Origin of the sequence: Gemmiger sp. An194 (assembly GCF_002160145.1) — a bacterium.
GTDB lineage: Bacteria > Bacillota > Clostridia > Oscillospirales > Ruminococcaceae > Allofournierella.
The window spans coordinates 1-101113 of sequence record NZ_NFKA01000012.1 but is presented as its reverse complement, the minus strand read 5'-3'; the positions used below and the strand labels follow the sequence as shown (position 1 = coordinate 101113).

Here is a 101113-nt window from a genome sequence, read left to right as displayed (position 1 = left end):
AAAATAATGCGATGCATTTCCGATCGTAAGAAGAACTCTGTCGGCCAGTTTCTCTGCGCTGTAAGCAGGTCCTCCCGTTATGATCGATCCCGCGTAGCTGTGGGTGTGGCTGGCTGCCGCCGCGCCGATGCCCGCTGCCGTCAGGGTCTTGGCACCCACCACGCTGCCGTTCACATACAGCACCTGCCCGGTGGAAAAGCCGCTCACCTGGGTGTTCTTGCTCACCAGGTTGGGGCCTGCCGGGCCGGTGGGGCCGGTGGCTCCCTGCGGCCCCTGTGGTCCGGTGGGGCCGGTGGCGCCGTCCCGGCCGTCCTGCCCGGGGTCGCCTTTGTCGCCTTTTTCACCCTTGTCGCCCTTGGGCAGCACCAGATTCAGCACACCCTCGCTTCCGGTCTGGGCGATGCTGGCCGAAGCGGTGCTGCCGCTGGTCACACTGCCGATGCGCAGGGTCTTGATCGCTCCGTTCCAGGCGGTGAGCATGGCATCGGTGATCTTGTCCAGCACGGTTTTGTTGGTGTGGCTGTGGCGGGCGGCGGTGTTGGCAGACACGGTTGCTTTGGTGGCGGACAGACCCTCCGCCAGCGCCTTGCCCTTGTCGCCCGCATAGGCGGTGGAGGCGGTTTCGCCCAGGGCCAGGCTCTTGCTGATCTCCACATAGGCGGTGCCGCTCCAGCGCCAGGTGAGATTGGTATCCAGCGCCACATAGATCTTGCCCGCCTCACCGGTGGCCGGGAAGGCGCCCTTGCCGGCGTATTCCAGCACATCGTCCACAAAGCTGGGCAGCTGGCTGGCAGGCACCTTGCCGCCGGAGTCCAGGGTGGCCACGCCCCCGGCCTTGCCCATCTCGCTGCGCTTGACCTGGGCGTCGTTGGTCACATTGCCCAGACCCACCTGGCTTTTGGTCACCCCGTGGGGGTTATCCAGCGCCAGAAGATGCCCGCTCAGGCTGCGCAGCGCCCTTGCCAGCTTGCCGAAGGCGGTGGACAGCTTCTCACCGCTGGCCAGCAGCTCCAGGCTGGCGGCCTCGGTGTAGGTAGGCGTCTGGTCGTTGGTGGTCAGGTTGGGCACGTTGCCAAGCCCAACCTGCGCCTTGGTCACGGCGTGGGGATTGGCCTTGCTGGCCGCGTGGGCATCAAAATCCTCCCGCAGACTGTCGGCCGCGGCCTTGTGCGCGTCCAGCGTCTGCTTTGCCGCCGCCAGGGTAATGGCCGGGCTGTCGTTCCAGGCATCCGCGCCCTTCACCCCGGCGATCTGCTGGCCGATCAGAGTCAGCAGCGCCTGCAGCTTGTTGCTCACCCCGCCCACGGTGCGCAGACCGATTTTTTCATCGGTCACGCTGCCGTCCGGGTGGGCCAGCACCGAGGCCGCGGCGTGGGCGTTCAGCTCGGTGCGGCTGGCCTTCAGATCGTCCAGCTCGGCATCCTTGTTTGCCTGCTGCTTCAGCTCCCGGTCAATGACCTCCATGTCGTAGGTCAGATCGTCGATGTCCGCCGGGTCGTTTCGTTCCGCCAGCCGCTCCGGCAGGCGCAGCTGATAATTCTGGCTTTTTCTCATGCTTCGTTCCCCCGTTTCAAGATCATTTCTCCCTTCAATCCGCCGCCGGTGTAGGTGAGCTGATTTTTCAGCACCTGGGCCGGGGCGGCCGTTTCCCATTGGGTGTCCAGCAGGACCCGGTCGGCGGGGTCCAGCTCCGGGTTGCCCCGGGTGGAGCAGGTGTAGGTGCTGCGGCGCAAAAGATGCTCCCGCACCCAGGCTGCCACCGCCAGCGCCCGGTCCAGCTCGGTGATGAGCGGATTGTCCAGCGTTTCCGCGGTGCCGTTCTCGTCCGCGTCGGGCACCGGGGCCACCGCGTTCTGGCAGCTGGTCTCCAGCTTTTTGCCGCTCACGATCAGGGTGGCCGTGCCGCTGCCCTCCAGCACCAGGTCGCCCGCGGCGGCATACAGTGCCTGGCTGGTCACCTGAGCGCCCTCGCATTCCACCCGGATATCCGCCGCCTGGTTCCAGGTCAGGTGCAGCGTCAGCTGGCCGTCCACCTGGTAGGTTCCCTTGTGCAGCTGGCTCTCCTTTTCCGTCGGGGTGTACACGGTGGCCGGGCATTCCACCCGCAAGAGGCTCGCGGTCTTTTCCACCTTGGGCGCGCTTTCCAGCATGGCCGAAAGCCCGATGCACACCCCGGTCTGGCTGCTCTCATCCGGCTGGATGCGGATCACGCCCTCCCGGTCGGCATACAAAAGGCAGCAGGCCGCGTGAGCGATCAGCTGCAGGCATTCCCGGTGCTGCTTTGCCGGCAGCGGCGCGGTGGTGGTGATCTGCTTCAAGCCCTCCCACAGGGCCCAGGGCTGCTCGTCCTGCCTGCGGCGGGGCAGGTCCGCGTCCTCCAGCACCGCGGTGGCCAGCTCCCACAGGCTGTGGGGCGCGCCGTCCCACACGCCCTTGTAATAGGTACCGTCCAGAAGGCTCAGCGCGTCGGTGGCGGAGAATTTTGCATACAGCCCCTCCACCGTGGGCTGACCGGTCAGATAAAACCGCCCGCCGGGCATCCATTCCACAAAGCCGCCCTGGTACAGCTCCCGCCAGCCGGTGGGGAGCAGGTCATCCCATTCCATGGCCGCCGCGTCGCCCCAGTGCATCCCGCCGGTGAGCTGCTGGCCGTAGCGCACCGTGATGGGGTTGCGCTGCTCAAAATACTTCCAGATGCCCTGGGGGTTGTCCGGGTCATAGAGGCCGTTCTGGCTACCGGTGAGCAGGTTCACGTTCACCGCCGAGAAGCTGAACTCCCCGGTGGGCAGCCTGCGGCCGATGGGGTCCACCTCCATGGTCTGGGCCGCCTCGGTCAGCTCGGCCTGACCGAACACCAGCTCCATGCCGAACATCAGCCGGGTCAGCCGCGCCCGGCGAAAGGGCTGGCTGGTGGCCTCGAAGCGGATCTCCAGCCGGTCGAACCGGTCGATCTGCACCGTCTCCCGGTGCTCCACCGCCGTGGGCTGCACCTGCCGCTGCACCAGCTGCACTTCCCCCTTCCAGGCGGTCACGGTCAGCGCGGTGCACCATTCCTCCGCCACCTGGTCGAACCGGAAGCTCAGCGCCGGAACGCTCACCGGCGTTTCAAATTCCAGCGCCAGCACCGGCGGAGCCGCAAACCGGCCGTCCGCCCCGCTCATCGCCTCGCTCACATAGCCCTCGGTCAGCAGTGCGCCGCCGGGCTCGTCCGCAATGCGCAGAGTGCCGTCCGCCTTCCAGCGCCCCGGCTCGAAGGTGGCGTAGCTGCGCTTTTGCGCGCCGTCCTGGGTGAGGGCGCTTTCCACACTGGACCAGTAGGCCTGCCCCTCGCTTTTGTCCGCCGCGCCGGGGGCCGCGTCCTCGTCCACCACGCTCAGGGTCACGGCCAGCTTTGCCGCGCCCAGCACCGGCTTTGTCATCTCCTGCCGGTAGGCATCGCTCACCTTTTGCATCAGATCACCCCGCAATCCACCACGCTGAAGCTGGCATCCTCGTAGTATTCCGGCATTCCGGTGGCCGCGTCCACGTTCACCGGGCTGCAGGTCACATCGCTGAGGTAAAACATCCGCGTTTCCCACCGGCCCAGGTTATGGCTGAAATAGTGGCAATAAAAAGTGAAGTGACCGTCCTCAAACCAGCGGTTCATCTCCCACCACAGCTCGGGGCTGATGGTCTGCCAGCCCAGCTCCTGCTTATCCACGCTGCGGCCCACCATCCGGCCCACCATGGTGCCCTGGGCGTTGCGGGCCGAATCCACCATGCGGCTGGTAGTAAAAGGCGCCTTGCCCTGGGTGGGGTAAGGCGCCGCAATGGCATAATTGCTCCGGTCGGTCTGGGGCGTGGCCCCCAGATAGATAAAGCCCTTGTTTTCCTTCAAATCAATAGGCATTTGCGAACGCACCTCCAATCTTTACGCCCCGGTTTGCCTCGATCTTCGCCATGGCGCGGTACAGCACCTGGCCGTCCAGCTTGACCTCGATGGGCTGATTTGCAACCAGCTCCCGCGCGCCGCCGCTGCTCACCGCCTGGGCCAGCTGCAAGATCGCCGCCAGCACCGGGCCGTTCTGCTCGGCCATCAATTCCCGCAGGCGGCTTTCCGGCGCGGCGATCTCCGGGTTCGTGGCCGCACCCGCGTACTCGCCCATCATGGCCAGCACCGGCTGGCGGATCACACCGCCCCTTGCCAGCATGGGGATCTGGGGCGCGCTCACGGTGGGGATGTCGAACCCGAAGGTCATGCCGCCGATCTCCGGCACCCAATCGGGAATCGCGAAACTGATGCCGTTTAACAACCGGATCACGGTGTTCACGCCCTCCACTGCTCCGCGGATCATGCCGTTCACAAAGCCGATGATGGAATTCACCGCTCCGCGCACACCGCCCGCGATGCCGTCCCACAGGTTGAGCAGAATATCCTTGAATTCGGTCCACCTACTGGTCAGCGGGTCGATCACAAGCCGCTGCATCCAGCCGCACAGCGTACCCCAGAGGGCCTGCAGCTTACTCAACGCCAGCTGGGCCAGATTCTGCACGGTCTGCCAGAACATGCTGAACCGCGCGGCGAGCGGCTGCACCACGACCGTATTGAACCACTCGCAGGCCGCCGCCCATACTTCCTGAAGGAACTGCAGCGCGGCTGTGCCCGCCTGCTTCACCTGATCCCAGTGGGTGATCAGCAGCGCGATAATGGCAATCAGCGCCGCAATTCCCGCAATGGTCAGCGTGACCGGCGAGGTGAGGAACGCCACCGCCGCACCCAGGGCTGTGGCTCCCGCAGTGGCCACCAGGCTGATCACGTTCCACACCGCAAGGGCGGTGTTCACCAGTACCCAGGCCGCCGCAAAGGAGCCCACCAGCGTCACGATCAGCTGCACCATCTCCATGTTCTCGCTGATCCAGGCGGAGAACAGGGTCAGACCGTTCACGATGCCCTCAATCACGCTCACCACAACGCCGCCGGTCCATTCGGCCAGGGGCTGCAAAAAGCTTTCCCATAAGAACTGGGCGAAGGGCTGGAACGCCTCCACAATGGGGTTCAGTGCCTGCATCGCCGCGCTCAGCAGATCGAAAAACGCCGGGGCAACGCTTTGGATGGCCCAGCCGCTCAGGGGCAGAAGTACGTTCTGCCAGGCCCAGGCAAGGCCGCCCATGGCCAGCTGGACCACCGGTCCGATGGCCGATGCCAGACCGGCGAAGCTGCCCGCCAGACCGGAAAGGTCCAGCCCCTGCATCCATGTGCCGGTGGCCTGCCCCAGCTTGGAGAACAGGCCAAGGATGCCGTCCAGCCCGGCGGTGAGCGGCGTAAGCAGACCGCTCAGGTCCACGCCGGAAAGCGCTTCACCGATTCCTCCCATCACTCCGTTCAGCAGCGGGGTCACCGTCTGAACCAGACTGCCGATCATCTGGACAAAGGAGTTGACAAATGGTGCCGCAGCCTGCGCCACATTCGCGATCGATTGTGCGAAGGTATCCACCAGCGGCAGCACCGCCTCGGCAATCGGAGCGAACGCGCCCTGCAGACTGGTCTGTACGCTTTTCAAAGAAGCCTTCAGGGCTTCGTTTTCCTTGAGCATACCGGCAAGTCCACCGCCCAGCATACCAAGCGCACCGGTCACCAGCGGCCCGCCGATGGCGGCAATACCCTTGCCCAGACCGCTCATTCCGCTTTGCAGCTTTTTCATTGACTGCTCAGCCCTCACCGCCCACTGGTTCAGCTTTTCCTTGCTTTCATCAATCGCATCTTTCTGCTTCTCCAGCGCCTTCGTTTGCAGCTCGGTAGCTTTCTGCGCCTCCTGAGAAAATTTTTTCTCCATTCCCATTGCTTCCCGCTGCGCATCAAAGCTGCTTTTATAAGCGTCTTTTAGTGTTTCCACTAATTTTTTCTGTTGTTCTAAAAGCTTATTTTCCAACTTAATGTCAGCAATATTTATCAAAAATGTCACCTCACATTCTTGCTCTATAGCGTTACTACATCACGATATTTCTTCCATTGATTTTCACGACCTGTATGCTATACTAATTATTAAACAAGTACTTTAGGAGGCCGCTTCATGGAACTGATTGATGCTTTGAATGAGACCTATGAGCTTCGTCGAAAAAACTTCATGTTCAAGCTTACTGGTGCACTTTACCGTCCTTTCCGTCAAGAGTATGATGCTTGTCTTTCAATGTTCCTTCCAAGCGAAAGCATCACATTTGCCTGCCGTATGGCTGCAAGCTTTTATCCGGCTGGTTTCGCTAGCTACAGATATAATCCAAGCGACGAAGTCTATGGCACCCTCATGGTAAGCAATGCGCGCATTTTCTTCTGCCGCTATTCTGATAAACGCTCCTTTTCTTATGAAATCTCCGCAGACGACATCACAGATGTATACTACGATACCGACCCAAAAGAAGCATATCTACGTGTAAACGGCCGGAACATCGTTTTTGTGATTCACGATGAACTGGCAGTTGTGGAGCGTCTGAAAAAAGCAGTCGACGAGCTTCGCTATGCACAACCCGAGCCGGAAGCCGCTGCCCCCATCCAGACCAATCCCGCCGAGAACATGGACCAGATCACAGAAGCCATCAAGAATCTGAAAAGCCTGCTTGACCTTGGCGCCATCACCCAGGAAGAATTCGACGCCAAGAAAAAGCAGCTGCTGGGTTTGTGACTATCACCCGCCCTTCGTTTTCCGCCCCCTTTGTTCCAAAGGGGGCTTTTTCTTTTTACGCCGCCGCGCCCATAGGCATCATCTCCTTTCGCCTTATCCTGGCCGGCCCCTTCATTGAAATTCCATTTTCGCTATGCTATACTGTTTCCAAAACAGTAAGGAGGTTTTTCCATGACACTGGAGCAAGCATTTGAAGAATCACTTAACGTAATCTCTACTGGTCTTTTCAGCAAAGTAAAGCGGGCTTTTGCTGAACCTCTCCCTCGGGATATCCGTGCAATCAAATCCTCTTTGCTGGAAAACGAAGATGTTTTATTTGCCTCCAGAACCAACTTAAGCGACTCGCATGATAAGGTCAGTGGTCTTTGGGGAATTTTGATCATTACCAATCTACGTGTTTTGTACTATTACGGGCCTAACAAAGACAATTGGACCTTAGATCAGATTCCGGTGGATACCATTGAATCCATTGAATTTACCCGCTCCTACAACACATCGCATTTAAGTGTTTACGGAAAATCCTCCATCTTCCATCTTAACAGCGACCGGCATGTTTTAATGGAAAAAGCCCGCGACCTTATCAATCAGATGATTTACGACAAATCGCAAAATTCCGAATCCTCGGAATCCGAATCTTCGGTATCTGATAATATGGCTCAGGCCGCAGAAGCCTTAAAAAGCCTGAAAGAACTGCTCGACTCCGGCATCATCACCCGGGAAGAATTCGACGCCAAGAAAAAGCAGCTGCTGGGCTTGTAACCATCACCCTCCCTTCGTTTTCCGCCCCCCTTTGTTCCAAAGGGGGCTTTTTCTTTTTACGCCGCCGCGCCCATAGGCATCATCTCCTTTCGCCTTATCCTGCCGACCTCTCCCATCCCTTTTTCTGTGTGTTTCTTTTCGTGCTTTTTTGTCAGCCGAACGGCATTCGCGAAGGGTTTGACCACCGGTCCGATGGCCGATGCCAGACCGGCGAAGCTGCCCGCCAGACCGGAAAGGTCCAGCCCCTGCATCCATGTGCCGGTGGCCTGCCCCAGCTTGGAGAACAGGCCAAGGATGCCGTCCAGCCCGGCGGTGAGCGGCGTAAGCAGACCGCTCAGGTCCACGCCGCCAAGCATTCCCGCAACGACCTTGCTAACACTGCCCAGTACATTGCTCAGCAGCGGAGCCACCGTTTGGGCCAGACCGCTGATGGTCTGGGCGAAGGTATCCACCAGCGGCAGCACCGCCTCGGTAATCGGAGCGAACGCACCCTGCAGGCTGGACTTCACGCTTTCCAGCGAAGCCTTCAGGGTTTCGTTTTCCTTGAGCATGGTGGCAAGCCCGCCGCCCAGCATACCAAGCGCACCGGTCACCAGCGGCCCGCCGATGGCGGAAATCGCACCGGTCACTGCTCCAACCTTACTTTTGATTTGCTGCAGAGATTCCGTTCCCTTTTTCATCATCTCTTCCAGCTTTTGTTTGTTTTTATCGACCACATCCGCTTGCTTTTTCAACGTTTCGGTTACCGCTTGTGTGGCTTTTTCCTGACTTTTTGTCCCATCTGTCACCCCCTTGAGTTCGCCTTTTTGCGTTTTATAGGTTTCTTTAACTTGATACTGTAATGCTTGAAATCTCTCCTTGAGTTCTTCAACCAACTTTTTTTGCTCCCGAAGCAGTATGTTACTGCTCTTTGCCTCGCTTTCTGCCGACATAATCACTCACCTTCTTTAAATTTTTAAATATCCCTGCTTTTTATCAAATCGACTATCCTGTTTACACACATTATGGTATAATAAATACCAAATCCATAAAGAGAGGGGACTTATACGTGACCTTTGAAGAAGCTCTGGAAAAAACGATAGATTGCGTTCGGGGAAAATCTATATTTTCCAAACTGAATACCGCCGTGCTTGTTCCCGCCGACTGGCACGTCGATGCTGTGAAACGAGCACTGCTTCCCAACGAAGATATTCTGTTTGTTCTTTACTATTTGGTTTCCGTAGCTAGCTTAGGCACACAATTAAACGGTGTTTTCGTAATTACCGATCAACGGGTATTCGTTTGTGACGGTAACCCCGAACACTCTGCATTTGTGCAAATCCCCATCTCCTCCATCGAATCCGCTACTCTTACCGGAGATAAGCGTTACGCCGATTTAACGATCTCCAGCCATAATGAATTGTTTGCGGTTGGTCATAAAACTGCAATTATCAGTCTGGCAAAAGAAGCCATTGATACTGCCATTTACAACCAGTCGCAAAAAGCTGCTTCTGCAGAAACGCAGCCTTCTTCTAACGAAACTGATACCATCCAGGCCTTAAAATCTTATAAAGAACTTCTCGACGCTGGCGTTATCACCCAGGAAGAATTTGAAAAAAAGAAGGCCCAACTGCTGAATTTATAAATCCCCTCCCTTCGTTTTCCGCCCCCTTTGTTCCAAAGGGGGCTTTTTCTTTTACGCCGCCGCGCCCATAGGCATCATCTCCTTTCGCCTTATCCTGGTCTCTCATTTTTTAATTCTTATCAATGCGTTTCTGCTTCGTATATGATATACTGAATTCAATACAAGCACTTTGAGGAGGGCTTCTTGTGGAACTGATTGATTTCTTGAACGAAACTTGTGATCTCCGCCGTAAAAGCTTGGCATTCAAACTCATGCAGACAAACTATCGGCCTTTGCCAAATGCTTACGACGCATGTGTCCCCTTGCTTCTTCCAGATGAAAAAATAAAAACCGCAGTATACATGCCCGTTAATGTTTGCCCTGCTGGGCGTATTGCTTATCCATACTCTGCCGGTTCAGGGCAGCGTGGAATATTGGTTGTAAGCAATTGTCGAATTCTTTTTTCCAAGTATTACGATGGAAACCACTCTTTTTATGAAATCTCCGCAGACGACATCACAGATGTGTACTACGATACCGACCCCAAAGAAGCATATCTGCGCGTAAACGGGCGGAATGTTGTTTTTGTAGTTCACGATGAACTACTGGTTGTGGAGCGGCTGAAAAAAGCCGTTGACGAGCTTCGCTATGCACAACCTGAGCCGGAAGCCGCTGCCCCCATCCAGACCAATCCCGCCGAGAACATGGACCAGATCACAGAAGCCATCAAGAATCTGAAAAGCCTGCTTGACCTTGGCGCCATCACCCAGGAAGAATTCGACGCCAAGAAAAAGCAGCTGCTGGGCTTGAACTAAGGGAGGAAAGATTATGACTTTAGAAGAAGCCTTGAGCGAATCTCTCGAACTGAAAGGCGGCAATTTCATTACCTCGGCTTTCCGCAAATGGTCGTTGGATTGGTCAAAATATGCGGTTATAAAACTAAACGAAAAGTTTCTCGACAACGAAAACATCCTTTTTGCTATCGATATTTCAATGACGAACAAACATTTTGACAATACCTCCGGTTTTTTCGTCATTACAAACATTCGCGTTCTTTTTTATTACACAGATGGCACTATTGAGAGACTGGATGTACTGCCATTAAATGCGATACAAACCCTTGAACTTGGCGGTTCTGACATCTGGTCCCATTTGCATATTGTTGGACTGACTGACACCTTCCACATTCAAGACAAGCCTGTTGTAATTTCCAGAATTCGCGATATTCTTGACGATCTTGTCTATTCCTCAAAAGCATCTCCCATCAACGAAAACTCCTCTAACGAAACTGATACCATCCAGGCCTTAAAATCTTACAAAGAACTTCTCGACGCTGGCGTTATCACCCAGGAAGAATTTGAAAAAAAGAAGGCCCAACTGCTCGGGATCTGAACGATTTTCCCCTCCCCCTTTCGCCTGTTTTGCCGCTCCCCGCTTTTTTGCGGGGAGCGGCTTTTTTCTGCCTTTCGTCAGCTGCCGAACGCCTTTGCCATCATCTGCTCCAGATCGTCCATCTGGCGGCGCAGCTGCTCGCCGGTGAAGGCTTTGGCCGCCTTTCGGGCCCGGAACGCTGCCCACTCGCTGCGCATTTTCCGCTGCTGTGGGGTGAATTTTTCCAGCATTTTTCGGTCCCGCTCGCTGCGCACCGCCACCACCCGGCCCAGAGGGGTGTCGTCCATCAGGCCGCTCACCAGCTTGCTCCACTCCGGCCAGCTCATCTCCCCCTGCAAATGGGGCAGCACCCCATATTGCTTGGCGATGCTCTGCTCGATCAGCAGCGCGTCAAATTCCAGATCATACCACTCAGGCCCGGGCGCTGTGCTTTGCCTGCTGAAATCGCTGCTCCATCTCCTGCTCCTCCTCGCCGGTCATGGCCGCCATCACCAGCTCGAACAGCTTCTGATAGGCGGGAAAGGGCAGATCCATCTTGTCGATCTCCGCAAAGGCTTTCTCGCCCAGGGCCAGCTTCAGGGTCTGGTCCATCTGCTCGCTCACCTGGCTGCCGTCCATCTGGTCGGTGTTGATCTGCATCAGCTTGCGCACGGTTTTCTGCCGGTTGTCCACCGGGTACAGCTTGTCCTTTACCCGGATCTCCGGGGCGTCGGTGAGCAGCTTTTCGTCCAGGGTATACAGTTTTGCCATTTGTTTTACACTCCTTTTTCAATCAGTGCCCGGGGGCAGATGGCCCCCGGGCGTTTTCGGTTTTCCTCGGGCTGTCGGTCAGCCTTCCAGTGCAGGGGTGAAGGTGGGCTTGCCGTCGCTCATCACTTCCACCTCCAGAATGGCCACATCGCGGCTCTCGCCGCCGCCGGGGTTGGTCACGTTCAGCACGCAGTCGAAGGCCAGCTTTGCGCCGCTGGGGAACTCCCACTCAAACTTGCTGGCGCAGCCGTCGCCGGTGGCCCAGGCGCTCTGGGCAACGTAATCGTTGCCCGCATCGCCCAGGCAGCGCTTGCCGGTAAGGGTAATGGTCAGTGCTTTGCCGGTCACCATTCGGCGCAGCCAACCCATGGCTGACTCGGAATAGGGCGGCGCTGCCCACGGACTGGCGATTTTGTGCAACTGACTGCGTCAAAACGGCTCGACAACCACCAAGGGTGCCTTCGCCGTTTTTCCTTGCATTTGCAGCAAAATCGCCGGGCCGTGGGTGCTTTGCAGTTTTGGCGCCGGGGTTTGGATGCAGAGGCCATTGAAGCGGGCGCGCGGAATACTTGGTGTATTTCCAAGCCCGCTGCGATGTGCCTATGCGCCAAACCCCTAAGCCAAAACCAGTGCCGCCCTATTCCGAGTCAGCCCATCTCCATCGGGCTCCACTCCACGGTGTTGCCGTCGATGCTCACCTCAAAGGTTTCCAGCTCGGCAATGGCGACCATATCGCCCTCTTCGCTTGCACGGCCCTCGGTGCCCACCTTAAACTTGTTTTCGTATACGGGATAAACGCCGGTATTCATAGCCATAATTCAGTTCTCCTTTTTTGTGTAATTGTTGTTTTGTTCGATTGATTTTTGTTCGGTCCTGCTTCGCCCCCGCCGGGGCCTGCCCCTCCATAGTCACCACCTCCTTTCCTGCATCCTGGTCAATAGGCCTCGGCGAAGGCGCCGCCGATGCGCGCGCCCCGGTTGGCCTCGATCTTCGCCATGGCGCGGTACAGCACCTGGCCGTCCAGCTTCACCTCAATGGGCTGGCTCACATACAACTGAGCCGCACCCGCGCCGCCCAGCACGTCCGCCACCGCCTGGCGGATGGTCTCCAGCGGGGCCTCCACGTTGGTGCCCCGCCGCTGGTCGCCCACCACTGCCAGGAATGGCCGGTTGGCGGGCAGCACCGCGCCCTTTGCCAGCCGGGGAATCTGGTATTCCGGCACCCGGGGCAGGTTCACGCCAAAGCGCTGGCCGCCGTAGTCCGGCACCCAGGAGGGGATCTCCACCCCGATGCCGTTCAGCCGGTCGATCACCGCGTTCATGCCGCCGGTCAGCGCCCGCAGCATGGCGTTCACCAGGTCGATGATGCCGTTCACCCCCTGCTTTGCCACGCCGACCATGGTGTCCCACACGCTTTCAAAGATGTTGCTCAGGCCATGCCAGGCCCGGTCCCAGTCGCCGGTGAATACACCGCTCACGAACTCGCACAGCCCGCGCAGCACGCCGGCAATGCCGTCCGCCACCTTGGCGATGGTCCCCAGCCCGTTGAAGAAGCTGTCCACAACGTACTGCACTGCCGCAGCCACCACCGGCGCAAAAAGATCGGTGATGTTCTGCAAAAGCGGCAGAAGGGCATCGGTCCACAACATGGCGATCAGCTCCATCACCGCGCCGAACAAAAGGGTCAGGTTTTCCCACAAAGGGGCCAGATGCTCCTCCCACAGCTCCTGCAGCCGGGTCATCAGCTCATCCAACACCGGGCGGATCAGCTCGTAATAGAGCGTCTGCACCCAGTTCCGCAGCTGCTCAAAGCCCTGGGCCAGCCGGTCCAGAATGGGCTGGCCGTACACCGCCCAGGCCTCGCTCACCGCGGCCAGCATATCCTGCACCACCTGCTGCAAAAAGCCCAGCAGCGGCATCAGATAATTCTGGATGGCGTCGCCCACCAGCTGGCAGCCCAGCGAGAAGTTCTGGGCGAACTGCTCCAGAAAAAGCTCGCCCACCGCGCCCACGACGGGGGCGAAGGTCTCGGAAAAGGCGTTCACGATATTGGGGATGAACTCCCCCAGAAGATATTCCCCCAGCGGACGCAGGGCGGTGTCCCACAATTCCAGGGCGCTGTCCCGGATGAGAGCCCAGGCGCTCTGGGCGGCCCGGGCCAGCTGGCCGAAGGCCTTGCTCCAGGCCGCGATGCTGGGGGCGAACAGCCGGTTCACTTCGTCCAGCACCGGGCGAAGCAGGTTCACAAGGCCGATCCATTTTTTCTGCACCTCGTCCACCTCTTCGCCCGCCGTGCCGCCGCTGCCGCCGGAAGAGGAACCGCCCCCGCTGCTCGCCTGCTGCTGCACCAGATTCAGCTCGTCGATGCCCAGCACCGTGCGGGCCACCGCCTTGGCGGCGGCCTTGGTGCTCTTGGTCAGGGTCTGCTGGCCCTTGGCGGCATCCCGGCTGCTTTTGGCCAGCGCCTCGGCCGGAGCTGCCTCGTCACCGAACAGCAGCCAGCGCACCCCCTCGGCCACCTTGCGCAGCCCCTCGGCAAAGCCCGCCAGCACCTGGCCCAGCCCGCCCAGCTGCCCCTGCATCACCTGCAGCAGCTGCCCGGCGCTGGATGCGGCCTCGTCCTGCGCGGCCTTCACCTGCTGCCAGGCCAGCCGCAGCGCGGCGGACTGATCCAGCCCCAATTTTCGGTAATCCGCCGCCAGCTTCATCACGGTACTGCGGGTGTCCCGCTCGGCCTGCCTGGCGTCGCCCACCAGCAGGTCCAGCCAGGTCGTTTGCTTGTCCATTCGTTTCCCTCCTTTCTCAATCGTTCAGCAGCCGGTTCAGCCGCTCCCGCTCGGCCAGCTCCTCGGGGGTGTAGCGGGGCTTCAGGTCCACCCGGGCCCGGTTGCGCTGATAAAATTCCCGCTCCCAGCCCTCCAGCTTTTTGCCCCGGCGCAGCTTGTCCCGAATGGCCACCACGGCGGACAGCTGCCCCTCCCCGATGGCCCCGAACCAGGCCAGAAAAGTCCACCAGTGCACGAAGGGCAGCGCCCGGATCTCGCACCCGGCCGCCTTGTTCACATCCGCCACGATCAGGGGCAGATCCTGCTGCCAGTCCAGCAGCCGGGGACCGGCGGGGCCGCTGTCCTCCTCGCCGCCCGCCAGAAACCGGAGCATGGCCTCCATAGCCTGCCCGCGCAGCGCCGGGGGAAGGACGGCAAAATTCCGGTAAAACACCCCCATGGCCAGAAAGGCCCGCGCCTCGGGCGGCTCGGCGGCATCGTCCAGCAGGCGGATGACCTCCAGCACCTCCCGGAAGTCCGCCCGGATGGGCTCGCTGCGCCCGGCGATCTCCAGCGCCTCGGGCAGGTCCCAGCCGGTCACCGGGCCGCCTCCCGCCTTGCGGCCTCCCGGGCATCCGCGGCGGCGGCAAGGGCTTCGGCCTTCGCGCTCAGAAAGGCCTCGGCCCCGGCCTGCACCTGGGGCTGCAGCGCCGCGAACAGATTGGTCACCACCCGCTCGCCGTTGGCGGCCACTGCCATCAGGTTTACGCCGCCCAGCAGCCGGTCGAAGTCATTTTCCTCGCCGAACACCCAGGCCAGCACCTCCTTCACCGACCGGTCAGCCTTTGCCAGCAGCTCCAGCGCCTTCTGGCCGGTGGCCTGGGCCGCGCGGCCCTCCTCGGCCATTTCCTGTTCAATGGCGGCGATTCGGTCCGCCGCCTGCAAAAACCGGCTGTACACGTTGGGGTCGCTGGGGTTGAAGCGCAGCACCCCGCCGCCGTTGATCCGATATTCCCGCACGCCGGTGTCGATGTTCAATTCCTGCATTCTCATTCCTCCTGATTCAAAAAAGCGCCCGGGCCGAGGGTTCCGGCCCGGGCGGAGTGATGGAACGGCTTACTCCTCGGCCGGGGTAAAGGTCTTGGTGTCCGCCTTGAAGTGGCCCTTCACCGGCGCACCCTTGTAATGGATGTTGAAGGGAATCTGGTAGCCATTGGCGTCGCCGCCGTAGCTGCTCACCTCGATGACCGCGTCGTCCTTCACGGCGGGGAAGCCGCTTTCCGGGTCCTCCTCTTCCCACATGTGCACCTCCACCACGGTGGTGTTGCAGCCGTCCAGGATCTTGCACTCGTCCACGATGCCCTGCAGCCGCTCGAACAGGGGGTCGCCCACCACCGCGTAGTAGGTCTCCACGCTGCCGCTCTTCTCGTAGCTGGTCACCAGGGTGCTGGTTTCGCCCAGAATGTTCCGGGTCTTTTCCACGTTGGCGCTCAGCTCGGGGCTGTACTCCTCCAGGTCCTTGCCCAGCCGCACATAGTTGGGGCTGCCCTCCAGCGCGCCGGGCTCGGCGGCGTCGATGTAGTGGGCCATCCACTTGCGCTCAATCTTCTTGTTCTTCTCCATCTGTTTCTCCTTTCAGTTCGGTGATGTGTTCCGCCACCAGCTCCAGCCGGTAGCGGGCCAGGCCATCCGGCCCGGCCTGCTGCAGCCCGGCTCCCATGGCCCGCAGGCTCTGGCGGCCGGATTCAAAAAGCAGGGGCACCCGGCCCCGGGCGTTCTGGGTGTTCACCCAGTCCTGCAAAGCCAGCACCAGGGCCGCATTGTGCAGCCCCGCGCCGGGGTCGCCCACAGGCTTTTCCAGCCGCAGCTCCAGCCAGAACCGGTAGCTGGTGGAAAGCCTGCCCCCGCCCAGGATGTTTTCTTTAAAACTGCTCTCGGACGCGCCGCCCGGCCGCAGTGACACCGCGCCGCCCGCCAGGTCCAGCCCGTCGATGGCAATTTGCGGTGTGCTGTCCCAGCCGGGCCAGCTCTCCAGCCATTCGCGCAGCTGTTCCAGCATGCTGTTTCCCTCCTTTACCATTTTTTGTACCATTCGGTCTGGGCCTCCACATGGCGCACCTGTCCGCCCAGCCGCTTGGCCGCCACCTCGCGGATCACCGCAAGGCCCGGCACCGCCGCGGGCACAAAGGCACGCCACTGGTCCGCCGTCTCGATTTCCGGGCCCTCGCCGGGCAGCACCCGGTCCCCCGGCTCCAGCGAGAACCAGCTTTCCTCCGGCTGCGCGCCCTCGCCGCCGGGCCGCCAGACGGGCCACTGCCCGCCGCAGGGCGCCAGCAGAAAGCAGTACCGCTGGACGGTGGGGCCGATTGCATCCGCCCCGCCGGAATCTCGCTTATCCAGCCAGACTCCTTTCAGCACCGTGCGGCGGCAGGAAAATTCCGGCCGGAACGCCGCATGATACACCGTGACGGTGTGGGTGCAGAAGCGATAGTCCGGCAAGCCCCCGGTCAGCCGCATGCCGCCACCCCCTGTTCATTTCGCCGGATGTCCAGATACAGCCCGGCGCAGCGGTAGAGCTCCCTGCTTTTTGCGGCGGGGCTCAGATCCGGCGCGGGGGCGGCGCTGGTCTGGCTCAGGCTGCCCAGCTGCATTCCGGACAGCAGCTGGCCGTTTTCCGCCGCTTCATAAAAGTGGATCGCCTCGGCCATGGCGCACACCGCCAGGGCCTCGCTGTTTTCCTCCGGGGCCGTTACCCGGTAGATGCGCTTGTAGCGCCCCAGCTGAGCCGCGGCGGCCCGCTCGGCCGCCGCGAACTCCTGCTCGGTCATCTCACCGGCCCAAACGTCCCGGTAAAATGCGTACTCCACCATAGGCTCAAGCGGGCTTGTTGCTGGCGTACACGCCGGCCAGCTTGTTTTTGTACACGTCGGCCACGCCCACGTTGCGGTAGCCGTATTTGTAGGCGTCCGCCTCCTGATTCTGGTCCGGGGTCACGATCTTGGGAGCCACGTGCTTTTCAAACTGAATCAAGGCGGGCTTGTGGATGACCATGAAGTTCAGCTCCTTGCCGCCTTCTGCCTTGGCGTAGCCGCCCGCCTCCTGGCCGCCGGTGTGGCCGTCCTTCTGGTCGATGGCGGTGTAGAAGCGGGTCTGGGGCACCAGGGTCTTGCTGGCAAAGCGGGACAGGATCTCCCGGCTCTTGGTGGTGTCCAGATCGGCGATCATGCCGTCCAGGGTGGGGGTGATGAAGAGGTGGCGGTCCTCCATGGGTACCTCGGCCTCGTCCATGGCGTTGGTGGCAACGCGCAGGGCGGCCAGCACCGCCGCGCCGTCGCTGAGGGTCTCCTCCTTCTGGGTCACGCCCTCCTTGGAGGCGTAGCTGGCGAAGCGGAAGGCGTCCAGCTCGGGGGCCACCTTGGTGCGGATGAACTCGCCCGCCAGACGGCCGAAGGCGATGCCGGCGCTGTCCGCGTCGTCCATGTTGTCCACGGTGAACATGCGGCCCCGGTCGAAGTTGCATTTCACGGTCTCGTTGGTCAGGGTCACGTCGCCGGACACATAACCGCTGTTGCGGTCGTAGTCGCCCAGGCCCTGCAGCTCAATCATGGGGATGATCAGCTCATTGGCGTTGGCGCCCTGGCGCACCAGCTCCTCGGGGCCGTCCAGCTTGGCGGTGAGGGACACGGTGCGGTACACCTCGTCCAGCAGAGGGATGAATTTGCCTGCGGTGGTGATCTTGTTAGCCATAGTGTATTTTCCTCCTTGATATATACAAATTGTTTATTTCAGACTTTATAAAACAGCGGGGCAAAAACGCGGGAGGCCCCCGGGGCCCCGGTGTTCTCCGGTCAGACACGGCCCAGCCCGAAGGCCCGGCGCAGCACCTCATCCGGCTCGCCGCCGGGCGCGCTGGCACCGGTGCCCGCCGCGTAGGGGGGCGGGGTGATGCCGCCGAAGAGATAGCCGTTTTCCTGCTCCAGCTGCTCCAGCGCGGCGGCGATGGCTCCCTCCGGGTCGGCGCTGGTGCGCAGGCCCTCCAGGTCCAGCAGGGCCCGGATGGCCTTTTCGCTGCGGCCGCCCGCCCTGCCGATGGCGGTGTCCAGCGCCGCGTCAAAGCGGGCCGCCGCCACCTGCTCCTCCGCCGACTTGCGGGCCTGCTCGGCCTGCTGCTTCCAGTCGGCAACCTGGGCGCGGGCGGTTTCCAGCTCGGTCTTCCATTTGGCCTGCCGGGCGTCCAGCTCCTCCTTGTTCACAAAGCGCTGGGCCAGCGCGGCGGTCAGCGATTCCTCCAGCTGGGGGGTGTACGCCTCGCCCAGCAGCTCCTTCAGCCACTCCTGCATTTTTGTTCTTCTCCTTTCTTTGTTCCGCTAGTTTTCGGGCAAAACAAAAGGCCCGCCGCCCCTGGGGGGCCACAAGCCTTTTTTATAAGTTGTTCGGGGTCTTTTTTTCGGGCATCAGCCGCTGCCGCACCCGGGCCAGATCCTCGTCGGTCTCCCAGGGCAGACTGTATTTCCAGGCCAGGGCGATCTCCGGCTTCAGCAGCCCGGCGTTCACCAGCTGCAGGGTGTCGGCCCATTCCCTGTCCTTATCGAACAGAACGCCGTTGCCCCAGTCGATGCGCACCGCCCGCGCCGGGTCCGGCTGGAAGGCGCCGGGAATCCGGTACAGCCTGCCCAGCCTGCCGCAGAGGGCCACCGCCCGGCGCACCGCGCTCTCCCACAGCTGCTGCAGCTCCTGAATGGTCAGGCTGTAGTCGCCCTGGCTGCTGGTCACCTCGGTGGCGGTGCGCTGTGCGGCCTCCACCTCGCCCAGAATGCCCCGCTTTAAGCCGATCAGGCTTTCCAGATTGCGCAGGTACTCCCGCTTGCGGGCCAAAAAGCTCTCCTGCCGCAGGGTGGGGGCGAAGACGGTCACGCCGGTGTTGGCAATGTCGTCGTCGATGCCCACGAAAAGGCCGGGCGGCAGCACCGGACGGCCGTTCTTGCGCTTGTCCAAAAGGTCCGCCGAGGCGAACACCCGGCTCTCGCCGTGGTCGAACTCCCGGTCCAGCTGGCGCTCGTTGCGGTTGATGTTGTGGATCAGCCCCGCCGCCGCGGCGTACACGCTCACCGGGTCGGGGCTGCCGTCCACGCAGTTTTCCAGCGGCAGGCGCAGGCTCACAAGGCCAAGACCGCCCACATCGCCCACCACCGCCTTGGGCTCCAGCGCCGCGTACCGGGGCAGGGCGGACAGCCCCACCGGCGTGCCGATGCTCTGGCCGTCCCAGCTGCAAAAGAGTTTGTTCTCGATCACCAGACGGCCCGCCTCATCCAGGCTGCGGCGTTCCAAAAGGGTATAAAACTTTCCGTTTTCCATGGTCAGCTCCGCGCTGCCCAGGGCGGTGGCCTCGCCGTCCGGCGAGCGGCCCAGCACCGTGACCATGTCCCGCCGCATCACCGAAAAACCAAAGCCCCCGGGCCCCGGCACCGGCTTGAGCCAGGCCTCGCCCCCGATCAGCGCCAGCTGCATGGCCTTGCGGCGCACCCCATCCAGCCCGGCCAGCACCCCGGCCACAAAGGGCTCACCCCCGTCGGCAGCGGCCCGGTACTCGGCAAAGCAGCTGCGGCTCAGCTTGCTCACCACCGTGTAGGGCAGCCGCTGGCAGGGGTCCTCCTCGTCGGTCACCTCCCGGTCAAAGTAAAGGCGGAACCAGTCCTCAATGGCGGCGTTCATGGCGGCGGTGGTGCAGTCCCGCGCGCCGGGGTAGGCCTGGGCAAAGCTGCAAATCTGCCGCCCCAGAGCGGCGCCGAGCACGCTCATTCCTCCACCTCCCAGCTGCGGGCGGCCAGCCGGTTGCGGGCCCGCACCCCGGCCTGCATGCCCTGGATGTAGGCCTCCAGCCGCTCGATCTCCCGGTTCAGCCGGTCCTCTCTGGCCCGCAGGGCCGCGTTCTCCCGCATCAGCTGGTCCCGCGCCCACTCAGGCAGAAAGCGCTGCCAGAACCATTCCTTCCATTTGTGCATGATCTCTCTCCTTTCCTGTTTTTCCGGCGCGGCTCAGCCCCCCGCCCGCCGCCAGATGCGGCTGGTGGCGTAGCGCACCGCGTCGATGTGGTGATTGTCCCGGTCCGGGTAGCCCTCCAGCACCTGGCCGCTGGAGCGGTCCCGGTCGTACTCGTATTCGCTGAACTCCTTGGCGGTGTCCGGGCAGCGGGCCGGGTCGATGCGGATCTGGGCCAGGCTTTGCAGCCACTTCATGCCCGCCTTCACGCTGCCGGGGCCCTTTTCCGCCCCCCGGCAGGGCAGGCCCATCGACCGGTAATCCCGGCAGCTTTTCTCCTCGGCGCTGTCCGCAATGAGGGTCTCGCTGTCCCCCGCGCAGACGCCTTTTTCCAGCAGGATGCGGGCGGTGTCCGCGTTGGAGGTGCGGCGGCGGGTGGCCTCGTCGAAGATGTACAGCACCCGCCGGGCGGCATCGTAGCCGCAGCTGTTGAAGGCCCAGGGGTCCGGGAACCAGCCCCAGTCCACCCCATGGTAGCGCCGCTCCAGCCGTGCGATCTCCTCCTCCCGGATGGGGACCAGCTTCACATTCTCGAACACCAGACTGCCGCTGCCCACCACCTGACCCAGGTATTCATGGCGGTAGGCCCGCTCGTTGGTGAGCCGCAGATGCTCTGCCTCCTGCAGAAAGCGCTCGCCCAGCCAGTGGGGCGGCAGGCTTCGGTAGTCGGAATGGACCACCAGCATGCCGGGCTTTGGCTGGCGCACATACCGGTTGACCCAGCTGGAGGGCAGCGGGGGCGGGTTGAAGCTCTTGATCACAAGGCTCTGCCCCTGACCCCGCAGCAGGCTCTGCTCGGCGCTGCGCACCTGGTCCGGTCCGGAGAACTGGTCCAGCTCCTCAAACCAGACCGCGCCGATGTACCCGAAGGGTGGCTTGATGCTCTTCAGCTTGGCCGCGTCGTCCAGCCCGAAGCACCAGACGCACTGGCCGGTGGTTTTTCGCACCAGCTCCATCCGGCTTACATTGGGCTCGAATTCCCCGTCCAGGCCCATCCGCTCCAGCGCCCAGAGCAGCTGGCTCCACACGCTGGTGCGCAGGGTTCGGCCCACCCGGCGCAGGGCGACGGCGTGGCAGTCCGGGCGGCGCATCAATTGCACCAGCAGCTCAATGGCCGCATAGCTGCTCTTGGCGCTGCCCCGCCCGCCGGTGAGCACCAGCTCCCCCACCTGACCCCGGCGCACCGCCTTGTGGGCCTCATGGAAGGCCGGGGCGATCAGCCCGCCCAGCGCCCGGCGTTCACTGGATGTCATCCACCAGCACCACCCGGGGCACGGGCTGGGCCGTCGGGGCATCCAGCAGCTTTGCCAGCATCTCCATGGCCTTCATCCGGCTGGCAAGGCTGGGCAGCTGCATCATCTCCTCGCCGTTCTTGCCGTATTCCGGGTAGGCCTTTTCCCCCATGGCAATAGCCATCAGCTCCTGGCGCAGCCGCTGGGCGGGGTCCTCTTTTTTGCGCGCGGCCATCGGCACTCACACTCCTTTCTCTGTAAAATAGGGATGGAAAAAGGCGGGGAGCCCGGTTTTTGTTCCGGGCCCCGCCGCCTACTTTCCTCATGATACAGGATAGCACGGGTCGAACCGGGCTTTCCAGGGTCAAATCCTGTTTTTTTCCGGGTTTTCCGGGTCAATTTTGCCTTTTGACCGGGCTTTTCGCGGTTTCATGCCGCCGGGTGCGCTTCCCCCATACAGATGCACTTCAGCGCCCGATCATGCTGGCGGCGCAGCCAGCGCTCGTCCATGTCCAGCATCTGGCCAATCTCCACCCAGGTCTTGCCCAGCAGATAGCGTGCCCGCATCATCTGGCGGGTGCGCTCGTCCTCCAGCAGCTCGATGGCCACCACCACCCGGGCCTGGGCCTTGGCCGCCGCGTCCAGCTTTTGGGCCAATTCACCCCGCAGCGCCTCCAGCCGCTCCACGCTCTGCTCCAGCTTATGCAGATTCGGCCCCCGCACCACCTGCACCCCCTGGCCAAGATAGGGGGTGATCCGGGTGATCACCGCTTCCAGCTCCCGCAGCTGCTCGCTCACCAGACGTGCCTCGTGCAGCTGGGTCTGGTAACTGCGCAAAAATTCCAAAGTCTCGGCTCTGCTGTTCATTCCGCTTTTTCCTCCCTCTGTACACCTGCTTCATACACACCGGCAGCAGGCAGTTGCCCTCGCCGTCCCGCTTCCATTGGCAGCGCTCGCAGCTCCGCCAGGTCCATTTCGTGTTCATGCTCGTCCTCCTTCCAGATCCAGTTGCCGGAAAAATACCATTCCACCAGCATGGCCCTGAACTCCGCCGCCTCTGCCGCCCGCTCATCCCATTGCAGGATACCGCAGTCCCGGCAGGCGACGGCAAAGCCGTCGGCCCCGTTCACAAAGCGGCCCCGGTTCGGCCCGAGGCCCTGCCAGCTTCCCACCGCATCGCCCTCCTTTGCGGCCCGAGATATCGGGCACTTTTTGTGGTATAATAAATAATTCTTTTTATAAAGTCACGTTTCGTGTCTTTATAAAATAAAAAAATACACCGAACCGGATTTTATGGAAAAATCTTCCGGTTTCTTCGGTGGATTCATTCTACATCAATTCACGAATCGTGTCAACACCATTTGTGAATATTTTCTTTACAAAATCCACATTTCGTGCTATCATCAATACAGAAACCGGAAAGGAGTCGATCGTATGGGTCAATTTGCATCCATCTTAAAGCAGCTTCGGCTGCAGAAGGGGCTCACCCAGCCCCAGCTGGCCGAGCGTCTGGGCATCAGCCGCAGCGCCATCAGCATGTATGAGCGGGGCGAGCGCGAGCCGGACACCGCCACCATGGAGGCCATTGCGGCCCTGTTCGGGGTGGACATGAACTATCTTTACGGTATGCCCACCGTCACCTTCGACGACTTCACCTATGCCTTGCACAACGAAAGCAAGGACCTGACCGAGGAAAACAAGCAAAAATTACTGGAAATGGCGCGACTGTTCAAGCTGGCCCAGCAGCATGGCAGCGGGAACTGACCGCCGGGAGGGCCGCATGGTATCATTGGCAACGATTTATCAGGACGCGCGCCAACTGGGCGTGGCGCTGATTCCCTATTCCATCGGCTTTGCAGACGCCGCCACCCTGGAAATGGACGGCCGCTACGGCATTTTTCTGGACTTTGACCAGTTCGAGACCATGGCGGACTACGCTGCCGCGCTGGCCCATGAGGTGGGCCACTGCGCCACCGGGGCCACCCACGCGGTGCACAGCCCCTTCGAGCTGGTGGCCCAGCACGAGGACCGGGCCAACCGCTGGCACTACGAGCACTACCTGCCCTTTTCGGAATTGCAGGCGCTGGTGGCGGACGGCTACACCGAGCCCTGGCAGCTGGCGGAGGCCACCGGCTGGCCGGAAAAAACGGTGCGGGACGCACTGGAATACTACACCCAGCGCCGGGGCCTGCGGCTGCAATGCCCCTGAATCAATCACACAACAAAAAATCCCCCCGAACGGCACATCTGCCGTTCGGGGGGATTTTTCTGTTTTGAAGAAACGGTCAGGGCTTGGCCTGCCCGGTGCGCACGGCGCGGATCTCGTCCAGCAGGATCTGCCGGGCGTTGGCGGCGGCTGCCTTTTCCAGGGCGGGCACCCCTTCCAGGGGGTAGGTAAGGCCCAGAGCCTTGTATTTGTTCACACCCATGGTATGGTAGGGCAGCACCTCCAGACCCTTCAGGTTTCGGTAGCCGCCCAGCATCCGGCCCAGCCGGTGCAGGTGCTCTTCACCGTCGGTGCGGCCGGGCACTACCACATGACGGGCCACCATGGGCACACCCGCTGCCTCCAGCGCGGCGGCGAAGGCCAGAACCGGGGCCTGGGGCTGGCTGGTCAGGGCCTTGTGGCCCGCCTCGTCGCTGTGCTTGAAGTCCAGCAGCACCAGGTCGGTGACCGCGAAGAGGTCCGCGAACTGGTCCTTTTTCTTGTCGGTGTAAAAGATGCCGCTTGTATCCAGGCAGGTGTGGACGCCCCGCTGCTTTGCCTTTTGGAACAGCTCGGTGAGAAAGGGCAGCTGGGCCAGCGGTTCGCCGCCGGTGGCGGTGATGCCGCCGCCCTTATAAAAGCTCTTGTTCTTCTCGTACTGGTCCAGCAGCTGGTCGGCGGTCATCATCTGGCCGCCGGAAAAGGCCCAGGTGTCCGGGTTGTGGCAGAAGGCGCACCGCATGGGGCAGCCCTGAAAGAACACCACGAACCGGATGCCCGGCCCGTCCACGGTGCCGAAGCTTTCCACCGAATGGATGCGCCCGGTGAGCGGCGCGGTTTGTTCGGCTTCCATCTTACATGCCTTCGTGGAAGGTACGGCTGATGACCTCATCCTGCTGCTCCTTGGTGAGCTTGTTGAAGTTCACCGCGTAGCCGGACACGCGCACGGTCAGCTGGGGGTACTTTTCGGGATGGGCCTGCGCATCCAGCAGGGTCTCCTTGGTGAACACGTTCACGTTCAGGTGATGGCCGCCCTTTTCGGCGTAGCCGTCCAGCAGGCCAACCAGGTTGTCGATCTGAGAATCGCTGATCTTCATAGTGAATACACTCCTTTTCACTTGGGGAATTGAAAATACGGGGCGGGGCGCAGGCTGCACCCCGCCGCCGGGGATTGCTTGCTTTTTTCCTGTTTGCAGTTATCGCTTACAGTTCGGCATTCGGCTCGCAGCAGGCGCAGTCGTGGGGCATGTCCAGCTCGATCTCGCCGAAGAACACCTGATCCTCCTTGCCCAGCGCGCCGGGGATGATGGAGAAGGTGTTGGAGATGCCGTCCTGGGCATCCTTGAAGGGCAGCTTTGCCACCGAGCTCAGGGACGCCACCGCACCGTGGCTGTCGCGATGGTGCATGGGGTTGGCGCCGGGGGCGAAGGGCTCGCCGCCCTTACGGCCGTCCGGGGTGGAGCCGGTGTTCTTGCCGTACACCACGTTGGAGGTGATGGTCAGGATGGAGGTGGTGGGCTTGCCGCCGCGGTAGGTGTGGTTGGACTTGATGTGCTGCATGAAGCGGTGCACGATGTCGTGGGCGATCTGGTCCACGCGGTCGTCGTCGTTGCCGTACTTGGGGAAGTCGCCCTCCACCGCGTAGTCCACCACGATGCCGTTCTCGTCCCGGATGGTCTTTACCTTGGCGTACTTGATGGCACTCAGGGAGTCGGCCACAACGGACAGGCCCGCGATGCCGGTGGCGAACCAGCGGGTGACCTCCTTGTCGTGCAGGGCCATCTGGATGCGCTCGTAGCAGTACTTGTCGTGCATGTAGTGGATGATGTTCAGGGCGTTCACGTACACCCGGGCCAGCCACTGCATCATGTCGTCGAAGCGCTGCATCACGTCCTCGTAGTTCAGGTACTCGTCCTCAATGGGGCGGAAGCGGGGGCCAACCTGCTTCTTGCTGATCTCGTCCACGCCGCCGTTGATGGCGTACAGCAGGCACTTGGCCAGGTTGGCGCGGGCGCCGAAGAACTGCATCTCCTTGCCCACACGCATGCTGGACACGCAGCAGGCGATGGCGTAGTCGTCGCCGTGGGTCACGCGCATCAGGTCGTCGTTCTCATACTGGATGGAGCTGGTGGCGATGCTCATCTTGGCGCAGTAGCGCTTGAAGGCCAGGGGCAGACGGGTGGACCAGAGCACGGTCATGTTGGGTTCGGGAGCGGTGCCCAGGTTCTCCAGCGTGTGCAGGTAACGGAAGCTCATCTTGGTGACCAGGGGCCGGCCGTCGATGCCCACGCCGCCGATGGACTCGGTGACCCAGGTGGGGTCGCCGCTGAACAGGGCGTTGTACTCGGGGGTACGGGCGAACTTGACCAGGCGCAGCTTCATGATGAAGTGGTCCACCATCTCCTGGATTTCGCTCTCGGTGAAGGTGCCGTCGGCCAGGTCGCGCTGGGCGTAGATGTCCAGGAAGGTGCTGGTGCGGCCCAGGCTCATGGCGGCGCCGTTCTGCTCCTTCACCGCGGCCAGGTAGCCGAAGTACAGCCACTGGATGGCCTCCTGGGTGTTCTTGGCGGGCTGGGAGATGTCGAAGCCGTAGATCTTGCCCAGCTCCTTCAGCTCCTTCAGGGCCTTGATCTGCTCGCTCAGCTCCTCGCGCTCACGGATCACGTCGGAATACATGATCACGCGGGTGGAATCCTTCTGGTTCTGCTTGTCCTCGATCAGACGGTCCACACCGTACAGGGCCACGCGGCGGTAGTCGCCGATGATGCGGCCGCGGCCGTAGGCATCGGGCAGGCCGGTGATGATGTGGCTGGAGCGGCAGGCGCGCATCTCGGGGGTGTAGGCGTCGAACACGCCCTCGTTGTGGGTCTTGCGGTATTTGGTGTAGATCTCCACCACTTCCGGGTCCACATGGTAGCCGTTGTCCTCGCAGGCCTTCATGGCCATGCGGATGCCGCCGTTGGGCTGCAGAGAACGCTTGAAGGGCTTATCGGTCTGGAAGCCCACGATCTTCTCTTTGCTCTGGTCCAGATAGCCGGGACCATGGGAGGTGATGGTGGAGATGACGCGGGTGTCCATGTCCAGCACGCCGCCTGCCTCACGCTCCTTGGCGGTCAGGTCCATGACCTGAGCCCACAGCTCGCCGGTCTCCTTGGTGGGACCCTGCAAGAAGCTTTCGTCGCCCTCGTAGGGGGTGTAGTTTTTCTGGATGAAGTCCCGCACGTTGATCTCATTCTGCCAGACGCCGGGGGTAAAATCCTTCCATTCCTGTCTCATTGGCCTGTGCCCTCCTGTATTTGGATGGTAAATAAATATCGGTTCGCCCATCGCTGGGCGTTATCGCGGCGGGTACGGGCTCTCTCCCTCCCGCACCGGGCCGCGGTAAAACAAATTTTTGTGGCCGCCGCTCTCAGTCCTTGCGGGGGAACACCACGGTGAGCAGCATCTTGAAGCTGCGGGGCGCGTACACCGCATGGGGCTTGCCCGCGGGCATCACCAGCACCTGACCGGCCGCGACGGTATGCTCAACACCGTCCACCGTGAACAGGCCCTCGCCCTCCAGCACCTGCACCATGGCATCGCCCTCGGAGGAATGGGTGCTGATCTCCTCGCCCTCATCAAAGGCGAACAGGGTCAGGCTCACCGCCGGGTTCTGGGCCAGGGTGCGGCTGACGATCTGGCCCGGCTGCACGCTCACCAGCGCTGCCAGATCCTGGGTCTGCTCGTGGAGAATATTTTTAATGTAGGGATACATGGGCCTTCCTCCTTTGGCTGCGCCCACTGCCGGCGCGGCCTTGGGCGGCTCGGCGGCAGGGGCGGTTGTTTTGGGTACGGCTTCAGTATAGTTTATTCCTACCGGTTCAGTATGTTTGTTTTCCAACAAAACCAGGTTTTCCGCACACGCATCCGGGCGGGTCCGGGGCAGCTCCGGGGCGGGCGCATGCTCCGGCTCGGGCTGGGGCTTCGGGGCCGGTTCCGGCTGAGGCGCGGGCTCCGGCCTGGGCTGCGGCGCGGGGGCCGGTGCGGGCTGCTCCGGCTCGGCCTTTCCCTCTTCGGAAAGGAAATACTGGCGCAGCGCACCTTTATCCTCGTATTGCACAAAGGTATAGAGGCCGAAGGCAAAGGCCTTTTCCACCTCATTCAGCCCCTGGGGCAGATGCAGCTCCTCCCACAGGCACCGGGCGATCCGGTCCTTCTGAGCGGGGGTGAGCAGCTGCTCGGCCTGTTCAAAGGTCATATTGTCCATGCTGGGTCCTCCTTTTGGCGTTCCCCCGGGCGGCGGGCCGGTTCGGAATGCTCCGGTCCTTTCCGCTGCCCGGAACCCTGCGGTGCTGCCCTTTATATTCTACCCCAAAAGGGCAGCGCACCGCTTGCTCCTGGTTATCCGTTTTTGGCAAAATATTGCGGCTTTGGGGCAAAGCGGCAATGGACGGTCCCTATCACTGGACCGCGCTCTTGCGCTGGCCCGCCAGCTGGATGCCGCCCCGCTCAAGCTCGGCCACGAATATCGGCACCAGCTTGGGGTCAAACTGGCGGCCCGCCTCCTGGGTAAGGATCTGAATGCCCCGCTCCAGGCTCACGGCCTCCTTGTAGCAGCGCTTGCTGGTCATGGCATCGAAGGAATCGGCAATGCACAGAATGCGCGCCAGCAGCGGGATGTCCTCGCCGCCGATGCGCCGGGGGTAGCCCCGGCCGTCGTACCGCTCGTGGTGGCCGATCACCGCCGGGATGATGTAATCCAGCGCGGGCAGGTAGCGGATGATGCCCACCGCCGCCTCCACATGGCCCTGCATCTGCTCATATTCCTCTTCGGTGAGCTTGCCGTTCTTGTTCAGCACCGTCTCGGGGATGCCGATCTTGCCGATGTCGTGCAGCAAAGCCGCCTGACGCACGATCTCGATCATATCCGCATTCAGACCCGCGGCCTTCGCCAGCGAGGTGGCATAGTAGGCCACGTTGTGGGAGTGGCTGAAGGTGTAGTGGTCCTTGGCGTCGATGGCAGCCATCAGGGCCAGCACCGTCTGCTCGTATTCCTGGTAGATGTGCTCGTGGTCCACCTTTTCGGCTTCGTCATCCGCCTTGCGCAGCACCGACTGGAAGATCTCGATGCCGTTTTTGCCGCTGTGCTTCACGTGGTACACCGCCATGTCGGCGTTGTCCATCAGCTCCCGGCTGGTGGCCGCGTCAAAGGGCGCGGCGCTGATGCCGATGCTCAGGGTCAGCACCTTCAGCTTGTGGTCCACGGTGCGGCGGTTCATGTTGAACACCTGATCCCGGATGGACTCCGCCAGGGTGCGGGTGGCCAGCACATCGTAGCGGGGCAGCAGCACCGCGAATTCCTTGCCGTTGTAGCGGGCCACAAAGCCGTTGTCGCCCACACTGCTGCGGATGATGTCCGCAATGCGGCGCAGGGCCAGGTCGCCCTCCTTCTGGCCGTAAAGCTGGTTGTACAGCTTGAAGTCGTCCACGTTCACGATCATCAGGGCCAGGGTGCTCTCCTGGGTGCTCTCGAACTGCTCGTCCAGCACCTGTAAAAAGTGCTTGCGGTTCAAAAGGCCGGTCAAATCGTCCACCCGGGCCTCGTAGTAGGCCTGCTCATAGAGGGCGGCATTTTTCAGGGCGATGGATGCCACCGAAGCCACCGAAAGCATCCACTGCATGTCCTGGCTGCTGACCCGGTGCTTGCCCTGACCCTCGGACACCAGGATCAGGCCGGGCATGTCGCCCTCCTCGCCGGTGAGGGCCACACCGCCCGCCACCCGCAGGTAGCGCAGCTGGTTTTTCTCGCTGTCCCACATGGCCTTGTAGTCCACGGTGGTCTCGAACTGCCGCCAGCCGATGCACTGGCTGCGGCGCAGCACCTGCACCAGCGGGCTGTCCGCCCGGATGGAGAAGGACAGATCCTTCAGAGGCTGATCGCTGTAGCGGGCGTCGTAATCGCCGGTGACCGCGTTGCGGGTGCACACGTACACGCCGCCCACGCTGGCCCCCTCCCGGATCACCTCCACGGTCTTTTCCAGAATGTCCTGCACGTTCAGCAGGCGGGCCACCGTGGTGCTGTATTCGTTCAGCGCATCGCTCTGGCGGTTCTCCTCCCGCACGAACACATTGTTCACCAGCTTGCGCCACAACCAGGAGAAGATGCCCGCGGTCACAAAGAACGACACCGCGAACAGGATCACCTCGTAATCGCCCGCGGCGGGCACCAGCGCCTCCAGATGCTTCATCAGGTAGGGCTTGAGGTTATAGAACAAAATGAAGGTGAGCATCAGGCCCACCATGTAGCACACGCTCTCGGAGGCCAGCAGCCGAAGCTTGAACAGCCGCTTTTTCACCAGCGCGTAAAACAGCAGAAGCGCGTTGCCCACACCGGCCAGAATGTCGATGGGGAAGCCCGCGAACATCGGCAGCAGCAGCGCCGCGTGACCGGCGAACATGAGCACAATGCCCTGGGTCACCGGCTTGAACTGGCCCCGGTAGGCAGGCCGTTCCCGGTAGGCGCTCCACAGATGGTACAGGCTGTGGGCCATGACCCAGCCCACCGCAACAAACAACAGCAGCACCGGCCAGGTGATGGTGTATTCAAACACCACCTCGTCGCCCCGGTCCAGAAGCTGGGGCGCGGCCAGGAAAAAGCCGGTCTTCACGTTCACCGCAATGATGCCCGCCATGACCAGCAGATAAATTTTCTCCCACACGCCGCCGGACCGTTCCACAAAATCGCTCAAAAAGCGGTAGTAGGCACAGGCCATGAGCAGCAGCCCGGCAATGGACACATGGTACCACACCTGATAGGAGGGCGCCACCTGCCAGCGCATGAGCATGGAGCCGCCGGCCCAGCAGACCATGGTCACCAGCAGCCACAGAAAGGACCACAGCTCCCGCGTTTTGCGGGAGGCCAGCACCACCAGAAAGATGGCCGCGTAGATAAACAGGGCAATGGCCGAGATATATCCGTACATGTCCATTGGAATCACCTCCTACCCGGCCGCCAGGTTCCGGCGCGCTGATTCTGCAGCAGGGCCTCCATGGCGTAGTTGTCCGGGTTCATATGGCGGGGCGGCCGCCCGTGGGTCGCGCAGTATTCGGCAAAGCTGCCGCTGCGCAGAATGGTCACCTTCAGCGGGTCCATGCCCAGGATCTTTTTCAGATCCCGGTAGTCCTGATCGGTGTACTTAAAATAGGTGGTCAGAAGGTCACGCAGCACCTGGGTGTTCACCGCCCGGTTCAAAAACTCGCTCTTTTCCACCTCCACATACAGATGGAAGTAGGGCCGGTTTTCGGCGGTGTACTCCTTCAGGGCCACCCAGCCCACCACCGGCAGGCCGGACAGATCCAGCACGTTCTGGATGCCCTGCTCCGAGATGCGGGTGAAGCCCGCGATGTCGATGATGGCAGGCACCCGGTCCACGTATTCAAAGCGGGGGATTCTGGTGCCGTCCTCCCGGCTGGAAAGGCCCACGCAGCGGTAGGTGTCGCCCACCCGGTAGCGGGCGAAGGCTCCGCCCTTGAGCACCGTGAGCACGATCTCATACACCTCGCCGGGCACCACCTCGTCCATCAGGTAGGTGCGGGGGTTGTAGTCCGGCTCATCCATCAGTCGGATGGTGTCCGCCATGGGCAAAAATTCATAAAAGCAGGTATCCGGGAAGAAATACATGCCGTTGCGGGTCCAGGTCTCGGTGCCGATGATGGAGGGCTCGGTGCCCGCGAACAGCTCCATGGGCCGCACACCCCACAGCTCCTCCAGATCGTCCTTGTAGCAGCGGTTGTCGGTGCCCGCCACCATGAAGCCCTTCAGATGGAACAGGTCCTTGGGCTTTAAGGGCCGGTTCTCCTTTTTGCAGCGGCTCTTGGCCCGGGCGATGCGCAAAAGCATGTCCGGCCGGAACTTGAGCAGATCGGCGGGCTTCAGCTTCGCCCTGCCGCCCATCTGGGAAAGGCTCTGGCTCACCGCGTAGGCCACGCTGCCCAGGCCGAAGAAGTATTCCACGTCCTGCTGCATGGCCATCTTGAAGCCCAGCTTGTTGCGCTCGCTGAAGCTCATATTCACCGCATCCTTCACGGCGGGCAAAAACTTGATGTCGATGGCCTCGTTCAGCGCCAGCGGGAACAGGCCGGTGGCGTAGGGCAGCGGAGCCAGGCCGTAAAGCACCTTGTCGGTCTTGTCCACATTGAAGCTGCCCTTCTTGCGGCTGGTGCTCAGAATCAGGCAGGCCACCACATTGTCCCGGAAGGTGTCCAGCATGCTGCGGGTGTAAGGGGCCAGCTTGATGGGGTGCCGCCCGCCCTCCCAGGTGGTCTGGATCCAGATGACCGGATTGTCCGGCAGCATGCTGGCATTCTTGCGCAGCAAAATATCGGCATAGTCCTCGTAGCTGGTCAGGGGCACCATGCGGCGGAATTCCTCGATGGTGGCGGGCTTTTTGCCCTTCAGGATGGACTGACCCAGCATGCAGCCGCTCCACAGCTGGATCTGCTCGGCCATCAGCCGCTTCTGGATGGCCATATACTCTTCCATGCTCAGGTCCAGAAAGCCGCAATACTGGCTCCAGACCTCGTCGTATTCCTGGCGGTCCAGCTTATCCTGCAGACTCATTGCTCCGCGCCCCCCTTCCAGGTCCGCACACAGCGCACGGCACTGCCCGGCGTGGGCAGCAGAAAGGGCGTGGTGCGGCGGTATTCCTCATAGTTCACAAAGCTTTTGGGAAAGGTCCAGCAGTCCTGAAACAGAACGTAAGCGATGTTCAGCCCGGTCATGACCAGGGCGAACACCGCCGCTTTGGGCGCGCCCAGCAGCAGCCCCAGGCATAAATATGCCCCGGCGAACCAGAGCACGCCGGGGTGGCGGCACAGCGCGTACATGCCCCCCGTATAAGCCTTTCGGGGGGCGTTTTCTTCCAGGTAAGTGGCGCTGAAGGGCAGCGCAAAAAACAGGGTGTAGACCATCAGGGCCAAAAACACCGCTGCCAGCACCCCCAGCGCCAGCGCCGCACCGCTGAACGCAAAAAAAGCCCGGCAGTTCCACACCAGCAACCCGGTGGCTGCGGCCAGCAGCACGCAGCCCACCGCAAACAGCCGGTGGAACCAGGGCCGTACCGGGCGCACGCTGTTCACGTCGTAGGCAAAAAAGGCAGCAAACGCCGCCGTTCCCAGCACAAACTCCATCCTCTTTCCATTCCTTCCTCAAAACGCGGGAACTGACCGCTTCCAGTGGGCAAACGTTTTACTTTTCCCCTGTTCCCGCGTTTTATCGCGTTATTTTAATCATATCAAAATCTCACGCAGTTTACAATTTTTCTTTTTCTATTTGACGCAATAATTTGATACTTTTCAGCGATTTTTTGCGCCTTTTACAAAAAAAGCCCGCCGCCGGCTGAACATAACCGGCGGCGGGGATGGATTGAAACAGAAATTCCGCTGTTTTGCCTGCGGCAAGCCCGGATCACATCTGGGCCAGCGTATCCAGCATGGCGGGGATCATCTGCTTTTTGCGGCTGACCACGCCGGGCAGAACCACGCTGCCGTCGGTGTCCCGCTCGCAGCGGAAGGCGGTGCCGATCAGCTGCTCGGCGCCCTCGCCGCAGAACAGCACCTTGCTGGACTGCTCCTTCACGCTGGTGAGCATGAAGAAGATCATCTGCACGCCCTCGCGCTTGAGGGCCTCGGGCAGATAGGGGCGCAGCAGCTCGGCAGCACGCTGGCGGTTCTTTTCGCTCATGTAGCTGCCCTGGCCCACGCCAAAGCGAAGATCACCATGGGTAAAGATCTTGAAGTCCTGGAAGAACACGTCCTCAGCGGCACGGCCCTCCAGATTCTCGCCAGCCTCGAAGATCTCGTTGGCCAGCGCCTCGGGCTCGACCCCGGCGATCTTGGCCAGCGCACGGGCGGCAGCCTCGTCCACGGGGGTGCAGGTGGGAGAACGGAAGCACAGCGTGTCGGACAGAATGGCGCTGAGCATCAGGCCCGCAATGTGGGGCTCGATCTCCACGCCCTGCTCCTGGTACATCTGGTACACAATGGTGCAGGTGCAGCCCACCGGCTGGTTGCGGAAGAACACAGGCTGGCTGGTCTCCAGGCTGCCCAGGCGGTGATGGTCCACCACCTCCAGGATGTCGGCCTCTTCCCAGCCGTCTACACACTGGGTCTTCTCGTTGTGGTCCACCAGGATCAGCCGCTTGCGCTGCAGGTTCAGCAGGTTACGGCGGCTGATGAGGCCCAGATACTTGCCGGCGGCAGTGTGCACCGGGAAGTAGTTGTCGCGCACCTTACTCATGACCTTCTTCACTTCATCCACGGGGGTGCTGGGCAGGAAGGTGCGCAGCTTGTCGCGGGGGGTCATGTGGGTGCTTACGGGCACGCTCTGCTTGATCAGGCAGGAAACGGCATAGGTGTCGTAGGGGCTGCTGATGAGCAGGCAGCCGCGCTCGGCGGCCAGCTTCACAATGGTCTTGGCCACGGCGGACTCCATGCACACCACCACGCAGGCGGCGCCCATCTCGATGGCGCACAGCTGGGTCTCGTAGCGGTTGGCCACCAGCACGATGTCTCCGGCCTCCATGGTGGTCTCCAGCACTTCGGGGCTGGAGGCGCCGATGACGATCTTACCTTTCTCAAAATAGCCGCTGGTGTCGCCGGCCAGCACGGTGCCGCCCAGAACCTCCACCACGTTTTTGATGGGAGTGCGGGCGTTGCTCAGGGCGTGGGTATCCAGGCTGTCCATGTTGGCCACAGCCAGATCGCCCAGGGTGATCAGGCCCTGCAGCATGCCCTTCTCGTCCACGATGGGCTGGCTGTTGGCCTGGGTGTCGCGCATGGTCTCCCAGACCCGGCGCATGGTGGTGTCGCCCAGAACGCCGGGCACAGGGCGGATGTCGATGTCCTGCACCTGAGCGCTCACGTTCAGGCAGCGGCGGGGGGTCTTGGTGCCAAAGCGCTTGAGCACGAAGGCGGTCTCCTGGTTGATCTCGCCTGCGCGGCAGGCCTCGTGCCAGGGGCCCACGGTCTTGTTTTTCAGGTTGGCATAGGCAATGGCCGAGCAGATGGAATCCGTATCCGGGTTGCGGTGGCCGATTACCATGATCTTACGTTTGGTATTGGTCTGATCCATACAACGATACCTCTCGCTTTCCCCTGCAGGGTGCCTTTACCCACCACACAGCCTCATCGGCTTTTCGGCCCCTGCATTTTTTATGATCATAATAAGGTTGAAAGAATCCTGCTGTACATTATACACTACTCTTTACAATAAAGTATATCAAATTGTGAAAAACGGTTTTATTTTTCACGAACTGCTGCTATTTTGGCATAAAAGGCGTTGATCTACTGGTGATTTTGCAGGCGAACCCGGCGATTTTTCTGCAGCCTGTTTCCGGCCCGGCTTCCGGGGAATGTTTTCTGGCACAGCTGCAGCCCTTCGGCGGCAGCGGATTTTCCACAGAAAACAAGCCCGCATGTGGAAAAAGTGCTCTGCGGCACACCTTTCTTCTTCACTGCTCGCTGTTCACTTCCAATCTCCCTTTTGGCAGCTTCAGTGAAGAGTGAAAAAGGAAAACCCCGAACGCAAATGCGTTCGGGGTTTTTGGCGGAGAAGGAGGGATTTGAACCCTCGCGCCGGTTTCCCGACCTACGCCCTTAGCAGGGGCGCCTCTTCGACCTCTTGAGTACTTCTCCAGAGCAAAGTCCATATCAAAATATGAAATTAAAAATGGCGGAGAGGGTGGGATTCGAACCCACGGCCCTTGCGGGTCACCGGTTTTCAAGACCGGCTCCTTAAACCACTCGGACACCTCTCCAAGAGTGGCCATCACACACGCCATCGCTAGTGCGTTATCTATGTTATCACAGGGTCACAGGTTTGTCAACCATCTTTTTTAAAAAAATCGAACATTTTTTAAAAAAGCGCCGGTACACCCCGCAAGGGGGGCGCGAGGTGCACCGAACACTCTTTCTCAGGCCGCCCGCAGTGCCTCGGCCTTCCGGGGCCGGGGAGCGGGGCGGCGATAACGGCCCCGCCCATGGCGCACCCGGCAGACGGCCCGGGGCTTTTCCAGCCGGGCAATGCCGCGCATGCCCCCGGCCAGCAGAGCCATCAGGCCCAGCGCGGCCGCCAGAGGCATGGTGCCCTCCACCGCCGCGCCCGCCACCACAACGAAGGCCAGAGCGCCCAGCACCAGCATGGAATCACAGATCATTCGTTTCATCTCAGAACCGCTCCTTTGCACTGCCGGCCCCGTTTCGTGGCCTGACTGGTTGTTGTGGCTTCATTCTACAACAACCGTCAGTTGTTGTCAATGGTATTTTCACAACTTTTTCGCGTATTTTATTTACAAGAACAATTTTTAGTTGTATAATGAAGCCAGCAAGAAAGACCTGCTAACAAAAGTCAAGTAGAAATTTCAGATTTGTGGGAGCGGCAAAAAGGCAACACAAAATCAAGCCGCTGAGCATCTCAAAATCGAAACGGCGGCCAGCCAGATGGTATGACACGAAAATTAGTTGTGCTCCAGAGAATCCAAGTAGGCTTTCACAGAAGCGTAGTAGATGCGCAGGAACTTGTTGGCGGATGCCATCATGTAGACACGGTATGGCTTGCCCTCAGAGCGTTTCTTGTTCATGAACTGGTAGACCGGCTCATCCATTGGAGCGCATTGCAGGAGGACGCCCATCACCAGAAAAAGTGTCCTGCGCAGGGAGGCAGATCCCCGCTTGGAAATGCTGCGGCTGCGGACATCTATTTGGCCGGATTGGTAGGGCGGGGCGTCAATACCTGCAAAGGCCACCAGCGCTTTCTTGGAATGAAAACGGCGCACATCGCCAATTTCAGCTATGAGTTGGGGGCCGAGTGTGGGGCCAACACCAAACATCCCCATCACTACAGGATATTCCGGCAGAGAAGCAGCCAGAGACTGCATCTCCTGTTTGAGAGCAGCTAATGCGGCGGAAGTTGCCTGGAGTTGGGAAATGGCCTGTTCTACCAAAAGTTTTGCGGTCTTTGTTTTCGGCATGACACCGAAGCGTCCACAGGCGGAGACATAAATGTCCAGCGCCTTATCTTCACTGAAATTGTAGCCGTGCTTTCTGCACCACTTCTGGTACTTGGTGGTAAAGGCTTTCTTAGACAGGCCACAGACACATTCGCAATGCCAGAAAGCAGCTACAAAGTCCACCCACTTTTCGCTGCCATCGGCGCGGGGCGGACTGGTAAACAGGCGGTTTGCATCAGGGAAAGCGGTGTCCAGCAGGGAGATCAAGTTGTTTTTCAGCATGGTCTGTACTTTGGAATACTGTTGGTACTGCCGGTAGCAGGTCTTCAGCATGAGCCGGGCATCCTCTTCCGGGACATATCTCGGAAGTGTGAGCCAGTGGTCAAGACCGTAGTTGGCCAGCTTCACGGCATCCTTCTTGTCGGTCTTGCCCCGTCTTAAACTGTTGTTCCCGTAGTCGTGCACCAGCATTGCATTGACTACGGAAACATAAAGCCCCGCGCCGTGGAGCAGCCAGGCCACCGGCGTATGGTAATTGCCCGTGGATTCCATCACCACACGGGTCTCACCGTTCAGGCTTTTGAGCAGCCTTGCCAGCTCGCTCAGTTCGCTGTCGGTGTGAAGCACCTCAAAGGGTGAGACTACCACCTCTCCAAAAGGGCGCATGACTGCAATCGTGCTCTTGCCCTTCGAAACATCGATGCCAACGCAGTTCATTCACATTCCTCCAATACAACGAATCTGCAACCGGGTTCCATCTTTTCTCGCTGCCGATTCAATCTATTGGGTAACACGAACTCCCCGGTATCCGGTAGGCTCAACCTGCTTAAATCGAACGCTGCAACAAGAGGATGGCTGACAGTCTTTCTTACGGACATTAAAGCCCAAGGAGTGGTTGGTCAGCCAGTTGCTCCTCTCATTGTAGCTTAGGCACGAGATGGAAGGAAAGCCGGACTGGCTGCACGGCTTTCCTGTCCAAATTTATTGTAATAGGAGTGTTCACACATGTTCCCACAACGCTTGAAGCAGCTGCGCAAGGAGCTGGGCCTGAGCCAGAAAAGCCTTTCCGAACATCTGGGCGTGACCCAGCAGGCGGTGGGCAAATGGGAGACCGGCCGCTCCTCGCCGGACCCCGCTACTCTGGCCCGTCTGGCCGAGCTGCTGGAAACCTCGGCGGATTACCTGTTGGGCATCAGCGAGCAGCCCGCCGAACCCGCGGCCCCTTCCCTGCCCTATGCGGAAAGCCCCATCCCGGTGATCGGCACCGTGCGGGCAGGCTACGGCTCGCTGGCCTTTGAGGAGGACTACGGGGTGGAATACGCCTGCGTGAAGGACCCCGCCAACTATTTTTATCTGGTGGTCAAGGGCGACAGCATGGAGCCCCGCATTCAGGACGGCGACCTGGCTCTGGTGCACCGCCAGCCCACCCTGGAAAACGGCGACCTGGGCGTGATGGTCTTCGGCGAGGGGGAGGGCACCCTGAAAAAGTACATTCAGCGGGGCAACGCGGTGATTCTGCAGCCCTTCAACCCGGCCTATGAGGAAAAGGTGATCCGCGGCGAGGAGCTCAACCAGCTGTTCATCGCGGGCAAGGTAGTTGAGACCAAGGCCAAGTGGTAATTTTGCCCTTTTCTCCCCCGGTTTCCCTGCCGCCCTTATACTATAGATAGAAGGAAGTGGAAATTCCCATGCAGCCTACCCGGCTTTATCTTGTGCGCCACGGCCAGACCGACTGGAATCTGGCGGGCCGTCTGCAGGGTCAGACGGACATCCCTTTGAACGACACCGGCCGCAGCCAGGCCGAGGAAGCCCGGCAGCGGCTTTCCGGCGTGCAGTTTGACGCGGTGTATTCCAGCCCCTTAAGCCGCGCGGTGGAGACCGCCGTGCTGGTGAGCGGCTGGCCCGCCGAAAAAGTACGCACCGACGAGCGCATCAAGGAGATCGCCTTCGGCGACTGGGAGGGCAAGGCCCCCCGCACCCTGGGCGACGACTTCGCCCCCTTCTTCGCGGACCCGGCCCACTTTGTGCCCGCCCCGGGCGGCGAGAGCCTGCCCGCTCTGATGGCCCGGGTGAGCGATTTTACGGCTTACGTGAAACAGGCCCACCGGGGCCAGACCGTGCTGGCAGTGAGCCATGGCGCGGCGCTGCACGCTCTGCTCACCGCCGAGCTGGGCCTTGATATGAAGGACTACTGGAGCGTGGGCCTGGGCAACTGCGCCGCCGCCGAGCTGGAGCTGGAGGGCGAGCGCTTTGTGCTCAAAAGCACCAGCGGCCCCACCAGCGCGAACTATCTGGAAAAATACTTAAAGTGATTGCCGGGCGGCACGAGGAGGAACCCCGCCATGAAGCTGCTGTTTCCCATTCTGGCCGGTCTGGGCGTTGTTTTGCTGTATCTGGTCTGGGCGGCCCTTCTGCATGATTTTCTGAACGGGCTCTCCCCGGAGGGTGCCCTTACCGTGGCCACCGGGTCCTTTCTGGCCTTTGAGCTGGTGATCCTGGCAAGCTGGATTCGCTCCAAAACCAACCGAAAATAACCCTGTCTTTATTTTTCAAAAAGCCCCATCCAACCATTGGTTTTGCCGTGCGCCGCATGGGGCTTTCTTTTTTGCGCCTTTTTTGCCCTTTTTCTCCCTTTTTTGCTTCTTTCTTCGCTTTCGTGAACACTCCTATTATTTCAAATCCAACCAGAGAAAGGAGGGGTCCGGGCATGGACCTGATGGAAAAACTCACCATTCTGGCGGACAGCGCCAAATATGATGTGGCCTGCACTTCCAGCGGGGTGGACCGGGGCGGCGCGGCCGGGAGCATCGGCAGCGCGGTGGCCCCCGGCTGCTGCCACACTTTTTCGGCGGACGGCCGCTGCGTGAGCCTGTTAAAGGTGCTGCTCACCAACGTGTGCGCCTACGACTGCGCCTACTGCGTGAACCGCCGCTCCAACGACCTGCCCCGGGCCGCCTTCACCCCCCGGGAGCTGGCGGAGCTGACCATCCAGTTCTACCGGCGCAACTACATCGAAGGTCTGTTTCTGTCCAGCGCGGTGCTCATCAGTCCCGACCACACCACCGAACTGATGATTAAAGCGCTGGAGCTGCTGCGGAACGAATACCACTTTCGGGGCTACATCCACGCCAAGGCCATTCCCGGGGCAGACCCGGCACTGATCCACCGGCTGGGCCTTCTGGCGGACCGGCTGAGCGTGAACATCGAGCTGCCCAGCGCCGCCAGTCTGGGCCGCCTGGCCCCGGACAAGAAAAAAGCGGCCATCCTGGCCCCCATGAGCCAGATCGCCCGCGTCCGGGACGAAAACCGCCAGGAGCTGACGGTCTACCGCTCCGCGCCGAAATTCGCCCCCGCCGGGCAGAGCACCCAGATGATCGTGGGCGCCACGCCGGAGACCGACCGGCAGATCTTAAAGCTCACCGAGGGCCTTTACCACAAATATCAGCTCAAGCGGGTGTTCTACTCGGCCTATATCCCGGTGGCGCAGGACAGCCGCCTGCCCGCCCTGAACACACCCCCGCCCCTGTTGCGGGAGCACCGGCTCTATCAGGCGGACTGGCTGCTGCGCTTTTACGACTTCTCGGCGGACGAGATTCTGGACGATGCCAGCCCCAACTTCGACCCCTTCCTGGACCCCAAATGCAACTGGGCCATCCAGCATCTGGACCAGTTCCCGGTGGACGTGAACCGGGCTGACCGGTCCATGCTGCTGCGGGTGCCGGGCATCGGGCCGAAAAGCGTCCGGCGCATCGTGCAGGCCCGCCGTCAGGGGGCACTGGGTCTGGAGGAGCTGCGCCGGATGGGCGTGGTGCTCAAGCGGGCCCAGTATTTCATCTGCTGCAAGGGCTTTTCCGGCGCGGCGGGCTTCGGCCGCCGAAGCATCGCGGCGGCGCTGGTGGATTCCGGTGTGTTCGCCGCCGGGGCCCAGCAGCTGAGCCTGTTTGCCCCGGACCTTGCCCCCATGCTCAGCGCGGGCAGGCCGGGCCTTGAAGCGGCAAAGGAGGAGGCGGTTTCATGGATCGAGAAGCGGATGTAGTCTACCGGTACGACGGCAGCTTTGAGGGCTTTCTCTGCTGTGTGTTCGAGAGCGTGTACGCCCACGAAATTCCCTTTGCCATCCTGCCCCATTCCAGCCCCATGGCCACCCTCTTCCCGGAAAAGCTCATCGAGACCGACCCGCAAAAGGCCCGCCGGGTGGATGCCAGCCTGCCCAAAAAACTGGGCAAGGGGGCGCGCAGCTGCGTGGCCCACGCCTTTCTTTCCGGCAGCGAGGAGAAAGAGCTGTTGATCCTGCGGTTTCTGCGGCTGGGCTACCGGGTGGGCCCGGGCGTGATGTTCATGGCGGGCCACAAGGACGTGGCCCCGGTGCTGGCGCTGGAAAAAGCGGTGTGCGGCGAGGCACACCTGCTCACCGGCTTTGTGCGCTTTCAGGACTACGGCGACTTTCTGGGCGGCACCATCACCCCCAAGCACTATGTGCTGCCCCTTTTACGGCTGCACTTCTGCCAGCGGCTGCCCGGCGAGGATTTCATCCTCTACGACGCCACCCACGGCGCGGCTCTTTTGTGGCAGAAGGGCAAGGCCAGCTACGCCCAGCTGGACTCCGCTCCCCCCTTCCCGGAAATTTCCTGCGAAGAAGTGGCGTATCAGGAGCTGTGGAAGCGGTTTTACAAGACCATTGCCATCGCCGCCCGGGAGAATCCGGCCCTGCGCCGGAGCCTTTGCCCCAAGCGGTACTGGGTGAACATGACCGAGCTGAAAGAGGAGCTGTGAGCATTTTTGCCCCGGCCTTAACAATTTATTGCTTTTTCCTGCATCGGCCGATGGTATAATAAGAAAAAACACCACGGAATCCCAATGCAAAGGAGCGATGCCCCATGTATGCCATCGTGAACGGCTTAAAACTTTTTTATCATAAGGAGGGCAGCGGCCGACCGGTGATTCTGCTGCACGGCAACGGCGAGGACCACACCATCTTCGACGTGGCCATCAAGGATCTGGCCCGGTCCTACACCGTCTACGCGCTGGACAGCCGCTCCCACGGCAAGAGCGACCCGGTGCCCACCCTCACCTACCGGGAGATGGCCGAGGACGTGGCCGCCTTCATCCGGCAGCAGGGGCTGGAAAAGCCCGCGCTGGTGGGCTTTTCGGACGGCGGCGTGGTGGCGCTGCTGGTGGCGCTGCGCTGGCCCGAGCTGCCCGGCAGGCTGGTGGTGGCCGGGGCCAACATGACCCCCGCGGGCATCAAGCAGCCCTGGCGCACCCTGATGCGGGTGCAGAACCGCATCTCCCCGGACCCCAAGCTGGACCTGATGCTCACCCAGCCCCATCTGGCGGGCTGGCAGCTCACCGGCATCACCGCTCCCACGCTGGTGCTGGCGGGCGAAAAGGACCTGATCGACGAGACCCAGACCCGGCGCATCGCCCGGTCCATTCCGGGGGCGAAGCTGCTGATCCTGCCCGGCGAGACCCACGGCAGCTATGTGGTCCACAGCGACAAGCTCTACCCCGCCATGGCAAACTTTCTGCGGGGCTGACCTGCAAACAATCCCGGCGCGTTCCCCTTGCAAAAGAGGAACGCGCTTTTTTGCGGAAAATTTTCAAAAAATGTGAACCGCCGCCCGCTTCGCGACGATCACAGAATGCAAGGGGGATGAACCAAACGCCCCCGGCGCCATGGCATTTTTTCAAAGAGAGGAGAGGACGCGATGCACGCGGAGGAGGTAGCCCGCCTGGTGGACCGCTTCGGGCCGGAAATCTACCGCTACTGCCACCGGCTCACCGGCCGGACCCAGCAGGCGGAGGATCTGTATCAGCAGACCTTTTTGAAATGCCTGGAGCTGACCCTCACCCTGGACGAGCGCAGCAATCCCCGGGCGCTGCTGTTCAGCCTGGCAGGCGGCATCTTCAAAAACGAACAGCGCAAGGCCGGGCGGCGGCTGGCCATTGCAAGGCCGGTGGAGCTGGACGGCGACAACGCCCCCGAGCCGCCCGCGCCGGACGACCCGGCCCAGGCCACACAAAACCGGGCCCAGAGCGCGGCCCTGCTGGCGGCGGTGGACCGGCTTCCCCCGAAGCTGCGCATTCCCATCACGCTGGCCTACGGCTTCGACTGGAATCTGGAGGAGATCGCCCGCATGGAAAAAGCCCCGGTGGGCACCATCAAAAGCCGGCTGCACAAGGCCCGGCAACTGCTGAAAAAGGAAATGGAGGCCCAAGGCTATGGAACACTTTGATCTGGACAAGGCCCTGCAATCCCAGCTGCACGCCCCCGCCCCCGGCCCCGCGCCGGAGCTGGACGCGGCCCTGAAGGCCAAGCTGTGGCAGCGGCAGGAGCAGCTGGACACCCAGCCCGATGCCCGGGCGGTGTCGCTCTGGTGGCTGCCCATGGTGGCCAACTTCATCGTCTGCGGGGTGCCCGCGGTGATCTTCGCGCTGCCCATCATGCCGCTGTGGGCCCATCTGGCCTCTTTTGCGCTGGCCTGGCTGGCGGTGGGGGGCGTAGCGCTCACCCTCATCAGCCTGCACATGGCGGACCTGCGCGCCGCCACCACCATCTATCTGCCCAAACGGACTCGAAAAAAGGAGGGGTTTTAAATGACTGCAACCGCTCTTCCCATTGTATTTTTTCTGATGATTTTCCTCTGCATGGCATCCAGCCTTGCCTTTCTGGTGCTGCTGGCCATCTGGCTGTATCGGGACGCAAAGCTCCACGGCCAGGACCCGGTGCTCTGGGTGCTGATCTGCATTTTCGCCAGCCCCATCATCGCGCTGATTTTCTACCTGGCCTTCGGCCGCAAGCAGACCATGCTCCCCTGCCAGAGCTGCCAAACGCCCATTCCCCACACCGCCCGGTACTGTGAAGCCTGCGGCGCGGCCAACGAGCAGTACGGCCAGCCCCTGCCCCGCCGCAAAATGAGCGGCTTTTTAAAGGGAGCCATCGTCACGGGTGTTCTTTCCATGCTGAGCGTGGTGTTCACGTTCGTGGCCCTCTTTGCCCTCATGATGAATGCCGGCAGTAGCGCCGTCCCTACGGAATCCACCTCTCTGCCCATTCGTGGCTCGTCCTTCAGCGTGAACAGCGGCTGGTCACTGCTTAATCTTCAAAACCACAACGAAGGGGTGTGGACCTTCACCATGAACAAATCCAGCAACGGCTACCATCTGGACTCCACCTTCACGCTGGATGACCCGGACACCCGCACCCTGATGGCCAATGTGGACTGCACCGGCGGCCCGCTGCTGCTGAACATCAGCCAGGACGGCCAGCTGGTGGAGAGCATCGACCTTTCCCGCGCCGAGAGCCAGCCGGTGGCCATCCCGCTGGACGGCTGCACCGCCGGGCAGGTGGACCTGCAGCTGGTGAACGAGGGCGCTACCGATATTTCCGGCCACGTCTGGGTGGAATAAACGAATACGCAAAAAGCCTGAGCGGCTCGGCTGAACCGCTCAGGCTTTTACTATTTGTATAAAATCGTCACAATATTTGATTTTTCTGGTCATACAGGGTGTGCATGCCCAGAAACAGCGAGCCGAAGCTGGCCGCGGTAACCACGGTGCAGATGGCGATCATCACCGCGATCTGGTACAGAATGGCCGTGGTGGGCAGGGTGCCGGACAGAATCTGGCCGGTCATCATGCCGGGCAGCGATACGATGCCCATGCCCACCATGGAGTTGAGGGTGGGCAGCAGAGCGGTCTCCAGCGCCTGCTTTGCCAGCGGCTGCAAAATCGCCCGGGGCGACGCGCCGAAGCCCAGCAGCGCCTCCACCCGGGCCCTCTGGCCCTGCAGGCTCTCCCGGAAGGTCTTGATGCCCAGCGAGATGCCGGTCATGGTGTTGCCGATGAGCATGCCCGCCAGCGGGATGGTGTACTGGGGATTGAAAATGTTCTCGCCCACCACCGCGCAGACGAAATAGGCCAGCACGAACACGCCGCTCAAAGCAATGGAGGCCGTGATGATGACCTGAAACCGCCGGTTCAGCCCGGGATTGCCGCTGAGCACCCGATGCACCGCAAAGCCCACCATCACCGCCAGATACACCACCACGAACATCGGGTTCGGGTTCTGGAAAATGTAAGACAGCACAAGGCCCGCGATCACCAGCTGCACCGTCATCTTCACGCTGGCCACCACCAGCAGGCGGGTCTTTTCCACCCCGCTCTTCTTCATGATGGCGATTACGACAATCAGCAATAAGTAGATCAGAGAAAACTGCCAGAGCTGCAGCTGTACGATTCCGCTGTTCATGCTCTCGCCTCCAATCGAATCTCCTGGTCGGCAAACTCGTCCACCAGCGAGCGGCTGTGGCATATGCACACCACCGTGGTGCCCCGCTGGCGGCAGGCCGCCTTCAGATTGCCCAGAAACTCCCGGGCGGTCACTTCATCCAGCGCGGCGGTGGGCTCGTCCAGCAGCAGCACCTTGGGCCGGGCGGACAGATAGATGGACAAAAACACCCGCTGGCGCTCGCCGCCGGAAAGATTGGCGCAGCTGTCCTCCGGCGAGAGAGGCATGCGGCAGATCTCCAGCGCGTTCACCATCTCGGCCCGGCTCACGCACGCCTCGCCCCGCGCGCCATAGAAAAAGGCGAACTGGTCGGCCACATTGCCCTCACACAGGTACACCTGCTGGGGAGCCAGCAGCACCTGCTTGCGGTAGTCCAGCACCGGCAGGCCGCCCAGAGGGCTGCCCTTGTATTCGATGCGCCCGGCGGTGGGCAGAACGGTGGCGTTCAGCAGCCGCAGCAGGGTGCTTTTGCCGCAGCCGCTGGGGCCGGTGATAAAGGTCATGGAATGTTCCCGGATGGATATCTCCGGGTAGCGCACCAGGTCCTGGAATTCAGTCCCGGCGCTCACATGCAGCAGGCACATGGCGGCCTTGCCTCCTTTTTTGCACAAAGCTTGCGCCGGGTGCATCCACCCGGCGTTGTTGCCGATTATACCCCACCCGGCCCGTTTTCGCAAGAGGGGGCCAGCGGAATGCAGACATTCTGCTGTTTTTACACTTCCGGGGGCATGGCGCGCATCCATCCTTGCGCGCGGGGGCACAAAGGTGTATGATTTTTTCAGCGGACATGCTTTTTCCTAACGCCCGCCGCGCAGCAGCCGGCCGGGCGAATCGGAGCGGCATGCAGACCACTCGATAAAAAGGAGCGCAAAACAAAATGCTGGACCGTACTGTTTACGATACCTATGTTCGAATCCTCACCCGCGAGCTGGTGCCCGCGCTGGGCTGCACCGAGCCCATTGCCATCGCGCTGGCGGCCGCCAAGGCCCGGGAGGTGCTGGGCGAGGAGCCCCGCCGCCTGCTGGTGAAATGCAGCGGCAACATCATCAAGAACGCCAAGGGCGTGATCGTGCCCACCACCGGCAACATGCGCGGCATCGATACCAGCGCCGTGCTGGGCGCGCTGGCGGGCAACGCCTCGCTGGGTCTGGAGGTGCTGAGCAAGGTAGGCCCCGCCGATCTGGAGGCCACCCGCCGGATGCTGGCTCAGGATGTTTGCACCGTGGAACTGCTGGACACCCCCTCCCGCCTGCACATCATTGTGGAGATCAGCGGCGACAGCCACACCGCACTGGCCGAGATCCGGGACGAGCACACCAACGTGGTGCGCATTGAGCGGGACGGCGAGCGCCTGTTCTACAAGGAGGTGGAGGCGGTGGCCGACGAGGACGACACCGATCTGGATGCCCTGAATCTGGCAGACATTCTGGAATTCGCCAACACCGTTGTGCTGGACGACATCCGCCCCATCATCAAGCGGCAGATCGAATACAACACCCGCATCGCTCAGGAGGGCATGACCCATGCCTACGGCGGCCGGGTGGGCGCCACCCTGATGCGCCACTACGGCGGCGACGTGCGGGTGCGGGCCCGGGCGCTGGCCGCTGCGGGCAGCGATGCCCGTATGGGCGGCTGTGTGCTGCCGGTGGTCATCAACTCGGGCAGCGGCAATCAGGGCATCACCTGCTCGGTGCCCATCATCGTGTACGCCAAGTACCTGGCCGCCACCGAGGAGACCCTGTACCGGGCGCTGGTGCTGAGCAACCTGACCGCCCTGCTGCAGAAGCGGGGCATCGGCCGGCTGAGCGCCTTCTGCGGTGCGGTGTGCGCGGCCTGCGGCAGTGGCGCGGGCATCACCTACCTGCACGGCGGCGACTACGACGCCATCAGCCGCACCATCACCAACACGCTGGCCAACGCCTCCGGCATCGTGTGCGACGGTGCCAAGGGCAGCTGCGCCGCCAAGATCGCCACCTCGGTGGACGCGGCCATTCTGGGCCACGAGATGTCGCTGGACGGCAATACCTTCGGCGCGGGCGAGGGTCTGGTGAAGGAAAACGTGGAAAAGACCATTGCCAGCATCGGCCGCATGGCCGCCGACGGCATGCGCGAGACCGACAGCGAGATCCTGCGCATTATGATCGATCAGGGCTCCGGCTGCTGATCGCCCCTCTTCCCCGAAAATTCATTCCATTAGAAAAGAAGACCCGGGGCCGCGTGGCAGAACACCACGCGGCCCCGGGCCTTTTATGATTGCAGAAATGAGGAATTGTCAAAAGAATGCGCTTCGGGCGGCTCAGCCCTCCTGAAAGACCACTTCGGTGCTGCCGTTCTCGCCCACCTCAATGGCAAAGCGCTCGGCGGCAAGATCCATGGTCAGCGCGGCGGTGTGGCCCTCCTTCTCCCAGCGCAGGGTCAGCTGGGCGGGAGCCGGGTTCTCCACGGTGAGCTTGGCGTCCCAGCCGAAGGCGGGGCAGCTGTTGCGCAGGCGCAGCAGCTCCAGCTGGCGGCGCACCACCGGCTGCTCCAGCTTCTCCACCGCGTCCTCCAGGCTCAGGTTGGTGCGGTTGATCTCCTTGTGGCCCGCTCCGCCGCCGCGGCGCACCGCCTCCAGATCGTTTTTGCCCACGAACAGGTCCAGATACCATACCTGGGGCTTGCCGGGCATGAACAGCTGCAGGGCACGGGCCATCAGCATCTTCCGGTCGCTTTCGCCCAGCGCGCTGTAGTAGGTGCAGTTCACCTGGTAGTACATGTTCTTCGCGCCGTGCAGGTCCTTCACAAGACCGCCGCGGCCCTTCAGGGTCTCCACCATGGCCTGGATGCGCTCCTCGGGCAGCAGGCCCTTCAGGTCCAGCAGGGGGATGCCGTCGTGGCAGCCCAGCATGTTCACCACACGCATGCCCTTTTGCTGGATGTCGTCGATCCAGCGCACCAGATATTCAAAGTTCTTATGCTCGAAGGCATCCAGAATCAGGCCGGGCAGGAAGAAGTCGTAGGTCATGCAGCCCGTCTCGCACAGCTTTTCGTGGGTCTTCTCCCCGTAGCTGGCGTGGATCTCGGGCAGGATGCTCAGGCCGTACTGCTGAGCAATGCCGCCCACCCGCTGCAGCATCTGCCAGGTGTCCGGCTCGTTCAAAAAGTTCTTTGCGCCGGGGGTCTTGGGGGCGTAAGCGAAGGCATCCAGACGGATGATCTTCGCGCCGTAGTCCGCCAGCTTGTGCAGGGTCTCGTCGTAGAACTCCCATACCAGCGGCGAGGCCACGTTCAGGTCCATCTGGCCCAGATAGCTACGGCGGCTCTCCAGATGGTCCACCACCGCGGCCTTGTGGGCCTGGAATGCGCCGAAGTCCATGGCGGCGGGCTTTTCGCCCCGCTCCAGCGCCGCGTTCACCAGGTCCGCAATGCGGCTGGCCGCCTGATACTGGATACCCAGGCTCTCCACCAGCTCGCTGGCGTCCACCCTGCGGTAGCGCACCTCCTGATAGAAGGTGTTCCAGTAGGGCACCTCGCTGCCGTCCGGCATGCGCACCATCAGGATGGGCAGGCCGGGCTTGCGGAAGAACATGTCCTTGATTTTCTCCGCGTCCGGCTGGATGTAGCCCTCCTCGGTCATCTGGCCGTGGCCGGCCCAGAACTTGTTCCAGTTGATGAAGAAGTCCTTATAGCGGGAGTTCTCGCCGTTTTTCAAAAGGTCCTGGAACTGGGGCGACAGCACCGAGGCGTGGTTCAGGATCAGATCGAACTTCAAATCGATGCCAAGGCGGCGCAGCGCGTCCAGATCGGCCTGACCGGCGTAGCACTCGTTCAGGTTGTAGTCGATCACCGAGAAGCCCCGGTCCAGATCGGTGTTGAAGATGCTGGGCAGGATGTAGAAGGCATCGAAGGCGCCCTTCATCTCGCCCCGGCCCAGCAGGGCCACGATGTCGGCCAGAGTGCCGCCCATGCTGTCCGGGTAGGCGTTCAGCATCACACCGGCGGAAAGTGCGATTTTGTTTTCCATTGCTCTGTTCCCCTTTCTCTCTTGTTGCGCCGCTCAGGCGTTGGCCATCAGGGCCTGGTAGTCGGCGTAGCTGAGCAGCTCGCCGCTCTTGGACAGAATCACAGCCGCCTTGTGGGCCTGAGAGGCCAGCAGGCCCTGCTCGATCTCCAGCACCATGGTGGTGAAGGGGCTGTCCACTTTGCCGTCCCGGTTGCGCTCGCGGCGGTGGGCCATGGTCTCGGCGGGGGTGCTGTTCAGCAGCACCGGCAGGTCCACACCGGCCAGGTTGTCGTTGTTGCTGTGGGTCCACTCGATGATCAGCACGCTGGTGGCGGAGAAGTCCACGGTCTCAGTCCACAGCTCGCTGGGGCGGCGGCCCATCCGCTTCAGGGCGATGTGCTCCGCGCCCGCCTGGAACTGGGCGATGATGCCGTTCACCCGGTCGAAGTCGATCTCATTGGGGGTGCCCAGGTAGCCCTTCAGGCCACGGCGGCCCGCCGCCTGGTAAACGCTCAGCCAGCTGTATTCGCCGCACAGAGCCGGGTCAGCGTCCTTGTCCGCTTCCATCAGCTCATGGAGCGTTTCGCTGATTTCAGCGGTATGCAGGCCGGAGGCCACCAGGCCCTTCAGGCCGAAGTCCCGGAACACGCGCAGACGCTCGGCGTCGTTGTACTCGGGGATGCGGTGGGGGTAGTTGTCGCCGGAGAGGATATAGCTCTTCGCGCCCAGCTGGCCCAGGTACCAGCCCAGCAGGGACGCGGTCTCGCTCTTGCCCACGCCGGAGCCGCCGCACACGCTGATCACGCACCGCTGCAGGGGCTTATTCTCCAGAGCGGCGATCATCTTGTCCACCAGAACGGGCAGGATGGTCTTGGCCTTGGCCACGTGGCTCTCGGTGATGAGCACCTTGTCGCCGGGCATGTCGCCGTGGGGGATCTCGGCGGGCAGGGTCATGGAATCCAGACGCTCGGCCAGGCCCTCGCGGGCAGCCTTCAGGGTGTTCAGCAGCGTGTTGTTCATAATACGTTCTCCTTTGCGCTTTGGAATGGATGAAAACTTGTTTGGTATCTGCAAAGGCCCGTTTGACTTGCCCCCCGCCGCTGTGGGATAATAAAAAGGAAAATTTCGCGGCGAGAGGAGCAACGGCCCTATGGCAACTTTAAAAGATGTGGCGCGCCTTTCCGGCGTGACGGTGACCACCATTTCCCGGATGCTGAACAACCGGGTCAACGTGAGTGAAAAGACTCGCGCCAAGATTCTGGCGGCCATGGAGGAGCTGGACTACCACCCCAACGAGCTGGCCCAGTCGCTCATCAAGCAGAAGAGCAGCTTCATCGGGCTGATCGTGCCCTCGGCTAAACACTTCTTTTTCGGCGCGGTGATCGACTGCGTGGAGCGGCATGTGTGCGCCAGCGGCTACAAGCTGCTTTTGTGCGTGTCCGACCTGGACGTGAACAAAGAGGTGGAATATTTCCACATGCTGAAAAGCAACAAGGTGGCGGGGGTCATTCTGGCCAGCCACACCCAGAACCTTTCCCAGCATGTGAACCTGGCCAACCTGCCGCTGGTCACCATCGACCGCACCCTGGCGGATTCGGTGCCCAGCGCCTGCGCCGACAACTACACCGGCGGCCGGCTGGCGGCGGAGCATCTGCTGGACCGGGGCTGCAGGCGGCTTGCCTACATCAGCGGCAGCGCGGGCATCGAGATGGACGCCAACAAGCGCTGGGTGGGCTTCTGCGATGTGTGCCGCGAGCGGGGGGCCGAACCTCCGGTGATGGTGGACGCCAGCGAGCGGGACTTCATCGCCATGCGCTACGAGCCGCTGATCCACCAGCTGTTCCAGGAGCACCCGGAGGTGGACGGCGTGTTCTCGTCCAACGATATCATTGCCGCCCAGGTGCTGCAATATTGCAGCCAGCAGGGCATCGATGTGCCCGGCCGGATGAAGGTGGTGGGCTACGACGACACCGATCTCGCCTGCCTGACCACCTCGCCCCTGACCACCATCCACCAGCCGGTGGATGACATCTGCCGCTGGGCAGTGGAGCGGATCGTGGCCGGCGAAAACGCCGGTGCGCCGGAAGCAAGGGTCTTCCCGGTGCAGCTGATCCAGCGCCAGAGCACCTGAAGCGCTCCTGTTCCTCCCTCATCATAAAAGATGCGGGGCGAAATGTCAATCGTTTGACATTTCGCCCCGCATACAAAATATGCTCTCGCTTTTGGTGAAAACTCACAAAAGCGGGGGCATTGTTTTTTCTTCGGCTTTTCGCCCTTCCGGTTGCCGCGTCGAAATACAGCAATATCTGCTCATCGAATTTTTATTCTTTATTTTCGCATATTTCTTGCATTTAAAGAATATTTATGCTAATATCATGCATATAATCACAATTCGGCACACAGAAAGAGCCGAAAACGAGAGGGGGACGCGCCCGGCACCGGCCGGGCCGGAACGGATATGGAAAAGCTTTGGGCAGGGCGGGCACAGTCCGCCACCAGTAAAATCGCGGACGATTTCAACTCGTCCATCCACATCGACTGCCGCATGTACCGGCAGGACATCACCGGCTCGCTGGCCCACGCGGCCATGCTGGCGGCGAAGGGCATTCTGAGCGGGGCGGACCTTGCCGCCATCACCAGCGGGCTGGAGGACATTCTGGCCGAGCTGGACAGCGGCACTCTTGCCATCGACCCCACCGCCGAGGACATCCACATGTTCGTGGAGGCGGAGCTGACCCGCCGCATCGGGGACGCGGGCAAGCGGCTGCACACCGCCCGCAGCCGGAACGACCAGGTGGCCACCGACCTGCGGCTCTATCTGCGGGATGCCTGCTCTTCGCTGCAGGACCAGATCAAAGCGCTGCTGGAGGCCATTTATGAGCAGGCCAAGGCCAATCAGGATGCCATCCTGCCGGGCTATACCCATCTGCAGCGGGCGCAGCCGGTGTGTTTTGCCCATCATCTGCTGGCCTGGGCGGCCATGCTGCAGCGGGATGTGACCCGCCTGCAGGACGCGGTGGGGCGCATGAACTACAGCCCTCTGGGCAGCTGCGCGCTGGCGGGCACCACCTACGACACCGACCGGGCCATGACCGCCGCAGCGCTGGGCTTCGACGGGGTGTGTCAAAACAGCATGGACGGCGTATCCGACCGGGACTTCTGCGTGGAGATCCTGAGCGCGCTGGCCCTTGTGATGATGCATCTTTCCCGCTTTTCGGAGGAGATCATCCTCTGGTCCAGCTGGGAATTCAAGTTTGTGGAGCTGGACGACGGCTTCACCACCGGGTCCAGCATCATGCCCCAGAAGAAAAACCCGGACATGGCGGAGCTGGTGCGCGGCAAGACGGGCCGGGTGTACGGCGACTTAATGGGCACGCTGACCATGCTGAAGGGGCTGCCGCTGGCCTACAACAAGGACATGCAGGAGGACAAGGAGGCCATCTTCGACGCCATCGACACGGTGAGCCAGTGTCTGGAGGTGTTCGCGCCGATGGTGCGCACCATGAAGCCGCTGAAGGCGAACATGTACGCGGCGGCGCAGAAGGGGTTCATCAACGCCACCGACCTGGCGGATTACCTGACGCGCAAGGGGATGCCGTTCCGCAGCGCCTACAAGCTGACGGGCCAGCTGGTGGCGAAATTCATCGCGGAGGGCAAGGTGCTGGAGGATGTGAGCCTTGCGGAATACCAGAGCCTGAGCGAGCTGTTCGATCAGGATGTATACGAGGCGATCGATCTTGCGGCCTGCGTGGCGCGGCGCACAAGCGAAGGCGGCACCGGCCCGGCCTCGGTGACGGCCCAGCTGCAGCAGCTGGAAGCGTTTCTGGCGAAGCTGTGAGGATTTGGATAGAAAAAAGGAGCACCCCGGGCGGGGTGCTCCTTTTTTGGTTAAACAATTATCTCTTTATCAGTTTTCCTGTTATTTTCTCCAGCAATTCTCGTTTTTCATTTTTATTTAGCAAGATTATGCTACTTAAAACGAAATTGGTTATTGCAATCAAACAGGCAATAAAAATGAACTCAATCCAATTGTTTATTGTAAAGAAACTTCTCACAAAGCTTGAAACTGCAATACAAACAACTGCATTCGTTATACACATCAAATTAACCGGATAAAAAACCGTTGCTTTCTGATCGAGGCTTCGGGCCGCCAGAGGAATCAAAAATAGCAGATTTCGAATTACTGCTACCACTGTACTTGTTCCAACAATGACATACATACCAAACGTTTCATCGGAGTTTATTCTTAAAATTCCAAATACGACGAGAGACGAAATTACACCACTTGCAAGAACTGATACCGAATAAGCCTTCAGGCGATTTGTTACTGTAAAAAGTTGGAAAAGAACCTGGCTTCCACACAAAAAAATAGATCCTGCACAAGCCAGCATTGAAAGCCTGGACAACAACATATAGTCTTGCCCCGGGACCCATAAACGGAAGAAGTCATCGCTTAGAACCATTATTCCTGCCAACGGTGTCACCATCAAAACAGAAGATATTTTGACCCACTTTTTCACATTGGCTACAAGGTTTTTAGAATCTCCCGTAGCATAATCGATTACCATCGAAGGCACAAACACTCGATTAATTGAATTAGAAAATTCAGTCATCAATGTATATAATATCTTAGACAGCGAAATCAGACCCATCGCTGTAGAATTAATAAACAAATTGGCAACGAGGAGGTCCAATCCGTTCAATAGCATCCATCCTGCTGATGTAATCGAATTCCATATACCAGCAGAGAGAAGCTGCTTAATGGCATCAATCGACCAAGTTCTCTTCCCTTTCCGAAAACCGATCTTCAATCGAGGAGTCAAAGCATGGGTGTTATACCCATTTACACACAAATTTATCGTTCCAACGATGAATGTAACCAAGCCAACATACCATACTTTAGGAACAATCAATGTCAACGATATGTAGAGCAACGCACATTTCAAAAGTGACGTTATCACGTTAGGAATATATTGCCTATCCAGTCTATTCGTTGTAAATACGCCACACTCCCAGTTAGGTGCTGCAGTAGCTAAAAAGAAGTTGAGAAGCACAAGCGCAAATAGCCCCTTAACATCGCTTACCAATTCGGGAGGGATATCAATCCATTTTTGAAGATTAAAAATTCCCCAAAACATTATCGGAGCAAAAATCAGGACCAGAGCTAAATTGCCCCAAAAGACCGAATTATAATATAAATTCGCTTTCTGATAATTCTGCTTGTTATATTCAATTGATATAAACCGCGCAGCCATACTATTGAGGGCAAGGATAAACAAATTCAAGTATGTTGTAAAATTGTTAGCAAGCGTGATAAACCCGTTTGCCTCTACACCAATTTTACTTACAATATACGGGGACATAAAAAGGTTAATGCAAATGCTTGTCCCCAACACCAAAAAACTGCACGCAAGGTTTATTGCTGTTCGGCTACCATTTTTCATTACTTTATCCTATCTTAGATATAGTTTCTTACTATTCTAAGCGCCTTTCTTAGCCCTCTATAAACGATAGTACGTTTAAATTGTTTTAGAATAGTTTTATTCATTACTATCAAGTTATCGCCCAACATCCAAGAGTACGCATTTTTATCTCCATTATAATGATTATTAAACGACTTAATAATAGATTCGTAGGACCACTGTATTCTTTTTTCAGAAAGATCAATTTTCTTTCTAAAATCTTCCTCACATCGTTTTATACTATCTTCATTCCAATTAAATCCATACTGATTCGGATCACCATTTTCTGAAACAATTTCTAAAATTGTGCGATAACATTTCTCACAATGGCCGCAATTTTTCCCGCCTCTCGATTCCCAACATACTCTCAGATGTGGTTTTATCCCATAATGTTCACTTTTCTCCAGGATATAGCGCACCTTTTGTTGACGATCCATTTCGTAACCATCATGTACAGTACTACATCTTGCGTATTTAATATTATTATCAATTACCGGATCACTTCCACATGTATATTGTCCTTTTAAGTAGGCGGGAAAACTGGATGCAATATAGACATTTTTTAAGCTATACTTATAAGCAATAACTGCAGCATGACAAATTAGTCCCATTCCGCAGGAAAAACCATGCCACCAGCCATCACCAGATATTCTTACTTTCCGGTTGGCTACTTTTTCGTTAATTAAGCCGCGAAAATCGCTTTTTATCCGTGTATATGAAAGCCCAAAGTCTTTCGCAGTTTTCTTCACATGATGCTCTACATTTCCCCAACCATCAATATCATCCAACTTTATATCGCTTCCCCATATAGTGATGAGAAGCGGTTTCTCCTCAAGATGCGAATACAGCGTTGTAAAAGCATCTACCCCACCAGAAAAGAAGCATCCAACTTTTCTTTCTTTTGATACGGAAGTACTTTTAACCGCTCGAGCTGTGATTTTTCCACCAAATGAAAGCATTGGATACATTTCTCTGAAACCATCTTCTGCTTTTCCAATTTCCTCCAGAAAATCAGCATCAATCTCTTCTGCGACAATCTCAGCCTTATACAGCCATACAAGCGGTAATATGTCTCCAAGCAATGGAATAACCAAAATACTTTTAGGAATATCTGTCAAATCGAAATCATATTCAACTTCAAACTCATTCTTCAAAAAGCATTTTTCAATTTCTCCGTACGCCCTAAAATCACAGATAAGCTTATTTCCATTCACTTGAACTTCATTCACAATTACTTTATTTTCCATTGTTTATTACCTGTTCATTAGACTAACTTTCAAAACTTTTGCAAGGGGTTCAAAAGCATTCTCCAAGTCTTTAGGAGAATAACGGGTCACCTTAATGCTGTCGGTTTTGGTCCATTCTTTCGCTTTGCTCAACGCGTCGTTTTCATTTTCACAAAACACAATATAATCTAAATCTTTCAGCCACTTTTCATAAACACCTTTTACTTTTTTACTACTATTATCCATCGCAATGCAAGGCGTTCCTACCAACGCACAGAAAACCATGCAGTGAAGGCGATCTGTAACAACAAATTTTGCTTTCGCAAATTGTTTTAATTTGCATTCAACAATTCTATATTTTTCGCATTTTCTACGAATCGAATGATCCGTACACATATCAGTTAGTTCTAATTTATAGCATTCTTTTTTTGCAACTTCCTCGAGTTTAGCATAAAAATTATCCGTTGAAACCTTTTCTTTGTCGTTTCTTAGGCATGCAATCATGTAATTTTCTACAGACTGATTACTAATTTCAGTGTGATAGGATAGAACGATATCAGGAATCAAGACACAATTTTGAGGATTTATCTGGTAGAGGTTTTCTTCCGCAAAGATTTGAGATCGTTGATCACGAACAAACAGCATCAAATTCTCTTTGTCAAATATGTCTTTTTCAACCTTCAAACGATGATTCCCATAATGTGTGTTCTCATAAAAAATAGTCTGCGGAAAAATGACTACCATATTTGAAAGATATCTTTGAATCACTTCCGCATACATTTCATCTTTCCATATTGAACCTAGAAATCCGCCTCCATGAATCAAGATTATATCTTCATTTTTTATCAAGTTAGAATAGGTTTTTAAGAATCTTTCTACGCACTCTGCTGGTATTGTAATCACTTTATGCTCAGGCGAAATCTTTTTCAAGTACTCAATTTCCGCAATAAGAATTGCCTGATCTCCAATATTTTCATGTGATGGTGTATCAAAGATGATAAATCTTTTTCGAAAAGAAATTAATTGAATCGCACACATAAGAGTTATCAAGTCAAAAACACACTTTTTCACTTTTCCTTTTATTACTCTTATACTTTTTTCCATCATCCGGAAGTTTCTCCCCATTTACTATTTATTCCAAATTTTCGACACAGAACCAACATCAGTTAATGAACATAATAAATATAGAATAATATATTTAATAGATTGCCCATAGCACAAAATGCCAATTCTCTTTTGTGTCTCATCCATCAGCATTTTATAGCTTTTTGTATCGCTATACTCTACTAAGCTTCGAATAACTCCCGTAATCAACTTTGCACATCTTTGTTTAACTGCTCGACATTTCTTTCTGTCTTTTTGCTCAGCAAATTCGGTCAATTTATCCACAATAAAAATTTTATCAAAAAGTTTTTTTATATCAGGCTCCTTTACAATAGATCCAGGTCTTTCCATTCGATAGCAATAGAACGCCTTTTCATTAAAAGCAATTTTGTTGCTATTAATAATGATTTGAGGTGTCCAAAGTTCATCTTCATGCTTAATTCCAGGATAGAACATAAGATTATGGTTCATCAGGTAATCTTGTCTTACTACAACACACCATGCTGTGAGTATAATATTCCTTGCATCCGAACATTCAATCAATGCTCTTTCCGAGGCATTGATTATTTCCGGAAATTTCCAATTTTTACTGCACAATGTTTCCGTATTTTCCGTCACGCAATAGTAGTTATTTATTATGACTTCCGGATTATTTTTTTCAATAATCTGAGAAAGTGTACCTAATCCATCTTCTTTAAAATAGTCATCTGAATCAAGAAACACTAAATATTTTCCTTGAGCTGTTCTAATACCAGTATTTCTGGCTTCTGACAATCCATAATTATTTTGATGTACAACCTTCACGCAGTTGAATTCTCTTTCGTATTGATCACATATATCTCCTGACAAATCTGTAGAACCATCATCAATTAGTATAATTTCGAAATCCTTATAAGACTGCGCCAATACACTATCTACGCATTCATTTAAATATTTCTCAACATTGTAAACCGGTATAATTACACTAAATTTGCACACTGCCTTTTCTTCCTTTTTCCTTTTTTTCAAAAAAGAATTTTATTCCAAATAAAATCAACAAAATAGACATAGCTCCTGGATTATATCCAAGTGCAACAGCTTTGACATTAAACGCAAAATATTCCACAAACAAAATTATTCCAATGCAGTTCACAAGTCTGTCTTTCCATTTAAAAGAATATTTCCATATCAGAAAAGCAATCGAAATATATAACACACAAACTCCAATAACACCAAAAAGCCAAATTTCATTTACATATCCTACATCTGTGTGTGTATACCCATTTGCACCATATCTCGAATGCCCAGTTCCAAAAAGAAGACGAATCCCCTTTTGCAACTCCCACCAGGAATCCTGGAACAATACGCCCAAAGAATCGCTTTCCGCTTTTCCCGTTTCAATCAAATCATAAACACTTTCAAATCCAGCTTCTATCCATCCCTTTGTTGCCTCATCCAGTATATTGCTATTCATCAAAATATTAAACCCGGAAACAGCTAGCGCAAGCACCATAACTCCTACAAGGAACTTTTTTAAGCTTCCAGTGAACATCATATAAATAACTACCAAACAAGCACACAACAAATAAATCAGTAGCCCTGTACGAGAATTTAGTGCCGTCGCAATAGATATGTATATTGAAAGGAAAATAAATTTCTTTTCCTTAAATACCCCATACAGCAAACATGAACTAGCAATTACTGATATTCCCAAGCCAAAAAGGTCTACAAGGGTATTGGAGAAACCATACGCTCGTACTGTGATATACCATGTATTTTGATACAGCTCACTTCCAGTGTTAGCCAGCATCAATGATACAAAAAGATTTTTTACACGAGGAAACATTAGAGAAAGCACACAGCAAGTACTTTCTATCGCACCCGCATAAAATATCACTTTAAGAAATCCAGAAAAATCATATTCATTTCTCTGTAATTCCATAAAAAAATACGATCCGCAAACAATAACAGCTATAGTCATCAAACCGTAACGGTTGACCAACGAAATATAGTGCCCTACTTGAACCACATCATTATAGAAAAAAGCACTTAAAGGCAACGGTATAAGCGCCACATAACATGCCAGCCCAACCATCAGTTTAACCCACGTTGCAATTCCGGATTTAAACACTGCGCTAATAAATCTTGATCTATATTTAAAAAAGATCATCATTCCGGAAAAGCCAATTAAAACGATATCAAAGCGAGGAATAATAGGGGGACAAAATATAACGCAAAAAGCATAGATACTTAAATAAAGCGTGTGTTTGTTGCTAATCTTCATTAGTCCTTACCAATAACCTTCTATATACAAATTAGTAGTAATAAAACTTTTCTGCTCAGTGGCATTTTCCAGAGTAATAATGTTCCAATGGATCTCCTTACCGCCTTCTTAAGTTGATGTTTGATTTCTGACAACCTTTTATCTCTTTTATCATATCCGTCAAAATACATTTTGGCCAACAACGTGAATCTTGCCCGCTCTATATTCCGATCACATACTTGAAGATATTCCGGGACTTCATTTGCAACTAATCCCCGCACTTTGTCCCACACGTATAGCAAATCCATTTTCTTTACCGTAAACCTATTATTTGTTACACCATTTACGTTAAATGTGTAATGATAGTACGGTGCATTTGTGTACACTGCCTTTTTGCATCGCACCGCAAAGCAGTAACAGGCATGCACATCCTCATTCATTTTTCCTTCAATAAAAAAGAAATCTTCGAGTATTTCTTTTTTAATCAGACGATTCCAGATACAATGTGTGTCCTCTTCCCCATTGACCCGGAAAAAGTGGTCCAAGCATTTTTTCTGGCCCCAGAGTTCGACCCTTTCTGCCATGGATTTATTCTTTTTTTCTTGGCGCTGCATCTCGCAAATCACCATGTCTGCATCATTTGCCGTAATGAGTTCGTACATGGAGCCATACATTCCCGGCTCAATCCAGTCATCACTATCAACAAAGCCAATGTACTCACCTTGCGCAACGCGTAAACCAGCATTTCGAGCTGCACTTGCTCCACCATTTTTTTGATGAAGCACTGTAATTCTTGAATCACGTTTTGCCCATTCATCACACATTGCAGGGCATCGATCCGGGGAGCCATCATCTATCAGAATCACTTCCAAATCTTCAAAAGACTGATCCAGAATCGATTGGACACACCGATCCAAATATTCTTCCACTTTATACACCGGAACAATTACACTAATTTGAGGCATATGTTTTCTCCAAGTTCATTTTGCACTTTGATCGTGCAGGTGAGCGTACACTTTCTCTCTCAGCCAATTCGGCGCCACACAAACTACCGCCTGCGGCAAAGCGGAAAACGTAAAATCCTTCCAGCTGGACCAACCGCTTTTGACCATCCAGCCTCTGAATTTCAACATATCCTTTGCATATTTCATTCCGCCGCGCCGCTGAAACATATCAGCCGGGGCGCGCATATACAACAGATTCTCTGAAATGTTCCTTGCTTCCACACCGGTTTGAATCATTCGAATCCACAAATAATAGTCCTCAAACAAATGAAAGCGGCCGTTGTATCCGCCCGCTTGCTGTACTGCCTCTTTTTTAAACATCACTACCGGGTGATTGAACGGGCAGCGCCGTTTTGAATACCGCCTGATCTGCTCATTTTCTACCGGTAAGGTTCTTTTTCCAATCACATTATCTGTCGTTTCTGTAAACTCCAGTAGCGATGCACTAAGAATCCCAAGTGTGGGATTCTTCCTATATTCTTCCAACTGTATCTCGCAGCGCCGGGGAACGCTAATGTCATCGCTATCCATCCGTGCAACAAGCTCATTCCTGCAATGCTTTAGTCCTTCATTCAAGGCCGGGCCAAGCCCTCCGTTTTTTTCCAGACGAACAACATGAAGTGCATTTTTGTACGAATCAATCACGGCATCCAGCTCGGGGGTAAGCGGGCCGTCGCAAACAATTACAAAATCATTGGTGGGCACGGTCTGATTCAGCATGCTTTCAATGCTCTGCTTCAAGTACTCCGGTTTTTCCTTATAATAAACCGACATTAAAACACTGTAATTTTCGTACTGCACGTTCATTCCCCTTTTTCACATCGCCCGGCGGTGCTCGCGCACCATCTGGGCCTCCTGCTGGAACTGCACGAATTCACGCTGCTCCAGCCTCTCCTGGACCAGCTGCTCCTGCTGGTGGCGGCGCACTTCGTCCCGGTGATGATGCGCCCGCACGCCTTCCTGGATGTCCTTGCGGCCTAGTACTTTCAGTACAGTATCCAAGAACACCTTCGCGTCAAAGGCCATGCTCACGTTCTTTAAGTACTCCCGGTCGTAGAACACCTTGTCGTAATCGTTCAGCATGTCGCGGCCATTGATCTGCGCCCAGCCCGTGATGCCCGGCTTCAGCTGGTCCACCCCGTAGTACCGGCGCAGAAAATGCACGCTGCGCTCCTGCCGGATCAGCGGCCGGGGCCCGATCAGGCTCATGTCGCCTGTAAGAACATTGAACAGCTGCGGCAGCTCATCAATGCTGGTATCCCGCAAAAAGCGCCCCAGCTTGGAGATATAGGCGTCGGCGTTCTGCAGCTCGCCGGTGGCCGAGTATTTGGGCGCGGTGCTCTTCATGGTGCGGAATTTGGTAATGTAGAACACATGGCTGTCCTGCCCCACCCGCTTCTGGCGGAAGAACACCGGCTCGGTGGGACTGCTCAGCTTCTGCAGCAGGGCCACCACCATAAACGGAATCGCCAGCACCACCAGCGCCATGGCCGCAATCACCACATCGAACCACCGCTTCTGCCGCAGATACCTCTGCTGGGCACCGGTCAACGGAATGCGATGCTGCTTCATGATTCTGCGCATCGATACATACTGTTTTTTGACCTTCATCGCCGTTCTTCTCCCTCTGGATTTTTTACGCTTCCTTATTTGCTGCACGCAAAGCGCCCCGGGCATCGGTAAGGTTGCCCAGGGGGATCTTGCGTTGGCGGTTTTCCGTTTGCGCGTGACGGGGCAGTGCGCATCCGGCCGGTTTTCCTCCGCCCCGCGGTTGCCCCGGCAAACGCAGCCGCTGCATCTCCCCCTGTGTTGCGGGTGCTGCGCTGAAAATTGCCGTGTCGTTTCCGCTTTACCGTAAAAGGAAAGCGGATTTTATCTATGTTATACACCAGTATTTTAATCATAACGCAATTTGCCTCTTTTTTCAACCGAAAACGGTAGTTTTTGGTTCAGATTCGTCTAATTGGTAAAAAAGCTGTAAGAAAAGCGAATAATATTGATTTTTCTGCTGGAAATCTTCTTTTTTTTCCCCTCTTTGGCAACTCGATCTTTGTGTTGTTTTTTCGCCCGGGCCCCTTTTGTTGATCTCGCCGCCCAGCTCACCGAAACGTTCCCTTGTTCATTCCATGGAAAAATCGCGCATTTTATTGACAAATGTGTCAACCGTGGTGTACCATGTCAACTAGATAACCCGGCACCGCATCTTCCTATTAAAATAAGTAAAAAGGAATGCAAAAGGAGACAATCATGAGCGAAACCAAACAGACCGCCCTGGTCATTATGGCGGCGGGCATCGGCAGCCGTTTCGGCGGCGGCATCAAGCAGCTGGAGCCCGTGGGCCTGCACGGCGAGATCATCATGGACTATTCCATTCACGACGCCATCGAGGCAGGCTTCAACAAGGTGGTCTTTATCATCCGGCACGACATTGCCGAGGCCTTCCGTGAGGCGATCGGCGACCGCATTGCCACCACCTGCGCCCGGCTGGGCGTGGAGATCGCCTACGCCTATCAGGAGAAGGAGAATCTGCCTGAGGGCGTTGCCCTGCCCGCAGAGCGCACCAAGCCCTGGGGCACCGGTCAGGCGGTTCTGGCCTGCAAGGGTCTGCTGAACGAGCCCTTCGTGGTCATCAACGCGGACGACTACTACGGCAAGGAAGCCTTTGTGAAGATCCACGACTTCCTGGTGCAGGACCACGGCGACAGCGAGCTGTGCATGGCGGGCTTTGTGCTGAAGAACACCCTGTCCGAGAACGGCGGCGTGACCCGCGGCATCTGCCATATGAACGAGACCGGCTACCTGACCGATGTGGAGGAGACCTCCAACATCGTGAAGACCGCCACCGGCGCCGAGGTGGAGGGCAAGCCCGTGGACGCAGACTCTCTGGTTTCCATGAACATGTGGGGCCTGACCCCCGCCTTCATGGACCTGCTGGACAAGGGCTTTGTGGAGTTCTTCGCCAACACTCCGGAGGACAAGATCCTGAAGGCCGAGTACCTGCTGCCCATCTACATCGACCAGCTGCTCAAGCGCAGCGCGGTGTCGGTGAAGGTGCTGAAGACCGACGACAAGTGGTTCGGCGTGACCTACAAGGAGGACAAGGACTTCGTTGTGGCTAGCTTCCGGGCACTGATCCAGGCGGGCGTTTACAAGGAAGACCTGTTCAGCGACCTGTAAGCCGCTGACCTTCCGGCGTTTTTCGCCCAGACAGATACAAAACCAAAAGGCGGCTGCCTTCCCAAACCGGGAAAGGCAGCCGCCTTTTTCTGCACGCAAACTTCTTTACTCCTCCACCGGGGCCGAAAGCCGCAGCACATAGCGGGCCGGGTCGGTGACCGAGAGATAATTGATCACATCCTGCTCGTACACATCCCCCGCCAGCCGGAGCTCCCGGCGCTCCAGCTCCTCCAGAAAGAGGGCGTAGGCGGTGGGCAGCTCGTCGTAGCCGCCCTGGTAGTAATACACCGCCCAGGTCCCGGCGGGGCAGGTCCACAGGTGGGGATGCTCCACCGGCCCGGGCAGCGGGCTGAAATAATAGGCCTCCAGAAAGCGGCCCTGCAGCGCTCTTTCCCGGGGGATGATCTCCCCGGCCTGGAAGCTGGTTCCCAGGCCGCACTGCTCACACTCCGCAAAATGGGCCTGCATGGTGCGGGCGAACTGGCGCTCGGTGGGCGGGGTGCGGTAGCCGGTGGGGGTGGCGATCAGGTGCCGTTCCCTCTGCCGGGTCAGACTCAGGCGGCCGCAGACGCTCTCCTCGCCCTCCCGCATGGCATCCAGCGTCTGCTCCAGCGACTGGATCATCCGGTCGATCTCGGCCCGGCGTGCCCGCAGGTCCTGGACCTTGCCCTCCAGCAGCCGGATGCCGGTGGGCACATCGGCGTTCTGCAGGTAGCGCCTGATCTCGCTGAGCGGGGTGCCGCTGGCCTTCAGAACGGCGATCAGGTCCACGGTGGTGAACTGACTCAGGGTGTAGTAACGGTAGCCGCTGGGGGCCACAAAGGCGGGCTTTAAGACGCCGGTATGGTCGTAGTGGAGCAGGGTATCCCGGCTGAGACCGCACAGGGCGGCAAACTCGCTGATTTTATAATAATTTTTCATAAAATTCTCCCTTGGCCGGTTCAGCAAAAGAATTTGAAAGCCTCTTGACTCGTGGGTTACACCATAGTTTACAATGGTTTCCATCACAACGCAAGGAGTACTTTTATGAAACGGGCAATTTCGCAGGAATTCAGCTTCTGGCGGCTGCTGGCCTTCTCGGTGCCGGCGGTGGCCATGCTGGTGGTATCGTCGCTGTACACGGCGGTGGACGGGGTGTTCGTGTCCCGGTTTGTGGGCAGCGACGGGCTTTCGGCCATCAACATCGTGCTTCCGCTGGACACGCTGGCCTTTGGCGTGGGCATCATGTTCGGCACCGGCACCAGCGCCATTGTGGGGCGCAAGCTGGGCCAGGGCGAGGCGAAGGCCGCTGATGAGGACCTGACCCTGGCCACGCTGGCGGCGGGGGTTCTGGGCGCGGCGCTGAGCGTGCTGGGCCTGGTATTTCTGGAGCCGCTGGTGCGGCTGCTGGGCGCCAGCGACCGGCTGCTGCCCTACTGTGTGGAATACGGGCGCATCCTGTTCGGCTCGGCCTTTTTCACGGTGATTCAGGTGATGTACCAGGCGCTGTTCATCACCGCCGGGCGGGGGCGCATCGCCCTGTGGCTGACGGTGGGCAGCGGCGTGCTGAATCTGGTGCTGGACTGGCTGCTGATCGGGGTGCTGGACATGGGCATGACCGGTGCGGCCCTGGGCACGGTGAGCGGCCGGGTGCTGGGTGGGCTCTTCCCCATCTTCTACTTTTTGAAGGACCGGAGCACCCTGCGCTTTCGCCGTCCCCGGTGGGACCCGGGCATGCTGGCGCTGGCCATGGGCAACGGGTCCTCGGAGATGGTCTCCAACCTGGCCATCTCGGTGACCACGCTGCTGTTCAATCTGTCCATGCTGGCGCTGGCCGGGGAGGACGGTCTGGCCGCCATGACCATCGTGCTGTACGCCCAGTTTGTGTACACGGCGGTGTCCATGGGCTTTGCCACCAGTGCCGCCCCGGTGATCAGCTACCACTTCGGCAGCGGAAACACCCGGTATTTACAGCGGCTGTTCCGTTACTGCCTGGGGGCCATCGGGCTGATCACCGCGGCCATGATTGCGGCGGCGATGCTCTTCGCCCGGCCGCTGATCGGTCTGTTCACCCCGCCGGGCGGGGCGGTGTTCGAGCTGGCGCTCCACGGCTTCTGGGTATTTCTGTGGAACTTTTTGTGCGCCGGCTTCAACATCTTTTCCTCTTCCCTGTTCACGGCCCTGTCCAACGGGGCAGTGAGCGCCCTGATCTCGTTTCTGCGCACGCTGGTGTTCGTGGTGGGCAGCATTTTACTGCTGCCCCGGCTGCTGGGTCTGGACGGCATCTGGCTGGCGGTACCGGCGGCGGAGGGCCTGACCTTTCTGATCGCGGCAGTGCTGGTCATCCGCTTCGGCAGGGAGCCTTACCACTATCTGCGCTGAACCTCTTCTTTTCAATACGCAAAAAGCGGCGGACCCTGCAAAAAACAGGGTCCGCCGCTTTTTCTATTGCTTACCGGTCAAGGGATTTTTTCACTGCGCAGGAGGCGCAGGTGCCGGATCAGCCCTTTTTGCGCAGGCGCTCCAGGGCCACCAGGCCGCAGACGGCGGCGCCCGCAAAGCCCAGCCATGCCAGCATGCTGCTGTCGCCGGTCTGAGGAGCCTGGGCGGCAGCGGGCTGTGCGGTGGCGGTGGGCTGCGCGGCGGCGGTGGTGCCGTCGCTCAGGGTGACGGTTAGCTGGGTGGTGCTGTTCAGGGGCAGGTCGCTCATGTAGTTGTTGTCAATGATCAGCTCACCGCTCCAGGCGCTGACCCGGTATTCAGTGCCCTTCGTCAGCGCAACGGTCTCGCCCTGCTGGTTTTGGGCGGTCACGCCGGTAATTTCAACCCCCGCATCCCGCTGCACAGTAAAGTAAACATCGGGCGCGCTGAACTGGTCCCGGTAGTTGGGATCGTACTCATAACTGGCAGGGTCCACGGTCACTGCCTTGGGCTCCACACCCGGCTCAACCTCGCCTTCCCCGGCGAACACCGCCGCGGGCAGCAGGGTCAGCAGCATGCACAGGCAGGCAAAGGCCGCCAGCAAACGCTTTTTCATCTTGCTTTTTCCTCCTTTTTTCAACTCTCCAATACAAAGCATCCGGCAGCCCGTTCCGCACCGGAAAGAGCTGCCGCCTTTAAGCCTACCATGCCAAAGAAGAAAAACCGGCGAGCCTCACAAAAGTGTAAGGCTCGCCGGTTTGATTCTGCAACAATTAAAGCTGTTCCAGCAAATAGCCGCCGCCCCGCAGCGACGAGATCTCCAGCCGGGACTCCTGGCTGTTCAGCTTCTTGCGCAGGCGGGAGATCAGGGTCCAGAGGGCGCGGCTCTCGGCGTGGCGTCCGGGCCCCACAGCGCCTCCATCAGCTCCTCCTGACTGACCTTGTGCTCGGCGGCGCGGGCCAGCAGCAGGGCGGTGAACTCCTTCTGGGTAAGCTGGATGTCCTGGCCGTTCACATAGCCGGTCATGGTGAGCAGGTCCAGCTTCAGGCCGCCGTAGCAGCAGTAGCGGCGCACCTCCTCCGCGGCCCGCAGCCGGGCCTCGATGCGCACCACCAGCACCTCCAGGTCATAGGGCTTGGCCAGATAGTCGTCGCCCCCGGCCCGCAGGCCCTCCACCACGTCCTGGTTTTCGCCCAGTGCGGTGAGGAACAAAATGGGAATGGGCCGCTGGGCCTTCAGCTCCCGGCACAGCTCCAGGCCGCTGCCGTCCGGCAGCAGGATATCCAGCACGATCAGGTCCACCGGATGCCAGCACAGCTGCTCCCGGGCCTGGGTCACGGTTTCCGCCTGCAGCACCTGATAGCCCCGCAGGGTCAGCAGCCGGGCGTTGATTTTCATAATGTGGGGGTTGTCCTCCACCAGCGGGATGGTACTCACTGCTCTTCCTCCTTTTTCACGGTGAAGGCGATGGTCGTGCCCTTGGGGCCGGTGCGCTCCACCCAGATGCGGCCGCCGTGGGCCTCCACTGCCTCCCGGCAGATGGTCAGCCCCAGACCGGTGCTGCCGCTGCAGCTGTAGCCCTGCTCAAAAACGCGGGGCAGGTCCGCCGGGGCGATGCCGCTGCCGGTATCCGCCACCTGAAAGAGGATGAAGCCGTCCTCTTTGGCACCGGCACTCAGGGTGATGGTGCCGTTTTTGGTGTCGCGGTTGGCGTTGATGACCAGATTGAGAAATACCTGCAGCAGCATCTCGAAGCTGCCGTGGGCGCTTTCCGTGCAGGCCGCCTCCACCCGCACCGTGTTCTGATTTTTCACGCAGATGGGCGCGCTCACAGCCCGTACCCGGTCCAGCAGGTCCGCCGGGTCCACCCGCTCGAACCGCAGCTCGCTGGTGTGGCCGTAGGAATATTCCATCAGCCGGGTGACCATATCGCCTAGCCGCCGGGCCTCCTGCTGGATGGTCTTCAGGTTTTCCGGCGTCTCCTGGTCCACCTGATCCGCCGCCAGCTGGATGCCGGTGAGCGGGGCATAGCCGGAGATCACGGTGAGCGGGGTCTTCAGCTCGTGGGCCATCCGGTGCAAAAATTCCAGATTCATCCGGTTCATCCGCTCCAGCATCTCGCCCCGGCTGCGGCTCTCGATGAGGGCCGTCTCCCGCTGCTGGATGCGCAGGCTCACCGCCGAACTGTTCAGGAACACAAAACCCAGCATGCCCCAGGCGGCGGTGCCGTAGTGGCTCACATCCGAGCTGCGGCCGGTGAGCAGCGCCTCGTGCAGAAGGCTGGCCACCAGCACCGCAAAGCCGCTGAGCACCAGTGCATCGGCGGTTTCCAGCCCGCCCCGGCGCACAAAGCCGCGCACCGTGCCGAACACCAGGTATACAAGATACGGGATGGACAGGTAATACACCACCGTGGACACGCTCACCAGCTGCCGGGTGGGCAGAACGCCGATGAGCACCGCCGCCGCGCCCGCCGCCGCCAGATACACCGCCAGCGGCCAGTGGGCGGTGGCTTTTGCGTACATGCACTTGAGCAGAGCAGAATGGATACCGGCATCAGCATCACCATGCAGATAAACAGCCGGTAGGCAAAATACCAGGAGGTATCCTCCGGCAGCAGATGCACGATATAAAAGTTCTGGTCCCGCAGCGCCATGAGCACACAGCACAAGACCAGGCACAGATAGACGGCCCGGCGGCGCATGGCCTCGTTGATCAAAAAGTAGAACGCCAGCAGCAGCAAACCGCCGCTGAGGGTGAGCGAGATCAGATCATTGCCCGCCTTGAGGGCCTCGATGTTCTGCGGGGTGGACAGATACAGCACCGGGATGTGCCCGCCGTCCTTATGTGCGTAGTTGCCGTACTGGACCACCAGCTCGATGATGCCATCCTCTCCGGCGCACATGGGCAGGGTCATGTAGCCCACCCGGGGCACAAAGCCTTCCGCGGTTTCAGACGGGTTGCCGAAGACCGCCACCTGGCTGCCGTTCACAAACACCCGGGTGGCGTAGTCCACCGAAAAGCCGCAGATGGCATAGTAGGCTCCGGGTGTTGCCCGGATGCGCAGCCGGTGGGTGCCGTAGGCGTAGTCCGAGGGGGAAACCTCCTCCCCGGCAGGCTGGCCCGTGCGGCCGGCGGCAAAATCCTCACTGGTGTAAAGCGCCTCCGGGTAAAACTCCCAGCGTCCCTCCAGCTGGAACAGCCCGTCGGTCTCCTCGCCTTGCAGATCCAGCCAGCCGTCTTCCACCCGGAGCAGCTGCACCGGCGCATTGCGCAGGGTGAACAGGCCCTGCAGCAGCTGGAGGGTCAGCACCACCAGCACCACCAGCAGCAGCCAGCGCAGCTTCCGAATCTGCTTGCCTGTCCGCTTCAATCGGCTCCCCCTTTCGCAATTTCGCCTTACCTTTTATTTTACCACGGTACTTTACTATCAGGGGCAAAACTTTACAAATTTGTAAGGCAGCGCAAAAAACCCCTGTGCACCCACGGGGCGCACAGGGGCGGGTCAGCTATGAAAAAATCGTCATTCGCCGGGCGCGGAGGCAGGCGGGGTCTTGCCCGCCCAGCACAGGGCCAGCGCCTCCAGCAGCCGGTCCATGTCGATGGGCTTGGACACATGGGCGTTCATGCCCGCGGCGGTGGTGCGGTCCACGTCCTCGGCGAAGGCGTTGGCGGTCACCGCCACGATGGGCACCACGGCAGCATCCGGCCGGTCCAGCCGGCGGATGGCCCGGGCGGCTCCGCAGCCGTCCAGCACCGGCATCTGCATATCCATCAGGATGGCGTCCACCGAATAGGGGGCCGAGCGCTGGAACTTCTCCACCGCCTCGGCGCCGTTGGCCGCACCGATCACCTGGGCGCCGCTCATGGTGAGCAGCTCGGTGACGATCTCCATATTCAGCTCGTTGTCCTCGGCCACCAGAATGGTCTGGCCCGCCAGCGAACCGGCGGCCTCTGCGGCGGCCTCACCGGACGCTTCGCCTGCCGCCGCGCCGATCACCGGGCCGTCGTGCTGCTCCACCACCTCCAGCGGGAGGGTCACGGTGAAGCGGCTGCCCTTGCCCACGGCGCTCTCCACCGTGATCTCACCGCTCATCTGCTGCACCAGGCTCTTCACGATGGGCATACCCAGGCCGGTGCCCTCGGTGGTGCGGGGGGTGAAGTGGGTCTCGCGGGAATAGGGCTCGAAGATGTGATTCAAAAATTCCTCGCTCATGCCGATGCCGGTGTCGGCCACCACGATCTGGAATTTGCTGTACTTCTGGTAGTCGAACTGGCGGGCCTCCACCTTGATCTCGGCCCCCTCGCAGCTGTACTTCAGCGCGTTGGAGAGCAGGTTGTTCATGATCTGGCCGATCTTGAAGGAGTCGCCCTTCACCACCGGGTCCTTGATCTGCACCGACAGCTCAAAATGCTTCTGCTGGCGATCGGCCTGGGCGCGGAACATCTCGCACACCTCGGTCAGGTATTCGTTCAGATTGAACTCCTTCACATCCAGGGTGCTCTTGCCCGCCTCCAGCTTGGCCATTTCCAGAATGTCGTTGATGAGCATGAGCAGCTGCTTGGCCGCGAATTCCACCTTTTTGATGTAGCCGGTGACCTTTTCCGCGTCGCCGGGGGTACGGCGGATCAGCTCGGAATAGCCGATCACCGCGTTCAGCGGGGTGCGCATGTCGTGGGACATGGTGTTGAAGAAGGTGTTGCGGGCCTTGGCGCTGGTCTTGGCGGTGTCCAGCGCCTCCTGCAGAATCATCATGTGCTGCATCTGCTGGCGCTTTTCCACATCCACATCCTTGAAGCAGAGGATCACCTCGCCGGGCAGGATGTGCTTCTGGTAGATGGTGCGCACGTTCACCCAGTGGTAGCTGCCGCCGAACATGCGCTGGTAGTCGCCGCCGTAGTCCAGCACGTTCTCCTTCACCCGCTGGGCAATGCTCTTGAGCGAGAAGTCCTGCTCGAACTCGGCGTAGGTCTCCGGATGCACCCGCTTTTTCACCTGGGCCAGCAGCATCTCGTAATCGCCGCTCTCGTCAAAGGTGCCGCGCAGGTCCGGCGAGGTCTTGATGGCCCGGTAGGTGCCGGCCTCAAAGTCCACCCGGTAGATGGCAAAGAAGGAATCGCTCAGCACCCGGATGGTCTTTTCGGTCTCGGCCAGCCGCCGCAGGTTCAGAATGTCCCGCACCACCATGAACAGAAGGGTCACAAAGGCGATGAGGGCCACGCCGATCAGCGAGTAGATCACCGGGTCCATCTCGCCCATCAGCACCTCCTGGATGGGGATGGTCATCACCACGGTCCAGCCGTTGTCCATCTCGGCATAATACACGCCCCGGGCCACGCCCTTGGGGTCCACGATCTGGGCGTCGTAGGCAAAGAGACTGCCGTCCCGCACGCCGCTGATCAGCTGCTCGGCATACACCGGGTTGGTGGCCTGCCGGTCGATCAGCCGGTAGAGCAGCTCGCCGTCGGTATCGAACAGATAAAAATGATAGGTGGAGGGCAGGCTGATCTCCAGATCCAGCACATCGCCCTGGTTGATGTACACATCCATGGCCAACACATCGCCCTCGGTGTCCATGGCTTTGGAGAGGGTAAAGATCTGGTCGCCGGTGATGGCATCCTCATACACATCGCTGAAGATGATCTCGTCCGGCGAGGCCATCGCCTTCTGGTACCAGTCGGTGCTGGCGTAGTCGTAGGTTCCGTCGCCGGTCCTGGGGTTGTCGGCCACGATCTGCCCCCCGATCACCGCATACAGGTCGGCCACATGACCGCCGAACAGCTCATGTACGTTCTGCTGATACTCGGCCATGCCCTCCTGCATCTGTTCCTCGCTCATGTTGGCATCCACGCCCCGGATGGCATACATCCAGGCCATATCAAACACCCGGGCAAAGCCGTCCAGCCTGCTCTGGGTCTCGCGGGCGTAGCTCTCCGCCAGCGACATGCCCATCTGCTGGGTGTTGCGCATCATCTTGTCCCGTACCAGGCCGATGCCCACCAGCAGAAGGGCGGCCACCACCACCAGCGTGGTGATGCTCAGCACGATGCTGTTCAGCGCCCGGCGCTGCTGCTTTTCCATGCCTTGTCCCCCTCTTTCCCGCCGGGGCGCGCCCGGCCGCTTTATTCCACGTTACAGTGTACCACAGTTCCCGGTTTTTCGCCAGTGAGTGCCTCACACACCCGCCGGGTGAGTGAAATGGGTCTGCCGGTAGGCCCGGGGCGAGATGCCGTACACCGATTTGAAGGCCCGGGAAAAATGCAAGGGGTTTGCGTAGCCCACCATGGTGCTGATGGCGCTCACCGGCTGGGTGGTCTCCTTTAAGAACTGGGCCGCCTGGGCCATGCGGTAGTGCAAAAGAAAGGCCTGGGGGCTCTCGCCCATGGTGTCCCGGAAGAGCTTGCCGAAGTAGCTGCGGTTCAGCCCGCAGAAGGCGGCAATGTCCTCCACCGACACGTCCCGCTGGTAGTTCTGCTCAATGAAGGACAGCGCCTCCTTCATATAAAAGTCCCGCAGGCGGCGCTGGCTCTGGTGCTGGCGCGCCGCCGAGGACTCCGCCAGCTGGTCCAGGAACAGAAAGCCCCTTCCGATCTGCCGGATGGGCTTTGCCTCGCCGTCCTGCACGATCTGCAGCATGCACTCCCGCAGCTTTTCGCCTCCGGCCCGGGTGCCGGGGGTGTAGATGGGCTTTGCCGCGCCCAGGCCCGCCAGGCTCAGGCTCTCGCGCACCCGCAGGCCATCGAACTCGATCCAGGTGTACTCCCAGGGGTCCTTTTCGTCCGAGGCGTAGGTGGTGGTCTGGCCCGGCAGAATCAGAAACCCCTCCCCCGGCCCCACCGGATACACCTTGTCGCCCACATACAGCTTGCCATATCCGGCGATGATGTAATGGAACAGGTAATGGTTGCGCCGGTGCGGCCCGTAGGAGTGCAGCGGCTCGGTGCGCTCCCAGCCGTACTGATACAGATTCAGGTCCACAAAGCGCTCATCCTGAAATACGTGGAAAATCAGCTTGTTGCCGGTGTCCGGCCCGAATGCGGTGGCCATACTGCCCTTCCTCCCTCATTTTCTGTTTTTCTGATTATATACCATAATGCTAGATAACTTCAAGTAAAATGACCTAAATCAGCTAAATTGAGAGATAAAAAACAGCAAAATGATATTTATCTTTGAACCGTCAAATCGTATAATAAACACAGCCAAAAGGGAAACAAATTGTATATAGTGCACATTGTACAAAACTGCTCCCGATTTTTCAGCACAACAGCGAAAACCGCATTCTGCCGCCGCCCGCTCCCGGCCGGGCGGGCAGCGGCAAGGGGCGAATTCGCACAGGAACAGGAGGAAACTAGCAATGAGTTTGATGCGCAGACTGGCATGCGCCGCACTGAGCGTTTGTCTGGCCGCGGGTCTGGCCACCGGGCTGACCGGATGCGGCGAAAGCTCGGACGGCACCGTGAACCTGACCTTCCAGATCTGGGACGTGGCCCAGCGCGACGGCATGCAGGCCATGTGCGACGCTTACACCGCCGAGCACCCCAATGTGAAGATCGAGGTGCAGGTGACCAGCTGGAACGAATACTGGACCAAGCTGGAAGCCGCCGCCATGAGCAACAAGATGCCGGATATCTTCTGGATGCACACCAACGAGATTCTGAAATACGCCGACAACGGCAAGCTGGCAGACTGCTCCGACATCGTGGAGACCGAGCACTTCTCCGACATCTCTCTGGCCAACGCCAGCGGCTCGGACGGCAAGCTCTACGGCGTGCCCAAGGATAAAGACACCGTGGGCCTTGTATATAATAAGGAAATGTTCGATCAGGCAGGCGTGGCCTACCCGGACGAGACCTGGACCTGGGATGACCTGGTCAGCGCCTCTCAGGCCATCTACGACGCCACCGGCAAGTACGGCTACATGGCCTACGGTGACGACCAGCTGGGCTACTGGAACTTCGTGTACCAGGCGGGCGGCAGCATCCTCACCGAGGACAACACCCGCGCCAACTTCACCGACCCCGCCACCCAGAAGGGCATGGAGTTCTACATCGGCCTGCAGAGCCACGACTGGTGCCCCGACCAGAACTACTTCGCCGAGACCGCGCCCGGCGCCGCCTTCTTCTCCGAAAAGGGCGCCATGTTCTTCGAGGGCAACTGGAACATCCTCACCGAGCTGCAGAACTACCCCGACATGGTGGGCAAGTGGGATGTGGCCGTGCTGCCCGCCTGCCCCGACCCGGTGAGCGGTGACGGCCGTGCCACCATCTCCAACGGTCTGAGCTACGCCACCGGCGCAAACAACAAGCACATGGACATCGTCAAGGACGTGCTGAAGTTCTTCGGCAGCGAGGAAGGCCAGCGCATCCAGGGCGAGAGCGGCGCCGCCATCCCCGCCTATGAGGGTCTGGAGGAGACCTGGGTGGGCGTGTTCGACGAATACCCCATCGACGTGCAGTGCTTCATCGACATGTTCGACTACAGCGTGCAGAGCGTAAACAACGCTGCCCGCCCCGAGTGGAAGAGCAAGGTCAGCGACACCCTGCTCAAGATCTATTCCGGCGAGCTGGATCTTTCCACCGGCCTCCAGACGATGCAGGAAATCGTGGATGAGGCCAGCGCCGAGTATTACGAATAAAGGAGGGCATCCCGCGTGAAGAAAACTTCCAAGCTGTCCCGCGACGGCGCTGTCTGGGGTCTGGTGATGGTGGCCCCCACCATCATCGGTCTGCTGGTGCTGAACATCTGGCCGTTCATCGAGACCATCTACATGAGCTTCTCCAAGTCCAAGGCCTTTGGTACCTTCGAGTTCAACGGGCTGGATAACTACATCGAAATGTTCCAGAGCACCGAATTCTGGAAGGCCACCTGGAACTCCATCTACTTCTGCATCCTCACCGTGCCGGTGGGCGTGTTCCTGGCGCTGCTGGTGGCGGTTCTGCTGAACGCCAAGCTCAAGGGCCGCACCGCCTTCCGCGCCATCTTCTTCCTGCCCATGGTGGTGGCTCCCGCCGCCGTGGCCATGGTATGGAAGTGGATCTTCAACACCGAGTACGGCATCATCAACAGCATCCTGGGCCAGAACGTGCGCTGGCTGACCAACCCCACCATCGTGCTGGTCACCTGCGCCATCGTGGCCATCTGGAGCGCCATCGGCTACGACGCCGTACTGCTGCTCTCCGGCATTCAGAACATCTCGGCCAGCCTGTATGAGGCAGCGAGCCTGGACGGCGCCTCCAAGGTGCAGCAGTTCTTCCACATCACCCTGCCCATGGTTTCGCCCACCCTGTTCGTGGTGCTCATCATGCGCCTGATGGCCTCTTTGAAGGTGTACGATCTGATTTACATGATGGTCGACCAGGCAAACCCCGCCCTCACCAGCGCCCAGAGCCTGATGTACCTGTTCTACCGGGAAAGCTTTGTGGCCGGCAACAAGGGCTACGCGTCCGCCATCGTCATCTGGACCGTGCTGCTCATCGGCATCGTGACCCTGCTGCAGTTCGCGGGCCAGAAAAAATGGGTGAATTACGAGGTGTAAATCATGAGCACACAAACAAGCAAGACCCTAAACAAGACCTTCACCTATGCGGCATTGATCCTGGGCAGCGTGGTTATGATCTTCCCCTTCGTGTGGATGCTGCTCACCAGCTTCAAGACCCAGGCCGAGTCCATGGCGGTGCCGCCCCAGCTGCTGCCCAGCCAGTGGAACCTGGACAACTTCATCACCGCGCTGGAAAGCCTGCCTTTTGTGAACCTGTATATGAACACCGCACTGCTCATCGTGTTCCGTGTGCTGTGCGCCGTGGTGTTCAGCTCCATGGCCGGCTACGCCTTCGCCAAGCTGAACTTCCCCTTTAAGAAGCTGCTGTTCACCATCGTTCTGGTGCAGATGATGCTGCCCAGCCAGATCTTCATCATTCCCCAGTACTTAATGCTGGCCCGCATGGGTCTGACCAACACCATCTTCGCGCTGGTGTTCCCGGGTCTCGTCAGCGCCTTCGGCACCTTCTTTCTGCGCCAGACCTATCTGGGCATTCCCAACGAGATCGCCGAGGCCGCCTATCTGGACGGCTGCAACAAGTGGCAGACCTTCACCCGCGTCATGCTGCCCCTCACCGGCTCCAGCATGGCCGCGCTGGCCATCTTCACCGCGGTGTTCGCTTACTCCGACCTGATGTGGCCGCTGATCTGCAACATCGACCTGAACATGATGACCCTGTCTGCCGGCCTGTCCACCCTGAACGGCCAGTACACCACCAACTTCCCGGTGCTGATGGCCGGCAGCCTGCTGGCCATGATCCCCATGGTGATCCTGTACCTGATCTTCCAGAAGCAGTTCATCCAGGGCATCGCCATGACCGGCGGCAAGTAAACCGCAAACTGAATCATTTTTTCGCACGGCAGGCGGCCGGCCGAATCCCGGCCAGCCGCCCGCCTCGTGCTTTTTATCCACCTTTTCCAATTCCAGCACCGGACCCCAAAGGCCCGGTGCGATTCCAAACTTCCAGGAGGACCCTTGTATGGGCATTCAATTTAACGCCTCCGCGCGTACCTTTACCCTTTCCACCCGCAGCACCACCTACCAGATGGGGCTGGACCATCTGGACCGCCTGCTCCATCTCTACTACGGCCCGGCCATCGGCCAGGGCGACCTGGCGGCCATGTATCCCCCGGCGGACCGGGGCTTCTCGCCCAACCACAACGCCGACCGGGCGCGCCGGGGCATCTCTCCGGACACCCTGCCCCAGGAATACACCGGCTGCAACACCGGTGATTTCCGTCTGTCCTGCCTGGTGGTGCGGGATGAGGCCGGCGCTGCCGGCGCCGAGTGGCGCTACGCGGGCCACAGCATCCAGAAGGGCAAATACGCCCTGACCGGCCTGCCCAGCGCCCACGACGAAGAAAACGAGGCCGAGACCCTGTGCATCCGCATGGAGGACGGCGTGACCGGCCTTGCGCTGGAGCTGCTGTACGGCGTGTTCGCAAAGCAGGACATCATCACCCGGGCCGTCCGGCTGGTGAACGGCGGCAGTCAGACCCTGCGGCTGGAAAAGGCCGCGTCCATGTGCCTGGACCTGCCCTTCGGCCGGTGGGATATGATTCACTTCCACGGCCGCCACACCATGGAGCGGCAGGCCGAGCGTGTGCCCCTGCTGAACGCCATCCAGACCGTGTCCTCCACCCGCGGCGCCTCCAGCCACCACCACAACCCCTTCGTGATCCTGTGCGACCGCAAGGCAGACGAGGAGCACGGCCTGTGCTACGGCGTGATGCCGGTGTACTCCGGCAGTCACCGCACCGATGTGGAGGTGGACCAGAACGGCCTGACCCGCATCGTGAGCGGCATCCACGACGAGCGCTTTAGCTGGCAGCTGGCCCCCGGCGAGGCCTTCACCGCTCCCGAGGTCATTCTGGCCTGCACCGAAAACGGCCTGACCGCCCTGTCCCAGCAGTATCACCGGTTCATCCGGCACAACGTGAGCCGGGGCGAGCACCGCTTCGCCCGCCGCCCGGTGCTGATCAACAACTGGGAGGCCACCTACTTCGACTTTGATTCCGACGCCATCGTGCGCATCGCGGAAAAGGCGGCGGCGCTGGGCGTGGAGATGCTGGTGCTGGACGACGGCTGGTTCGGCAAGCGCAACGACGACAACAGCGGCCTGGGCGACTGGTTCGTGAACGAGAAGAAGCTGCCCGGCGGCCTGACTCCCCTGATTCAGCGGGTGAACGCGCTGGGCATGAAGTTCGGCATCTGGGTGGAGCCGGAGATGGTGAGCGAGGATTCCGACCTGTACCGGGCGCATCCGGACTGGGCCCTCACCCTGCCGGGCCGGGCCCCGGTGATGAGCCGCAACCAGATGGTGCTGGACATGGGCCGCCCCGAGGTGGTGGACTACCTGACCGAGCGGCTGACCGACCTGCTGGCCAACAATCCCATCGCGTACGTGAAGTGGGATATGAACCGGAACATGACCGACGTGTACAGCCGGGTGCTGCCCGCCGAGCGGCAGGGCGAAGCGGCCCACCGGTACATGCTGGGCGTTTACCGGCTGCTGGAGACCCTGACCACCCGCTTCCCCCATGTGCTGTTTGAGGGCTGCGCGGGCGGCGGCGGACGCTTCGACGCGGGCATGCTGGCCTACTTCCCCCAGATCTGGTGCAGTGACGACACCGACGCCATCGAGCGGCTGGTGATCCAGCACGGCACCTCCTTTGGCTACCCGGTGAGCAGCATGGGCGCGCATGTGTCCGCCTGCCCCAACCACCAGACCGGCCGCACCACTCCCCTGTGGACCCGGGCGGTGGCCGCCATGGCAGGCACCTTCGGCTACGAGCTGGACCTGAACAAGCTGAGCGACGAGGAAGCCGCCCAGGTGAAGGAGCAGATCGCCTTCTTCGACAAGCACTACCAGCTCATTCAGAACGGGCTGTATTACCGGCTCACCGACCCCACCGAGGAAAGCCGCTACGCGGCCTGGCAGTTTGTGGACGAGGAGCAGAGCGAGGCGCTGTTCAACCTGATCCTCACCCATCCGGAGGCCAACGCCCGCCCGCTGCACGTGTGGCTGCGGGGCCTTGACCCGGATGCCCTCTACCGTGTGGAGAGCCTGGACATCCACGGCTGCCACTGCGCACCCCAGGCAGGCCTGGACCTGGCCATGGAGGGCGTGGGCAAAACCTACAGCGGCAGCACCCTGATGCGCGCAGGCTACACCCTGCCCCAGCTGGCCGGCGACTACCCCAGCGTGCAGATGTATGTAAAGCGCGTATAAGCGAAACGAGAAGAGAGAAGAGAGAGAAAAAGGGAAACGAAAAAAGCCCGGGAAAGGGAAAGCCCGGGCCATATAGAGGGATGGATAACCCCCGGCGGCAGCTTGCCGCCGGGGGTTTGTGATGTTATAAAAACGAAAAGTTCATCAGAGCCATTCCAAATTTTTTATCATTAGTCCTCTCCACATAATTGTTTCAATCGTTCCTGAATTTTTGTTTCTGCGGAAGCAATACTATTTAAAACTGCCTCACTTTTTTCTTTTCCCATAGAGTAGTCAATCGCATCATTTTCCTCTGAATACAAAAGTTTTTCTGTCTCAACCCAATAACACATACCCTCTTTTACTTGCTTAATGACCTCCTCAAAAACCCCAAAAATCTCCGTTGGAATATAACTTTGGTGAATTAGACATTGATTTTGTAGAGCGCTAATTTGCTCAATATATGATTTAAAACATTTACAAAAGTCTTGATGCCTATGCTCTCTTCCTATTTTTTCGCTTTCTTCCAAACAGAAAAGCATGCTTTCCTGAAGAAGTATCAATTCTGCTACAATCTGTTCTATTCGTTCATAAAATCTCATTTCTCGATCCAACAAAATTTCATATGCTCTTGTAGAGCGTTCCATCTTATTTTTAAATCGTTCAAGACTTTTTTCAAAAGAAGACTCAATCCCAGATTCAAAAAACTTTATAAAGAGTCCTTTACATATTGTAAGCATACCAATCAAAACAACTGTACCGCCGCCTAAAGCAATTACAAACCCTCTCACCCATTCAAGCACCTTTTTCACCTCATTTTAGCTATTTATATAATAATATTTATTATACCATCCCCCACTCCTCACTCAATTTCCAATTCAGTCCTTCCCAGTTTATGTCCCGTTTTCGGTACACAAAAACGCGCCGCCTCCCAAACGGGAAGCGGCGCGTTTGCCGTTATTCAGTTGGCAGATTAGCCTTCGGCGCTCACGGTGGCGATGCTCAGCTCACGCAGCTGCTTTTCGTCCACGGTCTCGGGCGCGCCGCTCATCAGCTCGCTGGCGTTCTGCACCTTCGGGAAGGCGATCACGTCGCGGATGGAATCCCGCTTCAGCATCAGCATCACCATGCGGTCCAGGCCGTAGGCCATGCCGCCGTGCGGGGGTGCGCCGTACTTGTAGGCGTCCATCAGGAAGCCGAAGCTCTCGCGGGCCTTCTCCTCGGTGAAGCCCAGGGCCTTGAACATCCGGTCCTGCAGGGCAGGGTCGTTGATGCGGATGGAACCGCCGCCCAGCTCGCAGCCGTTCAGCACGATGTCGTAGGCGTTGGCGTAGCACTTGCCCGGCTCCGATTCCAGCTTGTCCATGCTGTCCTCGGTGGGCATGGTGAAGGGATGGTGCATGGCCATGTAGCGGCCCTCTTCCTCGCTGTACTCGAACAGGGGGAACTTCACCACCCACAGGAAGTTGAACTTGTCCGGGTCGATCAGCTCGCAGCGGCGGCCAACCTCCAGACGAACCTGGCCCAGAGCGGTGCAGGCGCGCACGTTGTCCGCGTCGCTCACCACCAGCAGCACGTCGCCGGTCTCGGCGCCGGCGGCGGTGCGCAGGGCAGTCTTCTCCTCCTCGGTGAGGAACTTCTCAAAGCTGGAGGTCTCGCCCTCGGCGGTCAGGCGGGTGTAGGCCAGACCCTTGGCGCCGTAGGTCTTGGCCACGTCGCCCAGCTTGTCGATGGTCTTGCGGGTCAGCTTGTCGGCCAGGCCCTTGCAGTTGATCAGGCGCACGCTGCCGCCGGCCTCAATGGCGTCCTTGAAGGGGGCGAACTCGCTGGAGCGCACCGCATCGGTCACGTCGATGATCTCCAGGCCGAAGCGGGTATCGGGCTTATCGGAGCCATAGCGGGCCATGGCCTCGTCCCAGGGCATGCGCTGGAAGGGGGTGGCCACGTCGATGTTCAGAATTTCCTTCCACAGCTTCTTGATCAGGCCCTCGTTCAGGGTGATGATGTCGTCCTCGGTGACGAAGCTCATCTCCAGGTCCACCTGGGTGAACTCGGGCTGACGGTCGGCGCGCAGGTCCTCGTCGCGGAAGCAGCGGGCGATCTGGAAGTAGCGGTCAAAGCCGGACAGCATCAGGATCTGCTTGTACAGCTGGGGAGACTGGGGCAGGGCGTAGAAGTGGCCCGGCTGCACCCGGCTGGGCACCAGATAGTCGCGGGCGCCTTCCGGGGTGCTCTTGATGAGCATGGGGGTCTCGATCTCGCAGAAGTGGTTGTCGCAGTAGTAGTTGCGGATGATCTGGCAGATCTTGCTGCGCAGCACGATGGGGTCGTGCATGCTGGGGCGGCGCAGGTCCAGATAGCGGTACTTCAGGCGCAGCTCGTCCTTCACCTTCACCTCGTCGCGGATCTCGAAGGGGGTGGTCTCGGCGGCGCTCAGAACGCGCAGCTCGGTCACATACAGCTCCACGTCGCCGGTGGCGATCTTGTCGGTCTTGGCGTCGCGCTCGCGCAGAACGCCCTTGGCAATGACCACATACTCGCTCTTCAGGCTGCTGGCCTTCTCGAACACGGCGGGGTCGGTGGAGTCGTCGAACACCATCTGCAGAATGCCGGTGGTGTCGCGCAGGTCGGCAAAGATGATGCCGCCCTTATCCCGGCATTTGGCGATGGAACCGGCCACCACCATCTCCTGACCGGCATCGGCCAGACGCACTTCGCCGCAATAGTGGGTGCGGCGCAGATTTCCCATGGTTTCCATAATTTGATTTACCCCTTTTATTAAAAGCGCTGGAGCCCGGGAAACTCCCGGCCTCCGCAAATTCTTAGACCGTTTTATTATACCGCTTTCCACAAGATATTACAAGGCAAAGCGGCTTTTGCGGCTTGTTTTTTGCCCGCCGGGCGCTTACAATGAGGGCAGAAGAGCTGTTTTTGTCATTTTGGCCCGGGCTGCGCATCGGCCGCACCGGGACCGCTCCAAAGGAGGGATTTCCCCATGAAGATACTTCTTTCTCTTGCCTGCTGCCTTTTGGCGGCGCTGCTGGCCGGTTGCGCGCCCGCTTCCAGTGCATCGGCCTCCACCTCCCTGCCCGATTCCGGCAGTCCGGCGTCCGTTTCGCAGCCTGCCGGCGAAGCCGCAAGCGCCAGTGAATCCACAGAGTGGACCGACGAAGCGGTGGCGGAGCTGTTCCTCGCCCAGGAGCAGAACGAGCGGCGCACGGTGCTTGACTGCGTGTCGGTGCCGGACGGCGGCGAGGAGCTGGTGGGCGTGGTGCTGTACGCCGAGCCGGAGCACACCGATGTGCGGCTGGCGTTTCTTTCCGCGGACGGCACCTTCCAGCCGCTGGGCATCGAGGCCACCCCTGCAAACCCCAGCGGCCTGACCTATCTGGGCAATGGCGAGGGCAGATTCCGGCTGGACATTCTGGACGAAAACGGCCAGCCCTCGGGGCAGGTCATCACCTTCCGCCGGGATGGCGTAGAGACCTACTTCGCGGTGGAGCCGGAGGAGTGAAGCCAAAACCCACCCCGGTTTCACATTTTATCAAAGATACAAAGCAACCCCGCGCGTTCTCGACAAAACGCGCGGGGTTTGTTACAATGGTGGCGGTGGTGCTGCCGGACACGGCAGGCGGTCCAGTCCCCATTGCACGCTGCGCAAAGGCAGCGGCAGCGGGGCGAAGCTTCTGTTTTTCCCCGCTGCTTTTTCGCAGAGGGGGTGATTCCTTCCATGACGTTACAGGAAGTCCTTTCGCTTCTGACCTTAATCGGCGGAGCAGTCTACGGGACGTTTCAAATCGTTTGGACGATCACACACGATAACAAAAAACGGAAGTAAGCCGCCGCACCTCCCCAGGAACGCGGTTTACTTCCGTAAATCTCCAAGGGACTGACCCGTCTCCGGGCAGTACCACCTTCTGTTAGTATTATACCCCAGATGGGTGCAAAACGCAAGCAGCCCGCCCAAAGGAGGCTTTCCCATGCTGTACACCACCACCCTGACCGGCCCGCTGGGGCCGGTGATGATGGCGGGCACCGAGACCCACCTGACCGGCCTGTGGCTGGAGGGGCAGATGCACTTCGCCGCCCATCTGCCGCCGGATGTGCCCCGGCGGGCGGACCTGCCCCTGTTCGGCCAGGCGGCCCGCTGGCTGGAGGACTACTTCGCGGGACATGCTCCCGACCCGGCGGCACTGCCGCTGGCCCCGCAGGGCAGCGCCTTTCAAAAGCAGGTGTGGGCGCTGCTGCTGACCATCCCCTACGGGCAGACCATCACCTATGGCGCACTGGCCCGGGCGATTTCGGTCGAAACCGGCCGCCCCATGGCCAGCCAGGCGGTGGGGGGCGCGGTGGGCCGCAACCCCATTTCCATCATCATCCCCTGCCACCGGGTGGTGGGCACAAACGGCAGCCTGACCGGCTACGCGGGCGGGCTGGACAAAAAACGCTGGCTGCTGGCCCACGAGGGCGTACAGCTGGCCAACTTTTCCACATCCGGCCCCGCCCGCCGTTGAAAACCTTTTCTCAAAAACGCACAAGACCCCCGATGCCGGAAGCCGCTCCCGGCATTGGGGGTCTTTTTGCTTATAACACAGATATGCTCCGGGGCATGCTCCCGCCGCGGCAAGGCTCACCGCCGCAGGAAAAAATCGGAAAGGCACACGATGGCCGCCAGCACCAGCGCGGCCACCTGGGCCAAACGCCGGGCTCGCACCGCATCGAACAGGCGCACCGCCCACCGCGCGGCCAGAAAGACCAGGCACAGGGCGATAAGGCCCATGCCCAACGGTGCGCCGATGGCGTAGATGGGGTCCGGCCAGGCCCTTCCGCTGGCCATTACCAGCAGCAGAATGCCCAGCCCTGCCACCGCGCTGCCAACGGCCAGCCGGTAAAGCAGCCGCTCCATGGCTTAGTACCGGAAGCGGGCAGCGTTGTTGATGTCGTTCTGCATGATGGCCCAGTTCACAACCGCAAAGCCGAACACACCCAGCAGCACATACAGCAGGCTGTTGTCGTTGCCGCCGTTCACGGTCATGTAGGCCTTGCCCATCTTGTAGTTCCAGTACAGGCCGTAGATGCCGCAGGTGACGATGTTCAGCAGGATCACGGTGAGGCCGCTGGTCTGCCATTCCTGAGGGGCCACCGACCGGGCGTATTCGTTCAGAGTGTACATCCAATAGATGCCGTACAGCCCGCAGGTGATGAAGTAAAGCAGGATGCACACCACAATGTTTCTTGTCATGGAAATTTCTCCTTTTTTGGTCGCTGTTTGCGAAAAATACGGCCTTACACAAGGCCCATCAGGGGCGCAAGATTGCGCAAGACGCCCCAGACTGCAAAATAAACGATCAGCCCCGCGCCCACCAGATTCACCGCGCGGCCCTCGGCGGGGTGCTGCCGCAGCCAGCCCCAGAACAGCCAGCAGAGATACGGCCCCAGCACCGGCAGGCTGAAGGCAAGGCCGGGGTTCGCGGCAAAGGCCGCGCTCACATCCCCGTGCAGCAGGGCCAGAATGGCGGTGGTGATGCCGCAGGCCGGGCACTTGAGCCCGGTGAGCAGGTGCAGCGGGCAGGGCACAAAGAGGCCCAAAGTCTGGGTCTCCAGAGCATACAGCGCCCCCACACCTACTAAGATCAGGGCGCTCTGCACCCGGCGGGGGCAAAGCCCCAGGCGGGAAAAAACCCCGAAAAAACGCAAAGGGGCCTTTCGGTAAATACCGAAAAGCCCCGCTTTTACTCGGTCACGGCGCTCCGGCATATTAGTGCTGGGGCGGATTGACGATGTTGCGCCACTCCAGATCGCCCCGCTCCAGGCCATGGATGAGCACTTCGGCGGTGGCGATGTTGGTGGCGATGGGAATGTTGCGCACGTCGCAAAGACGCAGCAGATTCATCTCGTTGGGTTCGTGAGGTTTCGCACTGATGGGATCGCGGAAGAACAGAAGCAGGTCGATCTCGTTGCAGGCGATGCGGGCCGCGATCTGCTGGTCGCCCCCGTGTACGCCGGACAAAAAGCACTGGATGGGCAGGCCGGTGGCCTCGCTCACCAGCTTGCCGGTGGTGCCGGTGGCCAGCAGGTTGTGCTGACTGAGCACCCGGCAGTAAGCGATGCAGAACTGCACCATCAATTCCTTCTTCGCGTCATGCGCGATCAATGCGATGTTCATGGACGGAACACCCTCCTTTTTCTCAAGACAAACTAACGTATTTGCGCGCCCGGCGGGCACGCACCTTCTCCAAACCTCTATGGGATATGCCTCTATGGGGGCAGCGCCGCTGCGGCCCGCCTGCTGTGTATAAAAATGGGAAACCATGCCCCGAAGGGCATGGGGAACGCAAAATTTTCATCCCTCAGCGCACGGCCAGAGGAACCTGCTGGCCCAGGATGCGGCGGGCCAGATTGTCAAACGCCCGCCATGCCAGCGTATTTTCCGGCAAGGCCTCGCCCGCGGCGGTGCTTTTCAGCAGAGCCGCGCTCTCGGGGATGACGGCGATCAGCTGCACGGCCACCGTGTCGATGCACTCGTCCAGATCGGCCACCGCGCCCTTGTCGAAGGTGGAGGGACCCACCCGGTTCATCACCAGACGCACGTTGGTAAAGCCGCCCTCAAACAGCACATCGGCGGCGATGTGGCCGTCCCGCAAAGCAACCGGGTCCGGCGTGAGCACCAGAAGGGCCATCTGGCTCACCACCATGGCGGCGGCGAAGGGCGCGCCCAGACCGGCGGCGGTGTCCACCAGAATAAAGTCGTAGTGCTTGGCCATCTTCCGGGTGAGCTTGGCCAGCTGCTGGGGCTGCACGTTGCCCCGCTCGTAGGGGGCGCTGATCAGCGAAAGCCCTTTGTAGACCGGGCTTTCCACAATGGCCTTGCGCCAGTCGCACCGGCCGCAGAGCACGTCCGAGATATCGTACACGGTGCGGCCCGCGGCCCCGGCGATGATGTCCACACTGCGCAGGCCGCTGTCCAGCTCGATGAGCAGAACCTTTTTGCCCGCGGCAGCCAGGCGGCTGCCCAGCAGCACCGACACGGTGCTTTTTCCGGTGCCGCCCTTGCCGGAGGCCACCATAATGATCTGTGCGGCCACGGACCGGACCTCCTTTTTTTCGGCCGGGATGGGGCCGGGATCAACGAAAAATGGAATATAGGCACCCATGATGCGCCTATATTAACATGATAGCACAAAGCGGGGTTGATAGCAAGCTGTCTTTTGTGGATTTAGGCCAAAAAAACCTGTGTTTCGCTCTTCTTTTCGCCGTTTTTCCCCGAGGAACCGCCTCTTTGCAGACACAAAGGGGCACGGCGTGCCAATCGGCCCGCCGTGCCCCGGGGAAATACTGTGTGCGGCGGTGTGCCGCCCGGTCATCAGGGCAGCAGCACGCCCTCGGATTCGGGCTCCAGGCCCTCGCTCTGGGTGTAGTAGTAGCTGTCGAAGATGCTGCGCACCAGGGGCAGGCCGTTGGAACCGCCGCCGCCCCATTCCAGCACGATGCCGATGGCCAGCTGGGGGTCCTCCACCGGGCCGTAGGCGATGACGGCGGTGTTGGTGTAGGCGTAGTTGCCCTTTTCGTCCCGCTCCCAGCGCTGGGGGCTGCCGGTCTTCACCGCGATATTCAGCGGGTAGTCCCGCAGTGCGCTGCTGCCCCGCGCGGCGCCCAGCATGCCCTGTTCCACCGCGTCGAAGGCGCCGATGTTATCCTCGATCTGCTCCACGATCTCCGGCTCCACCTCTTCGATCAGCTCGCCGGTGTTGCTGTCCCGGTAGCCGGACACGATGTGAGTCTTGTACCGGGTGCCCTTGTTGGCCAGCGTGGAGGCGTAGGTGGCCAGCTGGATGGGCGTCACCTGGGTGTTGCCCTGACCGATGGCCGCCTGCAGCTCCAGACCCTTGCCGTAGTTTTCGTCGGTGGTATGGGTCAGGTTGCCGGTGGACTCGCCCAGCTCAAAGCCGGTCTTGGTGGCAAGGCCCAGGCTGGTGGCCATCTCGTCGAAGTTTTCCAGCCCCACCCGGCGGCCCACATCGTAGAAGTAGATGTTGCAGCTGTGGGTCAAAGCCTCGGTCAGGTTGGTGGGACCGCTGTGGGGGCCCAGCTGCTGACAGACCGGCTTGTAGTCGGTGTAGAAGTCATACACCCGGGTGCAGTTCACCGTGTCCTGGGGGGTGACGGTGCCGCTGAGCAGGCCCGCCAGTGCCACCGCGGGCTTGAAGGTGGAGCCCGGGGCGTACAGGCCGGTGGTGGCCCGGCTCAGAAGCGGGGTGTTGGGGTCGCTGCTGTAGTCGCTGTAGTTGGATTTATAAAGGTTCAAATCGTAGCTGGGGTAGTTGGCAATGGCCAGGATGCCGCCGGTCTTCACATCGATGACCACCGCCGAGCCGGAGGTGACCTCCTTGCCCTTGGTTGACTCCTTGGTCTGCTGCATCTGCAAAATCAGGGCCTCCAGCTGCTCGTTCAGGCTCTTCTGCAGGTCCTTGTCGATGGTGAGCACCACCGTCTCGCCGGGCTGGGGCTCCACCAGCATCTGGGTGCTGACCACCACGCCGCTTTTATCGCGGCTCACCTGCTGGGTGCCTTCCTTGCCCCGCAGCCGGTCCTCGGCGTATTTTTCCACGCCGGACTGGCCGATCAGGTCGTTCATGTTGTAGCCCGCGTCCTTTAAGGGGGTGGTCACGTTGCCGTCCTCATCCTCCACCCACCACTGCTCGCTGGTGATGCTGCCCACACTGCCCAGGTAATGGGGCAGCAGGGTGCCGTCCTCATACACCCGGTGAGTGGTCTCGATGATCTCGGCCCCGGCCAGGCTCAGGCTGCGCTCTTTGACCATGGCCACCGTCTGATTGGACACATCGCTGGCCAGGGTGAAGCTGTTGCTGGCGCTGAAATCCTCCAGCTGCATCTGGTAGCGCACACCGGCCAGCACCCGCTGCCAGTAGGGGTCGTAATCCACCAGCTTGTAGCGCTCCACCAGCTTTGCCATCACCTGGTCGGCGGTGGCGTACTGCTGCAGCTCGATGTTCTCCTTCAGCTTGGCCAGCCGGTTCTGGGCGGAGGTATCGTCGCCGTCGGTGAAGGTGTAGTGGCCCTCCTCGTCCGGGCTGCTCACGGGCATGGTGTCGTTCCATTCCTCGCCGCAGCTTTGCAGGATCTCCACCAGATCCATCACCAGCTGGTTTACATCGCCGGTGAGCATCAGCTGATTGATCACCAGATCATAGCCCACCGCGTTGGAGGCCAGGGCCCGGCCGTACCGGTCCACGATCTCGCCCCGGGCGGCGGGGATATTGAATTTGTAATTGGTCACGCTCTGGGCCTGGCTTTTGTACTCCTCGCCGTTCACCAGCTGGAACTCCACCAGCCGCAGAACGATCATGCCCAGCACCGCCAGGCTGATGACGATGAGTCCGCCCACCCGGCGGAACACGCTTTTCTGGTCCATGGGCCCTCCTTTCGCTTACTGTTCGGGCACGAAATGCCCGGCCACCCGCCGCACCGCCATCATGGCCAGGGGCGACAGCGCCGCCGTGTAAAGCACCATGGGCAGCACGTAGGTGAGAAAGCGCTGGGTGGCGCCGGGATAGCCGGGCATCAGATAATAAAACAAAAAGTCCATGCCGGTCACCAGCAGGCAGCAGGCGGCGTTCACCAGAACGAAGTTCACGGTGTTCACCCGCAGATACAGCTCCACCACCACCGCGGCGGCAAAGCAGACCACCATCAGGCCCAGAGCCATCAGGCCGCTGACCCGGCTGGCGGTCCAGTCCCACAGAAAGCCGCCGGCCACCGCCATCAGCGCGCCGGGGTACTCGCCCTCATAGATGGCCACCGCCAGGCAGACCGGCAGAATGAACAGCGGGCGCACCCCGAAGATGGACAGAAAGCCCGGCAGGCTTTGCAGGGTGGCCGCGATGAGCAAGATCAAAAAGTAGCAGGCCCACTTGGCCAGCAGGGTCAGATTCCGTTTGCGTCGGCTCGTCACAGGGCGCGCCCCCCCTTTCCTTCCCGGCTCATGCCGGTTATTCCTGTGCCGCTGAGGAGGCGGCATCCTCGGCCTGTTCGGCCTGCTGGCCGTAGGCGGTCTCGAAATCGGTGATCACAAACACGTGCTTCACGTTGTTCACATCCGCGCCGGGCTCGATCACCGCGATGGAGGACCGGCCGCTCTCCTCGGGCAGGATCTCCTCGATGGTGCCCACCCGGATGTCCGCCGGGAACTCGCCGCCCAGACCCGTGGTGATGATCTGGTCACCCACCTGGGCCAGGGTATCGCGGGAGAGGTTCTCCAGCACGCAGCGGCCGTCGGCGGCGTAGTCGGCGCTGCCGTTCAGGTTGCCGGTGTCGCGGGTGCGGCTGACCACGCAGGCCACGTAGGAGCCGGGCTGCAGAATGGTCATCACTTTGCTGGACGCGGGGCCCGCCTCCAGCACCCGGCCCACCAGATAGCCCTGGTCGCTGACCACCACGTCGCCCTGCTGCACCCCGTCCAGGGTGCCCAGGTCGATGGTGAAGCCGCCGAACTGCTCCAGCGGGTCGCGGCCGATCACAAAGGCGGATACATAGGTATATTCGGGGCTGTCGTCCTCCAGCCGGTCCCGCTCCTTGTAGGCGTCGTTCTCGGCCTTGAGCCGGTCGTATTCCACCAGCTTATCCTGCAGCTCCCAGTTTTCCTGTTTCAGGGCCTCGTTCTCGGCGATGATGGAGTCGATGCGGGCGTATTTGTCCAAAAGGCCTCCCACGCCGCCGCTCACCGCGCCCGCGCCCTTCTGGAAGGGCGAAAGCACCGCGCTCAGAATCTGCTCCGGCGCGCTGGCCAGCCGCCCGTTGGCGCCGGCCCAGGCCATGATGCCGCCCAGCAGCACTGCCAGGGCCACCAGGGCCTTGAATTTTCCGGTATTGAAAAAGTCCTTCAGTGGGCTCACCTCCCCGGTTGAGTTGCGCAAAGCATGCTTTGCAAACGAATAAAAAATACGCGGGCCGCCCCGGCAAGGGCCGCCCGCGCCGGTGTTGCACAAAAGCCCGGGGGCGCGGCCCCGGCTTGATGGTCACAAAATCCCCCGCCCGCACGGCGGAAGCGTTCTCTTAGAGCGTTCTCTTAGAAGTGAGAGGAGTTGTCGTCCAGCACGTCGCCCAGCAGGTCGATGTGATCCAGCACCGCGCCGGTGCCGGCGGCCACGCAGTCCAGCGGGGTCTCGGCCACGTGCACGTCGATGCCGGTCTCACGGTGTACCAGCTCATCCAGACCGCGCAGCAGCGCGCCGCCGCCGGTGAGCATGATGCCGTGGTCGATGATGTCGGCGCTCAGCTCAGGGGGAGTGCGCTCCAGGGTCTCCTTGATGGCGTCCACAACCTTCTGCAGGCTCTCGGCCAGCGCGTCGCGGATCTCCTCGGAGTGTACGGTGATGTTCTTAGGCAGGCCGTCCACCAGGTTGCGGCCCTTGATCTCCATCTCCTTCTCCTCCTCCAGCTCGTAGGCGGAGCCGATCTCGATCTTGATCTGCTCGGCGGTGCGCTCACCGATCAGCAGGTTGTACTTGCGCTTGATGTAGGCGATGATGGCCTGGTCGAACTCGTCGCCGCCCACGCGCACGCTGCGGGCCGCCACGATGCCGCCCAGGCTGATCACGGCCACCTCGCTGGTGCCGCCGCCGATGTCCACCACCATGCTGCCGGAGGGCTCGCTGATGGGCAGACCGGCGCCGATGGCCGCGGCCATGGGCTCCTCGATCACGCTCACCTGACGGGCGCCCGCTTTCAGGGCGGCCTCCTTCACGGCGCGGCGCTCCACCTCGGTCACGCCGGAGGGGATGCAGATGACCACGCGGGGACGGAAGAACATGCTGTTGCCGCAGACCTTCTTGATGAAGCGGGCCAGCATGTTGGCGGTGATGTCGAAGTCGGCGATCACGCCGTCCTTCAGGGGACGCACGGCCATGATGCTGCCGGGGGTACGGCCGATGACCGCCTTGGCCTCGTGGCCCACACTGCGCACCTCGTCGGTCTTGGTATCCACGGCCACCACGCTGGGCTCCCGCATGATGATGCCCTTGCCCCGCAGGTAAACCAGGGTATTGGCGGTTCCGAGGTCGATTCCGATATCCTTGCTGAACATATACACGTTTCTCCTTTTCTCACAGGCCTCACACCGAGGCGCACACTCTATTTCAAATGACCGGATAAAAATCAAAAAAACGCGCCGCCGCCGGCTTGTGCCGCCGTGCAGGCATTCTATCTTATTATACCCGGCCCGGAGAACATTCTCAACGGGCGCGGGGCTTTTTTTTCAATTTCTTCAAACTTTTTCCGGTGATTTTCCGCCAGAAATCACCGAAACTCCCGCAGCAGCCGGGCCAGGCGGGAAACCGGCAGGCCCATGATGTTGTAATAGCAGCCGTCGATGCCCTCGCAGAACAGGGCCGCGGTGCCCTGAATGGCGTAGCCGCCCGCCTTGTCGTAGGGCTCGGCGGTATCCGCGTAGGCCTGGATGGCCTCCTCCTCGATGGGGTAAAAATTCACGGTGCTGGTGGCAACGAAGCTCTTGCATTCCTCCCCCCTGCACACGCACACGCCGGTGTGCACCTGATGGCCCTTGCCGGAAAGCGCGTGCAGCATGCGCACCGCGTCCTCCCGGTCGGCGGGCTTGCCGAAAATTTCGCCGCCGCAGTCCACCACGGTGTCGCAGCCGATGACCACATCCTCCGGGTGATCCTTGGCCACGGCCTTGCACTTTGCGGTGGCCAGAGCCAGGGCGGTCTCGGCAGGGGTGGGGGCGGTGATGGCGGACTCGTCCACCTCACTGGTGATGACGGAAAACTCCGGGCAGATCATGGAAAGCAGCTCCTTGCGGCGGGGGCTGCCGGATGCGAGGACCAATGACATAACGATTTTCTCCTTTGGTTTATTTCAAGTCAGAACGATTTTTTCACAAAAAAGCCCGGGAACCCCCCGGGCGCACCGGGGCGGAGCTCAGATCTCCACCCGGCGATAGACAAAGATGGCCAGCGCCAGCGTGAGCACCTGGGCAGCGCTCAGCTCCAGCACGAAATCCAGATTCAGGCGCAGCACGCTCAGGTCCAGCTGGGGCGCAAAGCGCAGGGCCTTGGAATAGGCCAGCCAGGAAAGGCCGGACACTCCGGCGCAGACCTGAGCCAGCAGGCCCCCGGCGATGACCCCCGCCAGCAGGCAGAAGCACAAAAACAGAGCATTTTTCATGGCGTTTGTTCCCCTTCCCCGCTCACAGACGGCCGGTGGAGCCGAAGCCCCCCGCGCCCCGGTCGGTCTCGTCCAGGCTCTGAGCCTGCACAAAAGCGGCCTGGGCCACCGGCAGGATCATCAGCTGGGCCACCCGCTCGCCGGGCTCCACGGTCACCGGCTCCTCGCCCAGATTCACCACGCCGACGCCGATCTCGCCCCGGTAGTCGGAGTCAATGACCCCCACCCCGTTGGACAAAGTCAGCCCCCGCTTCACCGCAAGGCCGCTGCGGGCGCAGAGCAGGGCCACCCACTGGGGGCCGGGCAGCTGCACCGCCACGCCGGTGGGAATGATGGCCCGCTGGCCGGGAGCCAGGGTGAGGGGCGCATCCAGAGCGGCGCACAGGTCCGCCGCCGCCGCGCCGGGGGTGGCATAGGCCGGGGCCTTGGCCCCCGGCCGGGTAAGGATGTATGGGATCTCCATGGGAAGAGCATTTCCTTTCTGTTGAAGCATTGCTTTATTTTACTTTTTGTTATTTTGAAAGGGCAGTCCCGGCTTTACTGTGCGGGCTTATAGTACAAACCCCGGGTGAACTCGCCGGGCCAGGCCTCGCCCTTGCGGTACCGGTCGATGACCTTTGCCGCCTGCTCCTTCGACTCGATGGTGAACAGCAGCACACCCGCATCGGCAGGCACTTCTCCGGCCCGGTCGCCCAGATAGAGGGGCACCGGGTTGTACACCTGACGCACACCGCCGCCGCAGCGCACCGGGAAGTGCTTGTTCTTGCGGTCGGTGAGTTCTCCCTTTTTGCCGCAGTGGGCGCAGTCGATCACATTCTGCAGCGGGCAGGCCCGGGTGAGCATCAGGGGCATATGGCCGTAGACCAGCGCCCAGGTGGGCACGCCGGGGGCAATGGCCGTCATCTCGTTGAAGGGCACCTCGGGCAGCAGGGTCATGGCCCGCAGGCCCATGGCCTTGTAAGTATCCGCGGCCAGCGGGTTGGTGATGTTCAGCCCGAAGCCGCCGTAGAGGGGCAGGCCCTTCGCCAGCTTGAAGTGGGCGATGTTCTGGGCCAGATACCCGGCAAAGCCCGCGTTTTTCGTGGCCTCGATGGCCTTGGCCACCGCAGACTCCATGGCCCCGAACATGGCCCGGGGCAGCTCCAGCACGGTTTTCGCCCGCAGATTTGCGGGAACCTGCTCCGCCTCGAACACCGGAACGATCAGCCCGGCCAGCTCTTCGGCGTTTTCCGGCACCTGCTCCCAGTGCTCGAACCGGCCCCAGAGGGGCAGCTTCGCGGGCAGGGGGTGCCGGTTTGCGGCGGGCAGGGGCAGACGGTGGAAGGCCCAGGGCTTCAGGGCGCTGCGCTTTTTGAGCAGGCTTTCCAGCGCGGCCCGGCGCACCTCGTTCCACTCGCTGCCCGGCAGATAGCCCGGCTCGCCCTCGATGGTCAGGCTCTCCAGATAGAAGGGCGTGCCGCCGGTCTTGCCCAGCGCCCGCTCGATGGCGCCCCGCTGGTCCTTTTCCGCCTTCTGGGGGGCGCTTTGGGTGTAGGCGATGGCGGTGTTGCCCTCGCCGTCGGCGGCGGTGAGCTTGCAGCCCTCCTCCTCGCAGAGCAGGGTGAAGCGCACCGGCACCCGGGGCATCTCCCGGCGGTACAGCTCCCGCAGCGCGGGCATCACCGCCTTGCTGGCGGCGCTGTCCTCAGCGGTGCGCACCCCGAACATGCTCCCGTTGATCTTGCCCTCGATATATCCATTGGTAAAACCGGAACGAGAAAATACATCCTGTAATACTTTTTCGTCGTAGGGCTGGCCCGCCAGCGAATTGCGGCAGGCGTTCACCGCGGCGGCCACGTACTCGGGGCCCCGCAGCCGTCCCTCGATCTTGGCGCTCACCACACCGGCGGCGGCCAGCGCGGGCAGACTGCCCACGGCAGAAAGGTCCTTCAAACTCAGATGACAGGCCCCGGAGCCGTCCGCCGCAAAGGGCAGGCGGCAGGGTCCGGCGCAGCCGCCCCGGTTGCCGCTGCGTCCGCCCAGAAAGGCGCTCATGTAGCACTGGCCGGAAACGCTCATGCACAGCGCGCCGTGCACGAACACCTCCACCTCGATGGGGCAGTTTTTGGCGATGTGCTCGATCTCCAAAAGGCTCAGCTCACGGGCCAGAATCACCCGGGAAAAGCCCAGCTCGGCCAGCTCCAGCGCGCCCTCCAGCGTGTGCACGCTCATCTGGGTGGAGCCGTGGATGGGCAGGTCCGGAGCCATACGGCGGGCAAGCGCCGCCACCGCCAGGTCCTGCAGAATCACCGCGTCGGCACCGGCGGCGCACACGTCGGCCAGCGCGTCGCACAGGGCCTCCAGCTCCGCCGGGTGGGCGGTGGTGTTGATGGCTACATACACCTTCACCCCGCGGCCGTGGCAGAAGCTCACCGCTTCGCGCAGCTCGTGTGCATCAAAGTTTCCGGCGGTGCGCCGGGCGCTGAACCGCTTCAGGCCCAGATACACCGCGTTGGCCCCGCTGTAGACGGCGGCGGTGAGCGCCTCCATATTGCCCGCGGGGGCAAGGATCTCCATGGGTGCGTTACTGTTCATTGCTCTCCTCGCTGACGGCGGTTTCCTCACCGGCGGCGGCCTCCTCGGCCTTTTCCAGCAGGGCGGCCTGCTCGGCAGCAGCCTGGGCGGCGGCCGCCTGCTGGGCCTTCAGGGCGTTCAGCTCGGCGGTCAGCTTCTCCACCTGACGGCGGGCGTTCTCGGCCTCCAGCTTGGCCTTGGCGGCGTCCTCCAGATAATCCTTGATCTGGGCGCGCATGTTGTCGGTGCTGGAGGCGTTCTTGTTCAGCTCATCCAGATAGCTCAGCGCGCTGATCACCGCACTGGCGGCCACGCTGGCGCTGGGGTTCTGGGTCATGATCTCGGTCATGTCCGTGTCCAGCCGCTCGGCCAGCTGGTTCACATATTCCTCGGAATCGGTGGTGGATACGATATAGTTGGACCCGCAGATGGTCAGTTTCACTTTGGTAACCGGCATAATTCAATCCCTCTTCTTTCACAAAACTCCGCGCCGGGCGCGAAGCATAGTCACAAGGCGGCGGCACGCATCCGGCGCAGCCCGCCGCCTTGAATCTTATTATAGTATAAAGCACCCCCACAGAAAACCCCTTTTTTTGCCGCATCCTGTCTTTTTGCCCGCCGGGAAGGGGCATATGCTTACCGGAAACGTATTTTTTCTTGAAACGGGCCGGATAAATTGGTAAAATAAAAAGGCAGTCCCGTGCTGTCTCTGTTGCCTGAATGCCACGGTACTGCTCACAGTGTGCAGCCCTGCTGCCAGGCCGCCCGGCCCCGGGACCCCCAGAACGGGAGCGCCCCGCCCGCCGGAATTTCCCCTTTGACCCTTAGTTTTTTGGCAGCGATTTACTTTTACCGACAGGAGTGGAGAAACGTTGACGAAATACACCAAGAAAGAGTTTGAGAAGCTGCTCAAGGAGCGGCTGAACACGGAATACGGCACCACGCTGGACGTGGCCAGCAACCAGCAGATCTACCGTGCGCTGGCTATCATCGCCCGCCGGCTGATGAGCGCCCAGCACAAAAAGTTCCAGAGCCGCGCCTACGGCACCGGCGCAAAGCAGGTGTACTACCTGTGCATGGAATTTCTGATGGGCCGCAGCCTGAAGACCAGCCTGTTCAACCTGGGCCTGAACGAAGTGGCCGAGGCGGTGCTGTCCGACGCGGGCATCAAGATGGAGAGCATCTACGAGGAAGAGCCGGATGCAGGCCTGGGCAACGGCGGTCTGGGCCGTCTGGCCGCCTGCTATCTGGACGGCATGGCCACCACCGGCATCTCCGGCACCGGCTATTCCATCCTGTACGAGTACGGCATCTTCAAGCAGAAGATCGTGGACGGCTGGCAGCAGGAAAAGGCCGACAACTGGCTGCCCGGTGGTCAGGTCTGGCTGAAGAGCCACCCCGACCAGAGCATCGAGATCAAGTTCGACGGCGACATTGAGGAAAGCTGGGAGGGCAGCTACCATCATGTGACCCACCGTCATTACAACAGCGTCATCGCCGTGCCCAGCGACATGTACGTGCAGGGCTACGACGGACAGGGCGTTGCCAAGCTGCGCCTGTGGCAGGCCAAGGCCCCCGATTTCGACATGAACAGCTTCAACGCCGGCGAGTACGGCAGCGCCATCTCCAAGAACGCCTCCGCCGAGCTGATCAGCAAGATCCTCTACCCCAACGACAACCACCGGGAGGGCAAAATCCTGCGCCTGCGCCAGCAGTACTTCCTGTCCGCCGCCTCCATCGGCGACATCTGCCAGAATCATCTGTCCCAGTGGGGCAGCCTGGACACCCTGCCCGAGAAGGCAGCCATCCAGCTGAACGACACCCATCCCACCCTGGCCATCCCCGAGCTGATGCGCATCCTGCTGGACGAGTGCGGCTACGACTGGGATAAGGCCTTTGACATCTGCCGCCGCACCTTCGCCTACACCAACCACACCGTCATGAGCGAGGCGCTGGAGAAGTGGAACCTGGACATCTTCCGTTCCACCCTGCCCCGCATCTACTCCATCGTGGAGGAGATGGACCGCCGCTGCCGCGCCGACTTCGAGAAGGCCTTCCCCGGCGACTGGGGCAAGATCAACTACATGGCCATCCTGGGCGACAATCAGGTTCGCATGGCCAACATCTGCTGCTATGTCTGCCACTCCATCAACGGCGTGAGCAAGCTGCACAGCCAGATCATCAAGGACAGTGTCTTCCACGACTACTACCTGTATAAGCCCCAGGCCTTCAAGAACGTGACCAACGGCATCGCCTACCGCCGCTGGCTGCTGGCCTCCAACCCCGGCCTCACCAAGCTGCTGAGCGAGACCATCGGCGAGGGCTTCAAGCACGACGCTTCCCAGCTGGCAAAGCTGAACGCCTTTAAGGACGACAAGACTGTTCTCAAGGCTCTGGAGGATGTGAAGAAGGCCAACAAGGCGGAGTTTGCCTCCTATCTGGAGAAGACCACCGGTCAGGTGATCGACCCCGCCTCCATCTTCGACTGCCAGGTCAAGCGCATGCACGAGTACAAGCGCCAGCACCTGAACGCGCTGAACATCGCCGCCCAGTACCTGTACCTGAAGGATCATCCCAATGCGGAGTTCGCCCCCAAGACCTACATCTTCGGCGCGAAGGCTGCCCCCGGCTACTACATGGCCAAGCAGATGATCCGCCTGATCTGCAAGCTGGGCGCCCTGATCGACGCCGACCCCGCCGTGCGCGAGAAGCTGCGCGTGGTCTATCTGGAGGACTACAATGTGTCCCTGTCCGAGCGTCTGATGCCCGCCAGCGAGGTGAGCGAGCAGATCAGCCTGGCAGGCACCGAGGCCTCCGGCACCGGCAACATGAAGTTCATGCTGAACGGCGCCATCACCCTGGGCACCCTGGACGGCGCCAACGTTGAGATCGCCGCCGCCGCGGGCAAGGAGAACGAGATCATCTTCGGTATGCTCACCGAGGAAGTGAACCAGATGAAGGCCACCGGCTACCATCCCAGCATGTTCATCAACAGCGACGAGGTTGCCATGGAGGTGCTGAACTTCCTGGAGAAGGGCTGGAACGGCGAAAGCTTCCACGAGGTGGTCAACAACCTGCGCACCAGCGACCCCTACATGGTCATGGCCGACTTCAAGGACTACCGCCGCGCCCAGGCCGACGTGCAGAAGCTGTACGCCGACCGCACCCGCTGGAACCAGATGAGCCTGGCCAACATCGCCAACAGCGGCGTATTCAGCGCCGACCGTTCCGTGATGGACTATGCCCGCGACATCTGGGGCGCGCATCCCGTAAAGTAAGTTTTTTAGGGCACCACCGCACAATTCACGCCTGTCGGCTCAGGCGGCGTATCGCGCCAAAATTTTCCGTGGAATTTTCCCAAAATGCTCGCGGGGCCTCAAAGGCTTGCCTGCGCTTTTGGGTTCATTCCGCAAAAAATTTTCCGGCGCGCTCCACCACCTGGAATTATGCGGTGCCGCCCTTGCGGTTTTCCGCTCTGATTTCCGGGCAGTCTCTGCGGCTGCCCCTTCGCCCCGGGCGCCGGACAGTCCGGCCCCGGGGCCTTTTCCTGTTCGATATCCGTTTTTCCCGGCGGCTGCCGGCATCTTTGTTCTGGGAGTGTTTGTGTGGATCAGTTATACAACAGCTTTGACCCGGCCTATAAAACCCCCTTCGGCGCGGTGAAAACCGGCCAGCAGGTCACCTTCCGGCTCACCATCCCCTACGATTACGGATTCGTGCGCCCACACCTGGTGCTCATCCGGGACGGCGGCGAGCCGGTGCATCACGCCATGGCCTTCGACGGCTGCGAGGAGGGCATCAACCGCTTCTCGCTGACCCTTTCGCTGAGCCGGGCCGGGCTGCACTTTTACTATTTCGATCTGTATTCCGATTTCCGCAAGCTCTTCCGTGGCCCCATGGGCCAGGCTGTGCTGGGCTGGACCACCGGTCCCTGGTGGCAGCTCACCGTGTACGAGGCGGATTTCGTCACCCCCGCGCCCATCAAGGGCGGGGTGCTGTATCAGATTTTCCCGGACCGGTTCTACGAGGGCAAAAAGCATAAGCCCATGCCCTTCTCGGACCGCATCTACCGGGAGAACAAGCACGGCGAGCCCTACTTCTGGCCCAACGAAGAGGGCGGCTATCTGAACATGGACTACTTCGGCGGCGACTTTGCGGGCATCATGGAAAAGCTGCCCTATTTGAAGGAGCTGGGGGTCAGCTGGATCTATCTGAACCCCATCTTCGAGGCCCATTCCAACCACCGCTACAACACCGCCGACTATTTAAAGCCAGACCCGCTGCTGGGCACCAAAGAAGAGTTCAGCCAGCTGTGCGCCGCGGCCCGCCGCCAGGGCATCCGCATCATTCTGGACGGCGTGTTCAGCCACACCGGCTCGGATTCCATCTACTTCAACCGGGAGGGCCGCTACGGCCCGGGCGGTGCCTACCACGACCCCCAGAGCCCCTATCGCAGCTGGTACGATTTCAGCCCCAACTATGCCTGCGGCTACCGCAGCTGGTGGGGCTTCGAGAGCCTGCCCGAGGTGCAGGAGAGCGACCCGGCCTACCGCCAGTTCATCTGTGGCAAGGGCGGCGTGATCGACACCTGGCTGAGCCTGGGCGCGTCCGGCTTCCGGCTGGATGTGGCGGACGAATTGCCGGATGATTTCATCGAGGAGATCCGCAAGGCGGTGAAGGCCCACGGGCCGGACTGCTACCTGCTGGGCGAGGTTTGGGAGGACGCCACCACCAAGGAGGCCTACGGCGTGCGCCGGACCTATCTTTTGGGCAACGGGCTGGACGCGGTGATGAACTACCCCTTCCGCAACGCGGTGCTGGGCTTTTTGAAGGGCCGCAGCGCGGCGGACACCGCCGAGGACATCATGGCCATCTGTGAGCATTACCCGGCCCCGGCGCTGCACTGCCTGATGAACTTTATGAGCACCCACGACACCGAGCGGGCGCTCACCGCCATTGCGGACGAACCCTCGGACGGCAAGGACCGGTACTGGCAGAGCGGCCGAACCCTGCCCCGGGACCGGTACAACCACGGCGTGCGGCTGCTGCGGCTGGCCTACGCCATGATCTTTACGCTGCCCGGCGTGCCCAGCATCTATTACGGCGACGAGATCGCCATGCAGGGCTACCGGGACCCCTTCAACCGGGCCTACTTCAACTGGGAATCCACCGAGAGCCGGGTGCGCCCGGTGCTGCGCCAGCTGGCCCATCTGCGCCGGGAATGCGACGCCTTCGCCGAGGGCGACATGCAGATCATCAAGGCGGAGGGCGATGTGCTGCACTACCGCCGCACCGGCTGTGCCCAGATGGCGGAGATCATCATGAACCGTTCCTCCCGGCTGATCGTGGAGGAAGCCTTCGGTAAGCACACCGAGGTGAACCCCTACGGCTTCACCATCCTGGTGGAGGACGTGCCCCCGCCCCCGCCCCCGGCGCTGGAAAAGCAGTCCATGGAAGAGCCGGGTCTCACCCCGCCCGCAAAGGCGGCGGAACCGGCCAAAGCTCCTGCCCAGGCAAAGGCGAAATCCAAGCCCGAAGCCAAAGCCGAAAAAGCCCCCAAAGCGGAAGTCAAGGCCGAACCCAAGGCGAACAAATAAGCAAAACAAAAAGCCAGAGCAAAACGCTCTGGCTTTTTTGTTTGACGCAAAACGATTACTGCTTTTGGGCGGCCACCAGCAGCATCATGGGGCGGCGCAGCTCGTCCCGCATGCCGGGCAGGTCCAGCATGTCCTCCGGGGGCTGGGGCTCCACCACATGGCGCAGCGCAAAACCGCTTTGCAGCAGCGTTTCCAGGTAGGTGGTGAGGGTGCGGTGATATTTGGTCACCGTCTCGCCCAGGAACACCGCCTGCCGCTGGCCCTCGAAGCTGTAGCGGTCCACCGGGAAGTGCAAAATCTCCCCGTCCGGGCCGTAGTACCAGTCCTGGCTGCCGTAGGCGGTGAAGACCGGGTGCTCCACCGAAAAGACGAACGCTCCGCCCGGCGTGAGCCATTCATGAATGTGCTCCACCAGCGGCGCGAAGTCCCGCACATAGTGGAAGGCCAGCGAGCTGAGCACCACCTCAAAGCTGCCCGGCGCAAAGGCCAGCTCCTCCATGGCGGCGCGGCGGTACCGGATGACCGCCCCGCTGTTCTTCTCGCGGGCGGTGGCCAGCATCTTTTCGGAAAGGTCCACCCCCAGCACCGAGGCCGCCCCCTTTTGGGCGGCGTAGGCGCAGTGCCAGCCGTAGCCGCAGCCCAGGTCCAGCACCCGCCTGCCCGCAAATTCCGGCAGCAGCTTTTCCAGCTCGTGCCATTCGCCCGCGCCCTCCAGGCCCTTTTGCGAGCGGGTCATCCGGCTGTACTTTTCAAAAAACTTCGGGTCGTCGTATTTGTTCTGTTTCATTGCTTGTTCCTCCCATGTAAGGCTTCCGTGTGTTCGGTCTGCTCACATGGGTTTATGCAATTTTCTGCGCAAGGATACCGCCGCGCATCCCATCACCTCCTTTTTCGGCTTTGCCCCCATTATACCACCTCTTCCCCCACCGCGAAAAGCCCGGCCAAAGGACGATTTTGACCCGGAAAGCCCGGATTTTTTTGCATTTTGACCCTGGAAAGCCCGGCCCGACCCGTGCTACCATATAAACTGAAACGATCAGGCGGAGCCGGTGCAGGCCCCGCCTTTTTTGCAAACCGTCATCCGGTGCGCCTTGTGCAAACACAGGCGCGCCGGGGGCGGTTTTTGTTTTCCCGGTCTATTTTCAAAAAAGGAGGGTCACACATGCGTTATTCCTTTGATACCGACATCGCCGCCCGGTATGGGGTGGAGGAAGCAATTCTCTTGGATCACATCCGGTTCTGGTGTGAGAAAAACCAGTCGAACCCGGACTGCCAAAAAGAGGGCCGCTGCTGGATGTACGCCAGCGCCGCCCGGCTGGCGGAACATTTTTCCTTCTGGAGCGTGCCTCAGATCCGCCGCCTGCTGAAAAGTCTTGTCCGGCAGGGCGCACTTGTAGAGGGCCGCTTCGGCCGGTTTGCCTTTGACCGCACGTTGTGGTATGCAGTCAGCGAATCCGTTCTTTCCATGTTTCAAAATCGTCACTTGCAACAAACGAATTCGGAACATTCAAATGACGCTTCCGGAAGAGCGATAAAAGATACCCAAAAAGATATCCAAGAAGATACCCAACACACATACACCGCCTGCGGCGGGCGTGCGTCTTCCCCCTCCTCTGAGAAATTGGGGAACGACACACCGAAGACTGAACCAAAGTCCGAACAGCTCTCGGCCGATACGCCAGCCGGCTTTGAGCGGTTCTGGCAGGCCTATCCCCGCAAGGCGGACAAACGGGCC

The 101113-nt window shown here is 59.9% G+C and carries 101 protein-coding genes and 2 tRNA genes; 30 read left to right on the top strand and 73 right to left on the bottom strand.

Annotated elements, in window-relative coordinates:
• The 4 genes from B5F28_RS15140 to B5F28_RS09110 form a co-directional block, all read right to left on the bottom strand.
• Positions 1–1554, bottom strand: a 1554-nt coding sequence (locus B5F28_RS15140) for a collagen-like triple helix repeat-containing protein (RefSeq protein ID WP_087295437.1), incomplete at its 3' end; no start/stop codon positions are given.
• Positions 1551–3452: a hypothetical protein gene (locus B5F28_RS09120; protein ID WP_087295435.1), complete on the bottom strand. Its 1902-nt coding sequence runs from the start codon at positions 3450–3452 to the stop codon at positions 1551–1553. The genes B5F28_RS15140 and B5F28_RS09120, both read right to left, overlap by 4 nt.
• Positions 3452–3889, bottom strand: coding sequence for a hypothetical protein (locus B5F28_RS09115; RefSeq protein ID WP_247643452.1), 438 nt, complete (start codon positions 3887–3889; stop codon positions 3452–3454). The genes B5F28_RS09120 and B5F28_RS09115 overlap by 1 nt, the downstream gene beginning before the upstream one ends.
• A complete protein-coding gene (locus tag B5F28_RS09110; RefSeq protein ID WP_087295433.1) occupies positions 3879–5813 on the bottom strand; it encodes a phage tail protein in 1935 nt (644 codons plus the stop codon). The genes B5F28_RS09115 and B5F28_RS09110 overlap by 11 nt, the downstream gene beginning before the upstream one ends.
• A 237-nt stretch (positions 5814–6050) precedes the next feature.
• Between B5F28_RS09110 and B5F28_RS14900 the strand changes: the two genes are divergently transcribed.
• On the top strand, positions 6051–6656 hold the full coding sequence (locus B5F28_RS14900; RefSeq protein WP_247643451.1) for an SHOCT domain-containing protein: 606 nt from the start codon (positions 6051–6053) through the stop codon (positions 6654–6656).
• Between the two features lie 171 nt (positions 6657–6827).
• Positions 6828–7415 carry an SHOCT domain-containing protein gene (locus B5F28_RS14895; protein WP_206423067.1) on the top strand — a complete coding sequence of 196 codons (588 nt, stop codon included), beginning with the start codon at positions 6828–6830 and terminating at the stop codon, positions 7413–7415.
• A 56-nt stretch (positions 7416–7471) separates the two neighbouring features.
• Here the strand turns inward: B5F28_RS14895 and B5F28_RS09095 are convergent, their stop codons facing one another.
• Complete coding sequence (locus tag B5F28_RS09095; RefSeq protein ID WP_087295431.1) at positions 7472–8347, bottom strand: hypothetical protein; 876 nt, start codon at positions 8345–8347, stop codon at positions 7472–7474.
• A 116-nt stretch (positions 8348–8463) separates the two neighbouring features.
• Between B5F28_RS09095 and B5F28_RS09090 the strand changes: the two genes are divergently transcribed.
• From B5F28_RS09090 to B5F28_RS09080, 3 genes are all read left to right on the top strand, one after another.
• Complete coding sequence (locus tag B5F28_RS09090; protein ID WP_087295428.1) at positions 8464–9039, top strand: SHOCT domain-containing protein; 576 nt, start codon at positions 8464–8466, stop codon at positions 9037–9039.
• A gap of 185 nt (positions 9040–9224) precedes the next feature.
• Entirely contained in the window at positions 9225–9833 is a 609-nt protein-coding gene (locus B5F28_RS15135) for an SHOCT domain-containing protein (protein WP_247643450.1), read from the top strand.
• Positions 9834–9846: 13 nt separating this feature from the next.
• A complete protein-coding gene (locus B5F28_RS09080) occupies positions 9847–10410 on the top strand; it encodes an SHOCT domain-containing protein (protein ID WP_087295426.1) in 564 nt (187 codons plus the stop codon).
• 77 nt (positions 10411–10487) lie between these two features.
• Here B5F28_RS09080 and B5F28_RS09075 read toward each other — a convergent pair whose 3' ends face one another.
• From B5F28_RS09075 to B5F28_RS08990, 19 genes are all read right to left on the bottom strand, one after another.
• Positions 10488–10778 (bottom strand): Gp15 family bacteriophage protein, encoded by a 291-nt coding sequence (locus tag B5F28_RS09075; protein ID WP_247643453.1) that lies wholly within the window; start codon positions 10776–10778, stop codon positions 10488–10490.
• 43 nt (positions 10779–10821) lie between these two features.
• A complete protein-coding gene (locus tag B5F28_RS09070; protein ID WP_087295421.1) occupies positions 10822–11160 on the bottom strand; it encodes a hypothetical protein in 339 nt (112 codons plus the stop codon).
• A gap of 78 nt (positions 11161–11238) precedes the next feature.
• The gene (locus B5F28_RS09065; protein WP_143424723.1) at positions 11239–11529 is read right to left on the bottom strand and encodes a phage tail tube protein; all 291 of its coding nucleotides are present in this window, start codon (positions 11527–11529) and stop codon (positions 11239–11241) included.
• Positions 11530–11807: 278 nt separating this feature from the next.
• Positions 11808–11975, bottom strand: a complete 168-nt coding sequence (locus tag B5F28_RS14740) for a phage tail tube protein (protein WP_158097560.1) — start codon at positions 11973–11975, stop codon at positions 11808–11810.
• 119 nt (positions 11976–12094) lie between these two features.
• Positions 12095–13945 carry a phage tail protein gene (locus B5F28_RS09060; protein ID WP_087295417.1) on the bottom strand — a complete coding sequence of 617 codons (1851 nt, stop codon included), beginning with the start codon at positions 13943–13945 and terminating at the stop codon, positions 12095–12097.
• Between the two features lie 16 nt (positions 13946–13961).
• Positions 13962–14525: a Gp15 family bacteriophage protein gene (locus B5F28_RS09055; protein WP_087295415.1), complete on the bottom strand. Its 564-nt coding sequence runs from the start codon at positions 14523–14525 to the stop codon at positions 13962–13964.
• The gene (locus tag B5F28_RS09050) at positions 14522–14971 is read right to left on the bottom strand and encodes a hypothetical protein (protein ID WP_087295413.1); all 450 of its coding nucleotides are present in this window, start codon (positions 14969–14971) and stop codon (positions 14522–14524) included. Before B5F28_RS09050 ends, B5F28_RS09055 begins: the two co-directional genes overlap by 4 nt.
• Positions 14972–15040: 69 nt before the next feature.
• Positions 15041–15547, bottom strand: coding sequence for a hypothetical protein (locus tag B5F28_RS09045; protein ID WP_087295411.1), 507 nt, complete (start codon positions 15545–15547; stop codon positions 15041–15043).
• Positions 15525–15983 (bottom strand): hypothetical protein, encoded by a 459-nt coding sequence (locus tag B5F28_RS09040; protein ID WP_087295409.1) that lies wholly within the window; start codon positions 15981–15983, stop codon positions 15525–15527. Before B5F28_RS09040 ends, B5F28_RS09045 begins: the two co-directional genes overlap by 23 nt.
• Positions 15984–15997: 14 nt before the next feature.
• Positions 15998–16441, bottom strand: coding sequence for a hypothetical protein (locus B5F28_RS09035; protein WP_087295407.1), 444 nt, complete (start codon positions 16439–16441; stop codon positions 15998–16000).
• Positions 16432–16794: a hypothetical protein gene (locus tag B5F28_RS09030; RefSeq protein WP_087295405.1), complete on the bottom strand. Its 363-nt coding sequence runs from the start codon at positions 16792–16794 to the stop codon at positions 16432–16434. Before B5F28_RS09030 ends, B5F28_RS09035 begins: the two co-directional genes overlap by 10 nt.
• A gap of 4 nt (positions 16795–16798) precedes the next feature.
• Entirely contained in the window at positions 16799–17671 is an 873-nt protein-coding gene (locus tag B5F28_RS09025) for a hypothetical protein (RefSeq protein WP_087295403.1), read from the bottom strand.
• 101 nt (positions 17672–17772) lie between these two features.
• Complete coding sequence (locus B5F28_RS09020; RefSeq protein ID WP_087295401.1) at positions 17773–18264, bottom strand: phage scaffolding protein; 492 nt, start codon at positions 18262–18264, stop codon at positions 17773–17775.
• An 82-nt stretch (positions 18265–18346) separates the two neighbouring features.
• On the bottom strand, positions 18347–19723 hold the full coding sequence (locus tag B5F28_RS09015; protein WP_087295399.1) for a hypothetical protein: 1377 nt from the start codon (positions 19721–19723) through the stop codon (positions 18347–18349).
• Positions 19720–19926 carry a hypothetical protein gene (locus tag B5F28_RS09010; protein WP_087295397.1) on the bottom strand — a complete coding sequence of 69 codons (207 nt, stop codon included), beginning with the start codon at positions 19924–19926 and terminating at the stop codon, positions 19720–19722. The genes B5F28_RS09015 and B5F28_RS09010 overlap by 4 nt, the downstream gene beginning before the upstream one ends.
• Before the next feature lie 33 nt (positions 19927–19959).
• Positions 19960–21216: a PBSX family phage terminase large subunit gene (locus tag B5F28_RS09005; protein ID WP_087295395.1), complete on the bottom strand. Its 1257-nt coding sequence runs from the start codon at positions 21214–21216 to the stop codon at positions 19960–19962.
• A complete protein-coding gene (locus B5F28_RS09000) occupies positions 21203–21430 on the bottom strand; it encodes a terminase small subunit (RefSeq protein ID WP_087295393.1) in 228 nt (75 codons plus the stop codon). The genes B5F28_RS09005 and B5F28_RS09000 overlap by 14 nt, the downstream gene beginning before the upstream one ends.
• 194 nt (positions 21431–21624) lie before the next feature.
• A complete protein-coding gene (locus B5F28_RS08995; RefSeq protein ID WP_087295391.1) occupies positions 21625–22062 on the bottom strand; it encodes a hypothetical protein in 438 nt (145 codons plus the stop codon).
• Positions 22059–22367, bottom strand: coding sequence for a hypothetical protein (locus B5F28_RS08990; RefSeq protein WP_087295389.1), 309 nt, complete (start codon positions 22365–22367; stop codon positions 22059–22061). Before B5F28_RS08990 ends, B5F28_RS08995 begins: the two co-directional genes overlap by 4 nt.
• Before the next feature lie 262 nt (positions 22368–22629).
• Here B5F28_RS08990 and B5F28_RS08985 point away from each other — a divergent pair, with 262 nt between their 5' ends.
• Together B5F28_RS08985 and B5F28_RS08980 are read left to right on the top strand one after the other, a co-directional pair.
• Positions 22630–22959, top strand: a complete 330-nt coding sequence (locus B5F28_RS08985) for a helix-turn-helix domain-containing protein (RefSeq protein WP_087183834.1) — start codon at positions 22630–22632, stop codon at positions 22957–22959.
• A 16-nt stretch (positions 22960–22975) separates the two neighbouring features.
• Positions 22976–23404 carry an ImmA/IrrE family metallo-endopeptidase gene (locus B5F28_RS08980; protein ID WP_143424722.1) on the top strand — a complete coding sequence of 143 codons (429 nt, stop codon included), beginning with the start codon at positions 22976–22978 and terminating at the stop codon, positions 23402–23404.
• A gap of 76 nt (positions 23405–23480) precedes the next feature.
• Here B5F28_RS08980 and pflA read toward each other — a convergent pair whose 3' ends face one another.
• From pflA to B5F28_RS08915, 12 genes are all read right to left on the bottom strand, one after another.
• The gene (pflA, locus tag B5F28_RS08975) at positions 23481–24254 is read right to left on the bottom strand and encodes a pyruvate formate-lyase-activating protein (RefSeq protein WP_087295385.1); all 774 of its coding nucleotides are present in this window, start codon (positions 24252–24254) and stop codon (positions 23481–23483) included.
• Between the two features lies 1 nt (position 24255).
• Complete coding sequence (gene grcA3 / locus B5F28_RS08970) at positions 24256–24498, bottom strand: autonomous glycyl radical cofactor GrcA3 (protein WP_058964204.1); 243 nt, start codon at positions 24496–24498, stop codon at positions 24256–24258.
• A gap of 106 nt (positions 24499–24604) precedes the next feature.
• On the bottom strand, positions 24605–26677 hold the full coding sequence (gene pflB, locus B5F28_RS08965) for a formate C-acetyltransferase (RefSeq protein WP_087295383.1): 2073 nt from the start codon (positions 26675–26677) through the stop codon (positions 24605–24607).
• A 133-nt stretch (positions 26678–26810) separates the two neighbouring features.
• Positions 26811–27647 carry a cupin domain-containing protein gene (locus tag B5F28_RS15425; protein ID WP_481808392.1) on the bottom strand — a complete coding sequence of 279 codons (837 nt, stop codon included), beginning with the start codon at positions 27645–27647 and terminating at the stop codon, positions 26811–26813.
• Positions 27648–27840: 193 nt separating this feature from the next.
• The gene (locus B5F28_RS08955) at positions 27841–30369 is read right to left on the bottom strand and encodes an HD domain-containing phosphohydrolase (protein ID WP_087295381.1); all 2529 of its coding nucleotides are present in this window, start codon (positions 30367–30369) and stop codon (positions 27841–27843) included.
• A gap of 5 nt (positions 30370–30374) precedes the next feature.
• Positions 30375–32000, bottom strand: coding sequence for a GH3 family acyl-acid amido synthetase (locus tag B5F28_RS08950; protein WP_087295379.1), 1626 nt, complete (start codon positions 31998–32000; stop codon positions 30375–30377).
• Positions 31997–32569, bottom strand: coding sequence for a hypothetical protein (locus B5F28_RS08945; RefSeq protein ID WP_087295377.1), 573 nt, complete (start codon positions 32567–32569; stop codon positions 31997–31999). Before B5F28_RS08945 ends, B5F28_RS08950 begins: the two co-directional genes overlap by 4 nt.
• Before the next feature lie 277 nt (positions 32570–32846).
• Positions 32847–34511: a putative manganese-dependent inorganic diphosphatase gene (locus tag B5F28_RS08940; protein WP_087295375.1), complete on the bottom strand. Its 1665-nt coding sequence runs from the start codon at positions 34509–34511 to the stop codon at positions 32847–32849.
• 472 nt (positions 34512–34983) lie between these two features.
• A tRNA-Ser gene (locus B5F28_RS08930) sits at positions 34984–35074 on the bottom strand.
• A gap of 35 nt (positions 35075–35109) precedes the next feature.
• Positions 35110–35196: transfer RNA gene (locus tag B5F28_RS08925), tRNA-Ser, on the bottom strand.
• Between the two features lie 156 nt (positions 35197–35352).
• Positions 35353–35604: a hypothetical protein gene (locus tag B5F28_RS08920; protein ID WP_087295371.1), complete on the bottom strand. Its 252-nt coding sequence runs from the start codon at positions 35602–35604 to the stop codon at positions 35353–35355.
• Between the two features lie 291 nt (positions 35605–35895).
• The gene (locus tag B5F28_RS08915) at positions 35896–37104 is read right to left on the bottom strand and encodes an IS110 family RNA-guided transposase (RefSeq protein WP_087295369.1); all 1209 of its coding nucleotides are present in this window, start codon (positions 37102–37104) and stop codon (positions 35896–35898) included.
• A 288-nt stretch (positions 37105–37392) separates the two neighbouring features.
• Between B5F28_RS08915 and B5F28_RS08910 the strand changes: the two genes are divergently transcribed.
• The 9 genes from B5F28_RS08910 (at position 37393) to B5F28_RS08870 (ending at position 43797) form a co-directional block, all read left to right on the top strand.
• Complete coding sequence (locus B5F28_RS08910; RefSeq protein WP_087295366.1) at positions 37393–38007, top strand: LexA family protein; 615 nt, start codon at positions 37393–37395, stop codon at positions 38005–38007.
• Positions 38008–38075: 68 nt separating this feature from the next.
• Positions 38076–38699, top strand: a complete 624-nt coding sequence (locus B5F28_RS08905) for a histidine phosphatase family protein (protein WP_087295364.1) — start codon at positions 38076–38078, stop codon at positions 38697–38699.
• A gap of 30 nt (positions 38700–38729) precedes the next feature.
• Positions 38730–38921, top strand: coding sequence for a hypothetical protein (locus B5F28_RS08900; RefSeq protein ID WP_087295360.1), 192 nt, complete (start codon positions 38730–38732; stop codon positions 38919–38921).
• Positions 38922–39094: 173 nt separating this feature from the next.
• Entirely contained in the window at positions 39095–40423 is a 1329-nt protein-coding gene (locus B5F28_RS08895; protein WP_087295358.1) for a putative DNA modification/repair radical SAM protein, read from the top strand.
• Positions 40402–41160 carry a TIGR03915 family putative DNA repair protein gene (locus B5F28_RS08890; RefSeq protein WP_087295356.1) on the top strand — a complete coding sequence of 253 codons (759 nt, stop codon included), beginning with the start codon at positions 40402–40404 and terminating at the stop codon, positions 41158–41160. Before B5F28_RS08895 ends, B5F28_RS08890 begins: the two co-directional genes overlap by 22 nt.
• Before the next feature lie 104 nt (positions 41161–41264).
• On the top strand, positions 41265–41924 hold the full coding sequence (locus B5F28_RS08885) for an alpha/beta fold hydrolase (RefSeq protein WP_087295353.1): 660 nt from the start codon (positions 41265–41267) through the stop codon (positions 41922–41924).
• 171 nt (positions 41925–42095) lie between these two features.
• Entirely contained in the window at positions 42096–42623 is a 528-nt protein-coding gene (locus B5F28_RS08880) for an RNA polymerase sigma factor (protein WP_087295351.1), read from the top strand.
• A complete protein-coding gene (locus B5F28_RS08875; protein ID WP_087295349.1) occupies positions 42610–42984 on the top strand; it encodes a hypothetical protein in 375 nt (124 codons plus the stop codon). The genes B5F28_RS08880 and B5F28_RS08875 overlap by 14 nt, the downstream gene beginning before the upstream one ends.
• The gene (locus B5F28_RS08870; RefSeq protein WP_087295347.1) at positions 42985–43797 is read left to right on the top strand and encodes a zinc ribbon domain-containing protein; all 813 of its coding nucleotides are present in this window, start codon (positions 42985–42987) and stop codon (positions 43795–43797) included.
• Positions 43798–43864: 67 nt separating this feature from the next.
• Here the strand turns inward: B5F28_RS08870 and B5F28_RS08865 are convergent, their stop codons facing one another.
• The gene (locus B5F28_RS08865) at positions 43865–44638 is read right to left on the bottom strand and encodes an ABC transporter permease (protein WP_087295345.1); all 774 of its coding nucleotides are present in this window, start codon (positions 44636–44638) and stop codon (positions 43865–43867) included.
• A complete protein-coding gene (locus B5F28_RS08860) occupies positions 44635–45261 on the bottom strand; it encodes an ABC transporter ATP-binding protein (RefSeq protein WP_087295343.1) in 627 nt (208 codons plus the stop codon). The genes B5F28_RS08865 and B5F28_RS08860 overlap by 4 nt, the downstream gene beginning before the upstream one ends.
• A 293-nt stretch (positions 45262–45554) precedes the next feature.
• Between B5F28_RS08860 and B5F28_RS08855 the strand changes: the two genes are divergently transcribed.
• Positions 45555–46841 carry an L-cysteine desulfidase family protein gene (locus tag B5F28_RS08855; protein WP_343212755.1) on the top strand — a complete coding sequence of 429 codons (1287 nt, stop codon included), beginning with the start codon at positions 45555–45557 and terminating at the stop codon, positions 46839–46841.
• Positions 46842–46973: 132 nt separating this feature from the next.
• On the opposite strand, the gene B5F28_RS08850 is transcribed toward B5F28_RS08855, so the two are convergent.
• Positions 46974–48680: an alpha-amylase family protein gene (locus B5F28_RS08850; RefSeq protein ID WP_087295341.1), complete on the bottom strand. Its 1707-nt coding sequence runs from the start codon at positions 48678–48680 to the stop codon at positions 46974–46976.
• Positions 48681–48713: 33 nt separating this feature from the next.
• Complete coding sequence (locus B5F28_RS08845) at positions 48714–49679, bottom strand: nucleoside/nucleotide kinase family protein (protein WP_343212754.1); 966 nt, start codon at positions 49677–49679, stop codon at positions 48714–48716.
• 130 nt (positions 49680–49809) lie between these two features.
• Between B5F28_RS08845 and B5F28_RS08840 the strand changes: the two genes are divergently transcribed.
• Both B5F28_RS08840 and argH read left to right on the top strand, forming a co-directional pair.
• Positions 49810–50790 carry a LacI family DNA-binding transcriptional regulator gene (locus tag B5F28_RS08840; protein ID WP_087295339.1) on the top strand — a complete coding sequence of 327 codons (981 nt, stop codon included), beginning with the start codon at positions 49810–49812 and terminating at the stop codon, positions 50788–50790.
• A 327-nt stretch (positions 50791–51117) separates the two neighbouring features.
• Positions 51118–52497 (top strand): argininosuccinate lyase, encoded by a 1380-nt coding sequence (gene argH, locus B5F28_RS08835; RefSeq protein ID WP_087295337.1) that lies wholly within the window; start codon positions 51118–51120, stop codon positions 52495–52497.
• A gap of 58 nt (positions 52498–52555) precedes the next feature.
• On the opposite strand, the gene B5F28_RS08830 is transcribed toward argH, so the two are convergent.
• The 8 genes from B5F28_RS08830 to B5F28_RS08800 are packed head-to-tail and all read right to left on the bottom strand — an operon-like array spanning position 52556 to position 61308.
• Entirely contained in the window at positions 52556–54103 is a 1548-nt protein-coding gene (locus tag B5F28_RS08830) for an MATE family efflux transporter (RefSeq protein WP_087295335.1), read from the bottom strand.
• Between the two features lie 14 nt (positions 54104–54117).
• Positions 54118–55368 (bottom strand): hypothetical protein, encoded by a 1251-nt coding sequence (locus B5F28_RS14480; protein WP_143424721.1) that lies wholly within the window; start codon positions 55366–55368, stop codon positions 54118–54120.
• Positions 55369–55374: 6 nt separating this feature from the next.
• Complete coding sequence (locus B5F28_RS08825) at positions 55375–56454, bottom strand: polysaccharide pyruvyl transferase family protein (protein ID WP_158097559.1); 1080 nt, start codon at positions 56452–56454, stop codon at positions 55375–55377.
• A 21-nt stretch (positions 56455–56475) separates the two neighbouring features.
• The gene (locus B5F28_RS08820) at positions 56476–57429 is read right to left on the bottom strand and encodes a glycosyltransferase (protein ID WP_087295331.1); all 954 of its coding nucleotides are present in this window, start codon (positions 57427–57429) and stop codon (positions 56476–56478) included.
• Complete coding sequence (locus B5F28_RS14475) at positions 57416–58714, bottom strand: hypothetical protein (RefSeq protein ID WP_143424720.1); 1299 nt, start codon at positions 58712–58714, stop codon at positions 57416–57418. Before B5F28_RS14475 ends, B5F28_RS08820 begins: the two co-directional genes overlap by 14 nt.
• A 20-nt stretch (positions 58715–58734) precedes the next feature.
• Positions 58735–59658, bottom strand: coding sequence for a glycosyltransferase family 2 protein (locus tag B5F28_RS08810; RefSeq protein WP_087295327.1), 924 nt, complete (start codon positions 59656–59658; stop codon positions 58735–58737).
• A gap of 15 nt (positions 59659–59673) precedes the next feature.
• Positions 59674–60498: a glycosyltransferase gene (locus tag B5F28_RS08805; protein ID WP_087295449.1), complete on the bottom strand. Its 825-nt coding sequence runs from the start codon at positions 60496–60498 to the stop codon at positions 59674–59676.
• Between the two features lie 15 nt (positions 60499–60513).
• Complete coding sequence (locus B5F28_RS08800; protein ID WP_247643449.1) at positions 60514–61308, bottom strand: sugar transferase; 795 nt, start codon at positions 61306–61308, stop codon at positions 60514–60516.
• 636 nt (positions 61309–61944) lie between these two features.
• Between B5F28_RS08800 and B5F28_RS08795 the strand changes: the two genes are divergently transcribed.
• Positions 61945–62874 (top strand): nucleotidyltransferase family protein, encoded by a 930-nt coding sequence (locus tag B5F28_RS08795; RefSeq protein WP_087295325.1) that lies wholly within the window; start codon positions 61945–61947, stop codon positions 62872–62874.
• 105 nt (positions 62875–62979) lie between these two features.
• Here the strand turns inward: B5F28_RS08795 and B5F28_RS08790 are convergent, their stop codons facing one another.
• On the bottom strand, positions 62980–63795 hold the full coding sequence (locus B5F28_RS08790) for a MerR family transcriptional regulator (protein WP_158097558.1): 816 nt from the start codon (positions 63793–63795) through the stop codon (positions 62980–62982).
• Positions 63796–63900: 105 nt separating this feature from the next.
• On the opposite strand from B5F28_RS08790, the gene B5F28_RS08785 reads away from it, so the two are divergent.
• Positions 63901–65235 carry an MATE family efflux transporter gene (locus B5F28_RS08785; protein WP_087295321.1) on the top strand — a complete coding sequence of 445 codons (1335 nt, stop codon included), beginning with the start codon at positions 63901–63903 and terminating at the stop codon, positions 65233–65235.
• Positions 65236–65353: 118 nt separating this feature from the next.
• Here B5F28_RS08785 and B5F28_RS08780 read toward each other — a convergent pair whose 3' ends face one another.
• The 7 genes from B5F28_RS08780 to B5F28_RS08755 form a co-directional block, all read right to left on the bottom strand.
• Complete coding sequence (locus B5F28_RS08780; protein WP_158097557.1) at positions 65354–65890, bottom strand: hypothetical protein; 537 nt, start codon at positions 65888–65890, stop codon at positions 65354–65356.
• Positions 65891–66047: 157 nt separating this feature from the next.
• On the bottom strand, positions 66048–66185 hold the full coding sequence (locus tag B5F28_RS15130) for a helix-turn-helix domain-containing protein (RefSeq protein WP_247643448.1): 138 nt from the start codon (positions 66183–66185) through the stop codon (positions 66048–66050).
• Positions 66140–66712: a response regulator transcription factor gene (locus B5F28_RS08775; protein ID WP_247643447.1), complete on the bottom strand. Its 573-nt coding sequence runs from the start codon at positions 66710–66712 to the stop codon at positions 66140–66142. The genes B5F28_RS15130 and B5F28_RS08775 overlap by 46 nt, the downstream gene beginning before the upstream one ends.
• The gene (locus B5F28_RS08770) at positions 66709–67800 is read right to left on the bottom strand and encodes a sensor histidine kinase (protein WP_087295317.1); all 1092 of its coding nucleotides are present in this window, start codon (positions 67798–67800) and stop codon (positions 66709–66711) included. The genes B5F28_RS08775 and B5F28_RS08770 overlap by 4 nt, the downstream gene beginning before the upstream one ends.
• Positions 67698–68648 carry a hypothetical protein gene (locus B5F28_RS08765; protein WP_087295315.1) on the bottom strand — a complete coding sequence of 317 codons (951 nt, stop codon included), beginning with the start codon at positions 68646–68648 and terminating at the stop codon, positions 67698–67700. The genes B5F28_RS08770 and B5F28_RS08765 overlap by 103 nt, the downstream gene beginning before the upstream one ends.
• A gap of 150 nt (positions 68649–68798) precedes the next feature.
• Positions 68799–71357, bottom strand: coding sequence for a hybrid sensor histidine kinase/response regulator (locus B5F28_RS08760; RefSeq protein WP_087295313.1), 2559 nt, complete (start codon positions 71355–71357; stop codon positions 68799–68801).
• A 93-nt stretch (positions 71358–71450) separates the two neighbouring features.
• Positions 71451–72323 carry an AraC family transcriptional regulator gene (locus tag B5F28_RS08755; RefSeq protein ID WP_087295311.1) on the bottom strand — a complete coding sequence of 291 codons (873 nt, stop codon included), beginning with the start codon at positions 72321–72323 and terminating at the stop codon, positions 71451–71453.
• Positions 72324–72630: 307 nt separating this feature from the next.
• Between B5F28_RS08755 and B5F28_RS08750 the strand changes: the two genes are divergently transcribed.
• The 4 genes from B5F28_RS08750 (at position 72631) to B5F28_RS08735 (ending at position 78046) form a co-directional block, all read left to right on the top strand.
• Positions 72631–73911, top strand: coding sequence for an ABC transporter substrate-binding protein (locus tag B5F28_RS08750; RefSeq protein WP_087295309.1), 1281 nt, complete (start codon positions 72631–72633; stop codon positions 73909–73911).
• A 15-nt stretch (positions 73912–73926) separates the two neighbouring features.
• Positions 73927–74811 (top strand): carbohydrate ABC transporter permease, encoded by an 885-nt coding sequence (locus tag B5F28_RS08745; protein WP_343212753.1) that lies wholly within the window; start codon positions 73927–73929, stop codon positions 74809–74811.
• A 3-nt stretch (positions 74812–74814) separates the two neighbouring features.
• Positions 74815–75645, top strand: a complete 831-nt coding sequence (locus B5F28_RS08740) for a carbohydrate ABC transporter permease (RefSeq protein ID WP_087295307.1) — start codon at positions 74815–74817, stop codon at positions 75643–75645.
• Between the two features lie 148 nt (positions 75646–75793).
• A complete protein-coding gene (locus B5F28_RS08735; RefSeq protein ID WP_087295305.1) occupies positions 75794–78046 on the top strand; it encodes an alpha-galactosidase in 2253 nt (750 codons plus the stop codon).
• 170 nt (positions 78047–78216) lie between these two features.
• Here B5F28_RS08735 and B5F28_RS08730 read toward each other — a convergent pair whose 3' ends face one another.
• The gene (locus tag B5F28_RS08730; protein ID WP_087295303.1) at positions 78217–78828 is read right to left on the bottom strand and encodes a hypothetical protein; all 612 of its coding nucleotides are present in this window, start codon (positions 78826–78828) and stop codon (positions 78217–78219) included.
• Positions 78829–78998: 170 nt separating this feature from the next.
• A complete protein-coding gene (gene aspS / locus B5F28_RS08725) occupies positions 78999–80783 on the bottom strand; it encodes an aspartate--tRNA ligase (protein ID WP_206423065.1) in 1785 nt (594 codons plus the stop codon).
• A gap of 237 nt (positions 80784–81020) precedes the next feature.
• Between aspS and B5F28_RS08720 the strand changes: the two genes are divergently transcribed.
• Together B5F28_RS08720 and B5F28_RS08715 are read left to right on the top strand one after the other, a co-directional pair.
• Positions 81021–81539, top strand: coding sequence for a hypothetical protein (locus B5F28_RS08720; protein ID WP_087295301.1), 519 nt, complete (start codon positions 81021–81023; stop codon positions 81537–81539).
• A 466-nt stretch (positions 81540–82005) separates the two neighbouring features.
• On the top strand, positions 82006–82539 hold the full coding sequence (locus B5F28_RS08715; protein WP_087295299.1) for a methylated-DNA--[protein]-cysteine S-methyltransferase: 534 nt from the start codon (positions 82006–82008) through the stop codon (positions 82537–82539).
• 116 nt (positions 82540–82655) lie between these two features.
• Here the strand turns inward: B5F28_RS08715 and B5F28_RS08710 are convergent, their stop codons facing one another.
• The 14 genes from B5F28_RS08710 to B5F28_RS08645 form a co-directional block, all read right to left on the bottom strand.
• Positions 82656–82931, bottom strand: a complete 276-nt coding sequence (locus B5F28_RS08710) for a hypothetical protein (RefSeq protein WP_087295297.1) — start codon at positions 82929–82931, stop codon at positions 82656–82658.
• 3 nt (positions 82932–82934) lie between these two features.
• Positions 82935–83267, bottom strand: a complete 333-nt coding sequence (locus B5F28_RS08705) for a DUF4234 domain-containing protein (protein ID WP_087295295.1) — start codon at positions 83265–83267, stop codon at positions 82935–82937.
• Positions 83268–83311: 44 nt separating this feature from the next.
• Positions 83312–83722 (bottom strand): DUF2752 domain-containing protein, encoded by a 411-nt coding sequence (locus B5F28_RS08700; protein WP_206423064.1) that lies wholly within the window; start codon positions 83720–83722, stop codon positions 83312–83314.
• Positions 83723–83783: 61 nt separating this feature from the next.
• Positions 83784–84191: a methylglyoxal synthase gene (locus tag B5F28_RS08695; RefSeq protein ID WP_058964155.1), complete on the bottom strand. Its 408-nt coding sequence runs from the start codon at positions 84189–84191 to the stop codon at positions 83784–83786.
• Between the two features lie 184 nt (positions 84192–84375).
• Positions 84376–85110, bottom strand: a complete 735-nt coding sequence (locus B5F28_RS08690) for an AAA family ATPase (RefSeq protein WP_275532616.1) — start codon at positions 85108–85110, stop codon at positions 84376–84378.
• Between the two features lie 278 nt (positions 85111–85388).
• On the bottom strand, positions 85389–87458 hold the full coding sequence (locus B5F28_RS08685) for a penicillin-binding transpeptidase domain-containing protein (RefSeq protein ID WP_087295290.1): 2070 nt from the start codon (positions 87456–87458) through the stop codon (positions 85389–85391).
• 15 nt (positions 87459–87473) lie between these two features.
• The gene (gene mreD, locus B5F28_RS08680; RefSeq protein WP_158097556.1) at positions 87474–87998 is read right to left on the bottom strand and encodes a rod shape-determining protein MreD; all 525 of its coding nucleotides are present in this window, start codon (positions 87996–87998) and stop codon (positions 87474–87476) included.
• A 37-nt stretch (positions 87999–88035) separates the two neighbouring features.
• Entirely contained in the window at positions 88036–88938 is a 903-nt protein-coding gene (gene mreC, locus B5F28_RS08675; protein ID WP_247643446.1) for a rod shape-determining protein MreC, read from the bottom strand.
• A 173-nt stretch (positions 88939–89111) separates the two neighbouring features.
• The gene (gene mreB / locus B5F28_RS08670) at positions 89112–90128 is read right to left on the bottom strand and encodes a rod shape-determining protein (protein ID WP_058964152.1); all 1017 of its coding nucleotides are present in this window, start codon (positions 90126–90128) and stop codon (positions 89112–89114) included.
• A 212-nt stretch (positions 90129–90340) separates the two neighbouring features.
• Complete coding sequence (locus tag B5F28_RS08665) at positions 90341–90895, bottom strand: Maf family protein (RefSeq protein WP_087295286.1); 555 nt, start codon at positions 90893–90895, stop codon at positions 90341–90343.
• 87 nt (positions 90896–90982) lie between these two features.
• Positions 90983–91228 (bottom strand): DUF4321 domain-containing protein, encoded by a 246-nt coding sequence (locus B5F28_RS08660; protein WP_087295284.1) that lies wholly within the window; start codon positions 91226–91228, stop codon positions 90983–90985.
• Between the two features lie 22 nt (positions 91229–91250).
• Positions 91251–91691, bottom strand: coding sequence for a dUTP diphosphatase (gene dut, locus B5F28_RS08655; RefSeq protein WP_087295282.1), 441 nt, complete (start codon positions 91689–91691; stop codon positions 91251–91253).
• 74 nt (positions 91692–91765) lie between these two features.
• Complete coding sequence (locus B5F28_RS08650; protein WP_087295280.1) at positions 91766–93802, bottom strand: U32 family peptidase; 2037 nt, start codon at positions 93800–93802, stop codon at positions 91766–91768.
• Positions 93792–94238 carry a cell division protein ZapA gene (locus tag B5F28_RS08645; protein WP_087295277.1) on the bottom strand — a complete coding sequence of 149 codons (447 nt, stop codon included), beginning with the start codon at positions 94236–94238 and terminating at the stop codon, positions 93792–93794. The genes B5F28_RS08650 and B5F28_RS08645 overlap by 11 nt, the downstream gene beginning before the upstream one ends.
• 415 nt (positions 94239–94653) lie before the next feature.
• On the opposite strand from B5F28_RS08645, the gene B5F28_RS08640 reads away from it, so the two are divergent.
• Positions 94654–97059 (top strand): glycogen/starch/alpha-glucan phosphorylase, encoded by a 2406-nt coding sequence (locus B5F28_RS08640; protein ID WP_087295275.1) that lies wholly within the window; start codon positions 94654–94656, stop codon positions 97057–97059.
• Positions 97060–97386: 327 nt separating this feature from the next.
• Entirely contained in the window at positions 97387–99378 is a 1992-nt protein-coding gene (locus B5F28_RS08635; RefSeq protein WP_087295274.1) for a glycoside hydrolase family 13 protein, read from the top strand.
• 55 nt (positions 99379–99433) lie between these two features.
• On the opposite strand, the gene B5F28_RS08630 is transcribed toward B5F28_RS08635, so the two are convergent.
• A complete protein-coding gene (locus B5F28_RS08630; RefSeq protein WP_087295271.1) occupies positions 99434–100165 on the bottom strand; it encodes a class I SAM-dependent methyltransferase in 732 nt (243 codons plus the stop codon).
• 375 nt (positions 100166–100540) lie between these two features.
• On the opposite strand from B5F28_RS08630, the gene B5F28_RS08625 reads away from it, so the two are divergent.
• Positions 100541–101113 (top strand): hypothetical protein (locus B5F28_RS08625; protein ID WP_206423063.1); only part of this gene is annotated, 573 nt, incomplete at its 3' end.

Bases quoted from the DNA above. Each gene is read 5' to 3' on its own strand.
- B5F28_RS09120 (WP_087295435.1), bottom strand. From the start codon at position 3,452: ATGCAAAAGGTGAGCGATGCCTACCGGCAGGAGATGACAAAGCCGGTG.
- B5F28_RS09115 (WP_247643452.1), bottom strand. From the start codon at position 3,889: ATGCCTATTGATTTGAAGGAAAACAAGGGCTTTATCTATCTGGGGGCC.
- B5F28_RS09110 (WP_087295433.1), bottom strand. From the start codon at position 5,813: ATGGAGAAAAAATTTTCTCAGGAGGCGCAGAAAGCTACCGAGCTGCAA.
- B5F28_RS14900 (WP_247643451.1), top strand. From the start codon at position 6,051: ATGGAACTGATTGATGCTTTGAATGAGACCTATGAGCTTCGTCGAAAA.
- B5F28_RS14895 (WP_206423067.1), top strand. From the start codon at position 6,828: ATGACACTGGAGCAAGCATTTGAAGAATCACTTAACGTAATCTCTACT.
- B5F28_RS09095 (WP_087295431.1), bottom strand. From the start codon at position 8,347: ATGTCGGCAGAAAGCGAGGCAAAGAGCAGTAACATACTGCTTCGGGAG.
- B5F28_RS09080 (WP_087295426.1), top strand. From the start codon at position 9,847: ATGACTTTAGAAGAAGCCTTGAGCGAATCTCTCGAACTGAAAGGCGGC.
- B5F28_RS09070 (WP_087295421.1), bottom strand. From the start codon at position 11,160: ATGGCAAAACTGTATACCCTGGACGAAAAGCTGCTCACCGACGCCCCG.
- B5F28_RS09065 (WP_143424723.1), bottom strand. From the start codon at position 11,529: ATGGGTTGGCTGCGCCGAATGGTGACCGGCAAAGCACTGACCATTACC.
- B5F28_RS14740 (WP_158097560.1), bottom strand. From the start codon at position 11,975: ATGGCTATGAATACCGGCGTTTATCCCGTATACGAAAACAAGTTTAAG.
- B5F28_RS09060 (WP_087295417.1), bottom strand. From the start codon at position 13,945: ATGGACAAGCAAACGACCTGGCTGGACCTGCTGGTGGGCGACGCCAGG.
- B5F28_RS09050 (WP_087295413.1), bottom strand. From the start codon at position 14,971: ATGCAGGAATTGAACATCGACACCGGCGTGCGGGAATATCGGATCAAC.
- B5F28_RS09045 (WP_087295411.1), bottom strand. From the start codon at position 15,547: ATGGAGAAGAACAAGAAGATTGAGCGCAAGTGGATGGCCCACTACATC.
- B5F28_RS09040 (WP_087295409.1), bottom strand. From the start codon at position 15,983: ATGCTGGAACAGCTGCGCGAATGGCTGGAGAGCTGGCCCGGCTGGGAC.
- B5F28_RS09035 (WP_087295407.1), bottom strand. From the start codon at position 16,441: ATGCGGCTGACCGGGGGCTTGCCGGACTATCGCTTCTGCACCCACACC.
- B5F28_RS09030 (WP_087295405.1), bottom strand. From the start codon at position 16,794: ATGGTGGAGTACGCATTTTACCGGGACGTTTGGGCCGGTGAGATGACC.
- B5F28_RS09025 (WP_087295403.1), bottom strand. From the start codon at position 17,671: ATGGCTAACAAGATCACCACCGCAGGCAAATTCATCCCTCTGCTGGAC.
- B5F28_RS09020 (WP_087295401.1), bottom strand. From the start codon at position 18,264: ATGCAGGAGTGGCTGAAGGAGCTGCTGGGCGAGGCGTACACCCCCCAG.
- B5F28_RS09015 (WP_087295399.1), bottom strand. From the start codon at position 19,723: ATGAGCGTGCTCGGCGCCGCTCTGGGGCGGCAGATTTGCAGCTTTGCC.
- B5F28_RS09010 (WP_087295397.1), bottom strand. From the start codon at position 19,926: ATGCACAAATGGAAGGAATGGTTCTGGCAGCGCTTTCTGCCTGAGTGG.
- B5F28_RS09005 (WP_087295395.1), bottom strand. From the start codon at position 21,216: ATGACATCCAGTGAACGCCGGGCGCTGGGCGGGCTGATCGCCCCGGCC.
- B5F28_RS09000 (WP_087295393.1), bottom strand. From the start codon at position 21,430: ATGGCCGCGCGCAAAAAAGAGGACCCCGCCCAGCGGCTGCGCCAGGAG.
- B5F28_RS08995 (WP_087295391.1), bottom strand. From the start codon at position 22,062: ATGAACAGCAGAGCCGAGACTTTGGAATTTTTGCGCAGTTACCAGACC.
- B5F28_RS08985 (WP_087183834.1), top strand. From the start codon at position 22,630: ATGGGTCAATTTGCATCCATCTTAAAGCAGCTTCGGCTGCAGAAGGGG.
- B5F28_RS08980 (WP_143424722.1), top strand. From the start codon at position 22,976: ATGGTATCATTGGCAACGATTTATCAGGACGCGCGCCAACTGGGCGTG.
- pflA (WP_087295385.1), bottom strand. From the start codon at position 24,254: ATGGAAGCCGAACAAACCGCGCCGCTCACCGGGCGCATCCATTCGGTG.
- grcA3 (WP_058964204.1), bottom strand. From the start codon at position 24,498: ATGAAGATCAGCGATTCTCAGATCGACAACCTGGTTGGCCTGCTGGAC.
- pflB (WP_087295383.1), bottom strand. From the start codon at position 26,677: ATGAGACAGGAATGGAAGGATTTTACCCCCGGCGTCTGGCAGAATGAG.
- B5F28_RS15425 (WP_481808392.1), bottom strand. From the start codon at position 27,647: ATGGACAATATGACCTTTGAACAGGCCGAGCAGCTGCTCACCCCCGCT.
- B5F28_RS08955 (WP_087295381.1), bottom strand. From the start codon at position 30,369: ATGGACATGTACGGATATATCTCGGCCATTGCCCTGTTTATCTACGCG.
- B5F28_RS08950 (WP_087295379.1), bottom strand. From the start codon at position 32,000: ATGAGTCTGCAGGATAAGCTGGACCGCCAGGAATACGACGAGGTCTGG.
- B5F28_RS08945 (WP_087295377.1), bottom strand. From the start codon at position 32,569: ATGGAGTTTGTGCTGGGAACGGCGGCGTTTGCTGCCTTTTTTGCCTAC.
- B5F28_RS08940 (WP_087295375.1), bottom strand. From the start codon at position 34,511: ATGGATCAGACCAATACCAAACGTAAGATCATGGTAATCGGCCACCGC.
- B5F28_RS08920 (WP_087295371.1), bottom strand. From the start codon at position 35,604: ATGAAACGAATGATCTGTGATTCCATGCTGGTGCTGGGCGCTCTGGCC.
- B5F28_RS08915 (WP_087295369.1), bottom strand. From the start codon at position 37,104: ATGAACTGCGTTGGCATCGATGTTTCGAAGGGCAAGAGCACGATTGCA.
- B5F28_RS08910 (WP_087295366.1), top strand. From the start codon at position 37,393: ATGTTCCCACAACGCTTGAAGCAGCTGCGCAAGGAGCTGGGCCTGAGC.
- B5F28_RS08905 (WP_087295364.1), top strand. From the start codon at position 38,076: ATGCAGCCTACCCGGCTTTATCTTGTGCGCCACGGCCAGACCGACTGG.
- B5F28_RS08900 (WP_087295360.1), top strand. From the start codon at position 38,730: ATGAAGCTGCTGTTTCCCATTCTGGCCGGTCTGGGCGTTGTTTTGCTG.
- B5F28_RS08895 (WP_087295358.1), top strand. From the start codon at position 39,095: ATGGACCTGATGGAAAAACTCACCATTCTGGCGGACAGCGCCAAATAT.
- B5F28_RS08890 (WP_087295356.1), top strand. From the start codon at position 40,402: ATGGATCGAGAAGCGGATGTAGTCTACCGGTACGACGGCAGCTTTGAG.
- B5F28_RS08885 (WP_087295353.1), top strand. From the start codon at position 41,265: ATGTATGCCATCGTGAACGGCTTAAAACTTTTTTATCATAAGGAGGGC.
- B5F28_RS08880 (WP_087295351.1), top strand. From the start codon at position 42,096: ATGCACGCGGAGGAGGTAGCCCGCCTGGTGGACCGCTTCGGGCCGGAA.
- B5F28_RS08875 (WP_087295349.1), top strand. From the start codon at position 42,610: ATGGAACACTTTGATCTGGACAAGGCCCTGCAATCCCAGCTGCACGCC.
- B5F28_RS08870 (WP_087295347.1), top strand. From the start codon at position 42,985: ATGACTGCAACCGCTCTTCCCATTGTATTTTTTCTGATGATTTTCCTC.
- B5F28_RS08865 (WP_087295345.1), bottom strand. From the start codon at position 44,638: ATGAACAGCGGAATCGTACAGCTGCAGCTCTGGCAGTTTTCTCTGATC.
- B5F28_RS08860 (WP_087295343.1), bottom strand. From the start codon at position 45,261: ATGTGCCTGCTGCATGTGAGCGCCGGGACTGAATTCCAGGACCTGGTG.
- B5F28_RS08855 (WP_343212755.1), top strand. From the start codon at position 45,555: ATGCTGGACCGTACTGTTTACGATACCTATGTTCGAATCCTCACCCGC.
- B5F28_RS08850 (WP_087295341.1), bottom strand. From the start codon at position 48,680: ATGGAAAACAAAATCGCACTTTCCGCCGGTGTGATGCTGAACGCCTAC.
- B5F28_RS08845 (WP_343212754.1), bottom strand. From the start codon at position 49,679: ATGAACAACACGCTGCTGAACACCCTGAAGGCTGCCCGCGAGGGCCTG.
- B5F28_RS08840 (WP_087295339.1), top strand. From the start codon at position 49,810: ATGGCAACTTTAAAAGATGTGGCGCGCCTTTCCGGCGTGACGGTGACC.
- argH (WP_087295337.1), top strand. From the start codon at position 51,118: ATGGAAAAGCTTTGGGCAGGGCGGGCACAGTCCGCCACCAGTAAAATC.
- B5F28_RS08830 (WP_087295335.1), bottom strand. From the start codon at position 54,103: ATGAAAAATGGTAGCCGAACAGCAATAAACCTTGCGTGCAGTTTTTTG.
- B5F28_RS14480 (WP_143424721.1), bottom strand. From the start codon at position 55,368: ATGGAAAATAAAGTAATTGTGAATGAAGTTCAAGTGAATGGAAATAAG.
- B5F28_RS08825 (WP_158097559.1), bottom strand. From the start codon at position 56,454: ATGATGGAAAAAAGTATAAGAGTAATAAAAGGAAAAGTGAAAAAGTGT.
- B5F28_RS14475 (WP_143424720.1), bottom strand. From the start codon at position 58,714: ATGAAGATTAGCAACAAACACACGCTTTATTTAAGTATCTATGCTTTT.
- B5F28_RS08810 (WP_087295327.1), bottom strand. From the start codon at position 59,658: ATGCCTCAAATTAGTGTAATTGTTCCGGTGTATAAAGTGGAAGAATAT.
- B5F28_RS08800 (WP_247643449.1), bottom strand. From the start codon at position 61,308: ATGAAGGTCAAAAAACAGTATGTATCGATGCGCAGAATCATGAAGCAG.
- B5F28_RS08795 (WP_087295325.1), top strand. From the start codon at position 61,945: ATGAGCGAAACCAAACAGACCGCCCTGGTCATTATGGCGGCGGGCATC.
- B5F28_RS08790 (WP_158097558.1), bottom strand. From the start codon at position 63,795: ATGAAAAATTATTATAAAATCAGCGAGTTTGCCGCCCTGTGCGGTCTC.
- B5F28_RS08785 (WP_087295321.1), top strand. From the start codon at position 63,901: ATGAAACGGGCAATTTCGCAGGAATTCAGCTTCTGGCGGCTGCTGGCC.
- B5F28_RS08780 (WP_158097557.1), bottom strand. From the start codon at position 65,890: ATGAAAAAGCGTTTGCTGGCGGCCTTTGCCTGCCTGTGCATGCTGCTG.
- B5F28_RS08770 (WP_087295317.1), bottom strand. From the start codon at position 67,800: ATGTACGCAAAAGCCACCGCCCACTGGCCGCTGGCGGTGTATCTGGCG.
- B5F28_RS08760 (WP_087295313.1), bottom strand. From the start codon at position 71,357: ATGGAAAAGCAGCAGCGCCGGGCGCTGAACAGCATCGTGCTGAGCATC.
- B5F28_RS08755 (WP_087295311.1), bottom strand. From the start codon at position 72,323: ATGGCCACCGCATTCGGGCCGGACACCGGCAACAAGCTGATTTTCCAC.
- B5F28_RS08750 (WP_087295309.1), top strand. From the start codon at position 72,631: ATGAGTTTGATGCGCAGACTGGCATGCGCCGCACTGAGCGTTTGTCTG.
- B5F28_RS08740 (WP_087295307.1), top strand. From the start codon at position 74,815: ATGAGCACACAAACAAGCAAGACCCTAAACAAGACCTTCACCTATGCG.
- B5F28_RS08735 (WP_087295305.1), top strand. From the start codon at position 75,794: ATGGGCATTCAATTTAACGCCTCCGCGCGTACCTTTACCCTTTCCACC.
- aspS (WP_206423065.1), bottom strand. From the start codon at position 80,783: ATGGAAACCATGGGAAATCTGCGCCGCACCCACTATTGCGGCGAAGTG.
- B5F28_RS08720 (WP_087295301.1), top strand. From the start codon at position 81,021: ATGAAGATACTTCTTTCTCTTGCCTGCTGCCTTTTGGCGGCGCTGCTG.
- B5F28_RS08715 (WP_087295299.1), top strand. From the start codon at position 82,006: ATGCTGTACACCACCACCCTGACCGGCCCGCTGGGGCCGGTGATGATG.
- B5F28_RS08710 (WP_087295297.1), bottom strand. From the start codon at position 82,931: ATGGAGCGGCTGCTTTACCGGCTGGCCGTTGGCAGCGCGGTGGCAGGG.
- B5F28_RS08705 (WP_087295295.1), bottom strand. From the start codon at position 83,267: ATGACAAGAAACATTGTGGTGTGCATCCTGCTTTACTTCATCACCTGC.
- B5F28_RS08695 (WP_058964155.1), bottom strand. From the start codon at position 84,191: ATGAACATCGCATTGATCGCGCATGACGCGAAGAAGGAATTGATGGTG.
- B5F28_RS08685 (WP_087295290.1), bottom strand. From the start codon at position 87,458: ATGGACCAGAAAAGCGTGTTCCGCCGGGTGGGCGGACTCATCGTCATC.
- mreB (WP_058964152.1), bottom strand. From the start codon at position 90,128: ATGTTCAGCAAGGATATCGGAATCGACCTCGGAACCGCCAATACCCTG.
- B5F28_RS08665 (WP_087295286.1), bottom strand. From the start codon at position 90,895: ATGTCATTGGTCCTCGCATCCGGCAGCCCCCGCCGCAAGGAGCTGCTT.
- B5F28_RS08660 (WP_087295284.1), bottom strand. From the start codon at position 91,228: ATGAAAAATGCTCTGTTTTTGTGCTTCTGCCTGCTGGCGGGGGTCATC.
- dut (WP_087295282.1), bottom strand. From the start codon at position 91,691: ATGGAGATCCCATACATCCTTACCCGGCCGGGGGCCAAGGCCCCGGCC.
- B5F28_RS08650 (WP_087295280.1), bottom strand. From the start codon at position 93,802: ATGAACAGTAACGCACCCATGGAGATCCTTGCCCCCGCGGGCAATATG.
- B5F28_RS08645 (WP_087295277.1), bottom strand. From the start codon at position 94,238: ATGCCGGTTACCAAAGTGAAACTGACCATCTGCGGGTCCAACTATATC.
- B5F28_RS08630 (WP_087295271.1), bottom strand. From the start codon at position 100,165: ATGAAACAGAACAAATACGACGACCCGAAGTTTTTTGAAAAGTACAGC.